At 73.6% G+C, this 111,625-nt stretch carries 110 protein-coding genes and 7 tRNA genes (2 of these 117 running past the window's edge); 47 read left to right on the forward strand and 70 right to left on the reverse strand.

The features are described 5' to 3' along the window. The 3 genes in view from F1C15_RS08445 to F1C15_RS08455 are tightly spaced (at most 56 nt apart) and all read left to right on the forward strand, a layout consistent with a single transcriptional unit that may run on beyond the window. Nucleotides 1-267, forward strand: partial view of a helix-turn-helix transcriptional regulator gene (locus tag F1C15_RS08445; RefSeq protein ID WP_185230602.1) — the 3' portion only. Its footprint begins 87 nt before the window's first position; only the last 267 of its 354 coding nucleotides appear in the window; the start codon falls outside the window, past its left edge; it ends in the stop codon at nt 265-267. Continuing rightward, on the forward strand, nt 264-944 hold the full coding sequence (locus tag F1C15_RS08450; RefSeq protein WP_185230603.1) for a cation transporter: 681 nt from the start codon (nt 264-266) through the stop codon (nt 942-944). The genes F1C15_RS08445 and F1C15_RS08450 overlap by 4 nt, the downstream gene beginning before the upstream one ends. Before the next feature lie 56 nt (nt 945-1,000). Next, complete coding sequence (locus F1C15_RS08455; protein WP_185230604.1) at nt 1,001-1,651, forward strand: thioredoxin domain-containing protein; 651 nt, start codon at nt 1,001-1,003, stop codon at nt 1,649-1,651. Nucleotides 1,652-1,877: 226 nt separating this feature from the next. Here F1C15_RS08455 and F1C15_RS16340 read toward each other — a convergent pair whose 3' ends face one another. The 3 genes from F1C15_RS16340 to F1C15_RS08470 form a co-directional block, all read right to left on the reverse strand. Next, nucleotides 1,878-2,033 carry a helix-turn-helix domain-containing protein gene (locus F1C15_RS16340; RefSeq protein WP_370543629.1) on the reverse strand — a complete coding sequence of 52 codons (156 nt, stop codon included), beginning with the start codon at nt 2,031-2,033 and terminating at the stop codon, nt 1,878-1,880. 84 nt (nt 2,034-2,117) lie between these two features. Beyond that, the gene (locus F1C15_RS08465; RefSeq protein WP_185230607.1) at nt 2,118-3,398 is read right to left on the reverse strand and encodes an MFS transporter; all 1,281 of its coding nucleotides are present in this window, start codon (nt 3,396-3,398) and stop codon (nt 2,118-2,120) included. 87 nt (nt 3,399-3,485) lie between these two features. After that, nucleotides 3,486-4,502, reverse strand: coding sequence for a LacI family DNA-binding transcriptional regulator (locus tag F1C15_RS08470; protein WP_185230609.1), 1,017 nt, complete (start codon nt 4,500-4,502; stop codon nt 3,486-3,488). 398 nt (nt 4,503-4,900) lie between these two features. Here F1C15_RS08470 and F1C15_RS08475 point away from each other — a divergent pair, with 398 nt between their 5' ends. Continuing rightward, nucleotides 4,901-5,533 carry an adenylate/guanylate cyclase domain-containing protein gene (locus F1C15_RS08475; RefSeq protein WP_185230611.1) on the forward strand — a complete coding sequence of 211 codons (633 nt, stop codon included), beginning with the start codon at nt 4,901-4,903 and terminating at the stop codon, nt 5,531-5,533. An 81-nt stretch (nt 5,534-5,614) separates the two neighbouring features. Next, nucleotides 5,615-6,136 carry a hypothetical protein gene (locus tag F1C15_RS08480; RefSeq protein ID WP_185230613.1) on the forward strand — a complete coding sequence of 174 codons (522 nt, stop codon included), beginning with the start codon at nt 5,615-5,617 and terminating at the stop codon, nt 6,134-6,136. Between the two features lie 499 nt (nt 6,137-6,635). Here the strand turns inward: F1C15_RS08480 and F1C15_RS08485 are convergent, their stop codons facing one another. From F1C15_RS08485 to F1C15_RS08525, 9 genes are all read right to left on the reverse strand, one after another. Beyond that, on the reverse strand, nt 6,636-7,238 hold the full coding sequence (locus tag F1C15_RS08485) for a recombinase family protein (RefSeq protein ID WP_370543584.1): 603 nt from the start codon (nt 7,236-7,238) through the stop codon (nt 6,636-6,638). A gap of 230 nt (nt 7,239-7,468) precedes the next feature. Further along, nucleotides 7,469-8,713, reverse strand: coding sequence for an alcohol dehydrogenase catalytic domain-containing protein (locus F1C15_RS08490; protein ID WP_255465101.1), 1,245 nt, complete (start codon nt 8,711-8,713; stop codon nt 7,469-7,471). Continuing rightward, a complete protein-coding gene (locus F1C15_RS08495) occupies nt 8,710-9,501 on the reverse strand; it encodes an HAD family hydrolase (protein ID WP_185230615.1) in 792 nt (263 codons plus the stop codon). The genes F1C15_RS08490 and F1C15_RS08495 overlap by 4 nt, the downstream gene beginning before the upstream one ends. Continuing rightward, nucleotides 9,498-10,901, reverse strand: a complete 1,404-nt coding sequence (locus F1C15_RS08500; protein WP_185230617.1) for a TIGR03364 family FAD-dependent oxidoreductase — start codon at nt 10,899-10,901, stop codon at nt 9,498-9,500. Before F1C15_RS08500 ends, F1C15_RS08495 begins: the two co-directional genes overlap by 4 nt. Next, on the reverse strand, nt 10,898-12,736 hold the full coding sequence (gene phnE / locus F1C15_RS08505) for a phosphonate ABC transporter, permease protein PhnE (protein WP_185230619.1): 1,839 nt from the start codon (nt 12,734-12,736) through the stop codon (nt 10,898-10,900). The genes F1C15_RS08500 and phnE overlap by 4 nt, the downstream gene beginning before the upstream one ends. After that, nucleotides 12,733-13,629, reverse strand: coding sequence for a phosphonate ABC transporter ATP-binding protein (phnC, locus tag F1C15_RS08510; RefSeq protein ID WP_185230620.1), 897 nt, complete (start codon nt 13,627-13,629; stop codon nt 12,733-12,735). Before phnC ends, phnE begins: the two co-directional genes overlap by 4 nt. A 137-nt stretch (nt 13,630-13,766) precedes the next feature. Next, nucleotides 13,767-14,696 (reverse strand): phosphate/phosphite/phosphonate ABC transporter substrate-binding protein, encoded by a 930-nt coding sequence (locus F1C15_RS08515; protein WP_185230621.1) that lies wholly within the window; start codon nt 14,694-14,696, stop codon nt 13,767-13,769. A 236-nt stretch (nt 14,697-14,932) separates the two neighbouring features. Then, nucleotides 14,933-15,826: an EamA family transporter gene (locus F1C15_RS08520; protein WP_185230622.1), complete on the reverse strand. Its 894-nt coding sequence runs from the start codon at nt 15,824-15,826 to the stop codon at nt 14,933-14,935. A gap of 217 nt (nt 15,827-16,043) precedes the next feature. Next, nucleotides 16,044-16,334 carry a hypothetical protein gene (locus F1C15_RS08525; protein WP_185230623.1) on the reverse strand — a complete coding sequence of 97 codons (291 nt, stop codon included), beginning with the start codon at nt 16,332-16,334 and terminating at the stop codon, nt 16,044-16,046. A 144-nt stretch (nt 16,335-16,478) separates the two neighbouring features. Here F1C15_RS08525 and F1C15_RS08530 point away from each other — a divergent pair, with 144 nt between their 5' ends. Next, nucleotides 16,479-16,838, forward strand: a complete 360-nt coding sequence (locus F1C15_RS08530; protein ID WP_185230624.1) for a hypothetical protein — start codon at nt 16,479-16,481, stop codon at nt 16,836-16,838. 40 nt (nt 16,839-16,878) lie between these two features. Here the strand turns inward: F1C15_RS08530 and F1C15_RS08535 are convergent, their stop codons facing one another. Further along, the gene (locus tag F1C15_RS08535) at nt 16,879-17,724 is read right to left on the reverse strand and encodes an oxidoreductase (RefSeq protein WP_185230625.1); all 846 of its coding nucleotides are present in this window, start codon (nt 17,722-17,724) and stop codon (nt 16,879-16,881) included. A gap of 211 nt (nt 17,725-17,935) precedes the next feature. Here F1C15_RS08535 and F1C15_RS08540 point away from each other — a divergent pair, with 211 nt between their 5' ends. Then, nucleotides 17,936-18,376, forward strand: a complete 441-nt coding sequence (locus tag F1C15_RS08540) for a type II toxin-antitoxin system VapC family toxin (RefSeq protein ID WP_185230626.1) — start codon at nt 17,936-17,938, stop codon at nt 18,374-18,376. A 33-nt stretch (nt 18,377-18,409) separates the two neighbouring features. On the opposite strand, the gene F1C15_RS08545 is transcribed toward F1C15_RS08540, so the two are convergent. Further along, complete coding sequence (locus F1C15_RS08545; RefSeq protein WP_185230627.1) at nt 18,410-18,778, reverse strand: hypothetical protein; 369 nt, start codon at nt 18,776-18,778, stop codon at nt 18,410-18,412. Between the two features lie 387 nt (nt 18,779-19,165). Between F1C15_RS08545 and F1C15_RS08550 the strand changes: the two genes are divergently transcribed. After that, a complete protein-coding gene (locus F1C15_RS08550) occupies nt 19,166-20,161 on the forward strand; it encodes an NADP-dependent oxidoreductase (protein ID WP_185230629.1) in 996 nt (331 codons plus the stop codon). A gap of 96 nt (nt 20,162-20,257) precedes the next feature. Then, nucleotides 20,258-20,464: a hypothetical protein gene (locus F1C15_RS08555; protein WP_185230631.1), complete on the forward strand. Its 207-nt coding sequence runs from the start codon at nt 20,258-20,260 to the stop codon at nt 20,462-20,464. Between the two features lie 129 nt (nt 20,465-20,593). Here the strand turns inward: F1C15_RS08555 and F1C15_RS08560 are convergent. Then, nucleotides 20,594-20,683: transfer RNA gene (locus F1C15_RS08560), tRNA-Ser, on the reverse strand. 210 nt (nt 20,684-20,893) lie between these two features. Here F1C15_RS08560 and F1C15_RS08565 point away from each other — a divergent pair. Next, nucleotides 20,894-21,769 (forward strand): SGNH/GDSL hydrolase family protein, encoded by an 876-nt coding sequence (locus F1C15_RS08565; protein WP_185230633.1) that lies wholly within the window; start codon nt 20,894-20,896, stop codon nt 21,767-21,769. Nucleotides 21,770-21,930: 161 nt separating this feature from the next. Further along, complete coding sequence (radA, locus tag F1C15_RS08570) at nt 21,931-23,295, forward strand: DNA repair protein RadA (RefSeq protein ID WP_185230635.1); 1,365 nt, start codon at nt 21,931-21,933, stop codon at nt 23,293-23,295. An 843-nt stretch (nt 23,296-24,138) separates the two neighbouring features. Here radA and F1C15_RS08575 read toward each other — a convergent pair. From F1C15_RS08575 to F1C15_RS08590, 4 genes are all read right to left on the reverse strand, one after another. Next, nucleotides 24,139-24,648 carry a dehydrogenase gene (locus F1C15_RS08575; RefSeq protein ID WP_185230636.1) on the reverse strand — a complete coding sequence of 170 codons (510 nt, stop codon included), beginning with the start codon at nt 24,646-24,648 and terminating at the stop codon, nt 24,139-24,141. A gap of 4 nt (nt 24,649-24,652) precedes the next feature. Then, nucleotides 24,653-25,330 carry a hypothetical protein gene (locus F1C15_RS08580; protein ID WP_185230637.1) on the reverse strand — a complete coding sequence of 226 codons (678 nt, stop codon included), beginning with the start codon at nt 25,328-25,330 and terminating at the stop codon, nt 24,653-24,655. 146 nt (nt 25,331-25,476) lie between these two features. Then, nucleotides 25,477-26,010 carry an amino-acid N-acetyltransferase gene (locus tag F1C15_RS08585; RefSeq protein ID WP_056057910.1) on the reverse strand — a complete coding sequence of 178 codons (534 nt, stop codon included), beginning with the start codon at nt 26,008-26,010 and terminating at the stop codon, nt 25,477-25,479. Nucleotides 26,011-26,257: 247 nt separating this feature from the next. Further along, nucleotides 26,258-28,741 (reverse strand): ATP-dependent Clp protease ATP-binding subunit, encoded by a 2,484-nt coding sequence (locus tag F1C15_RS08590; RefSeq protein WP_056057913.1) that lies wholly within the window; start codon nt 28,739-28,741, stop codon nt 26,258-26,260. A 185-nt stretch (nt 28,742-28,926) separates the two neighbouring features. Here F1C15_RS08590 and F1C15_RS08595 point away from each other — a divergent pair, with 185 nt between their 5' ends. Beyond that, complete coding sequence (locus F1C15_RS08595) at nt 28,927-29,973, forward strand: NAD(+)/NADH kinase (RefSeq protein ID WP_185230638.1); 1,047 nt, start codon at nt 28,927-28,929, stop codon at nt 29,971-29,973. A 116-nt stretch (nt 29,974-30,089) separates the two neighbouring features. Here the strand turns inward: F1C15_RS08595 and F1C15_RS08600 are convergent, their stop codons facing one another. From F1C15_RS08600 to tilS, 13 genes are all read right to left on the reverse strand, one after another. Continuing rightward, the gene (locus F1C15_RS08600; protein WP_056057917.1) at nt 30,090-31,109 is read right to left on the reverse strand and encodes a sigma-70 family RNA polymerase sigma factor; all 1,020 of its coding nucleotides are present in this window, start codon (nt 31,107-31,109) and stop codon (nt 30,090-30,092) included. 586 nt (nt 31,110-31,695) lie between these two features. Then, the gene (locus F1C15_RS08605; RefSeq protein WP_056057920.1) at nt 31,696-31,878 is read right to left on the reverse strand and encodes a hypothetical protein; all 183 of its coding nucleotides are present in this window, start codon (nt 31,876-31,878) and stop codon (nt 31,696-31,698) included. Between the two features lie 77 nt (nt 31,879-31,955). After that, nucleotides 31,956-33,482 carry a lysine--tRNA ligase gene (gene lysS / locus F1C15_RS08610; protein WP_185230639.1) on the reverse strand — a complete coding sequence of 509 codons (1,527 nt, stop codon included), beginning with the start codon at nt 33,480-33,482 and terminating at the stop codon, nt 31,956-31,958. 156 nt (nt 33,483-33,638) lie between these two features. Further along, nucleotides 33,639-34,409, reverse strand: a complete 771-nt coding sequence (locus tag F1C15_RS08615; protein WP_056057925.1) for a Rossmann-like and DUF2520 domain-containing protein — start codon at nt 34,407-34,409, stop codon at nt 33,639-33,641. Next, nucleotides 34,406-36,616 carry a PH domain-containing protein gene (locus F1C15_RS08620; RefSeq protein WP_255465107.1) on the reverse strand — a complete coding sequence of 737 codons (2,211 nt, stop codon included), beginning with the start codon at nt 36,614-36,616 and terminating at the stop codon, nt 34,406-34,408. The genes F1C15_RS08615 and F1C15_RS08620 overlap by 4 nt, the downstream gene beginning before the upstream one ends. After that, complete coding sequence (locus F1C15_RS08625; RefSeq protein WP_056057930.1) at nt 36,613-37,092, reverse strand: PH domain-containing protein; 480 nt, start codon at nt 37,090-37,092, stop codon at nt 36,613-36,615. Before F1C15_RS08625 ends, F1C15_RS08620 begins: the two co-directional genes overlap by 4 nt. 38 nt (nt 37,093-37,130) lie before the next feature. Then, a complete protein-coding gene (locus F1C15_RS08630) occupies nt 37,131-37,604 on the reverse strand; it encodes a DUF3180 family protein (protein WP_167260846.1) in 474 nt (157 codons plus the stop codon). Continuing rightward, on the reverse strand, nt 37,601-38,269 hold the full coding sequence (folK, locus tag F1C15_RS08635) for a 2-amino-4-hydroxy-6-hydroxymethyldihydropteridine diphosphokinase (protein WP_185230640.1): 669 nt from the start codon (nt 38,267-38,269) through the stop codon (nt 37,601-37,603). Before folK ends, F1C15_RS08630 begins: the two co-directional genes overlap by 4 nt. After that, nucleotides 38,266-38,742 (reverse strand): dihydroneopterin aldolase, encoded by a 477-nt coding sequence (gene folB / locus F1C15_RS08640; protein ID WP_255465110.1) that lies wholly within the window; start codon nt 38,740-38,742, stop codon nt 38,266-38,268. The genes folK and folB overlap by 4 nt, the downstream gene beginning before the upstream one ends. Next, nucleotides 38,739-40,229, reverse strand: a complete 1,491-nt coding sequence (gene folP, locus F1C15_RS16345) for a dihydropteroate synthase (RefSeq protein WP_370543585.1) — start codon at nt 40,227-40,229, stop codon at nt 38,739-38,741. The genes folB and folP overlap by 4 nt, the downstream gene beginning before the upstream one ends. 90 nt (nt 40,230-40,319) lie before the next feature. Then, nucleotides 40,320-42,317 carry an ATP-dependent zinc metalloprotease FtsH gene (ftsH, locus tag F1C15_RS08650; RefSeq protein WP_056057937.1) on the reverse strand — a complete coding sequence of 666 codons (1,998 nt, stop codon included), beginning with the start codon at nt 42,315-42,317 and terminating at the stop codon, nt 40,320-40,322. A gap of 160 nt (nt 42,318-42,477) precedes the next feature. Beyond that, entirely contained in the window at nt 42,478-43,029 is a 552-nt protein-coding gene (gene hpt / locus F1C15_RS08655; protein ID WP_056057941.1) for a hypoxanthine phosphoribosyltransferase, read from the reverse strand. 107 nt (nt 43,030-43,136) lie between these two features. After that, nucleotides 43,137-44,129 (reverse strand): tRNA lysidine(34) synthetase TilS, encoded by a 993-nt coding sequence (tilS, locus tag F1C15_RS08660; RefSeq protein ID WP_185230641.1) that lies wholly within the window; start codon nt 44,127-44,129, stop codon nt 43,137-43,139. A gap of 67 nt (nt 44,130-44,196) precedes the next feature. Between tilS and ppa the strand changes: the two genes are divergently transcribed. Continuing rightward, complete coding sequence (gene ppa / locus F1C15_RS08665; protein ID WP_056057947.1) at nt 44,197-44,688, forward strand: inorganic diphosphatase; 492 nt, start codon at nt 44,197-44,199, stop codon at nt 44,686-44,688. A gap of 64 nt (nt 44,689-44,752) precedes the next feature. Here ppa and F1C15_RS08670 read toward each other — a convergent pair whose 3' ends face one another. Then, nucleotides 44,753-46,048: a M23 family metallopeptidase gene (locus tag F1C15_RS08670; RefSeq protein ID WP_185230642.1), complete on the reverse strand. Its 1,296-nt coding sequence runs from the start codon at nt 46,046-46,048 to the stop codon at nt 44,753-44,755. A gap of 261 nt (nt 46,049-46,309) precedes the next feature. Here F1C15_RS08670 and F1C15_RS08675 point away from each other — a divergent pair. From F1C15_RS08675 to F1C15_RS08690, 4 genes are all read left to right on the forward strand, one after another. Continuing rightward, nucleotides 46,310-46,382, forward strand: a tRNA-Glu gene (locus tag F1C15_RS08675). 64 nt (nt 46,383-46,446) lie between these two features. Then, nucleotides 46,447-46,520 (forward strand) — tRNA-Asp (locus F1C15_RS08680). A gap of 59 nt (nt 46,521-46,579) precedes the next feature. Next, nucleotides 46,580-46,655, forward strand: a tRNA-Phe gene (locus tag F1C15_RS08685). 271 nt (nt 46,656-46,926) lie between these two features. After that, nucleotides 46,927-48,456: a glycosyltransferase family 39 protein gene (locus tag F1C15_RS08690; protein ID WP_185230643.1), complete on the forward strand. Its 1,530-nt coding sequence runs from the start codon at nt 46,927-46,929 to the stop codon at nt 48,454-48,456. Nucleotides 48,457-48,537: 81 nt separating this feature from the next. Here the strand turns inward: F1C15_RS08690 and rocD are convergent, their stop codons facing one another. Both rocD and ddaH read right to left on the reverse strand, forming a co-directional pair. Beyond that, complete coding sequence (rocD, locus tag F1C15_RS08695; protein WP_185230645.1) at nt 48,538-49,773, reverse strand: ornithine--oxo-acid transaminase; 1,236 nt, start codon at nt 49,771-49,773, stop codon at nt 48,538-48,540. Continuing rightward, complete coding sequence (gene ddaH / locus F1C15_RS08700; RefSeq protein ID WP_056057959.1) at nt 49,770-50,648, reverse strand: dimethylargininase; 879 nt, start codon at nt 50,646-50,648, stop codon at nt 49,770-49,772. Before ddaH ends, rocD begins: the two co-directional genes overlap by 4 nt. A 104-nt stretch (nt 50,649-50,752) precedes the next feature. On the opposite strand from ddaH, the gene F1C15_RS08705 reads away from it, so the two are divergent. Then, nucleotides 50,753-51,190, forward strand: coding sequence for an Lrp/AsnC family transcriptional regulator (locus F1C15_RS08705; RefSeq protein WP_056057962.1), 438 nt, complete (start codon nt 50,753-50,755; stop codon nt 51,188-51,190). Between the two features lie 65 nt (nt 51,191-51,255). Here F1C15_RS08705 and F1C15_RS08710 read toward each other — a convergent pair whose 3' ends face one another. Beyond that, on the reverse strand, nt 51,256-54,816 hold the full coding sequence (locus F1C15_RS08710; protein WP_185230647.1) for a proline dehydrogenase family protein: 3,561 nt from the start codon (nt 54,814-54,816) through the stop codon (nt 51,256-51,258). 59 nt (nt 54,817-54,875) lie between these two features. On the opposite strand from F1C15_RS08710, the gene F1C15_RS08715 reads away from it, so the two are divergent. Beyond that, the gene (locus F1C15_RS08715) at nt 54,876-55,373 is read left to right on the forward strand and encodes a MarR family winged helix-turn-helix transcriptional regulator (RefSeq protein WP_185230649.1); all 498 of its coding nucleotides are present in this window, start codon (nt 54,876-54,878) and stop codon (nt 55,371-55,373) included. 53 nt (nt 55,374-55,426) lie between these two features. On the opposite strand, the gene F1C15_RS08720 is transcribed toward F1C15_RS08715, so the two are convergent. Beyond that, the gene (locus tag F1C15_RS08720) at nt 55,427-56,395 is read right to left on the reverse strand and encodes a DNA-3-methyladenine glycosylase (protein WP_056057970.1); all 969 of its coding nucleotides are present in this window, start codon (nt 56,393-56,395) and stop codon (nt 55,427-55,429) included. 72 nt (nt 56,396-56,467) lie between these two features. Between F1C15_RS08720 and F1C15_RS08725 the strand changes: the two genes are divergently transcribed. Continuing rightward, nucleotides 56,468-57,178 carry a GntR family transcriptional regulator gene (locus tag F1C15_RS08725; protein ID WP_185230651.1) on the forward strand — a complete coding sequence of 237 codons (711 nt, stop codon included), beginning with the start codon at nt 56,468-56,470 and terminating at the stop codon, nt 57,176-57,178. Nucleotides 57,179-57,229: 51 nt separating this feature from the next. Here F1C15_RS08725 and F1C15_RS08730 read toward each other — a convergent pair whose 3' ends face one another. Further along, complete coding sequence (locus tag F1C15_RS08730) at nt 57,230-57,901, reverse strand: GntR family transcriptional regulator (protein WP_185230653.1); 672 nt, start codon at nt 57,899-57,901, stop codon at nt 57,230-57,232. A gap of 159 nt (nt 57,902-58,060) precedes the next feature. Between F1C15_RS08730 and F1C15_RS08735 the strand changes: the two genes are divergently transcribed. Beyond that, entirely contained in the window at nt 58,061-58,546 is a 486-nt protein-coding gene (locus F1C15_RS08735; protein WP_056057979.1) for a pyridoxamine 5'-phosphate oxidase family protein, read from the forward strand. A gap of 33 nt (nt 58,547-58,579) precedes the next feature. Here the strand turns inward: F1C15_RS08735 and F1C15_RS08740 are convergent, their stop codons facing one another. Then, entirely contained in the window at nt 58,580-59,269 is a 690-nt protein-coding gene (locus F1C15_RS08740) for a hypothetical protein (RefSeq protein ID WP_185230655.1), read from the reverse strand. Nucleotides 59,270-59,397: 128 nt separating this feature from the next. On the opposite strand from F1C15_RS08740, the gene F1C15_RS08745 reads away from it, so the two are divergent. The 5 genes from F1C15_RS08745 to F1C15_RS08765 all read left to right on the forward strand — a co-directional run bounded on the left by F1C15_RS08745 (nt 59,398) and on the right by F1C15_RS08765 (nt 64,002). Next, entirely contained in the window at nt 59,398-60,423 is a 1,026-nt protein-coding gene (locus tag F1C15_RS08745) for a 6-phosphofructokinase (RefSeq protein ID WP_056057987.1), read from the forward strand. A gap of 73 nt (nt 60,424-60,496) precedes the next feature. Continuing rightward, the gene (locus F1C15_RS08750) at nt 60,497-61,468 is read left to right on the forward strand and encodes an MDR family oxidoreductase (RefSeq protein WP_185230657.1); all 972 of its coding nucleotides are present in this window, start codon (nt 60,497-60,499) and stop codon (nt 61,466-61,468) included. Between the two features lie 192 nt (nt 61,469-61,660). Further along, complete coding sequence (locus F1C15_RS08755; protein ID WP_056057993.1) at nt 61,661-62,350, forward strand: GntR family transcriptional regulator; 690 nt, start codon at nt 61,661-61,663, stop codon at nt 62,348-62,350. Between the two features lie 120 nt (nt 62,351-62,470). Then, nucleotides 62,471-63,163 carry a GntR family transcriptional regulator gene (locus F1C15_RS08760; protein ID WP_056057997.1) on the forward strand — a complete coding sequence of 231 codons (693 nt, stop codon included), beginning with the start codon at nt 62,471-62,473 and terminating at the stop codon, nt 63,161-63,163. Then, the gene (locus F1C15_RS08765) at nt 63,160-64,002 is read left to right on the forward strand and encodes an ABC transporter ATP-binding protein (RefSeq protein WP_185230659.1); all 843 of its coding nucleotides are present in this window, start codon (nt 63,160-63,162) and stop codon (nt 64,000-64,002) included. The genes F1C15_RS08760 and F1C15_RS08765 overlap by 4 nt, the downstream gene beginning before the upstream one ends. Before the next feature lie 88 nt (nt 64,003-64,090). On the opposite strand, the gene hemL is transcribed toward F1C15_RS08765, so the two are convergent. The 12 genes from hemL to F1C15_RS08825 all read right to left on the reverse strand — a co-directional run bounded on the left by hemL (nt 64,091) and on the right by F1C15_RS08825 (nt 75,364). Further along, nucleotides 64,091-65,428 carry a glutamate-1-semialdehyde 2,1-aminomutase gene (hemL, locus tag F1C15_RS08770; RefSeq protein ID WP_185230661.1) on the reverse strand — a complete coding sequence of 446 codons (1,338 nt, stop codon included), beginning with the start codon at nt 65,426-65,428 and terminating at the stop codon, nt 64,091-64,093. After that, complete coding sequence (gene hemB, locus F1C15_RS08775) at nt 65,428-66,417, reverse strand: porphobilinogen synthase (protein ID WP_185230663.1); 990 nt, start codon at nt 66,415-66,417, stop codon at nt 65,428-65,430. Before hemB ends, hemL begins: the two co-directional genes overlap by 1 nt. A gap of 101 nt (nt 66,418-66,518) precedes the next feature. Next, nucleotides 66,519-67,322, reverse strand: coding sequence for a uroporphyrinogen-III synthase (locus F1C15_RS08780; protein WP_056058011.1), 804 nt, complete (start codon nt 67,320-67,322; stop codon nt 66,519-66,521). Further along, nucleotides 67,319-68,302 (reverse strand): hydroxymethylbilane synthase, encoded by a 984-nt coding sequence (gene hemC / locus F1C15_RS08785; RefSeq protein WP_185230664.1) that lies wholly within the window; start codon nt 68,300-68,302, stop codon nt 67,319-67,321. The genes F1C15_RS08780 and hemC overlap by 4 nt, the downstream gene beginning before the upstream one ends. Nucleotides 68,303-68,306: 4 nt before the next feature. Continuing rightward, nucleotides 68,307-69,530, reverse strand: a complete 1,224-nt coding sequence (locus F1C15_RS08790) for a ferrochelatase (RefSeq protein ID WP_255465115.1) — start codon at nt 69,528-69,530, stop codon at nt 68,307-68,309. Further along, nucleotides 69,527-70,333, reverse strand: a complete 807-nt coding sequence (gene hemQ, locus F1C15_RS08795; RefSeq protein WP_370543586.1) for a hydrogen peroxide-dependent heme synthase — start codon at nt 70,331-70,333, stop codon at nt 69,527-69,529. Before hemQ ends, F1C15_RS08790 begins: the two co-directional genes overlap by 4 nt. A 133-nt stretch (nt 70,334-70,466) precedes the next feature. Continuing rightward, nucleotides 70,467-70,730: a DUF3618 domain-containing protein gene (locus tag F1C15_RS08800; protein WP_056058017.1), complete on the reverse strand. Its 264-nt coding sequence runs from the start codon at nt 70,728-70,730 to the stop codon at nt 70,467-70,469. A 137-nt stretch (nt 70,731-70,867) separates the two neighbouring features. After that, on the reverse strand, nt 70,868-71,323 hold the full coding sequence (locus F1C15_RS08805; RefSeq protein WP_255465117.1) for a phage holin family protein: 456 nt from the start codon (nt 71,321-71,323) through the stop codon (nt 70,868-70,870). Further along, on the reverse strand, nt 71,320-71,571 hold the full coding sequence (locus F1C15_RS08810) for a hypothetical protein (RefSeq protein ID WP_056058020.1): 252 nt from the start codon (nt 71,569-71,571) through the stop codon (nt 71,320-71,322). The genes F1C15_RS08805 and F1C15_RS08810 overlap by 4 nt, the downstream gene beginning before the upstream one ends. A gap of 158 nt (nt 71,572-71,729) precedes the next feature. Next, nucleotides 71,730-73,115: an NAD(P)/FAD-dependent oxidoreductase gene (locus tag F1C15_RS08815; protein ID WP_305038465.1), complete on the reverse strand. Its 1,386-nt coding sequence runs from the start codon at nt 73,113-73,115 to the stop codon at nt 71,730-71,732. Between the two features lie 14 nt (nt 73,116-73,129). Continuing rightward, on the reverse strand, nt 73,130-74,194 hold the full coding sequence (gene hemE / locus F1C15_RS08820) for a uroporphyrinogen decarboxylase (protein ID WP_185230665.1): 1,065 nt from the start codon (nt 74,192-74,194) through the stop codon (nt 73,130-73,132). Nucleotides 74,195-74,350: 156 nt separating this feature from the next. Then, entirely contained in the window at nt 74,351-75,364 is a 1,014-nt protein-coding gene (locus F1C15_RS08825) for an NADP-dependent oxidoreductase (protein ID WP_185230666.1), read from the reverse strand. Between the two features lie 120 nt (nt 75,365-75,484). Here F1C15_RS08825 and F1C15_RS08830 point away from each other — a divergent pair, with 120 nt between their 5' ends. Together F1C15_RS08830 and F1C15_RS08835 are read left to right on the forward strand one after the other, a co-directional pair. Beyond that, a complete protein-coding gene (locus F1C15_RS08830; RefSeq protein WP_185230667.1) occupies nt 75,485-76,768 on the forward strand; it encodes a glutamyl-tRNA reductase in 1,284 nt (427 codons plus the stop codon). Between the two features lie 92 nt (nt 76,769-76,860). Continuing rightward, entirely contained in the window at nt 76,861-77,268 is a 408-nt protein-coding gene (locus F1C15_RS08835) for an NUDIX domain-containing protein (protein ID WP_255465118.1), read from the forward strand. Between the two features lie 31 nt (nt 77,269-77,299). Here F1C15_RS08835 and F1C15_RS08840 read toward each other — a convergent pair whose 3' ends face one another. After that, entirely contained in the window at nt 77,300-78,223 is a 924-nt protein-coding gene (locus F1C15_RS08840; protein WP_185230668.1) for a serine hydrolase, read from the reverse strand. A 10-nt stretch (nt 78,224-78,233) separates the two neighbouring features. After that, nucleotides 78,234-80,198 (reverse strand): M13 family metallopeptidase, encoded by a 1,965-nt coding sequence (locus tag F1C15_RS08845; RefSeq protein ID WP_185230669.1) that lies wholly within the window; start codon nt 80,196-80,198, stop codon nt 78,234-78,236. Between the two features lie 138 nt (nt 80,199-80,336). Between F1C15_RS08845 and F1C15_RS08850 the strand changes: the two genes are divergently transcribed. Both F1C15_RS08850 and F1C15_RS08855 read left to right on the forward strand, forming a co-directional pair. Beyond that, entirely contained in the window at nt 80,337-81,602 is a 1,266-nt protein-coding gene (locus tag F1C15_RS08850; RefSeq protein WP_056058038.1) for a uracil-xanthine permease family protein, read from the forward strand. 2 nt (nt 81,603-81,604) lie between these two features. Next, entirely contained in the window at nt 81,605-82,930 is a 1,326-nt protein-coding gene (locus F1C15_RS08855) for an MATE family efflux transporter (protein WP_255465120.1), read from the forward strand. Nucleotides 82,931-83,190: 260 nt separating this feature from the next. Here the strand turns inward: F1C15_RS08855 and F1C15_RS08860 are convergent, their stop codons facing one another. The 3 genes from F1C15_RS08860 to F1C15_RS08870 all read right to left on the reverse strand — a co-directional run bounded on the left by F1C15_RS08860 (nt 83,191) and on the right by F1C15_RS08870 (nt 86,399). Continuing rightward, nucleotides 83,191-83,808 carry a hypothetical protein gene (locus tag F1C15_RS08860; protein ID WP_185230670.1) on the reverse strand — a complete coding sequence of 206 codons (618 nt, stop codon included), beginning with the start codon at nt 83,806-83,808 and terminating at the stop codon, nt 83,191-83,193. 326 nt (nt 83,809-84,134) lie between these two features. Continuing rightward, nucleotides 84,135-85,202 (reverse strand): LacI family DNA-binding transcriptional regulator, encoded by a 1,068-nt coding sequence (locus tag F1C15_RS08865; RefSeq protein WP_056058044.1) that lies wholly within the window; start codon nt 85,200-85,202, stop codon nt 84,135-84,137. 138 nt (nt 85,203-85,340) lie between these two features. Next, nucleotides 85,341-86,399 (reverse strand): dipeptidase, encoded by a 1,059-nt coding sequence (locus tag F1C15_RS08870; protein ID WP_185230671.1) that lies wholly within the window; start codon nt 86,397-86,399, stop codon nt 85,341-85,343. Nucleotides 86,400-86,623: 224 nt separating this feature from the next. Between F1C15_RS08870 and F1C15_RS08875 the strand changes: the two genes are divergently transcribed. Further along, nucleotides 86,624-87,868: an MFS transporter gene (locus tag F1C15_RS08875; protein WP_056058050.1), complete on the forward strand. Its 1,245-nt coding sequence runs from the start codon at nt 86,624-86,626 to the stop codon at nt 87,866-87,868. Between the two features lie 141 nt (nt 87,869-88,009). Here the strand turns inward: F1C15_RS08875 and F1C15_RS08880 are convergent, their stop codons facing one another. Next, on the reverse strand, nt 88,010-88,729 hold the full coding sequence (locus tag F1C15_RS08880) for a hypothetical protein (protein ID WP_185230673.1): 720 nt from the start codon (nt 88,727-88,729) through the stop codon (nt 88,010-88,012). A 140-nt stretch (nt 88,730-88,869) separates the two neighbouring features. Here F1C15_RS08880 and nucS point away from each other — a divergent pair, with 140 nt between their 5' ends. The 4 genes from nucS (at nt 88,870) to F1C15_RS08900 (ending at nt 91,932) form a co-directional block, all read left to right on the forward strand. Continuing rightward, entirely contained in the window at nt 88,870-89,565 is a 696-nt protein-coding gene (nucS, locus tag F1C15_RS08885; RefSeq protein WP_056058058.1) for an endonuclease NucS, read from the forward strand. 105 nt (nt 89,566-89,670) lie between these two features. Continuing rightward, on the forward strand, nt 89,671-89,880 hold the full coding sequence (locus tag F1C15_RS08890; RefSeq protein WP_056058061.1) for a hypothetical protein: 210 nt from the start codon (nt 89,671-89,673) through the stop codon (nt 89,878-89,880). Nucleotides 89,881-89,917: 37 nt separating this feature from the next. Next, nucleotides 89,918-90,592, forward strand: a complete 675-nt coding sequence (locus F1C15_RS08895) for an HAD hydrolase-like protein (protein ID WP_056058064.1) — start codon at nt 89,918-89,920, stop codon at nt 90,590-90,592. Then, nucleotides 90,589-91,932, forward strand: coding sequence for a CynX/NimT family MFS transporter (locus tag F1C15_RS08900; RefSeq protein WP_255465122.1), 1,344 nt, complete (start codon nt 90,589-90,591; stop codon nt 91,930-91,932). Before F1C15_RS08895 ends, F1C15_RS08900 begins: the two co-directional genes overlap by 4 nt. A gap of 423 nt (nt 91,933-92,355) precedes the next feature. Here the strand turns inward: F1C15_RS08900 and F1C15_RS08905 are convergent, their stop codons facing one another. Continuing rightward, nucleotides 92,356-93,249, reverse strand: a complete 894-nt coding sequence (locus F1C15_RS08905; protein WP_185230675.1) for an SDR family oxidoreductase — start codon at nt 93,247-93,249, stop codon at nt 92,356-92,358. Between the two features lie 182 nt (nt 93,250-93,431). Between F1C15_RS08905 and F1C15_RS08910 the strand changes: the two genes are divergently transcribed. Then, nucleotides 93,432-94,346 carry a cation diffusion facilitator family transporter gene (locus F1C15_RS08910; RefSeq protein WP_056058071.1) on the forward strand — a complete coding sequence of 305 codons (915 nt, stop codon included), beginning with the start codon at nt 93,432-93,434 and terminating at the stop codon, nt 94,344-94,346. A gap of 63 nt (nt 94,347-94,409) precedes the next feature. Here the strand turns inward: F1C15_RS08910 and F1C15_RS08915 are convergent, their stop codons facing one another. Genes F1C15_RS08915 through F1C15_RS08925 form a run of 3 tightly spaced genes read right to left on the reverse strand, consistent with a single transcriptional unit; the run spans nt 94,410 to nt 95,841 of the window. Next, entirely contained in the window at nt 94,410-94,844 is a 435-nt protein-coding gene (locus tag F1C15_RS08915) for a CrcB family protein (RefSeq protein WP_185230677.1), read from the reverse strand. After that, the gene (locus F1C15_RS08920) at nt 94,841-95,341 is read right to left on the reverse strand and encodes a CrcB family protein (RefSeq protein WP_255465123.1); all 501 of its coding nucleotides are present in this window, start codon (nt 95,339-95,341) and stop codon (nt 94,841-94,843) included. The genes F1C15_RS08915 and F1C15_RS08920 overlap by 4 nt, the downstream gene beginning before the upstream one ends. Further along, nucleotides 95,323-95,841 (reverse strand): universal stress protein, encoded by a 519-nt coding sequence (locus F1C15_RS08925; protein WP_056058075.1) that lies wholly within the window; start codon nt 95,839-95,841, stop codon nt 95,323-95,325. The genes F1C15_RS08920 and F1C15_RS08925 overlap by 19 nt, the downstream gene beginning before the upstream one ends. A gap of 96 nt (nt 95,842-95,937) precedes the next feature. Between F1C15_RS08925 and F1C15_RS08930 the strand changes: the two genes are divergently transcribed. After that, nucleotides 95,938-96,627, forward strand: a complete 690-nt coding sequence (locus F1C15_RS08930) for an SOS response-associated peptidase (RefSeq protein WP_185230679.1) — start codon at nt 95,938-95,940, stop codon at nt 96,625-96,627. 137 nt (nt 96,628-96,764) lie between these two features. Here the strand turns inward: F1C15_RS08930 and F1C15_RS16165 are convergent, their stop codons facing one another. After that, nucleotides 96,765-96,908, reverse strand: a complete 144-nt coding sequence (locus F1C15_RS16165) for a hypothetical protein (protein ID WP_197981445.1) — start codon at nt 96,906-96,908, stop codon at nt 96,765-96,767. A 54-nt stretch (nt 96,909-96,962) separates the two neighbouring features. Here F1C15_RS16165 and F1C15_RS16170 point away from each other — a divergent pair, with 54 nt between their 5' ends. After that, on the forward strand, nt 96,963-97,166 hold the full coding sequence (locus tag F1C15_RS16170; RefSeq protein WP_197981446.1) for a hypothetical protein: 204 nt from the start codon (nt 96,963-96,965) through the stop codon (nt 97,164-97,166). Between the two features lie 195 nt (nt 97,167-97,361). On the opposite strand, the gene F1C15_RS08940 is transcribed toward F1C15_RS16170, so the two are convergent. Beyond that, nucleotides 97,362-97,445: transfer RNA gene (locus F1C15_RS08940), tRNA-Leu, on the reverse strand. Between the two features lie 120 nt (nt 97,446-97,565). Here F1C15_RS08940 and F1C15_RS08945 point away from each other — a divergent pair. The 7 genes from F1C15_RS08945 to pknB all read left to right on the forward strand — a co-directional run bounded on the left by F1C15_RS08945 (nt 97,566) and on the right by pknB (nt 106,673). Next, nucleotides 97,566-98,279 carry a DUF3662 and FHA domain-containing protein gene (locus F1C15_RS08945; protein ID WP_056058083.1) on the forward strand — a complete coding sequence of 238 codons (714 nt, stop codon included), beginning with the start codon at nt 97,566-97,568 and terminating at the stop codon, nt 98,277-98,279. Further along, complete coding sequence (locus tag F1C15_RS08950) at nt 98,276-98,818, forward strand: FHA domain-containing protein (protein WP_056058086.1); 543 nt, start codon at nt 98,276-98,278, stop codon at nt 98,816-98,818. Before F1C15_RS08945 ends, F1C15_RS08950 begins: the two co-directional genes overlap by 4 nt. A 5-nt stretch (nt 98,819-98,823) precedes the next feature. Then, entirely contained in the window at nt 98,824-100,065 is a 1,242-nt protein-coding gene (locus F1C15_RS08955) for a PP2C family serine/threonine-protein phosphatase (RefSeq protein WP_185230681.1), read from the forward strand. Further along, nucleotides 100,052-101,518: an FtsW/RodA/SpoVE family cell cycle protein gene (locus tag F1C15_RS08960; RefSeq protein WP_082514650.1), complete on the forward strand. Its 1,467-nt coding sequence runs from the start codon at nt 100,052-100,054 to the stop codon at nt 101,516-101,518. Before F1C15_RS08955 ends, F1C15_RS08960 begins: the two co-directional genes overlap by 14 nt. Then, entirely contained in the window at nt 101,518-102,993 is a 1,476-nt protein-coding gene (locus F1C15_RS08965) for a penicillin-binding protein 2 (RefSeq protein WP_056058092.1), read from the forward strand. Before F1C15_RS08960 ends, F1C15_RS08965 begins: the two co-directional genes overlap by 1 nt. Continuing rightward, complete coding sequence (locus F1C15_RS08970; RefSeq protein ID WP_185230683.1) at nt 102,990-104,771, forward strand: protein kinase; 1,782 nt, start codon at nt 102,990-102,992, stop codon at nt 104,769-104,771. Before F1C15_RS08965 ends, F1C15_RS08970 begins: the two co-directional genes overlap by 4 nt. Before the next feature lie 201 nt (nt 104,772-104,972). Continuing rightward, a complete protein-coding gene (pknB, locus tag F1C15_RS08975) occupies nt 104,973-106,673 on the forward strand; it encodes a Stk1 family PASTA domain-containing Ser/Thr kinase (protein WP_219731535.1) in 1,701 nt (566 codons plus the stop codon). A 45-nt stretch (nt 106,674-106,718) separates the two neighbouring features. Here pknB and F1C15_RS08980 read toward each other — a convergent pair whose 3' ends face one another. From F1C15_RS08980 to F1C15_RS08990, 3 genes are read right to left on the reverse strand one after another with little or no spacing between them, the layout of a single operon-like run. Continuing rightward, nucleotides 106,719-107,357 carry an aminodeoxychorismate/anthranilate synthase component II gene (locus F1C15_RS08980; RefSeq protein ID WP_056058098.1) on the reverse strand — a complete coding sequence of 213 codons (639 nt, stop codon included), beginning with the start codon at nt 107,355-107,357 and terminating at the stop codon, nt 106,719-106,721. Next, nucleotides 107,354-107,515: a hypothetical protein gene (locus F1C15_RS08985; protein ID WP_185230687.1), complete on the reverse strand. Its 162-nt coding sequence runs from the start codon at nt 107,513-107,515 to the stop codon at nt 107,354-107,356. The genes F1C15_RS08980 and F1C15_RS08985 overlap by 4 nt, the downstream gene beginning before the upstream one ends. 2 nt (nt 107,516-107,517) lie before the next feature. Next, a complete protein-coding gene (locus F1C15_RS08990; protein WP_082514651.1) occupies nt 107,518-108,306 on the reverse strand; it encodes a class E sortase in 789 nt (262 codons plus the stop codon). 107 nt (nt 108,307-108,413) lie between these two features. Here F1C15_RS08990 and F1C15_RS08995 point away from each other — a divergent pair, with 107 nt between their 5' ends. After that, nucleotides 108,414-108,677: a cell division protein CrgA gene (locus F1C15_RS08995; protein WP_056058103.1), complete on the forward strand. Its 264-nt coding sequence runs from the start codon at nt 108,414-108,416 to the stop codon at nt 108,675-108,677. A gap of 219 nt (nt 108,678-108,896) precedes the next feature. Here F1C15_RS08995 and F1C15_RS09000 read toward each other — a convergent pair whose 3' ends face one another. After that, entirely contained in the window at nt 108,897-109,748 is an 852-nt protein-coding gene (locus F1C15_RS09000; protein WP_056058106.1) for a rhomboid family intramembrane serine protease, read from the reverse strand. Further along, entirely contained in the window at nt 109,749-110,288 is a 540-nt protein-coding gene (locus F1C15_RS09005; protein WP_056059244.1) for a peptidylprolyl isomerase, read from the reverse strand. Between the two features lie 138 nt (nt 110,289-110,426). On the opposite strand from F1C15_RS09005, the gene F1C15_RS09010 reads away from it, so the two are divergent. Then, on the forward strand, nt 110,427-110,963 hold the full coding sequence (locus tag F1C15_RS09010; RefSeq protein WP_056058109.1) for a hypothetical protein: 537 nt from the start codon (nt 110,427-110,429) through the stop codon (nt 110,961-110,963). Nucleotides 110,964-111,491: 528 nt separating this feature from the next. Here F1C15_RS09010 and F1C15_RS09015 read toward each other — a convergent pair. Further along, nucleotides 111,492-111,564, reverse strand: a tRNA-Ala gene (locus F1C15_RS09015). Between the two features lie 51 nt (nt 111,565-111,615). Beyond that, nucleotides 111,616-111,625, reverse strand: a tRNA-Ile gene (locus F1C15_RS09020); it runs 64 nt beyond the window's last position.

Raw genomic sequence — 111,625 nt, forward strand, 5'->3', positions numbered from 1 at the left:
CTTCTCGACCAGCCCGACTACCCCGGAACCCTGGCTGAGCAGCTCGAACTCACGCGGTCCAACGTGTCGAACCACCTCTCGTGCCTCCGCGGTTGCGGCATCGTCGTCGCAGTCCCCGAGGGCCGGTCGACCCGCTACGAGATTGCTGACGCCCACCTGACTAAGGCGCTCACCGCTCTCGTCGACGTCGTGCTCGCAGTCGACGACGGAGAGCCCTGCACCGACGACAGCTGCGACGTCCCCTTCTGCTGCGGAACCGGCGCATGACCACGACCACGCTCCCCGCCCTACTCGCGCCGGCCCGCCGGGTGCTCCTGCAACGTCGCATCCGGATCATCGTCGCCGTCACGATCACCTACAACGTGATCGAGGCGATCGTCGCGATCGCCGCCGGCACCGTCGCGTCCTCGACCGCCCTGATCGGGTTCGGCCTCGACTCGATCGTGGAGGTCCTGTCGGCAGCCGCGATCGCATGGCAGTTCGCCGCCCCCGACCCGGAGAAGCGGGAACGGGTGGCGCTGCGCGTCATCGCCGTGTCGTTCTTCGGCCTGGCCGCCTACGTGTCCGTCGACGCGGTGCTCGCCCTCACTGGCATCCGCGAGCCCGACCACTCCCCCGTGGGCATCGTTCTCGCCGCAGTGAGCCTCGCGATCATGCCGTTCCTCAGTCTGGCCGAGCGTCGCACCGGCACCGAGCTGGGCTCCGCGTCAGCCGTGGCCGACTCCAAGCAGACGCTGATCTGCTCGTACCTGTCCGCGGCCGTCCTCATCGGCCTGGTCCTCAATCTCGCCTTTGGGTGGACGTGGGCCGACCCTGTGGCGGGCCTCGTGATCGTCGTGTTCGCAGTCCGGGAAGGACTCGAGGCGTGGCGCGGCGACGTGTGCAAGACGCCCGTATCGGCCCTGACGGGCGAGCGCCAGGTCGAGGCCTGCGACTGCTGCTGACCTGCTCTAACCACCCCTGACGGCACGACAAGCGTGCCGCGACCGCCAGGAGAACCATGAAGCGCACCACCAAGATCAACCTCGCCCTGATCGGCGGCCTCGTGGTCGCAGCGACGGTCGCGGCCGTCGTCCTGGTCAGACCGGCAGCCCCACAAGCGGAGCCGGCTGAGGTGACCGTCGTCGCGGAGAACAGCCACCGTCTCGACACCGCCCCGGACGGGTCGGTGGTGTTCACCGAATTCCTCGACTTCGAGTGCGAGGTCTGCGCTGCGGTCCACCCGGTCGTCGAGGAGCTGCGCGACATCCACGCGGGAGAGGTCACTTTCGTCACGCGGTACTTCCCGCTGCCGGGGCACAAGAACTCGATGAACGCCGCGATCGCCGTCGAGGCTGCGGCCGAGCAGGGGCAGTTCGAGGCGATGTACCAGCGCATGTTCGAGACCCAGGCCGAGTGGGGCGAGCAGCAGGAGTCGAAGGCAGGCGTTTTCCGCGGCTACGCCGAGGACCTGGGCCTCGACATGGACCAGTACGACCACGCCGTTGGTGACCCGTCGACGGAGGCGCGGGTGCAGCAGGACTTCGACGCCGGCATGGCACTTGGGGTGGAGGCGACGCCGACAATCTTCCTCGGTGACGAGCCGATCGAGCTGTCGACCCCGGACGAGTTGCGCGCCGCGGTGGCGTCCGCCGTAGAGGCTGAAAGGTGATGCGCGCTGTCCGATAGACGATCGGTCACCGACCAACGGCCAAGGCTAGCCACTCCCCCGCAGTTATAGGGCGTTGGCCGTCTCGATAGGTCAGTCCGAAACTGATCTCGATGAACTTTCGTCTACCGGGCAGTTGAGAACAATTGCTTTTGACGGCCCCGCTTGGCTGTCCCTCATTCCGTCGCCGTTACGTCATCAGGGCAACAGGACAAAGGCTCCCCCTGCCCTATGTCACCGCATTCAGGTGCTCGACACCGAGATCGAGTTCTTCCAGGAGCCTGATCACGACGAAGACGCTCGGCCCGGTGCCCTCGCCTCTCTCGATGCGCCGAAGGGTAGCTGTCGCGATCTCACTCCGCCGGGCGAGGTCTTCCTGACGCATGCCCCTGTCGACTCGAGCTGTTCGGATCAGGTTCCCCAGACGCGCCGCAGGACGTGGGTCGGTGAACAGTGCGCTCGGCACGGGTCACTCCCGGTCAGGCCTGCGCGAGGCAGGGACAGTGGTCACCGGCTGGGGCTTGCTCCGGGTGGCGAACGAGCCCGCGGCGAGGAACGCCACGGCGAGGAGCGCCGCAACCAGCCAGAACGAGCTCAGCAGGCCGACGGCCTCCGAGAGGCCACCGATGACGGGCGGCCCGGCCAGGTTGGCGAGGTAACCGATCGAGGCCACGGCACTGACTCTCGCCGCGGCGTTCGGACCACTGTCTGCCGCCGCGGACATGCCCAGGGGGAACCCCATCGAGACGCCCACAGCCCAGAGGACCACTCCGAGCAACACCAGCCACAGCGGCCCACCGAGGACGAAGACGACGACGCCCACGACGCCGATGCCCGTGGTCAGACGGATGGTCGCGACACGGCCGATCCGGTCGACGACAGGCCCACCAGCGATCCGCGCCAATGTCTCGGAGATGGCGAAGACGGTGAAGAACAGCGCGGCGACCGTCTCGGTCTGTCCGTGACCGTCGCTGGCCGACAGCGACAACCAGCTGTTCGCTGTCCCTTCGCCGAGCTCCGCACCGAGCATGACGATGCCGATCAGCAGGAGGCGCGGGTCGAGGAGGCGCCGGACCGAGAGCCTCAGACGCTCCCACCATGGTGTGACTTCGCCGGACGTAGACGCCGCAGCCTCCTCCGGGGCCGGGAGCTGCAGCCATCGGAGGGCTCCGAGCCCCACGAGGGCGATCAGGGCAGCCTCCCCGATGAACTGCCAGACGAAGTCGACCCCCAAGGCCGCCGCGCCGGCACCGATCCCGGATCCGACCACGGCACCGGCTGACCACGCCGCGTGGAGGAGAGGCATCAACGTCTTGCCGGCGGCCTTCTCCACCGCGGCCCCTTGGACGTTGATCATCACGTCGAAGCTGCCCACGCCGAGTCCGATGACGAGGAAGGCGACGACCGTGGCCGGGACGGAGCTGGCGAGCCCGGCTCCTGCTCCGAGGATCGTGATGCCGACGGCGATCAGGACGACGGCACCCCCGATCGCCCCGCGATGCCCGAATCGCGCCAGCGAGTACGAGGCCAGTGCGACGCCGGTGATCGATCCGATCGTGACGCCAGCCAGGGCGAGGCCGACGATGCCGTCGCCGATGCCCAAGGCGTCGCGGATGCTGAGCAGTCGCGGCCCCCAGGTGGACAGCGCGATGCCCCCGAGGGCGAAGAGCACCATGACGGCATTGCGCCACGAGGAGACCCCTGCAGGATGGGAAGTGAGCTTGGTTGTCGTCTGACCGTGAACGTTCACGGCAGAACCGTAACAGCATCGTGTCGACGGCGTCCAGTCGCCGATCGAGAGCACCGACCGAGTGCGCCGACGGCGCGACTGAGGTCGCTACGCCGACCGACGGAGGGTGAGCGTCAGCGGCACCCGGGCGACCTCGGGAGCATCTCCTCCACCGCCGGCACCGAGAGCTCGGTCGAGGAGCTCGACGGCCGCTCGTGCGATCTCGGCCTTGTCGATGCTCAGCGTGCTCAGCTCCGGCGTCACCGCTCTCCCCATCGTGAGGCCGTCGATCCCCATCACGGCGATGTCGTCGGGAACGGCCTTCCCGGCTCCGGCCAAGGCCTTCAACACACCGATGGCCATGATGTCGTTGTAGACGAGGACGGCGTCGGTCTCAGGCCGTTCCTGCAGCAGACGTCGCGCTGCACGTGTTCCTCCGTCGATGGACTCCTCGTCAGCGATGTCCTCGATCTCGGGTCCCGCCGTGCCTGTGCCGGCGAAATGAGAACGGAAGAGGTCTCGTCGGTCACCGGGCCCCTCCGTCGAGCCGATGAACGCGATGCTCGCGCGCCCGAGTCCCTCGAGGTGGTGGAGAGCTGTCGTGATGGCGGGTGCGATGTCGAGGACCACCCGGGCGTCGAGACGCGGATGAGATGGCCCGTCGAGCATGATGACGGGCATGCGGACTCCGGTGCCCTCGAGGACCTCGCTGGGCAGGAGTGACATCGTGTCGCTGCGGCAACCCGTCAGGAACACCGCGTCGACGCCTTGGATCATGGAGGCGACCTGCGCGCGCCCACGAACCGGGTCAGACCCGACGTCACAGAGCAGCAGACTCCACCCCCGTTCAGCAGCCTCCCGGGACAACGCTGAGGCCAATTCGGCGAAATACGGGTTGCCGAGGTCGTCGAGGATGAGACCGACGGTCGTCCGTCGCCCCTGCACGAGGCTCTGGGCGGCACGGTTCGGGCGGTAGTTGAGGGTGCGGGCGGCATCGAGCACGCGCTGCTTCGTCGCCGGGCTGATGTCCGCCAAGTCGTTCAACGCCCGGGTCACTGTCTGCCGCGACACCTTCGCGAGCTCAGCCACGTCGATGATCGTGGCGCGGGGCGACGGTGACGGCATGGACCGAGGTTAGTGGCCCATCGCAGCAGATCACTGGTCACCGAGACTAAGCGACCAGGACCGACAGCCTGACCCGGTCAAGCGTCTCGATAGCTGATCGGCTATCGGGCATCTGCTTGTCGTGACGCTGGCGGTCAAACTGAGTGACGCCGCAGCTCGGCAAGAAAAAGTAGAGCACCACCCGGCAACACCCCGGTGTCGGTGGCTTGCCATACATTTGACGCAAACGATGAGGGGGACTCATGGCGTCGCGAACCGCAGAACAATTCAGCGAGTCAGTCCTCACGCGCGGCTTCACGGGGTCAGTCCAGCTATCAAAGGCTCTCGAGGAATCGTTTGGCGAGTCCGGGCATCCGCAGTTCATGCATCTCGCGGTAGGCCAGCGAGCCTCATGCAACATGGTCTCTGTCTTCTTGGATTTGACTGACTTCACTGGTCGAACCTTCTGGGATGACGCGGACGATGCCGCTTCGCTCGCGCATTCGGTCCTAACCGCCTTTTCCGACGTAGTGCAAAAGCTAGGCGGACACGTTCTTGGCCTACGAGGCGACGGCCTTTATGCAGGATTTGGACCGACAGGAAATGGCCGTGACGTCATCGCGGCAGCCGCGGCACTGACAGCATGTGCGGCTTCCCTGGATGCCATCAGAAACTCCTTGAATCCACGCCTCCGCGCCCGAAGCGTGGCTCCGCTGCAAGCCCGCGCGGGTTTGGACTACGGCAGAACCACCTTTGTTAGGTCAGGTACCGCTTCTGGCAGCGAAGTGAACGTGATCGGGTTCGCCCCCAACTTCGCCGCGAAGTGTGAAAAGCGAGCGCTTTCGTGGGAAGTGGTCGCGGGCGAAGGGCTTCAGGAATTGATGACTGGAGGAGATCTCTTTTCCGAGCACCCCAAGTCTCCCAAGACTTACCAGAGAGATGGAGAACGTCGAACCTATAGATATTTTGACGTCCACTGGGCCGGTCTCGTCCCCTTCATCGATTCAACCATTGACGAGATCGATGGCCGCCCCCTTGGAACCCTTAAATAGAAGGAAGACCTCATGACCATTGCGGATGTACTCCGAGCAAACGGAACTAACGTTCCAAGGACCGTCTCACCAAAAGGACTCGTGCAGTTCGAGACCGACTCCACTCAAGCCCCGGGAATGCCTCTCAAGTCGCACACTTTTCACGGTGGGGACGATGCGATAGACGGCGAAGTAGACGAAGCGCGCTGGTGGGAAACCGAAGGAGCCCTGGATCGGGAACGTGAAACCATGGCGATGTGGTTCCCCACGTTTATTGAAGCGGCAGGGGATCATGACTCGCCACCTGCATGGGGAGGAGTCATCGACACCGGCAAGCGGAAGTTCAGCGTCCTGTTCATGCATCGCTGGGATCGCGGTCTGCCCCTAGTCATTCCCATTACCCCGGAATCCCTGAGCCGCAACTTCGGCTATCGAGACCGGAAAGATCCCCCACACCTTTACACGAGTGGAAACCTGTGCGTAGCCGCACAGGAGGATTGGGACCCCGAGACTGACACCATGGCCACCGTCGTTGCTTGGGCGGCGCACTGGCTCGCTAACTACATGGAGTGGACGTTCACTCGTAAGTGGCCGACCGAGGGGTACGCAAGCCTTGCCGCGTGATCGGAAGACCTCAGATGACGGTGCCGAGTGGGAACACGCAAAACTCGCCATCCAAGAATTCGGGGGCTGGATTCGAAATGCCGACGCGAAAATCACAATTTTGGCTGGCGCGCTGGGAGTAAGCCTGACTTTTACGTTACCCCGCGTAGTCGTAGCCGTTGGGAACGCGGCCACAAGCGCCTGTGGCTGCGCCTTCCTTCTCTTTCTTGCCCTGGGCATCGCTGGGTGCTTTTGCGCGGCCCTTAGCGGGTACAACCTGTATCGAGCGCTATCGCCAAACTCAAAGCCTCGAGCAGGAACCGCGATCAGCCTCAATCGTTTTTCGTGGCCAAGTATGGCCGCCGAAATCACGGCTCCGAGACCGACTCAAGTTGGAGCTCTCAACGAGGCCTGGGAACAGGCGCACACCCTGGCGACAATCGCTAGCGCCAAGTACAGCCGTTTCCGCCACGCCTTGCACCTCTTCGTTGCTTACCTCGTGCTCTTCGGCTGCGTTGGGCTAGCTAGCCAAGCTGTACCTCTGAGTTCCGCCCTCCTCTAGGTTGCCCGCCTCGCTGGATGGCCCGGTACACAGTCGCGTGGGCGAAGCCAAACAGCCCCGCGATCTAGCCGGCCGTGTGCTCCCCGCGACGGTGCAGCTGCACCGAGTGCTTCTCTTGCCAGGAAGCGCGCTTGGTCTTAGGGCCACGGATCTAGCCAGCGGCCTTCGCGATCGCCATAACTTCACGGGGCGTGCACGGATCAGGTCCTCAAACTCATCAACCATCCCGAGGACGTTGAAGAACAACCGGCCCGCGGGATCGGTCGGGTCGTAGACCGCTCCCCCAAGGCCCAACTCCACGCCCTTCTTCGTGAGCTCACCGGCGATGTCGATCGCCTCACGAAGTGAACGGGCGATGCGGTCGAGCTTCGTGACGACTAAGACGTCGCCGGGACGGCACGCAGTGAGCGCTTCTCGGAGGCCGGGCCATGCTCGGGTCGTACCCGACAAGCCTCGCTCAACATGTACGTGTTGATGGTCAATGCCAAGTGTCGCAAGACCGTCACGTAGTGCTGCGAGATCCTGTCCGGATGTCGAGACGCGGGCGTATCCGATGAGCATCCGACGACTGTAGCGTTTAAGCCCCCTCACCGGGCTTTTTTAAGGGACAGGCATACGCGAATCGGCAGGCCAGACGCCACTTGGCCTTAAGCGAGCCAGAGGAGCCCGAGCAGGTGCCCCGATGAACGACCGCCCGTCGGGCAGCCATGGCGATGACGACCCAACATTGAGTCTTCGTTCGGGCGGCACGGAGTGTCCCGGTAGTTCGGACACCACCTCGAAAAGGCGAGTCACCGCACAGACAGCGCCGGCCGCACCCCCACGCGCACCGCACCCGCCGACGCCGCCCGGTCGATCCCGGCGTCGAGGTCCGCGAGCGCGACCTCGTCGCCCACGAGCTCGGCGAGCGGCCAGGCGCCGTGCCGCCGCTCCACGAAGCGGGCCGCCTCGACGAGGTGCCGCGGCGCGTAGTTGTGCACGCCCCGGACGGTGACCAGCCGACGGACGGCGCTCTCGGCGTCGAGCGCGACGGCCGGAGCCGGGAAGACGCTGCCGACGAGGACGGCCACGCCTCCCACGCCGAGCCTCGTCAGCGCCGAGGCGACGGCCGAGGGGGCACCGGAGGCCTCCACGGCCACGAGGGGGGCGCCTCCGGCGACCTCGAGGGCACGGTCGACGCTCTCCGCCGCACCGGGCGCGGCCACGGGGTCGGCCGTGGCGACGGCTCCGAAGCGGGCGGCGAGGGCACGGCGAGCGGGGTCGGGGTCGACCACGACGACGCGGGCTCCGGCGTCGGTCGCCAGCGCCGCGACGGTCAGCCCGATCAGGCCGGCGCCGAGCACGAGCACCACCACGGGGGCACCCGCACCGGCACCTGCACCTGCACCTGCACCGGCACCGGCGTCGACACCGCCGCCCAGCGGCACGATCGCCGACGCCGCGTCGAGCGCCGCCACCGCGGTCGCCGTGCCGCACGAGACCGGCGCGAGCAGCGCCGCGTCGAGGTCGTCGGCGACCGGCACGACCGCCGTGCCGGCCCGCACGTGCACGTGGGTCGCGAAGCCGCCGCTGAGCTCCCACCCGGTCTCGAGCCGCTCGTGCCCGTACTTGCGCACCCGCTCGCACTTCTGCGGCAGGCCCCGCCCGCAGGTCGCGCACACGCCGCAGCTCACCGTCAGCGACCAGACGACCCGCTGGCCGACGACGACCGACGTGCCGTCGACCGCGACGGCCCCCTCGCCGACCGCGACCACGCGGCCGACCTGCTCGTGGCCGAGCACGAGCGGCGTCGGCGCCCCGCGGTCACCGCGCGTGGTGTGCACGTCGGAGCCGCAGATCGTCGCCAGCTCGACCTCGACCAGCAGGTCGCCGGGCGCGAGCCGCACGCTCGGCACGGCGACGGCGTCGTGCGGGCGGCCGGGCTCCGTCCAGACCATCGCGGTGGGCGCGGGGTCGAGGCGCAGCTCGACGAGGTCCCCCACCGACACGGTGCCGGCGGCGGCACCGACGACCAGCGGGGCGTCGACAGTCGTCACGCGACCGGCACGGCGACCGCGGCGGGCGCGGCGACCGGCGCAGCCGCCGGCACCGCGACTCCGGCGAACTGCGGCAGCCACGCCAGCTCGCGCACCGAGTCGAGCACCACGTCGGCGCCAGACGCGAACAGCTGCTCACGGGTGTGCGCCCCGGTCGTCACGCCGACGACGAGGCCGGCCCCGGCGGCCCGGCCCGAGAGCACGTCGCTCGTCGTGTCTCCGACGACCGCGACGGCCGCCACCGACGAGGCTCCCGTGCGCAGCAGCGCCGTGAGCACGAGGTCGGGCGCGGGGCGGCCGCGACCGGCGTCGACCGGTGAGAGGGCCGCGTCGACCGTCCAGCCGAGCGCGTCGAGCAGGCGGTCGCGCGTCGCGGGCGAGAACCCGGTCGTCAGCACGACCGACCGGCCGGAGGCGCGGAGCGCGTCGACGAGGTCGCCCGCGCCCGCGATCGGCTCGACCCCGAGCTCGTCGACCAGCTCGCCGTAGGCCACCTCGAACTGCTCGTTCGCCCGCTGCGCGAGCGGCTCGTCGCCGCCCGTCAGGTGCCGGAACACCTCGATCTTCGACTGCCCCATCGTGTCGCGCACGTGCTGCAGCGCCTCGTCGCGCGTCAGCGTCGGGCCCAGGTCGACCCGGTCGGCGACCCGCGCGAAGGCCTGCTCGACGACGCCGTCGTCGACGACGGTCGTGCCGGCCATGTCGAGCACGACGAGCTCGATGGCGGGGGCGGCGGGAGCCGCGGCGGCAGCGGGGGCAGCGGTGGAGGGGGCGGGGAGGGTGCTCATGAGGCGGTGCTTCCTGTGAGGAGGGGGAGGTCGCGGCCGGAGGGAGCCGCGGCCCGCGACGTGGTGGCGGTGGGAGAAGAAGAAGAGGAGGCACCGGCCGACGACCCGCCCAGCGCCGCATCGCGCCCGCCGTCGAGGTGCGCCCCGACGACGTGCTCGGCGAGCCCGGGCCCGGTGGTCATGCCGATGCCGGTCGCGACGACCGTGACGAGCACGCCCGGCTCGACCTCGTCGACGACGAACTCGTCGCGGCCCGAGGCGTAGACGCCCTGCCACCGCTCGGTGACGACCGGCTCCGCGCCGAACAGCACTCGGAACTCGTCGAGGAAGGCCGTCGCGGCCCGCTCGCTCTGGAACGGCGCGATCGCCGCCCCCTTCTGGTGGCTGTCGCCGACGATGACCGTGCCGTCGGGCAGCTGGGTGTACATCTGGTTGAGGTCGAGCGCGGCGAGGTCGGGGCGCTCGGCGTGCAGCCGGGCCCGCACGGCGTCGGCGGCGGTCGTGCCCGCGAACGCGCTGTAGCGGATCAGCGACCACCCCGTCAGCAGCGGCGCCACGAGCGGCCGCGCGAGGTCGGCCCGCACGCGCAGCATGTCGAGCCCGCAGCGCTCCAGCGCCGAGCGCTCGGCGAGGTCCGGCAGCAGCTGGTCGAGGTCGTGGTTGGTCGCGACGACCACCGTGCCCGCCTCGATCGGGCCGCGGCTCGTCTCGACGCGCCCCGAGGCGACCGAGCCGACGGAGGTGCGGGTCAGGAAGCGCACGCCTCGCGACTCGAGGTGCCTGCGGATCGCGTCCGCCGCCTCCCGCGGGTCGACCTGGAGGTCGTACGGCAGGAGGGCACCGCCGAGCGTCGTGCCGGGAGCGACCGGGGCGAGCGCCGCGAGCGCGGCCTCGTCGAGGGGCTCGATCTCGGGCCGGTCGCCGAGCACCCGCGCGGTGCGGGCGGCGGCCAGCTCGTCGAGCAGGGCGAGCTCGTCGGCGTGCCGGGCGGCGACCAGGGTGCCGCGCTGCGAGACCCAGAAGCCAGCGTCTCGGGCGAGCCGCAGCCAGAGCTCGCGGGCGGTGACCGCGTGCCGACGGGCCTCGCCGCTCTGCGGGGTGAGGCAGAGGTGGCCGAAGTTGCGCACCGTCGAGCCGCCGATCGCGGCCGAGCGGTCGACGACGAGCACCGAGAGTCCGCGGTCGACGGCGGCGAGCGCCGCCCCGAGGCCGACGATGCCGGAGCCGACGACGACCACGTCGTGCCGGTCGGCGGCGGGGCGGCGGGCGGGGGCGGAGTCGGGTGCGGGGGCGAGGGCGGGTGCGGTCGCGGTGGTCGCTGCGCCGGAGGCGCTGACCGGCCCGACCGTGCCGGCGACGGGCCAGCGGGACGGCTCGCTCGTGGGCGTGACCCCGCTCATCGGAAGACCCGCCGCATCCAGATCGCGAGCCCCTCGACGGCGAGCACCGTGACGAGGATCATCAGCACGATCGCCGTCACCGTCGCGTAGTTCGAGCCCTGGCTGGCGTTCAGCAGGTAGTAGCCGACGCCTCCCGCCCCGACGATGCCGAGCAGCGTCGCGGCGCGCAGGTTCGTGTCGAGCATGTAGAAGGTGTGGCCGATCAGCGCGCGGGTGCCCTGCGGCAGCGTCGCCGAGGCGTACACCTGGCCGCGCGAGGCGCCGGTCGCGGTGAGCGCGCGCTCGGGGCCCGGGTCGACCTCCTCGAACGAGTCGGCGATCAGCTTGCCGAGCAGCCCGACGCCGCCGAGGGCGAGCGCGAGCGTGCCGGCCTGGGTGCCGAGGCCGGTGACGACGATCAGCACGATGGCGAGGATCACCTCGGGCACTCCGCGGATGCCGACGAGCAGCAGGCGCATCCCGCCCCGCAGGCCGGGGCTCGGCGCGACGTTGCGGGCGGCGAGCGAGCCGATCAGCAGCGAGCCGCCGACGGTGAGCAGGGTCGCGGCGAGCGCGATCGAGATCGTCTCGCCCATCGCGGCGAGCATCGTCGACGCCTCGTAGCTGCCGAACGACGGCGGCCAGAACTGCACGGCGACGGCGGGCACGCCGCTCCACACGGTGAGCAGGTCCGACCAGGCGATGTCGCAGACGAGCACGCTGGCGACGACGACCGCGACGGCGGCCCAGCCCCACGAGACGCCCCGCACGCGGGCCCTGTCCCACGGGCGGCGCAGCGCGGCCTCGACGGCGGCGGAGGTCGTGCCGGAGGCGCGGGTCAGGTCGGTCGAGACAGCGGCCGCCGCGGGGGCGGAGACCGGGCCAGCACCGGAGGCGCGGGTCGAGCCGGCAGCGGAGCCCGCAGTCTCGGGGGCGGCGGCCTCCTGCCGGCCGGCCCCGCGCCTCCTCGTGACCCCGCGCACCACGCGGTCGCCGAGGCCCCGCCCGGTCGGTGCGACGCCGAGCATGGCGGCGCGCACCGAGCTCGAGACGACCTCCATGACGACGCAGAGCACGAAGATGACGAGGGCGTAGCCGAGGCCGAGCCCGTACTGCAGCGACTTGAACGCGAACGACATCTGCATGCCGAGGCCGACCACGCCGACGTAGCCGAGGATCACGCTGCCGCGCAGGTTGATGTCGTTGCGGTGCAGCACGGTCGCCACCCACGACGGCAGCACCTGGGGCAGCACGCCCGCGGTGAACTGCTGCAGGCGGGTGCCGCCGGCGGCGCGGACGGCGGTGCGCGGGCCCTCGTCGATCTGCTCGATCGCGTCGGCGAAGAGCTTCGAGATCATGCCGACCGAGTGCAGCCCGATGGCCAGGATGCCCGGCAGCGTGCCGAGCGTGAAGAGCAGCACGAAGACCATGGCGAGCACCACGTCGGGCACCGCGCGGGCGAGCACCGTGACGAACCGGGCCGCCGCACGCCAGACCGGCCCGGGCGTCGTGTTCGAGGCGGCGAGCACGGCGACCGGCACCGAGAGCACCGCGGCGAGCAGCGTGCCGCAGATCACGAGGCCGAGGGTGAGGGCGGTGAGCTGCAGCAGCTCGCCGAGGGGCGGGAACTCGATCGCGCCGACGCGGCCGAGGAAGCGCTGCGCGTTCGACCAGCTCTGCACCATGCGGGCCGGGTCGATGTCGACGCTGCGCAGCGCGAGCACGCTCGCGACGAGCAGGGCCAGGAGCGTGAGGCCCGCGGCGACGCGCTCGGGCGAGGTGCGGCGCCGGGGAGGCGCGGTGACGGGAGCCAGCGGAGCCCCGGTCGTGCGAGGGCGCTCGACGACGGCGCTCATCGGACGGCGTCCCCGCGGAGGGTCGCGGTGCCGGGCGCGGTGCCGGTCGCGCTGCCGGTCGCGCCGCCGGCCCCGCCGCCGACCGTGCTCAGCTCGAGCTCGATCGCCTCGAACTGGTCGGTGCTCGTGGCGACGCGGCCGTAGATCTCCATCACCTGCGCCTTCGAGAGGCCCTCGGTCGCGGTGTCGAGCACGACCTGGCCGTGGCGCAGGCCGACGATGCGGTCGGCCCACGAGAGGGCGAGGTCGACCTGGTGCAGGCTGCAGATGACGGTCAGGCCCTCGTCGGCGGCGATCTCGCGGATCAGCGCCATCACCTGGTCGCTCGACTCCGGGTCGAGCGAGGCGACGGGCTCGTCGGCGAGCAGCACCTGGGGGCGCTGCATGAGGGCGCGGGCGATGGCGACGCGCTGCTGCTGGCCGCCCGAGAGGGTGTCGGCGCGCTGGTAGGCGCGGTCGAGCAGGCCGACGCGCTCGAGGCGGGCGAGCGCCTCGACCTTCGCGGCGCGGCCGTACGACCAGAGGCCGAGGCGGGGGCCGCGCACGGCAGCGAGCGAGCCGGTCAGCACGTTCTCGAGCACGGTCAGCGACGGCACGAGCTCGAACTGCTGGAAGATGAACCCGACCTCGCTGCGCAGCTCGCGGAGCGCCCGGCCGGTGAGGCGCGTGACCTCCCGGCCCAGCACGCGGACGGTGCCCGACGTGGGCCGCTCCAGCCCGTCGACGTGGCGCAGCAGCGTCGACTTGCCCGAGCCCGAGAGCCCGAGCAGCACGACGACCTCGCCGCGGGCGACGGTGAGCGACGCGTCGTCGAGCGCGACGGTGGAGCCGAAGTGCTTGGTGATGCCCTCGAGGGCGACGACGGTCGCGGCGGGGTCGGCGTGCGGGGTCATGGGTCTCTCCGGGGGCTCAGTGGGGCGTGCGCGGCGGGGCGGGCGGGTGCGGGAGGCGCGGGGTGCGGGAGGGGGGCGCCTGCGGGAGGCGCGGTGGCGGTGGCGACCGTCACCGCGCCTCCCTCAGGCGGAGGCCGTCAGGCCTGGCACTGCGTGGCGTTCGTCTTCTCGCAGATGTCGCGGATCTCGTCGTAGTACGCGTCGTCGACCGGGGTCGTCTCGTAGAACACGCTGCGGAAGCCCTCGCTGTCGGCACTGTCGATGCCCGCGGCGACCATGTCGTCGGCGGTGACGTTCGACAGGATGTCCTTCAGCTGCGCCTTGACGTCGTCGGGCAGCGAGTTCGACTCGACGATCGGGGCGCCGGGCACCATCTGCTGGTCGATGACCTCGACGGCGTCGCTCTTGGCGACCTCGCTGTCCTCCGCGAAGCCGGCGTCGCACTCGGTGCCCTCGCCGGTCTTCTGCACGCTGACGTCGTGCTTGCCGGCGAACACCGGCGTGATGTCCTTCTCCGGGTCGATGCCGGCCTGCAGCAGGGCGTAGCTGGGGAAGAGGTAGCCCGAGGTCGACGAGGGGTCGACGAAGCAGATCTTCTTGCCCGCCATGTCGGCGATGCTCGCGATGTCGCTGCCCTTCGGCACGATGGCCTGCGAGTAGTAGCCGGGCTCCTGGCCCTCGGCGGTGGTGATCGACGAGATCGGGGTGAGCTCGGCGCCGTTGTTCGTGGCGGTGACGTAGGTGAAGCCCGAGAACGAGGCGACGTCGATCTGGCCGGCGATGCTCGCCTCGATCAGCGCGGCGTAGTCGGTCGACTCGTGGTACTCGACGGTCTTGCCGGTCTCCTGGGCGATGTAGTCCATCAGCGGCTGGTAGTTGGTCTCGGTGTCGACCGAGTCGGGCACGACGCCGAAGACGAGCGTGCTGTCGTCGACCGCGTAGCCGCCGGCGGCGCCGTCGTCCGAGCCGGTGGACGAGGAGGCGGGGCTGGAGCAGGCGGAGAGCGTGGCGGCGAGCAGCACGGCGCCGAGCAGGGCAGTCGCGGCGCGGGGACGGCGGAGGGGCATGACGGCCTTTCGGGGTGGGAGCGGGACGTCACGATGGTGACACGAGGTCGACCGACGTAGGAACCTACCTCCTGCCTTGTTCAGCCCGAGTTCACGTGTTGTATGCCCAACCCCCTCTTCGGGGGGCTGCTGCTGGGGGCGCGGGCGCCGCCTCCTCGGGATGCGCCCTCGAGGTGTCCCTTCCTGGGCCCTCGCCCGCTCGGAGGGCCCAGAACGAGGCACCTCGATGAGTCGCGCTACAGCGCGAGCAGCGCGATGCCGCCGAGCACCACGCCCGACGTGACGAGCCGGCCGCGGAGCGACCCCTCGCGCAGCACCAGCGCCCCGAAGACGGCGACCATGACGACGCTCGTCTCGCGCGCCGGCGCGACGAGGGCGACCGGGGCCGACTGGATCGCGACCAGCACGAGGATGTACGACAGCGGCGACAGCACCCCGAACGCCAGCACCTTCGCCCCGTGCGCACGCACGACGGCGAGCAGCTCCCGACGCCGGCGGCCGAGCGTCGCGGAATAGAAGACGACCTCGACAAGGGTGACCCCGACCATGAACGACACGGGCGAGAGCTGCCAGGTGCGGATCGCGTGGGCGTCCCAGATCGTGTAGGAGGCGATGGCCAGGCCGGTCAGGAGGCCCCAGGCGATGCTGGGGTCGAGCCCGCGCCTCCTCGGCTCCCCCGGTGCCGTGGCCGCGGGTCGCGCCGCGGCCCCGGCCCGGTCGACGAGCCCGGTGGCGACGACCCCGACCACGACGACGGCGATGCCGACGACGGCGAGGGGCGAGAGCCGCTCGCCGAGCAGGGCCACGGCGAGCGCGGCGCTGACCGCCGGGCCGGTGCCGCGGGCGGTGGCGTAGACGGTCGAGAGGCTGCCGACCGCGTAGCCGCGCTGCAGCACCGTCATGTAGACGACGTGGAGGACTCCGGAGGCGGTGGCCCCGACGGCGAGGCCGACCAGGCTGCCGCCCCACCCGCCGGTGAACGGCACGACCGGCAGCCACAGGACGGCGCTGGCGACCGCGCCCCACCAGAGGAAGGGCGTGCCGATGCGGCTGACGCCGTGGGCGACGACGTTCCACGAGGCGTGGCAGACGGCGGCGGCGAGGACGAGGAGGAGCGCGGTGGTGGACACGGAGGGACCCTTCGGGCCGGCACGGGGCGCGCCGGTGGGGTCCTCCAGGCTTTTGTCCGTTCAGATGACGCCCGGGCGATGGCGCCCGGCCGTGGCGCCGCTCGGACCAGACGGGTAGTGAGACCCCGGAACCCTAGGCGCTGTCGGCGGGACTGTAGCAGGCGGGGGTGACGCGGCGGGGCGAGGGTCGGGGCGGGGTGCCGGAGTGGCGCTCTGCTCAGGCGTCGGGGGCCTGGGCGGGCGCCCGGCCGTGCGCCTCGTCGCGCTCGGCCGTTCGGACCCGCATGCCGCGGAGCCCCTTCGTCAGGTAGTAAAGCCCCACGGCCACGAGCGGCAGGCTCGCCCAGGGGGTGTCGAGCGTCGACAGCAGGGTGACGCCGACGGCGAGGAAGACGACGCCGAGGGCGAGGTCGTTCGCCTTCGCGTCGGCGGCGGGGCGGGCTCCGCCGGTCGGGTCGGGCTTCGTCGCGGCGGGCTTCGTCGAGTCGGGCTTCGTCGAGTCGTCCATCCGTCGACGCTACGACGAGCGGGCGGGCGTCGCCTCCGTCGCGCGACGGAGCCTCGGTGTGCCGGTGCGGGCCCAGGCGCGCGAGCTACCCTCGACGGAGTCCCCGCCGCTCGACGGCGCCCTGCCCCGTGACGGAGGCCCCGCATGCCGACCGACGACGCCGCCCCGACCGACCCGGCGAGCCCTCGCGACGACGACCTCGACGTCTGGTCGAGCGAGCGGCACCGCGAGCTCGAGCTGCTGGTCGCCCGCGACCGCGAGGTCGAGGCGGCCCGCCAGCACGAGGCCGAGCGCGCCGCTCGGGAGGCCCGGGCCGAGCACGCGGCCCGGCTCGAGCGAGAGCGCCGCCGCCGTGAGGCCGAGCTGCCGCCCGAGCTGCGCGACGCCGACGACGAACCGTGGTCGGGCGGGCCGCGGAGGCGCCTCGTCATGGGCTCGTCGCGGGTGCTCGCGGCCGTGGCCCTCCTGGCCGCGATCGCCGTCGCGGTGACTGGGTTCCTCTAAGGCGACCCGCGCCTCCCCCGGTCCGCTGCGTGGGCGTGTCTCAACGACCGACGCCGGAGGTCTCGAAGTCGGTCGCGCGGCTGCGGTCGGCCCAGGCGTCGATGTCGGAGCGGAGGTCGTCGAGGGCGCCGGTGACGACGTCGACGGCGTCCGAGCCGAGCAGCAGGAGGTAGGGCGCCTCGCCCGACTCGACCGCGTCGACCAGCAGGCGCGCACCGGCCGTCGGGTCGCCCGGCTGGGTGCCGTGGGAGCTGTCGACCCCGATGCGGCGCTTGCCGGCGGTTTCGGCGTAGTCGTCGATGACCGTCGCCGACTCGGTGAGCGAGCGGCCCGAGAAGTCGGTGCGGAACGAGCCGGGCTCGACGACGGTCGCCGTGACGCCGAGCGGCGCGAGCTCGGTGCGGAGCGCCATCGTCATCTGCTCGATCGCGGCCTTGACGGCGCCGTAGTAGCCCGAGCCGGGCCCGGTGCGGCGGGCGCCGATCGACGACAAGTTCACGATCGTGCCGCTGCGACGAGCGCGCATGCCGGGCAGGACGGCCTTGATCGTGCGGACCGAGCCGTGGAAGTGCGTGTCGAACAGGCGGGCGACGTCGGCGTCGTCGCCCTCCTCGACGGCCGCGCGGTAGCCGTAGCCGGCGTTGTTGACGAGCACGTCGACCCCGCCGAACCGCTCGCCGGCGAGCGCGACGGCCGCGGCCACCTGGTCGGCGTCGGTGACGTCGAGGGCGGTCGCCACGGCGTGGTCGGGGTGGGCGTCGGCGATGCCCTGCACGGTCGACGCGTCGCGGGCGGTGACGACGACGTCGTGCCCGCGGGCGAGGGCCTCCTCGGCGAAGGCTCGTCCGAGCCCCGTGGAGCATCCGGTGATCAACCAGGTCGACATGCGGTTCCTTCTCTCCGTGTGCGCGGGCACTCGTCGTGCCGACCTCGAGGCAACCAGGGAGGCGCGGTGCGCGTCACCCTGCTGGCCAGATCCGCGGCCGCGGCTGCTCGACGGACGGCCCTCGCCCCACAGCGGGGGCCGTCCGTCGTGTGCTGCGGGAGGGCTGGTCGATGCCCTAGCGTGAGCCGACCGACACCAGGGAGGCGCGACCGTGACCCGTCTCGTGATCGACGCGCCCACCTGCCTCGCGCTGCTCCGCCGCGACGAGCGGGTGGAGTCGCGCCACCAGCTGGTCGCCCCGGTCGCCCTCAAGTCGGAGGTCCTGGCCCTCCTCTACGCCGAGGTGCGGGCCGGTGCCCTGACCGACGCGGTGGGGCGTCGCCGACTGGACCGCTTCGCGGAGCTGCCGGTGCGCCTCCTCGGTGACCGCGTCTCGCGGGCTCGCGCCTGGGCCCTCGCCCGCGACCTCGGCTGGGACGACCCCGGGCTGGCCGAGTACCTCGCGGTCGCCGTGCTGCAGGCGGACGCCGTCGTGACCGCCGACCCCCGGCTCGTCGAGGGGGCGCGCGGGCGGGTGCCCGTGGTGTCGCCGGCGGAGCTGCTCACCGAGCTCGGCGGCGGGCCCGACGCAGCGGGGGTCGGCGAGCGCTGACGCCGCCCCGCTCCGCGCGCGGCGGCTCCGGGATCACCAGGGGCCGAGGTCGCCGCCGGAGATGCCGTAGAGCGCGATGACCGCGATCGCGGCGATCGCCAGCAGGCCCACGCCGAGCGGAGCCCAGTCCATGACGACGTCGAGGCGCGAGCGCGGGGGCTTCGCCGAGGAGGCGGGGGTCGCGTCGCCGGGGCCGGCGGCGGGGCCTGCGCCGCGGGTCGAGGGCCGGGCGGGGCTGCCGGTGCTGCCGGCCCTGCCGCTCGCGGGCCTGAGGCCGGTGGTGGCCTCGTCAGGCTCGGAGGCGCCGTCGCCCTCGCGGTCTGCGGCCTCGAGGCTGCGGCGGAGCTCCTCCCGGAACCGGCGGTCGGCCTCGGAGCCGACGAACTCGTCGGGGTCGGTCATGGTGCTCCTGTCGCCTCGGCGGGGCAGGCGCCCCGTCGGGTCGAATCGTACCGGCGAGCCGCATCACCTCGTGCTCGGAGTCGCGGAGCGCAAAAGCGGCAACAGAGGGCGAGTTGTTGCCACTTACCGACGATGAGTGGCAACAACTCCTCGGGAAGCGACAGGAGCCCACGGCGTCAACACTTGGCGCGAGCACGTGACACGGACCGGGCCGTGGAGGTCCGCGAGTCGTTGCCCCCACGATGACAGCCGAACGCGGTCAACACGCCATCTTTGCTTGACACGGTGACTGAGTACGCTCAAAATCGAGTCGACTCGGATGTTATGGTGTCGCTCATCGCGCGCCTCCCCGATGTCTCCCCCACCGAGCAGCCAGGAGCCCCCACCATGCGAGCCTTCGCCTTCGACGCCTACAAGGGACCGCTGCACGAGGTCACGGTGCCCGAGCCGACGGTGGGCGCCCACGACGTCCTGATCGAGGTCCACGCGGCGGGGCTGAACGTCCTGGACGCGAAGATCCGACAGGGCGACTTCAAGCTCGTCCTCCCCTTCGAGCTGCCGCTGACCCTCGGTCACGACCTCGCCGGCACGGTGGTCGAGGTCGGCGCGGCCGTCAGCACCCTGGCGCCCGGTGACGAGGTCTTCGCCCGCCCCCATGACCCGCGCATCGGCACCTTCGCCGAGCGCATCGCCGTCGACGAGGCCGACGTCGCCCTCGCTCCGACCTCCGTCAGCACCGTCGAGGCGGCGTCGCTGCCCCTCGTCGCGCTGACCGCGTGGCAGGCGCTCGTCGAGCTCGGCGACGTCCGGCCCGGCCAGAAGGTCCTGATCCACGCCGGGGCCGGCGGTGTCGGCACCATCGCGATCCAGCTCGCCGCGCACCTCGGCGCCCACGTCGCCACGACCGCGTCGGCGCGCGACGCCGACTTCCTCCGCGAGCTCGGGGCCGACGTCGTCCTCGACTACCGGACCCAGGACTTCGAGGAGGAGCTGTCCGGCTACGACCTCGTGCTCGACAGCCTCGGCGGAGAGAACCTGTCGAAGTCGCTCCGAGTGCTCGGGCGCGGCGGCCTCGCGATCGGCATCCAGGGGCCGCCCGACCCCGCGTTCGCCAAGACGGCCGACCTGAACCCCGTGCTGCGCCTGGCGATCGCGGGCCTGAGCCGCAAGGTCAGGGCCCAGGCGCGCAGGCTCGGCGTCTCGTACCAGTTCCTCTTCATGCGCGCCGACGGCCGTCAGCTGGCCGAGATCGCGGCCCTGGTCGACGCGGGCGTCATCCGACCCGTCGTCGGGAAGGTCGAGCCCTTCACCGAGACGGCGGCGGCCCTCGCCCGCCTGGGGAAAGAGAGCGTCCGGGGCAAGGTCGTCGTCACCGTCCCGTAGCAGCCGGTCACGTCGACGCTGCGGGGGTCGCTCCGGTTGCTCACGCTGCTGGTGCTGAACGAGGCGAGGGCGACGTGCAGCTCGTAGGCTCGTCACATGACGACCACGTGGCCAGCCGTCCAGATCGCCTTGTCCGCGGTCGTCCTCGCGTGCGCGATCGTCCTCATCGCTGGCGACAGCCAGCGCGTCGGCGTGCTGATGTCGATCAGCGCTGTGGCCTCGATCGCCGTAGCCGCGCGGACCATCGTGGTGAACCGTCGCATCGAGCGGCAGCACGCGGCCCTCGAGGCGAGCGACGCGTAGGCGACGGGGCGGCCTCTCGACTGCGTCAGACACCTGCCCGTCGTCCGGCTGCCTCACCGCGTCGCCTCCGAGAGGGAAGAGAAAAGCCCCGAGCCCCTCGTCGATGCGAGGTTCTCAGGGCTTCTGCTCTGGCGGTACCGGTGGGATTTGAACCCACGGTGGAGTCTCCCCCACACATGTTTTCGAGACATGATCCTTCGGCCGCTCGGACACGGTACCGGGAGAGAGTTTAGTACATCCCGCGGCCATGTCGGAAATCGGGGTGGCGGGGGTGCCGACCCGCGCCTCCTGCAGGCGGCCGGGGCCAGGGAGGACCGCGTTCCGTTCCTTGGACCGCGGCAGAGCGCGGTTCACGGAGCGGAACACGGTTCATGGCCACGCCGCGCACGCCGTGAGCAGCCGCCGAACTGCCCGGCGTAGCGTCCAGGGATGCCCACACGCCACACCGCCGTCGCCTTCTTCTCGGGCGTCGGCGTCACCCTCGTCGCCACCGCAGCCGCCGGAGCCGGCGTCCGCAGCTTCCTCCGCCACCGGAACGCCGCCGCCGCCGACCTGAACGCCCTGCTGCCCGTCCACTCGGCCTGGTGGCGCGCCCGGTTCGACCGCGGGGGCGCGCTGCTCTACGTCGCGATGGGCGACTCCGCCGCGCAGGGCATCGGCGCCTCGAGCCCCGCCCGCAGCTACGTCGGTCGCCTCTCGGCGTACATCCGCCGCCAGGGCCACACCTCGCTGCGCGTCGTCAACCTCAGCGTCAGCGGCTCGACCACCTGGCTCTGCCGGAAGGACCAGCTGCCGAAGTTCGAGAAGTACGAGCCCGACGTCGTCACCGTGGCCATCGGCGCGAACGACATCGTCCAGTTCGACCCCGAGTCGTTCGAGAAGAACATCCGCGTGATCTACGGAGCCCTGCCGTCGCACGCCATCGTCGGCGACCTGCCCGCCATGTGGATCCCCGACCGCGAGAAGAAGCTCGTCGAGGCCAACCGCATCGTCCGCCGCGTCGCCGACGAGTTCGGCCTCACCGTCGCCCCGCTCTACGAGACCACCCGCAGGCAGGGCTTCTTCCGCACCTACCGCAACTCGGCCGGCGACCTCTTCCACCCCAACGACCGCGGCTACCGCGTCTGGGCCTCCGCCTTCGAGCCGGCCGTCGCCGCCCGCGTCGCCCGCATCGCCGCGGACCGCGCGGTCACCGACGCCACCGCCACCGTGCACGACGCCGCCGCCGCGGGGGCCGTCGCCCGCTCCGCCGAGCGCCGTGCCGGCCGCGCCTCCCAGCGCGGGACGGACGCCGCCGGCCGCTGAGCGCCGAGTGGTCGCGAACGGCTCGCACGCCGACGAGGAGGAGCCGGTCGTGACCTCTCGACCCGCGCCTCCCGCCCTCCCCAGGTCGGCCGAGAGGGCCTTCTCCCCCGCAGCCCCGAGGAGGCGCCCCCGCTGTCGGTGGACCCACCTAGGCTGACCGCATGGCCCGCTCCACCTCCCCCTCCTTCCGCTGCACAGAGTGCGGCTGGACCAGCCTCAAGTGGGTCGGTCGCTGCGGGGAGTGCCAGCGCTGGGGCACCGTCGTCGACGTCACCTCGGCCCTGGTCAGCGCCCGCGGCACGGCCCCGGTCACCGTCGGCGGCGACCGCGTCGCCCGCCCCATCACGCAGGTCGAGGCGAACAGCGTCGCGTACTGGCCGAGCGGCATCCACGAGTTCGACCGCGTTCTCGGCGGCGGCATCGTCCCCGGCGCGGCCATCCTGCTCAGCGGCGAGCCCGGCGTCGGCAAGTCGACCCTGCTGCTCGAGGTCGCCTCCCGCGCCGCCGCCACCGGTGCCCGCGTGCTCTACGTCACCGCAGAAGAGAGCGCGGCGCAGGTCCGCCTCCGCGCCCAGCGCACCGGCGCCATGCACGACAACCTCTTCCTCGCCGCCGAGGTCGACCTCTCCGTCATCCTCGGCCAGATCGACCAGGTCGACCCGCAGCTCGTCATCGTCGACTCCGTGCAGACGGTCTCGTCGTCGTCCATCGACGGCATCGCGGGCGGCACCTCTCAGGTGCGCGAGGTGGCCTCGACCCTCATCCGCGTCAGCAAGGACCGCAACCTGCCGGTGCTGCTGGTGGGGCACGTGACGAAAGACGGCACGATCGCCGGCCCGCGCCTCCTCGAGCACCTGGTCGACGTCGTCTGCCAGTTCGAGGGCGATCGCCAGACCGCGCTGCGGTTCATCCGCGCCCACAAGAACCGCTTCGGCCCGACCGACGAGGTCGGCTGCTTCGAGATGACCGGCGACGGCATCGCCGAGGTCGCCGACCCCAGCGGCCTCTTCATGTCACGCGGAGGCCCACCCGTCAGCGGCACCTGCATCACCGTCGCGATGGAGGGGCGGCGTGCGCTCCCGGTGGAGGTCCAGGCCCTCATCGTCGCCAGCAGCACCCCGCAGCCCCGCCGCGTCGTCAACGGCGTCGACTCCTCCCGGGTCGCCATGCTGCTCGCCGTGCTCGAACGGCGCGCGGGCATCCGCCTCGGCGACGCCGACGTCTACGTCTCGACCGTCGGCGGCATCAAGATCACCGAGCCCGGCGCCGACCTCGCCATCGCCCTGGCCCTCGCGAGCGCCAGTCGCGACGCGAGCTTCCCCCACACCCTCGCGGCCGTCGGCGAGATCAGCCTCGCGGGCGAGATCCGGCCCGTGTCGTCACCGAAGCAGCGCGCGTCGGAGGCCCGGCGGCTCGGCTTCACGCACCTCGTCGACTCGGAGTCGGGCAACCTGCGCGAGGCGCTGCGCCGCGCGTTCAGCGCTGCGGCGACGCCGCGCGAGCGCGAGCTCGACGCCGCGTTCTAGCGCGCCTCGCGCGCCCCGCGAGACACCCCGTTCTCGCACGCGAACCCCGCCGCGGCAGGGTTCAGCGGCGAAGACGGGGTGCGGCACGTTGCACCGCCCGGAGCGGCCCGACCCGGCCCTGCCCGGCCCGCGAGACACCACGTCCTCGCACGCGAACCACGCCGCGGCGTGGTGCCGAGGCGAGAACGTGGTGCGGCACGCCCCGCGCCGCCCGGAGCGCCTCGCCACACACCCCGTTCTCGCACACGAACCCCGCCGCGGCAGGGTTCCGGTGCGAAGACGGGGTGCGGCGGCACGCTTCGCGCGGCGCGGCGCCGCGCGGCCCGGCCCGGCCCGCGAGACACCACGTCCTCGCACGCGAACCACGCCGCGGCGTGGTGCCGAGGCGAGAACGTGGTGCGGCACGCCCCGCGCCGCCCGGAGCGCCTCGCCACACACCCCGTTCTCGCACACGAACCCCGCCGCGGCAGGGTGCCGGTGCGAAGACGGGGTGCGGCGGCACGCTTCGCGCGGCGCGGCGCGGCGCGGCCCGGTCCTGCCCGCGAGACACCACGTTCTCGCACGCAAACCACGCCGCGGCGTGGTTCCGAGGCGAGAACGTGGTGCGGCACGCCCCGCGCCGCCCGGAGCGCCTCGCCACACACCCCGTTCTCGCACGCGCACCCCGCCGCGGCAGGGTTCCGGTGCGAAGACGGGGTGCGGCGGCACGCTTCGCGCGGCGCGGCGCGGCCCGGCGCGGCCCGGCGCGGCCCGCGAGACACCACGTTCTCGCACGCGAACCACGCCGCGGCGTGGTTCCGGTGCGAAGACAGGGTGCGGCACGGCGCGCGCCACGGCGTGCGGCTAGCGCAGGGCCTTGAGCAGGTCCTCGGGGGTCGCAGCCATGGTGTGCGGCCCGGCGATGTCGAAGAAGACCTGCTCGAGCACGTCGAGGTGCACGTCGAGGAAGGCCCGCAGCGCGGCGGCGTCGTAGAGCATCACCTCGCGGTGCGGGTCGTCCGGCACCATCGCCGCGTAGGCGTCGGCCGACGAGAAGAGCAACAGGATCCGCTTGTCGGTGTTCTCGCGGCCGAAGACGCGCACCTGCTCGGCCGCCCCGAAGACGGGACTGTCGTCGGGGAGCTCGTCCGCGCCTCCCTCGGCTCCGTCGACCGTCGAGCCACCGTCAGCGCTCGAGGCACCCGAGGCACCCGAGGCACCCGCAGCATCAGTACCCGCAGCAGCACCGCCCGCGGGCGCCACCAGCTTCGGCACCACGACCACGTCGTGACGGAGGGCGAACGCGACGGCCGCGACGTCCTGCGACGCCAGCGCCAGCTCGAGGGCCTCGGAACGGGGAGAAGGATCGGTCATGCGCTCAGTTCAGGATCATGGGGGCGGTGTCGGCCGAGACGATGTCTCCGACGCTGACGGTCAGACGGTAGGTCGCGCCTCCCGCAGGAACCGGGGTGCGCGTGCCCTCGCAGGTGTCGGGGGTGGAGCGGGTGCGGTCCCAGGCGATCGCCGGCGTGGTCAGGGTCTGGCCGGCCTGGATGGTGACGACCTGGTCGGTCGGGTTCACCTGGCAGTCCTTCGACGACCACCACTGCTCCTGGCCGCTCGTGACCACGAGGGCCTGCTGGCTCGACCCGAGGTTGAGCGAGCAGTCGACCGAGCCGGTGTTCGTGATCGACATCGAGATCTGCGGCAGCTGCGTCGACGCGTACGTCGCCGCGTCGGTGATCGGCACGAGGTCGACCACGCCCGCGGCACAGGTGGCGTCGTCGCCCGCGGCGGGCGCGTCGGTGGCCGGAGCGGTCGCGTCGGCGGCGGGAGCCGCGCCCGTGGCGGGGGCCGAGGCCTCGGTCGTCTCCTCGGCGATGGCCGGGGGCGTGCTCGTCGTCGCGGCGCCGGGCTCGGCGGCGCCGGAGCCGGGTCGCACGACGATCAGCACGATGACGATGATGACGACGACGAGACCGAGGGCGACCATCGCACGCCGACGCCAGTACACCGAGGGCGGCTGCGGCCCGGTCGGATCCATGAACGTCGACATGAGCAGAGGTTAAGCGCTGGTCACCGCGGTGACCGGGAGGGCGGCGGCGTGTGCGCTGAGAATGGGCCGAGCGTGCGCCGAGCCGCCGGCCGTCGAGCCCGTCGAGCCGGACGAGCCCCGCGAGCCACCCGCACCGAGCCGCCGACCTACGGCCGCGGCGGCAGCGCCTTCAGCATGCGCGAGTTGCCCAGCGTGTTCGGCTTCACGCGCGCGAGGTCGAGGAACTCCGCGACGCCCTCGTCGGTCGACCGCACGAGCTCCGCGTACACCTCGGGCGGCACGAGCCCCTCGTCGCCGACGTTGAGGTAGTCGTGCTTCTCGAAGAAGTCGACCTCGAACGTCAGGCAGAACAGGCGACCGATCTCGAGACGACGGGCCGCCTCCTCCAGGCCGTCGAGGAGGCGGTGGCCGACTCCCTTGCGGATCCACGCGGGGTCGAGGGCGAGGGTCCGGATCTCGGCCAGGTCGTCCCACATGACGTGCAGCGCACCACAGCCGACGGGCACCCCGTCGGGGCCGACCGCGATCTGGAACTCCTGCACGTCGCCGTAGAGCGTCACCAGGTCCTTGCCGAGCAGGATGCGTCGCTGCACGAACGGCTCGCAGAGCCTCTGGATGTGCGGCACGTCGCTGACGACGGCGTCACGCACGGTGATGCCGTGCTGGTCGGCGGAGGTCATCGGGCCAGCCTACCCACGCGCCCCGCGCCTCCGGCGGGCGCGGAGAGCCGAGGAGGCGCGGGTCGGCGGGTCGGCGTCGGTCACGGCGGGTCAGCGCCCACCCGCCCGCGGGGACGGTGACCCGCCGCACCCCGCCGTCCGAGCACCGGACCACGGGAGCGAGGACGCACGAACGCCCGAGGGCGGCCCGGCCGGAGCCGGACCGCCCTCGGGCGTCACTGCGGGTGGGACCCGCACGGGGTGCTGCCTAGTCGTCGCTCTTCTCGAGCACGAGCACCTCGTCGCGGCCCTGCTGGCGGGTCGTGGTGAACACGAACTCGCCGTCGACGTAGTCGACCACGACGTGGTCGCCGGCCGTCAGGTCGCCCGTGAGGATGCGCTCGGAGAGGCGGTCCTCCACCTCGTGCTGGATGGCACGACGCAGCGGGCGAGCACCCAGGGCCGGGTCGAAGCCGACCTGGATGAGGCGCTCCTTGGCGGGCACCGTCAGCATGGCCGTCATGTCGCGGTCGAGCAGACGCTCGCTGAGGCGCTTGACGAACAGGTCGACGATCTGGAGCAGCTCGGGGCCCGACAGCTGCGGGAAGACGATGGTGTCGTCTACCCGGTTGAGGAACTCGGGCTTGAAGTGCTTCTTGAGCTCCTCGTTGACCTTGGCGCGCATGCGGTCGTAGCCGGTCGCGGTGTCGCCCTCGATCTGGAAGCCGACGGGGCCGCCGGCGATGCCCTTCGAGCCGAGGTTGGTCGTCATGATGATGACCGTGTTCTTGAAGTCGACGACACGACCCTGGCCGTCGGTCAGACGACCCTCCTCGAGCACCTGCAGCAGGCTGTTGAAGATGTCGGGGTGGGCCTTCTCGATCTCGTCGAACAGCACCACGGAGAACGGCTTGCGACGCACCTTCTCGGTGAGCTGGCCGCCCTCCTCGAAGCCGACGAACCCGGGAGGGGCACCGAAGAGGCGCGAGACGGTGTGCTTCTCGCCGAACTCCGACATGTCGAGGCTGATCAGCGCGCCCTCGTCGTCGAAGAGGAACTCGGCGAGCGCCTTGGCCAGCTCGGTCTTGCCGACGCCCGTGGGCCCCGCGAAGATGAACGAGCCGGAGGGGCGGTTCGGGTCCTTCAGGCCGGCACGCGTGCGGCGGATGGTCTTGGAGAGCGCCGCGATGGCCTCCTCCTGACCGATGACGCGCTGGTGCAGCGCCTGCTCCATGAAGACGAGACGCGAGGTCTCCTCCTCGGTGAGCTTGAAGACCGGGATGCCCGTCGCCTGGGCCAGCACCTCGGCGATGATGCCCTCGTCGACGGTGCCGCCGGCTCCGGCCTCGCCCGAGCGCCACTGCTTCTCGAGGCGGAGGCGCTCACCGAGCAGCTTCTTCTCCTCGTCGCGGAGCGACGCGGCCTTCTCGAAGTCCTGGTCCTCGATGGCGGCTTCCTTCTGGGCGCGCACGCCGGCGATGCGGTCGTCGAACTCGCGCAGCTCCGGCGGGGCCGACAGGATCGAGAGGCGCAGGCGGGCGCCGGCCTCGTCGATCAGGTCGATGGCCTTGTCGGGCAGGAAGCGGTCGCTCACGTAGCGGTCGGCGAGGTTCGCCGCCGAGACGATCGCGCCGTCGGTGATGGACACCTTGTGGAAGGCCTCGTACTTGTCGCGGAGGCCCTTGAGGATGTTGATCGTGTGGGGCAGCGACGGCTCGTTGACCTGCACCGACTGGAAGCGGCGCTCGAGGGCGGCGTCCTTCTCGAAGTGCTTGCGGTACTCGTCGAGCGTCGTGGCGCCGATGGTCTGCAGCTCGCCGCGGGCCAGCAGCGGCTTGAGGATCGACGCGGCGTCGATCGCGCCCTCGGCGGCGCCCGCACCCACGAGGGTGTGGATCTCGTCGATGAAGACGATGATGTCGCCGCGCGTGCGGATCTCCTTCGTGACCTTCTTCAGGCGCTCCTCGAAGTCACCGCGGTAGCGGCTGCCGGCGATGAGCGAGCCGAGGTCGAGCGAGTAGAGCTGCTTGTCCTTCAGGGTCTCGGGCACCTCGCCCTTGACGATGGCCTGCGCGAGGCCCTCGACGACGGCGGTCTTGCCGACGCCGGGCTCGCCGATCAGCACGGGGTTGTTCTTCGAGCGGCGGGAGAGGATCTGCATGACCCGCTCCATCTCCTTCTCGCGACCGATGACCGGGTCGAGCTTGTTGTCGCGCGCGGCCTGGGTCAGGTTGCGGCCGAACTGGTCGAGGACCTGGCTGCCGCCCTGGGTGCCCTGCTGCTGCTCGCCTCCCACGGCCACCGCCTCCTTGCCCTGGTAGCCGGACAGGAGCTGGATGACCTGCTGGCGGACCCGGTTGAGGTCGGCGCCGAGCTTCACGAGGACCTGGGCGGCGACGCCCTCGCCCTCGCGGATCAGGCCGAGCAGGATGTGCTCGGTGCCGATGTAGTTGTGGCCGAGCTGGAGGGCCTCGCGGAGGCTGAGCTCCAGGACCTTCTTCGCGCGCGGCGTGAAGGGGATGTGACCGGTGGGCTGCTGCTGGCCCTGGCCGATGATGTCCTGGACCTGCTCGCGCACGGCGTCGAGCGAGATGCCCAGCGACTCGAGGGCCTTGGCGGCGACGCCCTCGCCCTCGTGGATGAGCCCGAGCAGGATGTGCTCGGTACCGATGTAGTTGTGGTTGAGCATCTTCGCCTCTTCCTGGGCGAGGACGACGACGCGACGGGCACGGTCGGTGAATCTCTCGAACATCTTCTCTTGCTCCCTCGGTGGCGGGGTGGGAGTGGCGCCACCGCTCATGCAGTCGGTGCCAACTGGGGGCAGCACCGGTGTCTGTTGTCGAGAGTAACCACGGGCCCCGGGGTTCGCAGCCCCTGTTCGCTGGGGGCGTGACGGAGGTGCAGCGACCTGTCGGAGGGCGCCGGTACGGTCGCTCCATGGGCACCTTCACCGTCGGTCTCGTGCCGCACCCCACCAAGTCCGTGGCCGAGTCGGTCGCGATCCTCTGCGCCTGGAAGCAGGACGGCCTGCCCGGCAAGGGCGACGTGCTGCTGATCGCGCTGCAGAGCGACGAGCACCGGGTCGCGGGCGCGGTCGAGCTGGTCGACGAGCGGTCGTTCCGCGACCGGGTCGACGTCGTGGTCGCCCTCGGCGGCGACGGCACGATGCTCGGCGCGATGCGCCTCGTGGCCGACCGCCCCGTGCCGGTGCTCGGCGTGAACTACGGCAACCTGGGCTTCCTCGTCGAGGTCGAGCCCGCCGACCTGCCCGACGCGCTCGAGCGCCTCGCCGCGAAGCGCTTCTCGCTCGAGCCGCACCACGCCGTCGAGGTGGTGCACTCGACCTCGACCGACGAGCACACCTTCCTCGCCTTCAACGACGTCTCGATCGCGCGCCGCCCGGGCGAGGGCGTCGTCACGGCCGACCTCGTCGTCGACGGCACGCCCTACGGCCACTACAAGGCCGACGCGATCATCGTCGCGACGAGCGCCGGCTCGACCGCCTACAACTACGCCGCGGGCGGGCCGGTCATGTCGCCGGCCGTCGCGGCGACGCTCATCACGCCGGTCGCCCCGATGTCGGGCATCGACCGCTCGGTGGTGCTCGGGCCGGGCGAGGCCCTGCGCTTCCAGGTCGGCGCGGGCACCCGGTCGGCGGCGCTCGAGGTCGACGGCCGCGTGGTCGCCGACGTGAGCGAGGGCTGCGTCGTGTCGATGCGGCTGCAGCGCGAGGCCGGCCAGGTGATCCGCTTCGACGCCGGGCGGCACGCGACGAAGGGGCGGCTGAAGCTCAGCCTGCTCGACCTGCCGCTGCGCGAGGACCAGCTGCTCGAGCTCGTGCCGAGCGACGTCCGCGCCAAGTTCAAGGCCCGGACGGCGCATCGCCGCGGCGGGCTCGTCTCCGCGGCGCAGCTCGAGGCCGAGGCAGCGGAGGTCGTGGCGAACGCCGAGGCCGAGGACGAGGCGGGCGACACCGCCTCCTGACCTGACCCCGGAGGCCCCGGGGAGGCGCGGGGCGGCACACGACGGAGGGCCGCCTCCCCGGGGCGGGGAGGCGGCCCTCTCGTGGTGGTGCAGGTGCAGCGGACGCTGCCGCCAGACTACTGCAGGTACAGCTGCAGGTCCTGGCTGACGGCCTTGGCGAACATGCGCAGGCGGGCGCGGCTCTCGACGCGCGAGACGGCCTGGCGCGAGCTGTGCACGCGCTTGCTGATCTCGTCGAGGGTCATCGGCTGGTCGTCGTCGAGGCCGAAGCGCATGCGGATCACGCGGGCCTCGTCCTCCGGCAGCGTCGCCACGAGGGCGTGCATGTCGCGGTTCAGCAGCGAGTTCTCGGTGGCGGCCGTCGGCGACGGGGTCTCCTCGTCCTCGATGAAGTCGCCCAGCTCGCTGTCTTCCGCATCGCCGACGACGGTGTGGATCGAGACGGGCTCGTGCGAGCGCGACTTGAGCTCGACCAGGTCGGCGACCTCCATCGCGACCTCGGCGGCGACCTCCTCGACGGTGGGCGCACGGCCCAGGTCGACGGTCAGGTCGCGCTCGGCCCGCGAGATGCGGTTGATGCGCTCCACCGTGTGCACGGGGATGCGGATGGCACGCGCCTTGTCGGCGAGGCCGCGGGCGATGGCCTGACGGATCCACCAGGTGGCGTAGGTCGAGAACTTGTAGCCCTGCGTGTAGTCGAACTTCTCGACCGCGCGCACCAGGCCGAGGTTGCCCTCCTGGATGACGTCCATGAAGGGGAGGCCGCGCTGCGTGTAGCGCTTGGCGATGCTGACGACGAGGCGGAGGTTCGCGGTGATCATGCGGTCCTTCGCACGCTCGCCGTCGTGCTGCAGCCACCGGAGGTCGCGCATCGTCTCGGCGTGCGCCTTCGTGCGGACCTTCTTGACGGCGTCGGCGGCCTGGAGCTCCTTGAGCTTCTCGCCGGCGAAGAGGCCGACCTCGATGCGTCGGGCGATCTCCGTCTCCTCCGCGGCGTCGAGGAGGGGCATGCGGCCGATGTGGCGGAGGTAGTCGCCCACCTGGTCGGTGGAGGCGCCTCGCACCTGCGAGAGGACCTCGACCTCGGTGTCGTCGGTGGTGTCCGTGGTGGTGTTGCGCGTGGTGACGGTAGTCATCGTTTCTCTCCCTGCTCGAATTCAGACCGTGGTGTCGTGTCGAATAGTTCGTGAAGCTCTTCGGCGTACTTCGAGTCTGGTGCCAGCACGAAATGACACTGGTGTCATTCAGGCAGTTCACAAGGTTGTTCGGAGGGCACGTACAGGGTTTCGAGTGCTTCGGGGGACGAACGGGGTGCGGCTTTGACTCGGGGCACATCGCGGGTGTAGGCCCGGTCGGGGTGTCACGGGGTACGGCTTCCTGGGTGCGACCCCCGTGCATCCCCATGAACACGCGGATCGCGGGGTGTCAAGCGAACACTGCGCGACTGTCCACCGAACGCGCCGGGGTACGCGGCGACCGGCTGACCCCGCCCCCGGGGAGGGGGACACCGAGGCCTGCGGGAGGCGCCCCTCAGCCCCCCGAGACCACCCGGGTGAGCAGGGGGTCGAGAGCGCGGTCGCGGGCGTGCCGCCGCCCGCCGCGGGCGAGGTCGCCGCGGGAGGGGTAGTGGGCTGACGACGACGAACGAGGTGACCCGTCCGGGCCCCTCCACGAGGGAGAGGACCCAGGACGAGTCACCTCGTCAGAGCTCGGAGCGGCGCCTCAGCGGCCGGAGCGCTCCTCGGCCTCGGCGCGGGCGCGCTCCTCCGCCTCGATCTGCGAGTAGACGGTCCGCTCGGTGCGGTCGGCTCGGAGCAGCGACCGCACGGCGAACCAGAAGATCAGCCCGACGACGATGGTCGGGGTCACGGCGAAGAGCGCAGCTCCCCAGAAAGTCTCAGGCACTCCACAAGGGTAAGCGATGGTGCCCGGGAGTCCACCGGGTACCGCGGCCGGCCCTCACGAGCCGACCCGCGCCTCCCTCACTTGACGAGCGGGAAGAGGATCGTCTCGCGGATGCCGAGACCGGTGATCGCCATCAGCAGGCGGTCGATGCCCATGCCCATGCCGCCGCTCGGCGGCATGCCGTGCTCGAGCGCGCGGAGGAAGTCCTCGTCGAGGCGCATCGCCTCCGCGTCGCCGCGGGCCGACAGCGCGGCCTGCTCGACGAAGCGCTCGCGCTGGATCACCGGGTCGACGAGCTCCGAGTACGCCGTCGCCAGCTCGAAGCCGCGCACGTAGAGGTCCCACTTCTCGACCACGCCGGCCTTCGACCGGTGCTGGCGCACGAGCGGGCTCGTGTCGACCGGGAAGTCGACGACGAAGGTGGGGCGCTCGAGCGACGGCTTGACGAAGTGCTCCCAGAGCTCCTCGACCAGCTTGCCGTGCGTCTCGTGCGGCACGACGAGCTCGACCGAGTCGGCGAGCTCCCGCAGCTCGGCGACCGTCGTCTCGGGCGTGATCTCGCGGCCGGCGGCCTCGCTGAGCGACTCGTACATCGGCACGCGGGCCCACTCGCCGCCGAGGTCGTACTCCGAGCCGTCGGCGAGGGTGACGAGGTGCGAGCCGGCCACGGCGTGCGCGGCGTTCTGCACGAGCTCCTGCGTGAGGCGGGCCATCTGCTCGTAGTCGCCGTACGCCTGGTAGGCCTCGACCATCGCGAACTCGGGCGAGTGGGTGGAGTCGGCGCCCTCGTTGCGGAAGTTGCGGTTGATCTCGAAGACGCGGTCGATGCCGCCGACCACCGCGCGCTTGAGGAACAGCTCGGGCGCGATGCGGAGGAAGAGCTCGGTGTCGAAGGCGTTGCTGTGCGTCTGGAACGGACGCGCCGCGGCGCCGCCGTGCATCGTCTGGAGCATCGGGGTCTCGACCTCGAGGTACTCGTACGAGTCGAAGGTGCGACGCAGCGACGAGACGGCCGCGGCACGGGCCCGCACGGTCACGCGAGCCTGGTCGCGCACGATCAGGTCGAGGTAGCGCTGACGCACGCGCGTCTCTTCGCTGAGCTCGGAGTGCAGGTTCGGCAGCGGCAGGATCGCCTTCGCGGCGATGCTCCACTCGGCGACCATGATCGACAGCTCGCCCCGCCGCGACGAGATGACCTCGCCCTTCAAGAAGACGTGGTCGCCGAGGTCGACGAGCTCCTTCCAGTCGGCGAGCGCCTGCTCGCCGACGGCCGCGAGCGAGACCATCGCCTGGATGCGCGTGCCGTCGCCGGCCTGCAGCGCGGCGAAGCAGAGCTTGCCGGTGTTGCGCGCGTGCACGACGCGGCCGGCCAGGCCGACGACGTCGCCCGTCTCGGCGCCGGGCTCGAGGTCGGCGTGGCGGGCACGGACGGCGGCGATCGTGTCGGTCACCGGCACGCCCACGGGGTAGGCCTCGCGGCCCGACTCGAGCAGGCGGGCGCGCTTGTCGAGGCGCACCTGCTTCTGCTCCGACGCCTCACGGGCCGCCTCGGCCTCGGCGGCCGCCTCGTCGGTGGGGGTGCTGGTGTCGGGGGCGTCGGTCATGTGCGAGGGGCTCCTGCAGGGGACGAAGGGTGGAGGCGGTGCGGGCGGTGCGGGCCCGGGCGCGGAGGGGGCTGGCGGGACGGGGCTGGCGGGGCGGGCTGGCGGGGCGGGCTGGCGGGGGCGTGCGGGAGGCGCGGTGCGGGTCGAGCCCGGACCTCACGCCCCGTGCCGCGGTGACGGCCCGTCGTCGGCCGACGGGCGCCCGAACGGCGCAGTGTCGATGGTACCGGGGCCCACCGACCCCTCGGCGACGGCGAGGGCGCGGTCCATGGCCGAGCGGACGAGCGGCGCGATCACGCGACCGGGGTCGGGCACGCCGAGCTCGGCGAGCATGCCGACCGACTGGGTGACGATCGCCGCCGAGAACTCGGACGCGGTGGCGACGGCCTCGGCGTAGCGCGGCCGGTCGGCCTCCGCGACGAGCACCGGCTCGGCGCCCATCTCGACGACGAGCGCCTGGCCGATCGGCTGCACCGGCACCGGCGCGGTGACCGCGCAGTACGCCTCGCGCAGCCGCACCAGGTCGATGGTCGTGCCGGTGAAGGTGAGGGCGGGGTGGATGGCGAGCGGGATCGCCCCGGCCTGCAGCGCGGGGCGGAGCACCTCGAGCCCGTGCACGGGCGACGTGTGCACGACGAGCTGGCCGGCCTGCCAGGCGCCGGTCGCGGCCAGGCCCGTGACGAGGTCGGCGAGCTGGTCGTCGGGCACCGCGAGCAGCACGAGCTCGGAGCGCTCGACGATCTGCTGCACGGTCAGCACCGGAGCACCGGGCAGGATCGCCTCGGCACGGTCGCGGCTGCGCTCGGAGACGGCCGAGATGCCGACGATCGCGTGGCCGGCCGCGGCGAGCGCGGCGCCGAGCACGGGCCCGACGCGGCCGGCCCCGACGACTCCGATGCCGAGGCGTCCGCTCTGCTGGGGGCTCATCGAGGGTCGTCCTCTCGGTGGCGGGCGGGGGCGGGGGTCGGTGCGGGTGCGGACGCCGGCGTCGGGGCTGGTGCGGGGGCCGGTGCCGGGGCCGGGGCGGGTGCGCGTGGCGGTGCCGGGGCGGGTGCCGGCGGGGCGTCCGGGGGCGTGACGGGCGTCGGCGACCCGACCCGCGACTCCTCGGGGGGAATCCGAGAGGGATCCGACGCAGCGAGCCCGTTCTCCGCGGCTGCCTGGTCGCTCGCAGCCGGATCACTCTCAAATTTGAGAGCAGGGGCAGGGGCAGGGGCGGGAGCGGGAACGGCGGGAGCGGGAACGGCGGGAGCGGGAGCGGCGGAAGCGGGAGGGGCGGCGGGGCCCGGGGAGGCGGCGGGCACGACGCCGGCAGCGGTGGCAGGAGCCGAGGCGGCGGCGGGGACCGGGGAGGCGGGGGGCTCGGCGGCCGAGGCGACGGCGAGCCAGCGGTGGGTGCGGTCGGCCCGGGCGGCCTCGACGCCGTCGCGGGCGGCTCCGGTGAAGAAGGCGAGGGCGTCGGCCTCGTCGAGGGCGCCGATCTGGGCGGTGATCGGCCCGGCGACCGTGTGCAGGTGCACGGCGGCGAGGCGGAGCCGCCGCAGCAGCGGGCCCTGGTGCAGGCTCACGCTCTGCACCCGGGGCAGGGGCACGATGATCAGCTCACGCCAGATCGCACCCTTCCGCAGCAGCAGCGCGCCGGGCGCCGCCCGGAAGCCGTTGCGCCGCCACGAGAACCAGCGCAGCACCGCGGCCCGACGCGGCGACGTCGTGAAGCCGCCGTCGGAGCCGCGCGACGTGAGGCCGTCCTCGACGAGCCGCAGCGTGTGCGAGGCGTGCTCGTCGGCCGCGGCGCGCAGGTCGTCGGGGGGCGAGGCCGCCGCAGCGGGCCCTGCCGGGCCGTCGGCGACCACCGTCGGCGCCCCGTCCGCGTCGGCCTCCGCCGCCGCCGCGAGCCCGACCAGCTCGGGCAGCACGAGCTCGAGCACCCGGCGCACGTCGCCCTCGTCGCCCACGGGCAGCAGCACGCTCGCGCCCTGCTGCCCCGTCGACGACGACGACGCCGTGCTCGACCGCGAGGCGCGGTTGATGCTGATCTCCCACCAGCCGAACGGTCGCCAGAGCAGCGGCTGGCTCACGCGCACCGAGTGGATGCGCCCGGGCGGCAGCGTCTCGTTCGTCGTCGAGAACAGGCCGTAGCCGATGCGGACGCCGTCACGGGTGCCGGCGATGCTGTACCGCAGCGACTTCGAGACCCGGTTGACGTAGTAGCCGCTCGAGCCGAGCACGGCCGGCAGCAGCGCGAAGAGCAGGAACCACTCCCCCGTCAGCCGCACCGTGACGACGACGGCGATCGCGGCGGCGACGATGAACAGCGTGTAGCCGCTGAGCACGACGGAGCCGACCAGCCTGCGGAGGTCGACCCGCACGACCGACTCGGGAGGCGCCTCCTCGGTGCCGTCCGCGAGGAACTCCGCGGCGCGCTGCTCGACGAGGCCGACGAAGCCCGGCCGCCCGGCCGGCCCCTTCGCCAGCGAGACCCCCTCGGCGCGCTGGGCCCCGGAGGCGCGGCGCAGGATCTCGCGTCGGAGGTCGTCGGCCGAGGCGGAGCGCAGGTACGCGAGGCTGACGTTGGCGTCGTCGCCCGCCTGGCTGACCTCGAGCTTGGCGGCGCCGAACAGCCGCGCGAGGACGGGCCGCTGCACGGCGATGCCCTGCACCCGGTCGAGGCGGGCCCGACGCTCGGTGCGGAAGACGATGCCGCTGCGCACCTCCACCGTCTCCTCGGTGACGCGGAACGTGTTCATCCGCCAGGCCAGCCAGAAGAAGGTCGAGAGCACGGCCACGACGACGACGAGCCCGAGCAGCACCCAGCCGAGCAGGCCGTGGTCGACGACGTAGCCGAACGGGTCGCCGTCGTCGCCCCCGCGGCGCCCGCTGACGATGCCGGCGACGAGCTGCACGACCCAGTCGCGAGCGTTGTAGACGATGATGCCGAGGGCGACGATCAGCGCGGTGCCGCCGCGGAGCAGGGGCGTCGCCGGGTGCAGCCGGTGCCACTCGCCGTCGGTGAGGGCCGCGACCTCGGCGGGGGCCGGCGGGCCGGCGGGGCCAGCGCGACCGGCCGGGCCGACAGGGCCGACGGGGCCAGCGGGATCGGCCGGCCCCGGAGCCGGCGGCCCGACGTCGGTCACAGCCCCGCCCGCCTCGACTCGGCGAGCTCGACCAGGCGGTCGCGCAGCGCCTCCGCCTCGGCCTCGGGCACCCCGGGGATGGTCACGGCCGACGACGCGGCCGCCGTCACGAACTTGAGGTCGCTGAGCCCGAGGGCGCGCACGACCGGCCCGCGGTTGATGTCGATGAGCTGCATGCGGCCGTAGGGCACGGCGACGACGCGGGTGAACAGGATGCCCTTGCGCAGCAGCAGGTCGTCGTCGCGCAGCTGGTAGCCGATGGCCCGCACGCGCCGCGGCACGAACGCGCAGACGAGCAGGGTCACGACGACCAGCCCGGCCGTCAGGAGGCGCCACCACAGCGAGTCGAGGAACCACAGCGGCAGGGTGGCCGCCGCCACGACGAGACCCGTGACGAGCCAGCCGATCACCTCGGGCCAGACGTACCGCGGCGAGACGCCCGTCCAGGTCGCGTCGGCGACGTCGAGTCGGCTCATGGCGGTCCTCCGGGGCGGTGCGGTCGGCGGGCGTGCTCTCAGGCGGCCTGGGCCCCCGGCCCGCCGTCGTCGTCGTCACCGGGCGGCACGGTGCACATGTGCTCGGCGACGATCCCCCCGACGAGGAGGCCGAGGCCCCCCACGACGGCCACGACCGCGGGCACGACGGAGCCTACTGCCACCCCCACGCCGCGCGTCGTCATGAACAGCAGCACCCCGCCGGCGCCGCCGCCGAAGAGCGCCCCGGCCAGGCTGCTGGCCTTCGCGAGCAGCAGCACCCGGGTCGCGTAGTACGGGTCGACGCGCTCGGTGCGCGAGCCCCGGGCCACGCGGCGGACCGGCATCGCCATCGTCACGACGATGCCGCCGATGGCGAGCAGCACGAGACCGAGCACCACGGGCGGCACGATCGACGGCCGACCGGTCGCGACGAGCGCCGCGTCGAGCACGAAGCCGACCACGAGGGCGACGACGGCGAGGCCGATCAGGGTGGCGGGGCGGGTGTGTCTCACGCGTCGGCTCCGGGGGTGTGGTCGGGGGCGGGGGCGGCGGGCTCGGAGCGGACGGCGCCGGGAGCGCGCTCGGCGGGCGGCCACAGCGCGCCGGCTCCCGCGACCGGCCGGGTGCGGTCGGGCAGCGCGGCGAGCAGGTCGGCGACGCGCCCTGCCCGGCCGAGCCGCGCCTCCGGCTCGACCTGCAGCCAGGGCTCGAGCACGAAGGCCCGCCCGGCGGCGCGCGGGTGGGGCAGCGTGAGGCGCGGGTCGTCGCTCTCGTCGTCGCCGAGCACGACCACGTCGAGGTCGAGGGTGCGGTCCCCCCAGCGCTCGGTGCGCACCCGGCCCCGGTCGGACTCGATCGACTGCAGGGCCGCCAGCAGGTCGAGACCCCCGAGGGTGGTGTCGACGAGGGCGACGGCGTTGAGGTAGTCGGGCTTGCTCTCGTCGGGCCCGTCGAGCGTGACGGCCACCGACGAGACGGGGGCGGACGCTGCGACGACGTGCACCCCGTCGACGGCGTCGAGGGCCGCGACGGCGTCGCGGAGCAGCCCGTCGCGGTCGCCGAGGTTGGAGCCGAGCGCGATCACCGCGCGACGGGCGAGGGGCCCGGGAGGCGCGGTGGGGGAGCCGGGGACCGGGACGGAGCCGGGGCCGGAGCGCGCGGGCCCCGCCGTGCTCACGCGCGCTCCCGGACGACGGTGATCGACACGTCGCCGAACGGCACCGTGATCGGCGCGTGGGGCTTGTGCACCGTGACCTCGGCCCGCACCGCGGCGGGGAACGACAGCACGACGTGCGCGAGCCGCTCGGCGAGGGTCTCGACGAGGTCGACCGGGTCGCGCTCGACGGCGGCGACGAGCTGCTCGGCGAGCACGCCGTAGTGGACGGTCTGCGCGAGGTCGTCGCCGTCGGCGGCCGGCGCGGCGTCGAGGTGCACGACGACGTCGACCACGAACTCCTGGCCGTCACGGCGCTCGTGCTCGAAGACGCCGTGGTGGCCAGTGGCCCGCACGCCGCTCAGGCGCAGCACGTCCAGGCCGCGCGGCACGAGGCGGAGGGCCGGGGCGGCCGGAGCTGCGCCGTCAGCAGCAGCGCCGGCGGCAGCAGCGCCGGCGGCGTCCGCGGCACCGCCCGCCGGCACCTCGGCGCTCACGCGTGCCTCGCCGGTCGGGCGGGCACGGCAGCGCCCTGCCAGGCGTGCAGCACGTCGAGGGCGACGCGGGTGCCGGCCGCGTCGTGCACGCGCACCGCCCACACGCCGGCCTGGGCCGCGAGCACGCTCACCACGGCGGTGGGCAGGTCGCGGTGCTCGGGCGGGGCGCCGTCGGGCAGCAGCTCGCCGAGGAACCTCTTGCGCGACGCCCCCACCAGCAGCGGCTGGCCGAGGCGGGCCAGCTCGGGCAGGGCCGCCAGCACGCGCCAGTTCTGGGCGGCGTCCTTCGAGAAGCCGACGCCGGGGTCGAGCACGAGGCGGTCGAGTCGCACGCCCCGGCCCGCGAGGGCGTCGACGCGGGCGGCGAGCTCGTCGCGGACGCGGCGGGCGACGTCGCCGCCGTAGTCGGGCGCGCCGCGGCCGTGCTCGAGGTGACCGCGCCAGTGCATGGCGACGAAGAGCCGCTCGGTCTCGGCGGCCACGTCGGCCATCGCGTCGTCGGCGAGGCCGCCCGAGACGTCGTTGATCACGTCGGCGCCGGCCTCGACGGCGGCGCGCGCCGTGGAGGCGTTCATCGTGTCGACGCTGACCCGCACGCCCTCGGACGCCAGCTCGCGGACGACGGGCAGCACGCGGCGCTGCTCCTCGAGCGGGTCGACCCGGGACGCCCCGGGGCGCGTCGACTCGCCGCCCACGTCGACGAGGTCGGCACCCGCGGCGACGAGCTCGCGAGCGTGGTCGAGGGCCGCGCCGAGGCCGACCCAGCGACCGCCGTCGCTGAAGGAGTCGGGGGTCACGTTGAGGATGCCCATCACGAGGGCGCGGCCGCCGTCGGCGGGCAGCAGGTCGAGCGGGACGGCCGGGCGGGACCGGACGACGACGGGCGCCGCGTCGGCTCCCCGACGCCGTGCGCGCTCACCACGGGGCCGGCCGGGCTCGACCGAGGAGCGCGGGGGCCCGTCGACCAGCCCGGGGGCGGCGTGCGAGCCGACCCGGGTGCGCTCGGCGCCGACGGGCAGCGGGCCGTCGAAGCGGCCCCCCGCGACGAGGCGACGGCCGGAGGCGCGGGTCGGCTCGGCCTCGCCGCCCGCCTGCACGGGGGTCGAGACCGCGCGTCGCGACACGGCGTCGCGCGCCGGCGTCGGCCGCGCGGGCTGCGCCGAGGGCGACTCGGCGGGAGTCGGCGTCGGCTGCGCGGGAGTCCGGGCCGGCGGCACGCGGATCACCGCGGCGGGCACCTCCGCCGCTGCCCGCGTCGCCGGAGTGTGCGTCACGGGAGGGAGCTGGGCGGGCGGCCGGACGGCGGCCGTCTCGTCGAGGGCGAGCGCGAGGCGTCGCTCCGTGCCGGAGGCCGGGGCCGACGTCGGCGGAGCGTCGACCTCGACCGGGTCGGGGTACCGCTCGCGCCCACGGGGCCGCCTCCACGCCGGAGCGTCGGGCGCGGCGGCCGGGTCGCGGCGGGAGCCGCCGGTCGGCGAGTCGGTCACGAGGTGCTCCTTGCCATCAGGCCTACGGTTCGACTGACCAGGCTACCGACCGGGGCGGGAGCTCCACACCGCCCCGGTCGGGTGGCCCGCTCAGGCCGTGGCGATGCCGGGAGCGGTGCGCGGCGGGCGCTTGCGGGTCGTGAGGCCCTCGGGCTCCGGCTCGGAGCCGACCCCGCCGTCGACGGCGTCGGCGTCGACGGGTGCCTTCGTCGGCATCGGGATCGCGGGGCGGTCCGACACGGGGCGCTTGTCGCTGGAGAGCCACTGCGGGCGCTCGGGCAGCTTCTTGACGTCCTTGAAGATCTCCGCCAGCTCGTCGTGGTCGAGGGTCTCCTTCTCGAGGAGCTCGGCGGCGAGGTGGTCGAGGATGTCGCGGTTGTCGTTGATGACGGCCCAGGCCTCGTCGTGCGCCTGCTCGAGCAGCACGCGCACCTCGGCGTCGACGGTCTCGGCGATCGTCTCCGAGTAGTCGCGCTGGCCCATGTCGCGGCCCATGAACTGCTCGCCCGAGCCCTGGCCGAGCTTGACCGAGCCGACCTTGTTGCTCATGCCGAACTCGGTGACCATCTTGCGGGCGGTGCCCGTGGCCTTCTCGATGTCGTTCGAGGCGCCGGTGGTCGGGTCGTGGAAGACGAGCTCCTCCGCGACGCGGCCGCCCATGGCGTAGGTGAGCTGGTCGAGCAGCTCGTTGCGGGTCACGCTGTACTTGTCCTCCAAGGGAAGCACCATCGTGTAGCCCAGGGCACGGCCGCGCGGCAGGATCGTGATCTTCGTGACCGGGTCGGTGTGGCGCATCGCCGCGGCGGCGAGGGCGTGGCCGCCCTCGTGGTACGCGGTGATGAGCTTCTCGTGGTCGTTCATGATGCGGCTGCGGCGCTGCGGGCCGGCCATGACGCGGTCGACGGCCTCGTCGAGGGCGCGGTTGTCGATCAGCTGCGCGTTCGAGCGAGCCGTCAGCAGCGCGGCCTCGTTGAGCACGTTGGCCAGGTCGGCACCGGTGAAGCCCGGCGTCTTGCGGGCCAGCACCTCCAGGTTGACGGAGGCGGCGAGGGGCTTGCCCTTGCCGTGCACTTCGAGGATCTGCTTGCGGCCGTCGAGGCCCGGGGCGTCGACGCCGATCTGGCGGTCGAAGCGGCCGGGGCGCAGGAGGGCGGGGTCGAGCACGTCGGGACGGTTGGTCGCCGCGATCAGGATGACGTTCGTCTTGACGTCGAAGCCGTCCATCTCGACGAGCAGCTGGTTCAGCGTCTGCTCGCGCTCGTCGTTGCCGCCGCCGACGCCGGCGCCGCGGTGGCGGCCGACGGCGTCGATCTCGTCGACGAAGATGATGGCGGGCGAGTTCTGCTTGGCCTGCTCGAAGAGGTCACGGACTCGGCTGGCGCCGACGCCGACGAACATCTCGACGAAGTCCGAGCCGGAGATCGAGAAGAACGGCACGCCGGCCTCGCCGGCGACGGCGCGGGCCAGCAGGGTCTTGCCGGTGCCGGGAGGGCCGTAGAGCAGCACGCCCTTGGGGATGCGAGCGCCGACGGCCTGGAACTTCGCGGGCTCCTTGAGGAACTCCTTGATCTCCTCGAGCTCCTCGATCGCCTCGTCGGCGCCGGCCACGTCGGTGAACATGACCTGCGGCGTCTCCTTCGACGCGAGCTTGGCCTTGGACTTGCCGAACTGCATGACCTTGCTGCCGCCGCCCTGCATCGACGAGAGCAGGAACCAGAAGATGGCGCCGATGATCACGAAGGGCAGGAGGACGCTCAGCAGCGAGAGGAACCAGTTGCCCTGCGTGACGTTGTCGTCGAAGCTCTCGAGCTTCGCGTCGTCGACCGCCTGGACGACCTCGTCGCCGCGGGGGGTCGCGTAGTAGAACTGCTGCTGCTCGTCGCCGTCCTTCAGGACGAGGTCGACGCGCTGCTCGTTGCTGAAGATGGTCGCCGAGGAGACCTTGTCGTCGTTCAGAGCCTCGAGGCCCTTCTGGGTCGACACGCGCGTCGAGCCGGAGGCGCTGATGACGCTCCAGCCGATCCCGATGCCGAGCACCGCGATCACGACGTAGATGATCGGTCCGCGGAAGAGTTTCTTGAGGTCCATGTCAGTACGGGCGGAGCCCGACACCTTTCTGCAGGGAGAACGTGAGGGAGAGGTTACCTCGCGTCCCCTCGGGGGCTGGTGGGTGTTCGCTCTGAGCGGTCGGGGAGCCCCTCACTGGGGCCACGGCCCCCGTCGGGCCCTCGGCCCGCCCGGGCCCCGGTCAGCTGTAGACGTGGGGCGCCAGCACCCCGACGCCGCGCAGGTTGCGGTACTTCTCGTCGAAGTCGAGGCCGTACCCCACGACGAAGTCGTTGGGGATCTCGTAGCCGACGTACTTCACGTCGACCTGCACCTTGGCGGCGGCCGGCTTGCGGAGCAGGGCGAAGATCTCGACGGAGGCGGCGCCGCGGCTCTTGAGGTTCTCGAGCAGCCACGAGAGGGTCAGGCCCGAGTCGATGATGTCCTCGACGATGATGACGTCGCGACCGTGCAGGTCGGTGTCCAGGTCTTTCAGGATGCGCACGACGCCCGACGACTTCGTCCCCGAGCCGTACGACGACACGGCCATCCAGTCCATCGGCGCGTTGAGCTTCAGCTCGCGCGCGAAGTCGGCCATCACCATGACGGCGCCCTTGAGCACGCCCACGAGCAGCGGGTCACGGCCGGCGTAGTCGACCTCGACCTGGCGGGCGACCTCCGCGATCTTCGCGTGGATCTGCTCCTCGGTGTAGAGGACGCTGGTGAGGTCGCCGTCGATGTCGCTGAGTTCCATGGGCGCGCGTTCTCCTGGGGGGTCGGGGATGACGGGGTGGGGGCGACGACGTCGGAGGTGACGACGTCGGGGGCGAGGGGCGGCGGCGCTGGTCGAGCGGCCGGGCCTCAGGCGGTGCCGGCGGCGCTGAAGTGCAGCACGCCCCCGGTGCGCTCCACTGTAACGCCCGGCAACGAGACGGCTCCCTGGCCGTGCCAGTCGGTCACGAGGCGGGCGACCTCGAGGGTCTGCGAGCGGCTGAGGACGACGCCGAACTCGCCCTCGACGGCCAGCCGGATCAAGCGCTGTCGGAGCGCGGCCGGGTCGGCCGCGAGCGCGCGGACGTCGAGCGAGATGCCGGCCTCGGCGTGGTCGGCGACCTCCTCGGCCTGCTCCTCGGCGAAGTGGTCGAGTGCCTCGGAGTCCTCGCGCAGCTGCGCCGCGGTGCGGACGAGGGCCACCGCGACGCCGGGGCCGAGCTCGCGCTCGAGCACCGGCAGCACGACCTGCCGGACGCGCACGCGGGCGAACGAGGCGTCGTCGTTGTGCGGGTCGAGCCAGGGGTCCAGCCCGAGGTCGGCGCAGGAGGCGCGGGTCGTCTCCCGCCGGACGGCCAGCAGCGGCCGTCGCCACGGCCCCCGCACCGCGTCCATCCCGTGCAGGCTGGTGGGCCCGCTCCCCCGCGCGAGCCCGAGCAGCACGGTCTCGGCCTGGTCGTCGAGGGTGTGGCCGAGGAGCACCGCGACCGCACCGGTCTCGGCCGTGACCTCGCGCAGGGCCCGGTAGCGCGCCTCCCGGGCTGCCCCCTCCGGGCCGCCCTCGACGCCGACGGCGACGCGGCGGACGACCACCGGGGCGAGCCCGAGCGCCGTCGCCTGGGAAGCGGCCGCGGCCGCCACCTCGGCCGACCCGGACTGCAGCCCGTGGTCGACCACGACGGCGCCGGCCCGCAGCCCCGCCCGGGGCGCCTCGAACGCGGTCGCCGCGGCGAGCGCCAGCGAGTCGGGCCCGCCGCTCAGGGCGACGAGCACGAGGGAGTCGGCGGCCAGGTCGCCGAGGGAGCCGCGGACGGCCCGGCGGACGTCGGCCATGGCGGGGGTCAGACGCGGTCTGTCGGGCATCTTGTAACGTTACCGGCAGCCGCCGACCGGTCTGGTCGGCACCCCCACGACTGAACCAGGAGCACCCATGGCCGCGTACGACGCCGTGATCGAGATCCCCAAGGGAAGCCGCAACAAGTACGAGGTCGACCACGAGACCGGTCGCGTCTACCTCGACCGCGTGCTCTTCACCGGCTTCGTCTACCCGACCGACTACGGGTTCTTCGAGAACACCCTCGGCCTCGACGGCGACCCCGTCGACGTGCTCGTGCTGCTCGACTACCCGCTCTTCCCCGGCGTGGGCGTGAAGGTCCGCCCCGTGGGCGTCTTCAACATGACCGACGACGGCGGCAGCGACGCCAAGGTCATCGCCGTGCCGGCGAAGGACCCGCGCTGGGAGCACATCCAGGACGTCACCGACGTGCCGGAGTTCCTCCGCAAGGAGATCGAGCACTTCTTCGAGCACTACAAGGACCTCGAGCCCGGCAAGTGGGTCAAGACCGAGGGCTGGGGCGACGCCGCCGAGGCCGAGGCCATCGTCGAGGCCGGCATCGTGAAGCTGGCGGCCGAGGGCCACTGACCCGCACCCGCCGACGACGGAGGGCCCGACACCTGCTGGTGTCGGGCCCTCCGTCGTCGTGCCGCTAGAGGCGGATGCCGCGCTGCGCCATGAAGTCGACCGGGTTGGCGGGCGTGCCGCCGACCCGTGTCTCGAAGTGCAGGTGGCAGCCGGTCGAGTTGCCGGTCGAGCCGACGTGGCCGATCTGCTGCCCGACCTCGACGTGCTGGCCCACGCTCACCGTGATGCCGCCGTTCGGCTGGTGCCCGTAGCCGGTGGTGACGCCGCCGCCGTTGTCGAGCAGGACGAAGTTGCCGTAGCCGCCGTACCAGCCGGCGTAGCTCACCGTGCCGCTCGTCGCCGCGAAGATCGGCGTGCCGCAGGCCGCGGCGAGGTCGGTGCCCGCGTGCAGGATGTAGGCGTGCGTGACCGGGTTCACCCGCATGCCGAAGCCGCTCGAGATGTTCCCGCCCGACGGGCGCGTCCAGCCGGCGCTCGAGACGACGCCGGTGGGGGTGCCGTTCGTGGGGCTGCCCAGGCGGGCCGCCTCGGCGGCGGCGGCGGCCTCCGCGGCCTTGCGCTCGGCCTCGCCCTTCTCGAACTCCTCCTTGGTCGTGGTGAGGTCCGACTGGAGGATCGCGAGCTGCGTGTCGAGCCGGCTCTTGTTCTCCTCCTGGGCGGCGACGGCGTCCGCCGCGGCCTGGGCGGCCTCGTTGGCCGCCGCCAGCGCGTCCTCCGCCTCGACGGCCAGGGCCTTGAGCGCCGTGGCGGCGACGTCGGCCTGGTCGCTGAGCGACTGGGCGGTGTTGCGGTCCTGCGTGGCCTGCGAGTAGATGCCGTCGGCCTGCTCGGTCAGCTTCGACATGGCGCCGATCTTGTACAGCAGCTCGTTGGCGTCGCCCGGGTCGGCGATGAGGCTGCTGCTGATGTCGTTGCCGCCCGACGAGCGGCCGAGCTGGGCGGCGAGCTGGCCCGCGCGCTCCTCGCTGGCGGCGGCGACGGCGTCCGCGGCGTCGGCCTGGTCCTGCAGCTGGCCGAGCTTGAACTCGGCCTGGTCGTAGGCGGTCTGCGCCTCCTCGTAGGCCGCGCCCTTCGCCACGGCGTCGGCGTTCGCGGCCTCGAGGTCGGTCGAGAGCTGGGCGAGGAGGCCCGTGATGGTGGCGATCTCGGCGGCCTTCGCGTCCGTGTTCGCCTGGGCGGCGGCGACCTGCTCCCACGTGGGGTAGTCGGCGGCCCGGGCGGATGTCGGGGCGGCGAGCACGCTGCCGGTGACGGCCAGCGAGAGGGCGGCGGCGACGAGGGCGAGGCGGACGGGGCGGCGGTCGGCGCTCGTGAGGAGGCCGCGGGCGGCACGCGGCCGTCGGGGGGAGGTCGAGATCATGAGGCATCACCGGTTCGTCGTGGTCGAGGCGCCGTGCGGCTCCGCCCGGCCGGGCGCAGGGCCGTCGCGACCAAGCATCAAGGACAGGTCGAACCTAGCTCCCGCTCCCCCCTCCGAGCGAGACCCCCGTCGGTGTGGCGACGGGGCGTCGCGGTCGTGAGGGACCCTCCTGGACCGGGGAGGCGCCTCCCCGGTTTGCATCGTGGCCGCGGGTTGCGTATGCTCCTTCCTCGGTTGCTCTGTGATCTTCCGAGGTCACTCGGCCCCATCGTTTAGTGGCCTAGGACACCGCCCTTTCACGGCGGCAGCACGGGTTCGAATCCCGTTGGGGTCACGGTTCCAGCAATGGTCTCGAGTCCGGTAGCATCGTTCACGGAAACACCACGCACCACCAGTTTGGCCCTGTAGCGCAGTTGGTTAGCGCGCCGCCCTGTCACGGCGGAGGTCGCCGGTTCAAGTCCGGTCAGGGTCGCAGCGACGGGTCACCCCGTCCGAGAGGCACCGCCTCTCACCAGGAGCTACGGCTCCCTCGGCTGGGTAGCTCAGTTGGTAGAGCGTTCGACTGAAAATCGAAAGGTCCGCGGATCGACGCCGCGTCCAGCCACCACGAAGCCCCCGGCCCCGCCGGGGGCTTTCTCGTTGCCCGGCGCGCTGCCGACGTGCCCGGGGCTCGCTCCCGGCCCGCCCGGGCCCGCTCGCAGCTCCCCCCGGGGTCGCTCGCGACGCGTCGGAGGGGCACCCGCTAGCATCGGACGACCGTCCCCGCGCCCGAAGAACCGAGAGGTCCACGGATCGATGCCGTGCCCAGCTGCCGAGAGCCACGCCGAGGGCCCCGCCGCCGCGGGGCCCGGCTCCCCTGACCTCCGGGCCGCCGTCGCGTGAGCATCGGGCACGACCCCGCGGTCGCACACCCCCGCAGCCGCTGGCTCGACCCCGTGGTCGCCGGCCTGGCGGCGCTGCTGGTGGGCTTCGCGGCGTCGTGGGTGCCGTCGTACTGGAGCGACGAGGCGACCACCCTCCAGGCCGCCCGCCTGCCCCTCGGCTCGCTGCTCGAGTTCACCCACCAGCGGGACGCCGTGCACACCGCCTACTACGTGGTGATGCACGCCTGGACGACCCTGTTCGGCGAGAGCACCCTCGCGACCCGCCTGCCGAGCGCCCTCGCCGCGGGGGCCGGCGCCGCGGGCCTCCTGGTGCTCGTGCGGATGCTGACGACGCGCACGACGGCCGTCCTCGCCGCCGGCATCTACGCGGTGCTGCCCCGGCTGACCCTCGAGGCGGCGGAGGCCCGGCCCTACGCCCTCACCGCTGCCCTCGCCGTCTGGGCGACCGTCCTCGTCCTGGTCGCCTCGCGGCGGCAGAGCCGGTGGTGGTGGGTCGCCTACGGCGCCGGCCTCGCGGCGTGCATCGCCGTGTTCGTGCCCATGGCGACGATCGTGCTCGTGCACGGCGTCTTCCTGCTGCTCGCCCCGGCGCAGCGACGTCGTCGGGGAGCGCGCCACCGCCTCCTGGGCTGGTCCATCTCGACCGGCGCCGCGCTGCTCGTCACCGCCCCGGTGATCGGCACGGTCATCCGCGAGCGCACGCGGCTGCTGGGCAACGGCGACCCCGCGACGGGCTCCGACGTCACCTGGTACTCGGTGCTCGTCGAGCCCTGGTTCGCGACCTCCGTGGCCTACGCCGTGCTGGGCGCCGCCCTGCTCATCCTGCTCGGCACGCGCCTCCGCGACCGCTCGCGCACCCCCGGCAGCGTCGTGCTGCTCGGCGCGCTCTGGGTCGTGCTGCCGACCGGGGTGATGCTGCTGGTCGGCCTCGCCATCGCGCCGCTCTTCCAGGCCCGGCTGGTGGCGTGGTCGGCGCCGGGCATGTGCCTGCTGCTGGCGGTCGCCATCACGGGGTTCCGGAGGCGGTGGGTCAGCATCGCCCTGATCGCCCTGCTGGTCGCGGCCTCGGTGCCGACGTACGTGCTGCAGCGGCTGCCCGACGGCAAGGGCGGCGGCGCCGACCTCGCGCAGGTCGCCAGCTACGTCGAGCAGCAGGCCCGCCCGGGCGACGCCGTCCTGCTCGACGCGACCGGGGTCGTCTCGACCCGGCCCCGCCAGGCTCTGTACGCCTACCCGCAGCGCTTCGCGGGGCTCGACGACGTGGCCTTCGTCAGCTCGGGCATCGCCGCCGGCCGGTTCACCGACGAGACGCTCCAGCTCGACGACGCCGACGACCGCGCCGAGCTCTCGGAGCGCCTCGCCGCCACCGACCGGGTCTGGATCGTCCGGCGCCAGGTCGACGTGCTGACCGACGACGACCGCGAGCTGCTCGAGGGCCTCGGCTTCGCGAACGCCCAGGAGCACCGCACGGGGCGGAGCGTCGTCTACCTCTTCGTCAAGCCCGAGGGGCGCGCGGGCGGCTGAGGCCCGGCCGGGCCTGGCCGAGCAGCCGGGCGGCCAGGCGGCCGGTCCAGCCGGGCGGCCAGGCCGGCCGGCGACCCGACCTCAGGCGCGGAGGTCGCGCAGCACGGCCGCGAGCGTCGACACGAGCTCGTCGACCTCGGCCTCGGTGATCACCAGCGGCGGGGCGAGGCGGATGGTCGAGCCGTGCGTGTCCTTCGCGAGGACTCCGCGGCGCATGAGCTCCTCGCAGACCTCCCGCCCGGTGCCGACCGCGGGGTCGATGTCGACGCCCATCCACAGCCCGGCGCCGCGCACGGTGACGACGCCCTGGCCGACGAGAGCGTCGAGGCCCTCGCGCAGGCGGGCGCCGAGCCGCGCGGCCCGCTCCTGCCACTCGCCGGTCGCGAGCATGCGCACGACGGCGAGCCCGACGGCCGCCGCGAGCGGGTTGCCGCCGAACGTCGAGCCGTGCTCGCCGGGCCGCAGCACGCCGAGGACGTCGCGGTCGCCGACGACGGCGCTGACCGGCACGACGCCGCCGCCGAGGGCCTTGCCGAGCAGGTAGAGGTCGGGCACGACGTCGACGAGCTCGCAGCTCACGGTCGCGCCGGTCCGGCCGAGGCCCGACTGGATCTCGTCGGCGATGAACAGCACCCGGCGCTCCCGCGTGATGCGGCGCACCTCGGGCAGGTAGTCGGCCGGCGGCACGACGACGCCCGCCTCGCCCTGGATCGGCTCGAGCAGCACGGCCACCGTGTCGTCGTCGATCGCGGCCTCGAGCGCGGCGGAGTCGCCGTAGGGCACCGTGAGGAAACCGGGGGTGTAGGGGCCGAAGTCGGCCCGCGCCTCCTCGTCGTCCGAGAAGCTGATGATCGTCGTGGTGCGGCCGTGGAAGTTGCCCGACGCCACGATGATCTTCGCGGCCCCGGGCCGCACGCCCTTGACGCGGTAGCCCCAGGCGCGCGCGACCTTGACGCCCGACTCGACGGCCTCGGCGCCGGTGTTCATCGGCAGCACCATCTGCTTGCCGAGCAGGGCGGCGAGCTCGGCGGCGAACGGGCCGAGCTGGTCGTTGTGGAACGCCCGGCTGGTCAGCGTCACCCGGTCGAGCTGGTCACGGGCGGCCGCGACGAGGGTCGGGTGGCCGTGGCCGAAGTTCACGGCCGAGTAGGCGGCGAGGCAGTCGAGGTAGCGGCGGCCGTCGACGTCGGTGACCCAGGCGCCCTCGGCGGTCGCGACGACCACGGGCAGCGGGTGGTAGTTGTGGGCCAGCGCGGCGTCCTCGACGGCGATGGCCGCCTCGGTGGGGCCGGAGGCGCGGGTCGTGTCGATCGTCATCGTCGCAGCTCCAGGGTGCAGCACTTCACGCCGCCCCCGCCGAGCAGCAGCTCGGAGAGGTCGACGCCGACCGGCTCGTAGCCCCGCTCGCGCAGCTGTCGCGCGAACCCCGTGGCCTTCTCGGCGATCACCACGTGGAGACCGTCGCTGTAGCTGTTCAGGCCGAGGATGGTCGCGTCGTCGTCGCTGACCAGGACGGCGTCGGGGAACCGCTCGCGCAGCACGGCCAGAGAGGGCTCGTCGAAGGCGCTCTCGAGGTAGGCGATGTTCTGGGCGCCGCCCTCGACCGGCTCCGGGTCGAGCACGGCCACCGCGGTGTCGAGGTGGTAGAACCGCGGGTCGACCAGGGTCAGGCCGACGACCTCGCGACCGGTGACCCGGGCGAGCTCGGCGTGGGAGTCGGAGGCGCTGCGGAAGCCCGTGCCGGCGAGGATCACGTCGCCCACGAGGAGGAAGTCGCCCTCGCCCTCGTTGACCTCGACGGGCTCGGCGACGCGGAGGCCCGCCTGTCGGAACCACTCCATGTAGGCGGGGCCCTCGGGCTGGCGCTCGGGGTAGGTGAACTTGGCGCCGTAGGCGACGCCGTCGAGCACGAAGCCCCCGTTGGCCGCGTAGACCATGTCGGGCAGGCCGGGCAGCGGGTCGATCAGCTCGACCTGGATGCCGAGCCGGAGGTAGGTCTCGTACAGTGACTCCCACTGCCGCACGGCGAGCGACGTGGAGGTCGGCTTCGACGGGTCCATCCACGGGTTGATGCGGTAGCTGACCGTGAAGTGGTCGGGCCGGCACATCAGCACCGTGCGGCGGGAGGCCCGTCGCGTCGGCGCCGGCGAGGCGGCTGCGGAGGGCTGGGCGGTGGGGGCTGCGATGCTCACGCCAGCCAGTGTCACACGCAGCCTGCGCATCATGGACGCTCAGGACGCACTTAAGTTGCGCAGGCGAGGCCCACCGCGCAACTTTCTAGCGTAGGATGCCCGATGTGGACAACCTCGACTACGGCATCATCGACCTGCTGCGCCAGAACGCCCGGGCGGGCTACGGCGACATCGGCTCGTCGGTGGGCCTCAGCGCCTCCGCCGTGAAGCGACGCGTCGACCGCCTGGTGGCCGACGGCGTCATCAAGGGGTTCACGGTGCAGGTCGACCCCGCCGTCGACGGACTCGGCACGGAGGCGTTCGTCGAGCTCTTCTGCCGGGGCACCGTGTCGCCGGCCGAGCTGCAGCGCATCCTCAGCACCGTGCCGGAGGTGGTCGACGCCGGCACCGTCACCGGCAGCGCCGACGCGATCGTGCACATGCGCAGCCGCGACATCCCGTCGCTCGAGGAGGCGCTCGAGCGCGTCCGGAACGCCCCGAACGTCGACCACACCCGCAGCGCCATCGTGCTGTCGAAGTTGATCAGCCGCCAGCCCGCGTAGCGCGCCGAGCGTCGAGCGCGCTCCGCGCACGGAACGCGCGCCGCCCCGCGGTGCGCCCCCGCGCCCTACAGGCGCAGGTCGCGGAACGCCGGGTCGACGTGGCCGGCCCGGTGGGTGACCACCGCCACCGCCTGCTCGCGCACGAAGGGCAGCAGCTCGACCCGCCCCTCCTCCGTGACGTCGCCCGCGTGCACGACGACGTCGAGGCTGCCGCCGACGGCCACGGCGAGCGCCCGCGGGTCGCCGCCCACCAACCGGACGACCAGGTCGCGGTACCGAGCCACGGCCTCCGGGTCGGCGTCGGGCAGGCGCCCGTCTCCCCGGGCGTCCCGCGCGACGGCTCCCGCAGCCCCGGCGGCGGCCTCGTCGTCGGAGGCGCCCTCCGCCGCGTCGGGATCGGCCGCCCGGGCCAGCAGCTCGAGGTCGTCGAGGGGGTCGGGCCGCCCGCCGCCGCGCTGCAGCAGGCCGGCGGCCGCCCGGGCACGGAACGCCTCGTCGCCCTCGACCACGATCTCGCCCACGCGGAGCGGGGCCCCGGGCGCCCGCACGAGCTGGACGAGCGCCGCCGGCAGGGGCACGGGCGAGCTCACGTCGACCGGGGCGCCGGCCCGCGCCGCCGCCACGAGGAGGCGCACCAGGTCGGCGAGGTCGCCGTCGGACGAGAGGCGGACGACGACCGGGCGCGCCCGGTGCCGCAGCAGGACCCTCTCGACGCCGGCTCCGACGGCCTCCCGGGGGGCGAAGACCGCCTGCCAGGCCTGCTCGTCGGAGACCGCGCCCGACCGGACGCGGTCGAACTGCTCGAACGACAGCCCGGAGCGGGCGGCCTCGATGACCGCCACCACCGCCTCCGACAGGCCGGTGAGGCGGAGCGACGCCTGCGGCTCGCGCGGCACGCTCCACCACCGCCCCTGGGCCACCACGGCGTCGGCGCCGGTCGGCGAGACCATGCCCACCGACGAGCGGCCCCAGCCCGCCGCCGGCTGACGTCGGGCGGCGACGTCGGCGGTGCTGCCGTTCACGACGAGGGCACCGGCGTCGGTGCGGCGCACCCAGCGGGCCACCTCGTCGACGTCGCGCGAGGCGACGGCGGCCACGTGGCCGCCGCCGAGGGCGGCCTGGTGGGCGAGGGCCTCGTCGAGCGTGGCGACCCGCACGACGCGCAGCAGCGGGCCGCGGACGGCCTCGTCGACGACGCCCGGCTCGCCGACGCCCTCGACGACCCCGAGCGACCAGAGCGCGCCCTCGTCGTCGAGCTGACGGGGCTCGACCAGCCAGCGATCGCCCTCGCGCAGCGTCGTGAGCGCGGCCCGGAGGGCCGGCCCGGCGGGCTCGACGAGCGGGCCGAGGCGGGTGGAGAGGTCGTCGGCCCGCCCGACCTCGAGGCTCGTGACGGCGTCGACGAGCTGCCGGCGCAGGCGGGAGTCGTCACCGGCCGAGCCGACGAGCAGCACGTGGCTGGTCGCGACGCGCGAGCGGCCCGCGCCGCTGACCGCGCCGCGCACGATCGCGTCGACGGCGAGGTCGACGTCGGCGCTCGGCGTCACGACGACGACCCCGGGGGCGTCGAGCCGGGCCGTGAGCGGCAGGTCGGGCCGCCACGACCGGAACAGGCGGGCCGTCTCGACCGAGCCCGAGAACACCACGCGGTCGACGGCGGGGTGCACGACGAGGTCGCGGCCGAGGTCGTCCTCGTCGAGCTCGGCGAGCGCCAGCAGCTCGGGCGGGACGCCGGCCGCCCAGAGCACCTCGCAGAGCACGGCAGAGGTGCGCCGCGCGCGGGGGTCGGGCTTCAGCACGACGCCGCTGCCGGCGGCGAGGGCCGCGGTCGCGCCCTCGGCGGGCGCCGCGAGGGCGGCGGCGGCGTCCGAGACCACGACCGTCAGCCGGGGAGGCGCCCAGCGCGCTCCCGTGACGCCCTCGAGGCCGCGCGCCAGGGCCGCGTGCCGCCGCGCCGCGTCGACCACCTCGCTGACCTGGTGGTCGGCCTCCCCGACCGTGGTGCCCGTCTCGCCGACCAGCACCTCGACCAGGGTCGTGCGGGCCGCGGCGAGCGCCGCGGCCGCCCTGTCGAGGAGCTGGGCCCGCGTGGCGGCCTCGGCGTGGCCCCACAGGACGCCGGCCTGGGCCGTGCGGGAGACGACCTCCTCGAGGGCGTCGCGGTCGAGCACGCGGGAGCGGCCGACGGTCTCCACGCCCGCGTGCGACGTCGCGGCGCGGGCCAGGACGCGACGGGCGGCCCGCCGACTGCGCTCGAGGGCCGGGTCGGTGTCGCCGACCCCGCCGTGACCCGGCGCGGCGGGCCGGGTGACGAGGTCGTCGCCCCGGGCCGCGAGCTCCGCCGCGGCGAGCCAGCGCTCGACCGCCGCGTCGAGGTCGTCGGCGGTGGCCTCCGCCGACTCGCTGAGCCGGTGGAGCAGCCACGGGACGGCCGCGTCGGGCTCGGCGTGCGGCGCGACCGGCACGTGCAGCACGAGCCCGCCGGCCTCGGCCAGCACGGCGTCGGCCTCGGCCGCTCCGAGCTCCGCCTCCAGGTCGAGCAGGTGCGTGACCTCCCGCGCCCGCGCGAGGGTCCAGGCGTGGGCGAGGTCGAGGCGGCCGCGGGCGGCGACCGCGACGTGGGCGACCTCGGCGTGGGCGGGGCGCAGCGCCCAGTCGAGCACGCGGTGGTGGGCGGCGTCGGCCTCGACCGGGGCCGGCGGCGTGGCGGCGGCCCAGCCGTGGCGGTCCGCCTCGGCGACCGCGGACGACGGGTCGCCGCCGGCGGAGAGCCGGACGCGGATCGGGGCGCCGCCGCGGGCGACGCGGCCGCGCGCCCAGTCGGTGAGCAGCTGGAGCGAGGGCAGCGAGTCGGGCAGGCCGGTGGGGAGCGCGACGCCGGCGACGAGGTCGCGCAGGTGAGGCTGGTCGAGGAGGCGCGTGAAGACGTCGATGGTGAGGTCGAGGTCGGCCGAGCTGGTCACCTCGAGGGTCACCAGCCGGGCGGGCTCGGCGGCCAGGGCCCGCTCGTAGAGCGGCGTGAGCCGCTCCACCGCGAGCGCGCTGGTCTCGTCGACGGCCCACGGGGAGGACGGCCCGACGACGGCGTCGACGGTCGTGCGGACGCCCGCGACGTCGTCGTGGCCGAGCACGGCGGTCAGCTCGGCGAGCCGCCGGTCGGCGCCGGCCCGGCCGAGCACCGCCGGGCCCAGCACGCTGACGTCGAGGCGGACGCCCTCGCGGGCCCGCAGCGCGGCCAGGGCAGCGCCGCGCTTCTCGGGCGCGGCGTCGACCACGAGGTGCTGCAACGTACGACGGAGCGCCTTCCGCGCCACGCCGATGACCGACCGCGGAGCGAGCGGGCCGAACCCGCCCGCGGCAGAGACGGCGGCGCGGAGGTGCCAGGGCAGCGTCGACGGCATCGAGCGGCTGAGCGCGTCGAGCGTGCGGGCCGCGACGGCGGGGTCGGCGGCCCCCAGCACGCCGTCGACGACCGCGAGGCTGAAGGCGAGCCCGTCCGGGTCTCGGACGACCGCGGTGAGGCGCGCGGCGTCGCGGTCGGCGGGGGACGCGGCGGCGGCCGCGGCCCAGCGACGTGCCGTCTCGACGGTCTGCTGCGGGAGGTCGGCGGCGCGCAGATCGGACATGAGCAGAGGATATGCCGCGCCGCCGACCCTGCCCTGGCACGCGTCCCTATGCTGGGCCCATGCCCGACCCGCTCACCGACGACGACTGGGCCGTCTGGGACGAGTTCTACGCGATGCGGCGCCGCCTCGACCGGGCCCTCGAGCTCCGGCTGCACCACGACTCCGGCGTCTCCGCCCCCGAGTACGAGATCCTCGTCGGGCTCGGGCGCAGCTCCGACCGGCGGCTCCGCGTGCGCGACATCGCCGAGCAGATCGGCTGGGAGAAGAGCCGCGTCAGCCACCAGGTCACCCGCATGGAGAGGCGCGGCCTCGTGCGGCGCTCCGACTGCTCGTCGGACGCCCGCGGCACGTGGGTCGAGCTGACCGCGGACGGCCGCCGGGCCATGCTCGCGGCGACCCGCGGGCACACCGAGGCCATCCGCCGCTACTTCGTCGAGGCGCTCGACGCCGACGCCGGAGTCGTCCGCGGGTTCTCCCAGCGCGTCCTCGCCGCGATCGGCGACGACGCCTCCCCCGACGCCCCCGCACCGCGGGCGGCCGACGCGCAGCCCTGCTGAGGGCCTGCCCGGCCTCTCGCCCACCGGGCCTCACGCCCACCGGGCCTCTCGCCTCAGTGCGACCGGTGGTCCTGGATCGTCATCCGCGGCCCGAACTTCGGCTTCGAGAAGCCGCTGCCGGTGATCAGGCGGACCACCCGGCCCCGGTGCCCCCGCCACGGCTCGAGCAGCTCGAGCATGCCGTCGTCGTCGACGGGCCGGCCGACGAGGGCCCAGCCCACGAGGGCGGCCAGGTGGTAGTCGCCGACGCTGGGCGCGTCGGGGTCGCCGTGCGCGCGCTGCATCGTCTCGGCGGCCGTCCAGACGCCGACGCCCGGCACGGAGCGGAGCCGGCGTTCGACCTCGGCGCCGCCGCGCCCCAGGGCGACGGTGCGCTCGAGCGACGCGGCCACGGCGCAGACCCGCATCACGGTGTCGGAGCGCTGCGGGCCGACGCCGGCCCGGTGCCACTCCCAGCTGGGCACCCGGCGCCAGGTGGCCGCGTCGGGCGGGACGGTGAGGCCCTCGGGCGCCGGCCCGGGCGCGGGGTCGCCGTGGCGGCGCACCAGCTCGCGCCAGGCCCGCCAGGCCTCGCGGCTCGTCACCTTCTGTTCGAGCACCGCGGGCACGAGCGACTCGACGACCAGGCCCGTGCGCGAGAGCCGCAGGCCCGGTGCCCGGTGCCGCGCGGCGGCGAGGAAGTCGACCCCCGAGACGTCGAGCCCCGACCAGTCGTCGCCCTCGCCGAGCATCTCGGGCACGGAGGCCAGCAGCCACTCGGCGCCGGGGCCCCAGGTCGCCGCGTGGACGCCGTCACGCCCGGAGGTCAGGCACAGGGTGGCCGCGCCCGCCGGGGTGCGGACGGCCCGCCACAGCTGGCCGCCGACCGCCCGCCACGCGGGGTCGCCCGCGCCGCGGGCGAGCGGCCGGAGGGTGGCCCGGACGTCGACGGGGGCCGCGGGCGACCAGGTGCTCTCGAGCGGCGCGGCGTCGTCGCCCGGCACGGCGCCCGCGGAGGCGTCGAGGGCCGGTGAGAGCGTCATGCGGCGATGGTAGGCGACGGCGCCGACATCTCACCCGCGACACGGCCGACCATGAGACGTATGATGTTCCACGTGTCCGACGACGGAGGAGCCATGCCTGTACCTGAGCGACCCACGCGCGGCCCGCGCCGACTCCTCCGCGACCTGACCTTCGAGTCGGTCCTCGGCGCGATCGTCGACGGCACGCTGCGGCCGGGCGAGCGCCTCTTCGAGGACGACATCGCGACCTGGCTGGGCGTCTCGAAGACCCCGGTGAAGGAGGCGCTGGCCCGGTTGGCGAACCAGGGCCTGGTCGAGATCGAGGCGAACCGCTTCACGCGCGTCGCGCCGGCCACGGCCGCCGACCTGCTCGACTCGCTCGAGCTGCTCGGGCTCCTGCACGGCGTCGCCGTGAGGTCCGCGGGCGACGCCGACCCGGTCGAGGTGTCGCGCCTCGCGGCCACGGTCGTCCGGGTGCTCGACCGCCCCGGGGCCACCTGCTCCGACCTGCTGGCCGCGACGGGCGCCTTCCTGCCCGTCTCGGGCAACCCCCTCGCCCGGCAGGCCTCCGAGCCGCTGCAGAACCGCACGGCCTTCCTCTCGCGGCACCTCGCGCTGCCCCTCGACTCCCCCTCGCTCGCCGCCCCCGTGGCCGAGCTGCGCCGGGCCCTCGACCACCGGGAGTGGTGCGCCGCGGGCGACGCGGTCGTGACGCTGCTCGGCCGGCGCACGCTCGAGCCGCTGCTCGGCAGCGTGCCCGCCCCCGAGCTCGTCGCGACGGGTCGCCACCGCACCTCCCGGTGACCCGGGCGCGGGCGGCCGGCCCGTCAGACCCGGGCGCGGGCGGCCGGCCCGTCAGGCCGCGACGCCCGCGACCACGCGGTCGTCGAGCCGCACCAGGGCCGCGCCCCAGGCGCCGGGCTCCCCCGCCGCGGCGGCGTGACGGGCGGCCGCGAGGCCCTGCACGAGCAGGCCCGCGTCGGCCTCGCCCCCGACCCCCGAGGCGTGGTGGTGCAGCAGGAGGCCGAGGTGCTCGAGCACCGCGCCGAGCGACCGGTTCGCCGAGAACGCGGCGAGCGCGGCGCCCACCTCGCACAGGGTGGTCGTGACCGCGGCCGCCGCCTCGGGGGCGCCGGCGCGCACCTCCCCGCACCGCGCCTCCCCCGCCTCCAGGGCTCGCACGAGGCCGGCCCGGCCCGCGGGCTCGGCCGCGGCGACGTCGGCGTCGGCGAGGGCCCAGAGGCCCCAGGTGGTGCGCACGAGGTCGGTCAGCAGCTCGGGGCGGGCCGGCGCGACGCGCGTGACCCGGGTCGAGGTCGTCTCGACCAGCCCCAGGTCGCCCAGCCGCGCGAGCGCCATGCGGATCGGGGTGCGCGAGACGCAGAGCCAGGCCGAGAGGTCGTGGTCGCGGATGCGCTCCGCCGGCTCGAACGTGCCGTCGAGGATGGCCTCGAGCAGCCGGTCGTACACCTCGTCTCGGTGCAGGCGGCGGGGGATGCGCATGGTCGTCGTGGTGGGGACCGGCACGGGGACCTCCTCGATGTACAGAACTGGAGTTCCACGGTAGGGCATGTATGCCCTCCAGCGCGAGGGGGAGGACCGAGCCGACCGGATCGGAGCCGCTCCGGGGTACGACGCGGCGGTCCCTGGGAGGGGCGGTGCGCCTCCCCGGGTACCTTCGGCGCCATGACCGAGACCAACGACATCCGCCGCGTCGCCGAGGTGCTCGACGCCGCCCGCATCGGGATCCTCACCACCCAGAGCGCGCGCCAGCGCCTCGTCAGCCGCCCGCTCGCCGTCGTCGACCGCGAGTTCGACGGCAAGGTGTACTTCTTCACGCCCGACCCCTCGCCCAAGGTCGACGACATCAAGGCGCACCCCCACGTCAACGTCGCCGTCGAGACGGGCAAGGGCTGGCTCTCGCTCGCCGGCGAGGCCTCGATCGTCAAGGACCGCGCCCTGATCGACGAGTTCTGGAGCGCGGGCACCGAGGCCTGGTTCGACCAGGGCAAGGACGACCCGACCGTCGCCCTCATCGAGGTCGACGTCGAGACGGCGGAGTACTGGGTCAGCAACGAGCCGAAGGCCGTGACCTTCCTCAAGTACGCGAAGGCCGCCGTGACCGGCGGGCACCCGCAGAACATCGCCGACACGGGCACCGTCGCCCTGTAGGAGGCGCGGTGAGGGCCGACAGCGCCGGCCCGGTCAGTCGCAGGTGACGCCGCGGCCCTGGTCGTCGACGTACTCGCCCGGCCCGAGCTGGGCGCACGTCGACGACAGCCGGGCGGCGTAGTCGAGGGCGGAGACGCCCGCGACGAGGCCGACGACGATCATGACGCTCGAGACGACGAGGCCGACGCGGGCCAGGGCGGCCGACGCCCCCGCCGCCGCGGCCCGCCGGGCGGCCACGAGGCCGAAGACGAGGCCGAGCGGGGCCGCGAAGACCCCGAAGACGACCGAGGCGACGGCGAGGCCGCGACCCTCGTCGGCGCCGTCGCGCGGCCGCGGCGGCGGGGGCCACTCGTCGTCGCCGACGGCGAAGTACGAGCCGACCCCGGGGGCGGCGGGGGCCGGCCAGGTCAGGGCGTCCTGCGCCGACGAGGCCTGCGGCGCGGCGGCCTGCGGGGGCGCGGCCTGCGGGGCCCACTGCGCCGCCGCCGTCGCGGCCGCGGGCGCGGGGAACGGCTGCGGGTGCTGCGGGAACGGCTGCGGCGACTGACCCCCGACCTGCGGGAACGGCTGACCGGCCCAGGCCTGGTCGGCCCCGCCCTGCCCGGGCGCCCCCTGCCGCGCGGGCGGGGGCTGCACCTCGGCGCGCGGCCGCTGCTCGCCGGGCGCCGGGCGGGCGAAGCGGGCCCAGGGCGACGGGGGCCGCGGGGCGGGCTGGTCGGTCATGCGCACGAGGCTAGCAACCGCGGCCGACGGCGACCCCGGCCGTCGGGGCTGCCGTCCAGCCGCGGGTGCGCCATGATGGGACCGATCTCGGCCGGCCCGACGGGCCCGACATGCGACGGAGCAGCGCGATGCGAATCGGTATCCTCACCAGCGGCGGCGACTGCCCCGGCCTGAACGCGGTCATCCGCGGGGCCGTGCTCAAGGGCACGACGATCCACGGGCAGGAGTTCGTCGGCTTCCGCGACGGCTGGCGGGGCGTCGTCGACGGCGACGTCATGCCGCTCACGCGGAAGGAGATCCAGGGCATCGCCAAGCAGGGCGGCACCATCCTGGGCACGAGCCGCACCAACCCGTTCGAGGGCGACGGCGGCGTCGCGCGCATCAGCGAGGTGATGGACCGCTTCGGCATCGACGCCATCATGGCGATCGGCGGCGAGGGCACCCTCGCGGCGGCGAAGCGCCTCACCGACGAGGGCCTGAAGATCGTCGGCGTGCCGAAGACCGTCGACAACGACCTCGGCGCCACCGACTACACGTTCGGCTTCGACACGGCCGTGCAGGTCGCCACCGACGCCATGGACCGCCTGCGCACCACGGGCGACTCGCACAGCCGCTGCATGGTGGCCGAGGTGATGGGCCGCCACGTCGGCTGGATCGCGCTGCACTCGGGCATGGCCGCCGGCGCGCACGCCATCCTCATCCCCGAGCAGGCGACGAGCATGGACCAGATCGTCGCGTGGGTGAAGGCCGCCTACGACCGCGGCCGGGCGCCGCTCGTCGTGGTCGCCGAGGGCTTCGTGCCCGACCACGAGAGCGACGCGCACTCCGAACGGGGCCTCGACGCCTTCGGGCGCCCGCGCCTCGGCGGCATCGGCGAGCGCCTCGCGCCGGTGATCGAGGAGCGCACCGGGATCGAGACGCGGGCGACGACGCTCGGCCACATCCAGCGCGGCGGCACCCCCACCTCCTACGACCGCGTGCTGGCGACCCGCCTCGGCATGGCCGCGAGCGACAGCGTGGTCGAGGGCCGCTGGGGCCGCATGGTGGCGCTGCGCGGCACCGACATCGTGCACGTCTCGTTCGAGGAGGCCCTCGACAGCCTCAAGACGGTCCCGCAGCACCGCTACGACGAGGCCGCCATCCTCTTCGGCTGAGCGACCGCCGAGGAGGCGCCCCGTCGCCGGGCGGGGAGGGCCGCGCCCCAGCCCGCGCGCGTAGCGTGTCGCCATGCGCGCCGTCGTCGTCGAGAGTGACCGCCCCGCCTCCGTGCGGGAGATCGAGCAGGAGTTCCTGGGCACGGGCGACGTCCTCGTCGACGTGGCCTGGTCGAGCCTGAACTACAAGGACGGCATGGCCCTGGCGGGCGACCCCGGCGTGGCCCGCACCCTGCCGCTCGTGCCGGGCATCGACCTCGTGGGCACCGTCGCGACCAGCGCCTCCCCCGCCGTGTCGCCGGGCGACCTGGTCGTGCTGAACGGCGCGGGCGTCGGCGAGAGCCGGCACGGCGGCTTCGCCGAGCGGGCCGTGGTCGACGCCGGCTCGCTCGTCCTCGTGCCCGAGGGCGTCTCCGCCCGCCAGGCCGCCGCGATCGGCACCGCGGGCTTCACCGCGATGCTCAGCGTGCTGCGGCTCGAGCGCGACGTCCGCCCCGGCGACGGCGAGGTCGTCGTGACCGGGGCCGCGGGAGGCGTGGGCTCGGTGGCGATCGCGCTGCTGAGCCGTCTCGGGTACTCGGTCACCGCCTCCTCGGGTCGCGTCGACGAGCTGGGCGGGTACCTGCGCGGCCTCGGCGCCACGACGGTCGTCGACCGCTCCGAGCTCGCCGAGGCCGGCCGGCCCGTGCAGCGTGCCCGCTGGGCCGGAGGGATCGACTCGGTGGGCAGCACGACGCTCGCCTCTGTGCTCGCCCAGACGCGGTGGGGCGGCACCGTGACCGCCTGCGGGCTCGCGCAGGGCGCCGACCTGCCGACCTCGGTGCTGCCGTTCATCCTCCGCGCGGTGTCGCTCGCCGGCGTCAACTCGGTCGACGCCCCGGTCGAGCTGCGCCGCGAGGCGTGGGCGAGGCTCGCGACCGACCTCGACCTCGACCTGCTCGACTCGATGACGACGGAGGTGGGCCTCTCGGAGGTCGTGGAGCTCGGGCCCCGGATCGTGGCCGGGTCGGTGCGCGGCCGGACCGTCGTCGACGTGCGCCGCTGAGCGCTCGTCACGAAGTCACGGCGTGGGCTCGCCACGGCGGCCCCGACCGTACTAAGGTCGTGTGAAGTACCGGATACCCGATACGTCCTCGTACATGGTGGTGCGACATGCGCCTCGACCGGTGACCAGGGCCCCGCCCTGGGCCGTGAGCCCGTCGCACCCCCACTCCCGCCCCCGAACAGGAGCACCCGGATGCCGATCCCCACCCTGACCGACCAGCCGCCCGCCCCCCGCCGCCTGCTGCGCGACGTCGTCTACGACAAGATGTTCGACGCGATCATCGACGGCACCCTCGAGTTCGGCGAGCGCCTCAACGACGACCAGCTGGTCGCCTGGCTCGGCGTCTCGCGCACCCCCGTCCGCGAGGCCATCGCCAAGCTCGCCGACCAGGCCCTCGTCGACATCGAGGCGAACCGGTACACGCGCATCGTCGCGCCGACCTTCGCCGAGTTCACCGACACCGTCGAGACCGGCTACCAGGTCTGGGCCCTCGTCGTCGAGCGCGGCGTGCCCGCCCTCACCAAGGAGCAGCGCAAGGAGGTGACGGCGATCCTCGACCGCCGCCTCACCGCGTTCTCGAAGCGCAAGCCCGAAGACGTCGCCGATCTCGTCCGCATGAACGAGCTCCTGCTCGACGCCTCCGGCAGCTCGTCGCTCCGTCGCCTCTGGGCGGCCACCGGGCCGCGCCTCCTGCTCGTCCTCCGTCGCCCCGCGACCGACGGGATGTACCCGTGGGAGCAGGCCGTCGAGCTGACCCGCGGCCTGCGCGACGCGGTCGCGGACGGCGACGGCGAGGCCGCGGCCCGCCTCGTCCGCGAGCAGCCGGCCTCGTTCGGCGCGTACTTCGACGAGGTCTCCGGCAGCGGCATCTACGCTGCGTGACCTCCCGGGCGGCCCTGCGACGAGCAGGGCCGCCCGACCGGCGCCGACCGGCGCCGACCCGCGCCTCCCCCGCACCACCAGCACCCCCGCACCACCAGCACCCTGCAGGAGCGAGACACCGTGCCCATCCCCGTGCCCGACGCCGTCCCCACGCCCCGACGCCTGCTGCGCGACGTCGTCTTCGACCGCCTCGTCACCGCGATCGGCGACGGCACGCTCGAGTTCGGCGAGCGACTCAACGACGACCAGCTCGTCACGTGGCTCGGCGTCAGCCGCACCCCCGTGCGCGAGGCGATCGCGAAGCTCGAGGAGCTCGGCCTGGTCGAGATCGAGGCCAACCGGTACACCCGCGTGGTGACGCCGACGGCAGAGCTCTTCGAGGACTGCTCGACCACCATCCTCGGCCTCTGGTCGCTCGCGGCGACCCGGGGCGTGGCGACGATGAGCGACGCCGACGTCGCCGAGATCACGCGCCTCGCCGAGCTGCGCCTGAGCGACGGCGTCGTCGAGACGCCCGAGTCGATCGACGCCATGTTCGCGCTCTTCGACGTGCTCATGCGCGCGGCCGGGAGCCCGACGCTGCTCGCCTGCGCCGAGCCCGTCTCACGCCTCACCACGGTGATGTTCCGCCGCCTCGCCGAGAACTCGGCATACCCCTGGCAGCTCGGTGCCTCGACGACGACCTCCGTGGCCGAGGGCGTCGCCCGGCGCGACGCCGAGGGGGTCGCCGACCTGCTGCAGCGGCAGTCGGCCGCCCTGGCCCCGTTCTTCGCGGCCGTCCGGGAGACCGGCTTCTACGCCGCGCAGGCGTGACCGAAGGCCTCGCCGACGCACCCCCCGAGCCGGTCGGCGGGGCCCCGCTCGTCCTCGCCGTCGAGCACGTGCGCGTCACCCGACAGGGCCGCGACCTGCTCGACGACGTCTCGCTGCACGTGCGCGCGGGCGAGCACTGGGCGCTGATCGGCCCGAACGGCGCCGGCAAGACGACACTGCTCACGCTCGCCGGGGCCCTCGGGCACCCCACGAGCGGCACCGTCGACGTGCTCGGCCACCGGCTCGGCCGCGTCGACCTCCGCGAGCTCCGGCAGCACGTGGGCCACGTCGACCCCCGGCACCGCGTGCTCGGCGACGCGACCGTGCGCGAGGTCGTGCTCACCGGGCTGACGGGCAGCACCGACCCCGTGGCGCGGTGGCGGCCCACCCCGGAGCAGGAGGCGCGCGCCGACCTGCTCACCGCCTCCGTCGGGCTGGAGTCGCGGCGCGAGGGGCTCTGGAGCGTCCTCTCGCAGGGTGAACGCGGCCGGGCCCTGATCGCCCGCGCGCTGCTCGTCGAGCCCGCCCTGCTCCTCCTCGACGAACCGGCCACGGGCCTCGACGTCGCCGCGCGCGAGCACCTGCTCGACACCGTCGACGCCCTGCGGCTCGCGCACCCGGAGGTCGCGTCGGTCACCGTGACCCACCACCTCGAGGACCTGCCGGCGAGCACCACCCACGCGCTGCTGCTGCGCGACGGCCGGGTGGCGGCGTCGGGCCCGGCCGACGAGGTGCTCACGTCGGAGCTCGTCTCGGCGGCCTTCGACCACCCGCTGGCGATCGACCGCGTCGACGGGCGCTGGCGGGCGCGCTCCCGGCCGCGGACGACGCCGAGGTGACCCGATCGGGGCCCTCGACCGTGGTCGGGGCCCCGATCGAGTCACCTCGACGTGCGGCGGGCGCCGCGCGCGCCGCTCGCGCCGCGCGCTACGCGGTCGCGGCGGCGGCCGCCCGCGCGGCGGCGGGCAGCGCGTCGACGATGCGCGACACGGCCGCCTCGTCGTGCGCGGCCGTCACGAACCACGCCTCGTAGACCGACGGCGGCAGCGAGACCCCGGCGTCGAGCATCGCGTGGAAGAACGGCGGGTAGCGCCAGGTGTCCTGCGCGCGCATGTCGTCGTAGTCGACCGGCGTCGTGTCGGTGAAGGCGAACGAGAAGAGCGACCCGGCGCGCTGCACCGTGTGCGCCACGCCCTCCGCCGACAGGGCCGACGAGACCTCGGCCGACAGCTGGTCCGCGAGCGAGTCGAGCTTCGCGTAGACCTCGGGGGTCGCGAGCCGCAGCGTCGCGATGCCGGCGGCCACGGCGACGGGGTTCCCGCTCAGCGTGCCCGCCTGGTAGACCGGCCCCAGCGGGGCGAGGAAGTCCATCACCTCGGCGCGGCCGCCGAGCGCGGCGAGCGGCAGGCCGCCGCCGATGACCTTGCCGAAGGTGACGAGGTCGGGCTCCCAGCCCGCGCCGTCGGGCACGACCTGGGCGGCCTCGAGGCCCCACCAGCCGGCGGGCCCGACCCGGAACCCCGTGAGCACCTCGTCGACGATCAGCAGCGCGCCGTGGCGCTTCGTGATCTCCGACAGGCCGCGGTTGAAGCCGCGCACCGGGGGCAGCACGCCCATGTTCGCCGAGGCCGCCTCGACGATGACGGCCGCGATGCGCGGCCCGTGCTCGTCGAACACGGCGCGCACGGCGTCGAGGTCGTTGTACGGCACGACGAGGGTCTGGGCGGCCGTCTCGGCGGTGATGCCCGCCGAGCCCGGCAGCGACAGGGTCGCGACGCCCGAGCCGGCCTCGGCCAGCAGCGAGTCGGAGTGCCCGTGGTAGTGCCCGGCGAACTTCACGAGCAGGTCGCGCCCGGTGTAGCCGCGGGCCAGGCGGATCGCCGTCATGGTCGCCTCGGTGCCGGTCGACACCATGCGGATCTTGCCGATCGGGTGCGCGTCGCCGACGGTCACGCGCTCGCGCACGAGCTCGGCCAGCTCGGTCTCGCCCGGGGTCGACGCCCCGAACGACAGGCCGCGCGCCGCCGCCTCCTGCACGGCCCGGACGACCTCGGGGTGGGCGTGCCCGAGGATGGCCGGGCCCCACGAGGCGACGAGGTCGACGTACTCGCGCCCCTCGGCGTCGATCACGTGGGGGCCGCGGGCTCCGACCAGGAAGCGGGGCGTGCCTCCCACGCTGCCGTAGGCGCGCACCGGCGAGTTGACCCCGCCCGGGATGGACTGCTTGGCGCGGGTGAAGTAGTGGTCGTTGCTGTGGTCGCTCATCAGAGGTGCCCCTTCCGGAGGCGCGTGGCCAGGTCGGTCGCCCAGTACGTCAGGATCGTGTCGGCTCCCGCGCGCTTGATCGACAGGACGCTCTCGTACGAGGCGGCGTCCGCGTCGATCCAGCCGTTCGCGGCGGCGGCCTGGATCATCGCGTACTCGCCGCTGATCTGGTACGCCCAGACCGGCACGGGGCTCATCGCCGCGGTCTCGGCGAGCACGTCGAGGTAGCTCATCGCGGGCTTGACCATCACGATGTCGGCCCCCTCGGCGAGGTCGAGCTCGACCTCGCGGATGCCCTCGCGGCCGTTCGCCGCGTCCTGCTGGTAGGTGCGGCGGTCGCCGACGAGGGTCGACTGCACGGCCTCGCGGAACGGGCCGTAGAACGCCGAGGCGTACTTGGCGGCGTAGGCGAGCAGCGCGGTGCCGCCGTGGCCGGCGTCGTCGAGGGCCTCGCGGGCCGAGCCGATCTGGCCGTCCATCATGCCGCTCATGCCGATCAGCTCGCTGCCGGCGTCGGCCTGCACGACCGCCATCTCGTCGTAGCGCGCGAGCGTGGCGTCGTTGTCGACCGAGCCGTCGTCGGCGAGGACGCCGCAGTGGCCGTGGTCGGTGAACTCGTCGAGGCAGAGGTCGGTCTGCACGACGAGGGCGCCGCCGGCCGCGTCGGCGGCGACGCGGGTCGCGACGTTGAGGATGCCCTGCGGGTCGGTGGCGCCCGAGCCGACGGCGTCCTTCTCGAGCGGCACGCCGAAGAGCATGACGCCGCCGACGCCGGCCTCGGCGGCCTCCTCGACGGCACGCGGGAGGCTCGCGAGGCTGTGGTGCACGACGCCCGGCATCGAGCTGATCGGCTGGGGCTCGTCGATGCCCTCGCGCACGAACATCGGCAGCACGAGGTCGGCGGGGTGCAGCCGGGTCTCGGCGACCAGGCGGCGCATGGCGGGGGTCGCGCGGAGGCGACGGGGGCGGACTCGGGGGAACTGCGACATGGTCCTTCTCGGGTGATCAGGTGCGGGGGCCGGTGCCGCGCTCGTGGCGCGGACGGACGGAGGGGCGGGAGGCGCGGGGCACGTCGTGCGCGCCCCGCGCCTCAGAGCGCCTCGTCGAGGCGCGGGGCCTCGGGCGGGGCGTCGGCCGCGAGCGCGCTCGCGTGGTCGACGACGGCCTCGACGAGCGAGGCGGCGGAGCGGGTCTCGGCGATCAGGTGCACGGGCAGCCCCGCGGCACGGGCGTCGAAGGCGGTGCGGGGGCCGATGCACGCGACGAGCGTCGACTCGGGCAGGGGCGCGAGCTGGGCCGCGATCTGCCGGGCGACGCTGCCGGAGGTGACGAGCACCACCGAGATCGAGCCGGAGGCGACGTCGGCGGCGACCTCGTCGCTGACCGGCACGCCCACGGTGCGGTAGGCCGCGACGAACTCCGCGTCGAAGCCGCGGGCCGAGAGGCCGGCGACGAGCGTCGGCTCGGCGATGTCGGACTGCGGCACGAGCACGCGGCCCGTGACGTCGGAGCCCGGCCACTCCTTGACGAGGCCGCGGGCGCTGTTGTCGCCCTCGGGCACGAAGTCGACGCGGTACCCCGACAGGGTCAGGGCAGCGGCCGTCGTCTCGCCGACGGCGGCGATGCGCGTCTCGGCCGGCGGGCGGATGCCGTGGCCGACCAGCACGTCGACGGTGGTGGCGCTCGTGACGACGAGCCACTCGTAGACGCCGGCCTGCAGCCGGGCGAGGGCCGCCGCGAGCAGCTCGGGCGTCTCGGCCGGGGCGAAGTTGATCAGCGGCGCGATGACGGGCGAGGCGCCGAACGAGCGCAGCGACGCCGAGACGCCGTCGCCCCACTTGCCCCCGCGGGGCACGAGCACGCGGGCGCCCTTCAGCGGCTTGCCGGCGGTCACGAGGCGCTCCCGACCGGGTCGCCGCCGCCGGGGCCCTCGCCGAGCGGGGCGAGGTCGGCGGCGCCGAGCTCGAGCAGCTCGGTGACGACTCGGCCAGCGACCTCGTGCACGTCGACGAGCTGGTCGGCGAGCGAGCCGCCCTCCAGCGAGACGGCGTGCGAGGCGCTGACGTGGGCGCCGCCGTCGGGCCGGTAGACCGTGGCGCTGAGCAGGAGCAGGCCGGCGTCGACGACCGCGGTGGCGCCGATCGGCGCCGAGCAGCCGGCCTCGAGCGCGGCGAGCACCTGGCGCTCGGCGGTGACGACGAGACGCGTCTCGCGGTGGTCGACGGCCCGGAGCGCACGGGCGAGGTCCGGGTCGGGGTCGCCCTCGCGCACCTCGACGGCGAGCGCGCCCTGGCCGGGGGCGCTCGGCCACGGGCCGAGGCCGAGGAAGTCGGTGACCTGGTCGAGGCGGCCGAGACGGCCGAGGCCGGCCGCGGAGAGCACGACGGCGTCGAGGTCGTCGGTCACCCGGCGGAGGCGCGTGTCGACGTTGCCGCGGATGGGCACGACCTCGAGGTCGGGCCGTGCCGACAGCAGCTGTGCGACCCGGCGGGGCGAGCCGGTGCCGACCCGGGCGCCCTGCGGCAGGGTCTCGAGGGTCAGGCCGTCGCGGGCGCAGAGCGCGTCGCGGGCGTCGGCGCGGCCCGGGATCGCCCCGATCACGAGGCCCGGGTGGGAGGCGGTGGGCAGGTCCTTGAGGGAGTGCACCAGCACGTCGCACTCGTCGGCGAGCAGCGCCGCGCGCAGGGCGCTGGCGAAGACGCCCGTGCCGCCGAGCGACAGCGACTCGCCGGTCGCCTGGGTGCGGTCGCCCTCGGTGTGGACGCGCACGAGCTCGACGTCGTGGCCGGTGGCCTCCGCGAGCCGCTCGGCGATCGTCGTCGACTGCGCGACGGCGAGGGCGCTGGCCCGCGTTCCTACTCGGAGGGTGGTCACGTCGCTACGGCACCAATCCCGAGACGGCGGGCTTGAAGCCGAGGCGCACGTTCTCGCAGCAGCCCGGCCGGCAGACGTCGTACCAGGGGCCGATGTCGGTGAGGTGCGGGCGGTCCTCCGCCGGGACGCCCTCGACGCGCTCGAGCACGAGGTCGACGAGGCCGGTGACGTAGTTCGGGTCGATGCCGGGGGTGGGCGTGCGCGTGGCCCAGAAGCCGTTCTTCTCGCTCGTCTCCAGCGCCTCCTCGTCGAGGTCCCACATGACCTCCATGTGGTCGCTCACGAAGCCGAGGGGCACGATGACGACGGCCCGCGTCGGGCCGCCGGCGAGGTCGTCGATGGCGTCGTTGATGTCGGGCTCCAGCCACGGCATCGAGGGCGGGCCGCTGCGCGACTGGTAGACGAGCTGCCAGGGCACGGTCGTCCCTCCCTCGGCGGGGGCCTCGAGGCCAAGGCCCGCCTCGGCGGCGGCCATGACGACCTCCGCGACGGCCTTGTGCTGGGCGGCGTAGGCGCCCTCCTCGTCGAAGCCGCGCGCCTGGGGGCCGCTCTTCGCCGCGTCGGTCGACGGGATGGAGTGGGTGGCGAACAGCACCTGCACCTCGGTCGCGAGGTCGAGGCCCTCGTTCTCGGCCCGGGCCTTCTCGAGGCCCTCGCGGACGCCGTCGATGAAGGGCTGGACGAAGCCGGGGTGGTCGAAGAACTGGCGCACCTTGTCGATCATGACCTTGCCCTCGAGGCCGGTCGCCTCGAGCGCCATCGCGAAGTCCTCGCGGTACTGGCGGCACGAGCTGTACGACGAGTAGGCGCTGGTGGCGACGGCGATCAGCTTCGTGAAGCCGCGCTCGTCGGCCTCGCGCACGGCGTCGGCCATGTAGGGGTCCCAGTTGCGGTTGCCCCAGATCACGGGCAGGTCGACGCCACGGCGGGCCAGCTCGCCCTCCAGCGCGACCTTCAGCTCGCGGTTGTGCTGGTTGATCGGGCTCACGCCGCCGAAGTGGCGGTAGTGGGTCGCGACCTCCTCGAGGCGCTCCTCGGGGATGCCCCGGCCGCGCGTGACGTTGCGGAGGAAGGGGATGACGTCGTCCTGGCCCTCGGGCCCGCCGAAGCCGGCCAGCAGGATGGCGTCGTACTCGGTGGGCTCGCTCACGTGCTCGGGGCCCTGGGCGGCCGCGGGGGTGGCGGCGCGCACGAGCTGGCCGTTGGTGATGCCGGTGGTGTCAGTCACGACAGGACCTCGATGATCTCGGTGGTGGTGAGGCGGCGGCCCGTGTAGAACGGCACCTCTTCGCGGACGTGGCGGCGGGCCTCCGTGTAGCGGAGGTCGCGCATGAGGTCGACGAGCTGCACGAGCTCGGGAGCCTCGAGCGCGAGGATCCACTCGTAGTCGCCGAGCGAGAAGCTCGCCACGGTGTTGGTGAGGACGGCGCGGTGGGCGGCGCCCTGCTTGCCGTGGTCGGCGAGCATCTGGCGACGCTCCTCCTCCGGCAGCAGGTACCACTCGTAGCTGCGCACGAACGGGTAGACGGTGAGCCAGGCCTCGGGCTCCGCGCCCCGCATGAAGGCGGGGCTGTGGCTGCGCGAGAACTCAGCCTGGCGGTGCATGCCCATGGCGTTCCAGGTCGGCAGCAGGCCGCCGAGCACGTCGGTGCGGAGGAGGCGGCGGTACGCCGACTGGATCGCCTCGGGGACCTCGCCGTGCAGCCAGATCATCAGGTCGGCGTCGGCGCGGAGCGCGCTCACGTCGTAGAAGCCGCGGACGACGACGCCCTCGCCGGCGAGCTCGGCCACGAGCTCGTCGAGCTGCGGGACGTCGTCGAGGTCGGGGGCGTAGGGGTTCTGCGGGTCGCGACGCAGCACGGCCCAGAGCGTGTAGCCGAGGGTCTCGGCGGGCTGGTCGCCGGGGGTGCCCTCGGGCGACGGGGCCGGGCCGGAGTCGGCGGTGCGGGGGTGGGTCGGCTCACCCGTGAGGGCGGCGGGGGAATCAGACGTCGGCAGCTCGGGGACTGGCGCGTCGGCGCTGGGACTCATGCTCATCATTCTCCTCCCGCCACGGCTGGGAACCCAACCAGGTAGCAGCACGTCGAGGCATCTGCGGCGACGCCCCCGGCCCGGGGGCGGAGGGCGTCGCGACCGGCGCTGCCGGCGGGGAGGGCGGAGGGGCTCAGCGGCGCTTCACCGCGGCGACGACGACGCCCGCGAGGGCCAGGGCGGCGGCGCCGGCCCCGGCGAGCCAGGGGGTGCGGTCGCGCTCGAACGACGCCTTGGCGCGGTGGCCGGCGGCCCCGAGCTGCTTCGGCACGTTGAGCTTGTCCTCCAGCTCGTTGAGCGTGGCGGCGAGCTCGGCGCGGGTGCGGTCGACGCGGGCCTGGATGTCGTCCGCGTCGGTGCGGTCGGCCTTGCTGCTGTCGTTCTTGCTGTCGCTCACGAGGACTCCGTTCGGTGCGGGCGGTGCGGGGATGCGGTGCTGGTGCTGGTGCTGGTGCTGGTGCTGCTCGGTGCGGGGTGCCGCACCGGTGCTGGTGCCGGTGCGGCGCTGTCGGTCCGGGCGGGGGCCCGGCCGGGTCAGCGGTCGGTGAGGTCGGCGCGCGGGATCGAGCCCACGCCCTTGATCGCCTTGAGGTCGCGCTTGAGGCTCGCGATCGTCTTCTCGGGCACCGCGGGCAGGCCCTTCTTGATGCTCTTGTAGCCGAGGAAGGCCAGCAGCGCGGCGACGAGCAGCAGCACGAACGCGACGATGAGCGCCGAGAGCCAGCCCGGCAGCCAGATGGCGATGAGCAGCACGATGCCGGTCAGGAGCACGCCGAGCATGGCGAACACGAACACGAGGGCGCCGACGAGGAAGCCGGCGCCGATGCCGAAGGCCTTGAGGGTGCCGATGACCTCGTACTTGAGCAGGGCGAGCTCGCCCTTGACGAGGTCGGTGACCAGCGTCGGGACGTCCTGCACGAGGGCGAAGAACGACCGCTTGGACGCCTTCCCCCCGTGCCGCACCCCGGCGCTCCGGGTGGAGTCGGTCACTTCTTCTTCTTCCCGCCGCCGAAGGCGCGCGTGACGAGGAACTTGACCCCCTCGACGACCGCGTCGACGGCGTCGGCGGCCTTCGCGCCCGCGAAGTCCTCCGCCTTGACGACCTGGCGCTGCACGGCGCGGCTGTGCCACACCTTCGACGTCTTGTCGGCGATCTGGTCGTAGCGGTCGTGCCCGGCGCGCGCGCCCAGCACGAACCCGAGTGCTGCTCCGGCGACGAAGATCAGTTTGCCTCGCATGTCGCTCCATTCGATGTCGTCCGCGCGCGGACGAGTGCCCGGCGCGTGGGTCCAATGTAGCCCGGGGCCGCACCGAGATGCCCGGACGGGCATGCCGACCCGCCGGGCGGGGACAGCGCGCCCGCGGTGGAGGGAGCGGCGGGCCGCGCTCCGGGTCGTCAGCCCTCGAGCAGCTCCGCGGCGGCGCGACGCGACCGGGCGATCACGGCGGCGAGCCCCCGGCCGGCCACGGCACCGCCGACGCGCACGACGCCGTCGAGGGGCGAGGGGGAGGCGGGGGGCGCCTCCTGGGGGAGGGGAGCGTCCCAGACGACCCGGGCGGTGCCCTCGACCGAGCGCTCGTCGAGGTCGACGCCGAGCAGGGCCGACGCGTCGGCCAGCGCGGTGCGGCGCAGCTCGTCGTCGGGGGTGCCCGCGTCGACCACGGGCGAGTCGTAGCTGAGCCGGAGGACGTGACGACCCGCCGCGGCCTCGGCGAGCCAGGGCCACTTGACGGTGCCGTGGGTGAGCGCCTTCGCGCGGACCCCGACGGCGCCCGGCGCGACGAGCACGCCGGTGCCCCGCGGCCCGACGTCGAGCCGGTCGTCGCGGAGCACGATCGTGGCGAGGGTGATCAGGCCGGGCTCGGGGGCGCGGCGGCCGGCGAGCGCCCGGGCGGCGCCGTCGCCGACGGCGAGCAGCACGTGGGGAGCGTCGAGGCGCTCGCGCGTGGCCAGGGTCACCGAGCGGGAGTCGACCGCGGCGACGGGGGCGTCGACGCGGACGTCGACGCCGAGGCGGTCGAGGTCGGCGACGAGGGCGTCGACGAGGCGGGCCATGCCGCCGCGGAGGCCGGCCACGGCCGAGCCCGCCGGCGCGAGGGCACGGACGCTGCGGACGGCGGCGGCCAGCGAGCCCTCGTCGCGCAGCGCGCGCCGCAGGGTCGGCGCGACCCGGTCGACCGGCAGCGCGTCGGGGTGGACGGAGTGGACGCCGCCGACGATCGGCGCGACGAGCCGGTCGAGCACCGCGCTGCCCATCCGGGCGCGCACGAAGGGCCCGACCATCACCTCGTCGGCCCCGACCTCGCCGGGGGCGGAGTCGAGCCGGGCGGCCTCGGCCGCGGCCTCCTCGCCGATGACGGCCACGACGTCGGCTGCACCGAGGTCGCCCGGCACGCCGAGCAGGCCGGTGCGCGGCAGCGGGAACGCCTCGCCCGCGCCGTGCTGCACCCACGCGCCGCGGGGGTCGGGCAGCACGACGTCGTCGCCGAGGCCGAGCTCGTCGAGGAACGCCGCGACCGTGCCGCCCTTGGTCGCGAAGCTCTCCGCGCCGGCGTCGAGGTCGATGCCCGCGACGGTGTGGCGCGCGACCTCGCCGCCGAGGCGGGGGGCGCCCTCGACGAGCACGACCCGCCGGCCCGCGAGCGCGAGGTCACGGGCGGCGACCAGCCCGGCCACTCCCCCGCCGACCACGACGACGTCGCCCGCGGCCGGCGCCTCCGAGGAGGCGCGGGTCGCGGCCCCGGAGCCCTCGGCCCCGGGTGCGCTGGTCGCGTCGGTCACGGTCTCGCGCCTCCTCAGAGGGTGTGGGCCAGCTCGACGATGCGCGTCAGCACGTCGGGGTCGGTGTCGGGGTTCACCCCGTGGCCGAGGTTGAGCACGTGGGCGGGGGCGGCGCGGCCGCGGCGGACGACGTCGCGGACGTGCGCCTCGAGCACCGGCCAGGGCGCCTGGAGCATCGCGGGGTCGATGTTGCCCTGCACGGGCACGTCGCCGCCGAGGCGCCGCGACGCCTCGTCGAGCGGGATCCGCCAGTCGACGCCGACGGCGCCCACGCCGATGCCGTGCATCGCGCTGAGCACCTCGCCGCTGCCGACGCCGAAGTGGATCGTCGGCACGTCGAGGTCGGCGACGTGCGAGAGCGCCCGGGCCGAGAACGGGGCCACGCGCTGCTCGTAGTCGGCGAGCGAGAGACTGCCGACCCATGAGTCGAAGAGCTGGGCGGCGCTGGCGCCGGCGAGCACCTGGGCGCGCAGGAAGGCCCCCGTGACGTCCGCAGCCCAGGTGAGCAGCGCCTCCCACGTCTCCGGGTCGCTGTGCATGAGGGTGCGGGCCCGGATGTGGTCCTTCGACGGGCCGCCCTCGACGAGGTAGGCCGCGAGCGTGAACGGGGCGCCGGCGAAACCGATCAGGGGGGTGTCGCCCAGCTCGGCGACGGTGCGGGCGACGCCCTCGGCGATCGACGACAGGGCGTCGGGCTCGAGGGGGCGGAGGGCCGCGACGTCGGCGGGGGTGCGGATCGGCGACTCGAGCACCGGGCCGCGGCCGGGGACGATGTCGACCGCGACGCCCGCGAGCTTGATCGGCACGACGATGTCGCTGAAGAAGATGCCGGCGTCGACGCCGTGGCGGCGGACGGGCTGGAGCGTGATCTCGCTCGACAGCGCGGGGTCGAGGCAGGCGTCGAGCATCTTCGTGCCGACGCGCAGCTCGCGGTACTCGGGCAGCGACCGGCCGGCCTGGCGCATGAACCAGACGGGGAGGCGGTCGGGGCGGTCGCCGCGGAGGGCGCGCACCAGCGGCGAGCCGCTCGTGAGGCCGGAGCTGAGGGGGTGCTGGTCGGGCAGGGTCACGTGCTCCATCCTCGCACCCGGGCGCTGGGCGGCCGGCGGGGGCCGCTCGACGTCGAGGCGCCGCCGCGCCGCGCGGCGCCCGCGGCGCCGACGAGGCGACCCGACCAGGGCCCCGGCGAGCGCCGAGGCCCCGGATCGCGTCACCTCGACGGCCGGAGGCGCGGGTCAGCCGACGCGGACCACCATCTTGCCGACGTTCTCGCCGCGCATCAGGCCGGTGAACGCGTCGAACGCCGAGTCGATGCCGTCGACGACGGTCTCGTCGTGGACGACCTCCCCGTCGGCCAGCCACGGGCCCATCTCGGCCTGGAAGGCGGGTGCGACGTGGCGGTAGTTGCCGAGCGTGAAGCCCTGCATCGTGAGGCCGCGCGTGACCATGTTGGTCATGTTGGTGATGCCGACGGGGGCGCCGGTCGCGTTGTAGTTCGCGATCGAGCCGCAGAGCGCTGCCCGGCCGCCGTCCTTGAAGGCGCCCAGCGCGGCCGACAGGTGGTCGCCTCCCACGTTGTCGAAGTAGACGTCGATGCCCTCGGGCGCGGCCTCGGCCAGCAGCTCGGCGACGTCGCCCGTCTTGTAGTTGAAGGCCGCGTCGAAGCCGTACTTCGAGGTGAGGAGCGCCACCTTCTCGTCGCTGCCCGCGCTGCCGACGACGCGCGAGGCGCCCTTGAGGCGGGCGATCTGGCCGACCATCGTGCCGACGGCGCCGGCCGCGCCGGAGACGAAGACGACGTCGCCCTCGCGGATGTGGGCGATCTCGGTGAGGCCGACGTAGGCGGTCAGGCCGGTGAGGCCGAGCACGCCGAGGTACGCCGAGAGCGAGACGCCCTCGGTCGGCTGCACGGCGCGGAAGCCCGCGGCCGGGCCCTGGGCGACGTCGCGCCAGCCCAGGTCGTGCAGCACCACGGTGCCGACCGGCAGGTCGTCGCTGCGCGACTCGACGACCTCGCCGACGGCGCCGCCGGTCATGGTCTCGTCGAGCGCGAAGGGCGGCACGTACGACTTCACGTCGTTCATGCGGCCGCGCATGTACGGGTCGACCGAGAGGAAGGCGTTCTGCACGCGGACCTCGCCGTCGGCGAGCTCGGGCAGCTCGACCTCGACGCGGCGGACGTCGTCGGCGGTGGGCTCCCCGACCGGGCGGGCGGCGAGCTGCCACTGGGTGCTGGTGGTGGTGGTCATGGTCCTCCTCGTGGTGCACTGTGTTGCATTCGGCAACGATCATGGCCCCCGAACCCGAGCATCTTCTCGACGTCGAGTCAACGCCCAGCCGAAACAGCCGATCAGAGTTAGGATCGCTCAGTGCTCATCTGCCTCACGGCGTCCCACCAGAACGCCAGTTTCGACTTCCTCGAGAAGCTGAGCATCGGCGCACCCTCGGCGGCGAGCACCCTGGTCGACGGCAGCGACTTCGTCAGCGGGGCCGTCGTGCTCGCGACCTGCAACCGCTTCGAGGCCTACCTCGACGTCGACGAGCCCCTCACCGCCGCCAGCGCCGTGGCCGTCGAGGCCACCATCAGCACGATGAGCGAGGCCAGCGGCGTCGACCCCGACGAGATGCGCGACACCGTGCGCGTCATCACGGGCGACGAGGTTGTCGAGCACCTCTTCGCCGTCTCGAGCGGCCTCGAGTCCGTCGTCATCGGTGAGGACGAGATCTCCGGCCAGGTGCGCCGCGCCCTCGAGCGCGCCCGCGAGGTCGGCACGACGTCGTCCGACCTCGAGCGTCTCTTCCAGAAGGCCTCGCACACGTCGCGCGGCGTCAAGAACCGCACGAACGTCGGAGGCGCGGGTCGGTCGCTCGTGCGCCTCGCCCTCGAGCTGGCCTCCTCCCGCGTCACGGACTGGGCCCACGCCCGCGTGCTCATCGTGGGCACCGGCCAGTACGCCGCCACCACGGTCACCGCCCTCCGCGACCGCGGCGCCGGCGACCTCGCCGTGTTCTCGTCGTCGGGCCGCGCCTCCTGGTTCGGGCTGAAGCACGACCTCCGCCCCTTCGACGACCTGGCCGAGGCCATCGCCTGGAGCGACGTGCTCGTCACCTGCACGACCACGACGACCCCGGTCGTCGTGCCCGAGGTCGTCGACGCCTCGCGTCGCCTCGTCATCGACCTCGGCCTGCCGCGCAACGTCGACCCGTTGGTCGCCACGGTGCCGGGGGTCGAGCTGCTCGACCTCGAGACGATCAGCCTGCACGCCCCGTTGACGCAGCTCACCGCCGCCGACGACGCCCGAGCCATGGTCTCCGACGCCGCCGCCGAGTTCCAGGCCGTCGCCGCCGAGCAGTCGCTGACCCCGGCCGTCGTGGCGCTGCGCAAGCACGTCTTCGACCTGCTCGACTCCGAGATCGAGCGTGCCCGGTCGCGCGGCGACTCCTCCGACCGCACCGAGGCCGCCCTGCGCCACCTGGCCGGCGTGCTGCTGCACACCCCGTCGGTGCGAGCCCGCGAGCTCGCCCGAGAGGGCCGCGGCGAGGACTTCCGCGACGGCCTCGAGGCCCTCTTCGGCCTCACCGACACGCGGGCGGCCGCCGCGCCGCGCCCGCTGCGGTCCGTCGACGACGTGCCCCGCGCCTCCGCCGGCTGAACCGGCCGCCCGAGGGTCGAGTGGCCACGCCGTGCCGCTCCCCCGCCGACCAGCAGCCGACCGTGACCGCTCGACGCGGGAGGATGGGCACCATGGAGCCCCTCGTCGTCAGCGCGCTGGTGCTGGTCCGTGATCGCCGCCTCCTCATGGTCACCGCCCGGGGGCGCGACGTGCTGTACCTGCCCGGCGGCAAGCGGGAGGCGGGCGAGACCGGCGAGGACGCCCTCGCCCGCGAGACCCGCGAGGAGGTCGGCCTCGAGCTCGACCCCGCGAGCGTCCGCGAGCTGACGACGGTCAGCACCCAGGCGCACGGCGAGCCCGACGGGCGCATCGTGCACATGACCCTCTACGCGGCCGAGCCGCTGTCGAGCAGCCCGCCCGCGACTCCCTCGGCGGAGGTGGGCTCGCTGCACTGGGTCACGACGGCCGACGCCGACCGCTGCCCGCCCGCCGGCGTCGAGACGCTGCGCGTCGTCGCCGGGCTCGGGCTCATCGACTGACCCCTGGCCGGTCGGGCGCAGGCGCCCCGGCTCAGTGCACGTGCTCCAGCAGGTCGGTGCCGAGTGAGCGCAGCGCGTCCACCACGCGGAGGCGGCGGGCCAGCGTGAGGTCGTCGAACGCCACGGTCACGGCGTACGCCACCCCGTGGGCCGGGCCGCGCAGCACGCCGAGCTCGGAGCGCGTCCCCGGTGAGACCCCCACCGTGTTGACGAGCTGCAGGCCGTGGTCGAACCGGCGGTGCGACACCGGGTCGAGGCCGAACGACCCGGCCACGAGCGAGAGGTCGACGCCGAGCGACAGCCAGCCGAGCACGCGGCTCGAGACCGCCTCGTCGACGACCTCGCCGTGCGTCAGGCGGGTCATCAGCCCGACGAGCTCGACCGCCGTGCCGACGGCGAGGGCCGGGGCGTCGTCCGGGCCGCGCTCGGCGCGCACCTCGTCGAGCAGGGCCGTGCGCACCAGGCCGAGGCCGTCGGCGCGGGCTCGCACGGCGTCGAGGCCGACCCTCCCCACGAGCGCGTTCACGGCCGCGGGGTCGCGCAGCGCGCCGACCAGCGCCGCCGCGTCGGTCACGGCGAGGGCCCGACGCTGCAGGTACGACCAGACCCCTCCGCCGCCGAGCGCGGCTCGGTCGCCGGGGCCGGCCAGGCGCTCGAGCTCGTCGAGGGCGCCGAGACGGCCCGACTCGATCTGCGCGCTGACCTCGACGAGCAGCAGCAGGGCGCCGACCTGGGCGACCGGCAGGGCGACCGTCTCGTCGACGCTCAGCAGGTCGTCGCCGCCGTCGAGGTCGCGCACGGCCACCGAGACCGACGCGCCCTCCACGGCGAGCTCGCCGAGCGTCGTGAACGACCGGCCGAACGACTCGGGCGCACGGGAGCCACCGTGGCGCGCACCGGCGCCACGGTCGCCTCCCCGGCGGTCGCGACGACCGCCTCCTGCACCCTCCGTCACCCGCGCGGGGCTACCAGATCGTGACGCGCTCGGCCTCGGGCAGCCAGAGGCGGTCGCCCTCGGTCACGTCGAACGCCGCGTAGAACTCGTCGATGTTGCGGACGATCTGGTTGCAGCGGAACTCGTTCGGCGAGTGCGGGTCGATCGACAGGAGGCGGATCGCCTCCTCGTCACGGATGGCGATCTGCCAGGCCTGGGCCCAGCTGAGGAAGAAGCGCTGCGCGCCGGTCAGGCCGTCGACGACCGGCGCCTCCTCGCCGCCCAGCGAGAGGAGGTACGCGTCGTAGGCGATCGACAGGCCGCCGAGGTCGCCGATGTTCTCGCCGATCGTGAGGGCGCCGTTGACGTGGTGGCCGGGCACCTGCGCGGGCTCGAGCGCGTCGTACTGCGCGATCAGCGACGAGGTGAGGGCCTCGAAGGCCTCCCGGTCGGCGGCCGTCCACCAGTCGGTCAGGCGGCCGTCGCCGTCGTACTTCGAGCCCTGGTCGTCGAAGCCGTGGCCGATCTCGTGGCCGATCACCGCACCGATGGCCCCGTAGTTCGCGGCGGCGTCGCGGGTCTCGTCGAAGAACGGGAACTGCAGGATGGCCGCGGGGAAGACGATCTCGTTGAAGCCGGGGTTGTAGTACGCGTTGATCGTCTGGGGCGTCATGAACCACTCGTCGCGGTCGATCGGCGAGCCGATCTTGGCCAGCTCGCGGTCGAACCCGACGACGGCCTGCGAGCGCACGTTGCCGATCAGGTCGCTCGCGTCGACCTCGAGGGCCGAGTAGTCGCGCCACTTCACCGGGTAGCCGATCTTCGGGGTGAACTTGTCGAGCTTCTCGAGCGCGCGCTGCCGGGTCTCGTCGGTCATCCACGAGAGCTGCGTGATGCTCTGGCGGTAGGCCTCGACGAGGTTCGCGACCAGGTCGTCCATCGCGGTCTTCGCCGCCGGCGCGAAGTGCCGCTCGACGTAGATGCGGCCGACGGCCTCGCCCATCGCGCCCTCGACGAACGAGACGCCGCGCTTCCAGCGCGCCCGCTGGACGGGGGTGCCGGTCAGCGTGCGGCCGTAGAAGTCGAAGTTCGCCTCGACGAAGTCGGACGAGAGGTACGCGGCGAACGAGCGGACGACCTGCCAGCTCAGCCAGTCGCGCCACTCGGGCAGCCGCTCGTCGACGAGCAGGCCGGCGAGGCCGGAGACGAACGAGGGCTCGCGCACGACGACCTCGTCGAAGGTGCCGGCCGGCGCCTGCACCGCGTCGCGCCAGACCGCAAGGTCGACCCCCGCCGCCGAGGCCGCGAGCTCCGACCACGGCTGCAGGTTGTAGGTGGCGTCGCTGTCGCGGGTCGCGACGTTGCTCCAGTGGTGCGTGGCCAGCTCGGTCTCGAGCGCCACGACGCGGGCGGCACGGCCGGCGGCGCCGTCGAGCCCGGCCAGGCCGAGCATGGTCTCGACGAAGGCGACGTACGCCGTGCGGACGGACTCGAACTTCTCCTCCCGGTAGTACGACTCGTCGGGCAGGCCGAGGCCGCCCTGCTCGAGGAAGACGACGTAGCGCTCGGGGTCGCCCGGGTCGTTGTCGACGAAGAGCTGCACGAAGCTCGCGACGCCCTGCTTCTCGAAGCTGCCGACCAGGCGCAGCAGGTCGGGCACGTCGCCGACCTGCTCGACCTGCTCGAGCAGCGGGCGGAGCGGGGCCGCGCCCAGCGCCTCCACCCGGCCCTCGTCGAGGAAGCTCGTGAACAGGTCGCCGACCTTGCGGGCCTCGGTGCCCGGCTCGGCCTCCTGCGACTCGTGGATGATGTCGCGGACGGCGGCCTCGGCCTCCTCGGCCAGGACGAGGAAGGAGCCGTAGCGCGCCTTGTCGTCGGGGATCTCGGTGCGGGCGATCCAGCGGCCGTTCACGTGGCGGAACAGGTCGTCCTGCGGGCGCACCGCGGGGTCGAGGTCGTCGGTGGTGATGCCGGAGGTCAGCGCGTCGCTCGTCATGCCCGTCAGCCTAGGTGAGGCCCCCGACGGCCGTCCGGGGAGGCCCCGCGAGACGCCGCACGGCCCGGTCGACCGAGCTCACCGCCGGCCGTCCCCAGGAAACACGGAGGAAACGGCTTCCTCGCTACAGTTCTCGGCATGGCACTCCCCTGGGCACTGCACGGCGACGGCAAGACCGTCGACTCGACCGAGATCGTCGCCCCGGAGGAACGCCTCACCTGGCCCCGCACCGTCGGCCTCGGCGGCCAGCACGTCGTCGCGATGTTCGGCGCGACCTTCCTCGTGCCGATCATCACGGGGTTCCCGCCGAGCACGACCCTGCTCTTCTCCGGCATCGGCACGCTGCTCTTCCTCCTCATCACGAAGAACCGGCTGCCCAGCTACCTCGGCTCGTCGTTCGCCTTCCTCGCGCCGATCGCCGCCGCCACCGACGTGGGCGGCATCCCCCTCGCGCTGAGCGGCATCATCGTCGTCGGGGCGCTGCTCGCCCTCGTCGGCGTGCTCGTGCACCTCGCCGGCACGCGGTGGATCGACGCCCTCCTGCCGCCGGTCGTCAGCGGCTCGATCGTGGCCCTGATCGGCTTCAACCTCGCCCCCGCCGCCCGCGACAACTTCGCCCTCTCGCCGGGCATCGCCCTCATCACGCTGGCCGCGGTCGTGCTCAGCGCCGTCCTCTTCAAGGGCCTCCTCGGGCGCCTCTCGATCTTCGTCGGCGTCGTCGTCGGCTACGTCGCCGCCGTCATCGCGGGCGCGGTCGACTACAGCGCCGTCGCGGCCGCGCCGTGGGTGGGCCTGCCGACGTTCACCGCCCCCGCCTTCGACCTCGGTCAGCTGCCGATCTACCTCGGCTTCCTGCCCGTCGTGCTCGCGCTGATCGCCGAGAACGTGGGGCACGTGAAGGGCGTGGGGCAGCTGACGAAGCGCGACCTCGACCCGCTGACCGGTCGTGCGCTCTTCGCCGACGGCCTCAGCACCGTGATCGCGGGCCTCGGCGGCGGCTCGGCGACGACGACCTACGGCGAGAACATCGGCGTGATGAGCGCCACCCGCGTCTTCTCCACCGCGGCCTACTGGGTCGCCGGCGTCGTGGCGATCCTGCTCGGCCTCTCGCCCAAGATCGGCGCCGTCATCTTCACCATCCCGCCGGGGGTGCTCGGCGGCGTGACCACCGCGCTCTACGGCCTCATCGGCGTCATCGGCATCCGCATCTGGGTCGAGAACAAGGTGGACTTCAGCCGCCCGAAGAACCAGCTCACCGCCGGCGTCGCGCTGATCATGGGCATCGCCGACTTCACCCTCGTGCTCGGCGGCGCCAGCTTCGGCGGCATCATCCTCGGCACGGTCGCGGCGATCGTCGTGTTCCACGTGATGAGCGTGCTGGGTCGGCTCCGGGGCACCGACTGAGCGTGCGCCTCCGCTCGCCCCTCGACCGTGAGATCGTCCGCCTGGCCGTGCCGGCGCTGGGGGCCCTCGTCGCCGAGCCGCTCTTCCTGCTCACCGACACCGCCCTGGTCGGCCACCTCGGCTCCGTGCCCCTGGCCGGCCTCGGCGTGGCCAGCGTCGTCCTGCAGACGGCCCTCGGGCTGCTGATCTTCCTCGCCTACGCCACGACGCCGACGGTCGCGCGGCGGCTCGGCGCCGGTGACCAGCGCGGGGCGATCCGTGCCGGCGTCGACGGCATGTGGTTCGCGCTGCTGGTCGGCGTGGTCGTCGCGGGCGTCGGCGCGGTGACGGCCGAGCCGCTCGTGGGCCTCTTCGGCGTGGCCGACGACGTCGCGGCGGCCGCCACGACCTACCTCTCGGTCTCGCTGCTCGGGCTGCCCGGCATGCTGCTCGTGATCGCCGCGACCGGCCTGCTGCGCGGGCTGCAGGACACCCGCACCCCGCTCGTCGTCGCCACCGTCGGCTTCGCGGCGAACGCCGGGCTCAACGCGCTCTTCCTCTACGGCCTCGGCTGGGGCATCGCCGGCTCGGCGGCCGGCACCGTCGTCGCGCAGTGGGGCATGGCGGCGGTGTACGTCGTCATCGCCGTGCGGGCCGCCCGGGCCGTCGGCGCCGACCTGAGACCGGGGCTCGCCGGGGTCGGCCGCACCGCCCAGGCGGGGGGCTGGCTGCTCGTGCGGAACGCGGGGCTCCGAGCCGCGCTCATCGCGACCGTCGCGGCCGCCGCCTCCTCGGGGGTCACCGGGCTGGCCACGATCCAGGTCGCGCTGACGCTCTTCATCACCCTCGCGTTCGCCCTCGACGCCCTCGCGATCGCCGGGCAGGCGATGATCGGGCACGCCCTCGGCCGCGGCGACCGCGAGCGCGTGCGGGCGATCACGCGGCGGCTGATGCTGTTCGGCGTCGGCGGCGGGGTGCTGCTCGGCGGCGTGCTGGCCCTGCTCGCGCCGGTGCTGGCGCCGGTCTTCAGCCCCGACCCGGGCGTGCAGGCGCTGCTGCCGTCGGTGGTGGTGGCGATGGCGGTCGGCATCCCGCTCGCGGGCTTCGTCTTCGTGCTCGACGGGGTGCTGCTCGGAGCGGGCGACGCCCGCTACCTCGCGATCGCGTCGGTCGTGAGCCTCGCCGCCTACCTCGCGGTGCTGCTGCCGGTGGAGTCGCGGGTCGGGTCGACGACGTCGGGCGCGGTCGCGCTCTGGCTCGCGTTCGGCCTCGGGTACATCGGGGCCCGGGCGGTCACGCTCGGGCTGCGCGCGCGGACGGACCGGTGGATGGTCGTCGGGGCGCGCTGAGGGTCGCGGGCCGTCGGCTGCGTCGCTAGGGGTGCGCGCGCTGAGCGTCGCCGACCCTCGGCTACGTCGCGCGGGGGGCAAATGCCGACCAGATCGGCCCCGAGCGCGCTCTGGTGACCGGATCTCCACTCGTTCTGGGCTCCGTGGTCGGCATCTGCGGCCGGTGGCGCGAGGGGAGGCGCGTGGTGCGGGGGCGTCGGCGCGGCGTCAGACGGTGGGGGCGTCAGCGCAGTGGGGGGGGCGTCAGCGCGGTGACGGCGTCAGCGCTGCGCCCCGCGCGCGTCGCCGGGGAACGACGCGGCCCAGACCTGCGGCAGCCGCGTGCGCAGGTGGTCGGCGAGCAGGTCGTGGTTCAGCTCGAGCCCGTCCGAGATGAAGAGCTTGCCCCCGTCGGCCCCCTTCGCGACGATGCCGCCGTACTGGCTCGCGTACGGCGTGAGCCTCGCGACGTCCGAGAGCAGCACCAGGCGCTCGGCCCGGAAGCCGCGGCGGGCGAGGAGGCGGTCCTCCCAGACCTGGAGCCGGGTGCGCCCGAGGGCGCTGGCCATCATGACGAGCCAGACGCCGAAGGCGAGGATGAGCACCGCGGCGATCCAGAACCCGAACGGCAGGGCCTCGTCGGGGTCGGTGAAGCCGACGACGGCCCCGATGAAGGTCATGAACGCGCCCACGATCGCCATGACGTAGCCGATCACCCGCAGCAGCACGCGCTGCCAGCGACGGGTGCGCACCTCGAACAGCACGCCGGTGACGGCGTCGGGCATCGGGAACGTCTTGCCCCGCGCCGCGTCGCCGCGACGGACCAGGGCGGCGACGACGATCGGCACGACGATGCCGATCACGAGGGCGAGGGAGACAGACAGGACTGTGATGTGCACACGGCGACGCTAGGGGCGGGAGGCGCGGGTCGGCCGGTGCAGGCCCCGCGAGTCGCGAGAACTGCTCACCGCAGAGGCCCGCGCCGCACGCGCGACCGCCACCGTGCGCCGGCCCGCGCCGCACGCAGGCCCGCGCCGCACGCAGGGCCGTGCCGCACGCAGGGCCGCGCCGCGCGCGAGACCGCGACGGCGACGTGCCCCGTCGTGGGACCTCGTGCGCACCGAGGGCCCAGGAGGGGGCACCTCGGCGGCCTCTCGGCGGCTCGGAGGGGCGAGCCGGCGGGGCGAGCCAGGTGCTCCGATGGCGCAGCCGCGTGCGACGCCGCTCAGCGCGCCGGCGGCGCCGTCGTCGAGCCCGCGCGGAACACGCTCGTGAAGGTCGTTCCCACCGCGGGCTCCCCGGCGAGCAGCGCGAGCACGGCGCGCCCCGCGGCCCGGCCCTTCTCGACCGCGGGCTGCACGACCGTGGTGAGGTCGGCGGCGCGCGGGTCGTCGAGCCGCACCCCGTCGTAGCCCACGACGCTGAGGTCGCGCGGCACCGAGAGCCCCAGCTCGGCCGCGGCGGCGATGACGCCCGAGGCCAGCAGGTCGCTCTGCGCGATGATCGCGGTCGGCCGCTCGTGCTCGGGCACGTCGAGCAGCTGCAGCCCGGCCCGGTGCCCCTCGCTCGTCCAGCTTCCGTAGGTGACCAGGCCGCCGACGCCCGGGTAGACGCGGCGGGTGCCGCGCAGCCGCTCGAGCGTGGGCCACGAGGTGCCGAGGGCGACGCGCTCGTCGGTGAGGGGCCCGACCCAGCGCGTGGGGCCCAGCTCGAGGGCCACGACGGCGACGCGACGGTGGCCGAGGTCGTGCAGGTGGCGGGCGAGCAGCTCGGAGGCCCCGACGTTGTCCTCGCCGATGTCGAGCACGCCCTCCATCGGCTTCGCCTCGATCGACACGAGCGGGATGCCGCGGCGCCGCACGGCCTCCACCGACTCGTCGAGCCGCGTGCTGCAGCCGAAGAGAACGGCCGCGTCGAGGGGCGCGTCGAGCAGGCGCGAGTGCTCGCCCTCGTTCTCGGTGAGCAGCAGCAGCGAGTTGTCGGCGGGGCCGGTCACGTCGGCGATGCCGTCGAGCATCGCGACGTTGATCGGGTCGCGGAAGGCGTTGCTCAGGGTGTCCTCGAGCACGGCGCCGACGATGCCCGACCGGCCGCGGCGCAGCGAGCGCGCCCGGGGGTCGGGGCCGCCGTAGCCGAGCTCGGCGGCGGCCGCGAGCACGCGCGTGCGGGTCTCGTCGGAGACGGGGCCGGCTCCGCTGAACGCCAGGGAGGCGGTGCTCGCGCTGACCCCGGCCGCCCGCGCGACCGCGGCGAGGGTCGGCCTCGCGGCGACGTCGCCCTCTGCCCGGCTCATGGTGCCGCAGCCTAGCTGACCGGCCCGGACGCCCCCGCAAGGCCGGGCGCCCAGCGCCGGGCGCCGCAGGGCCGGTCCCCGCGAGGCGCCCACTCAGGGCCGGCCCCGCAGGGCCGCACGCCGCCGCGGGCGCGCCGCTCAGTTCGCGGCGAACCGCTCGTCGGTCGCGGCGAGCACGCGCAGGACGTTGCCGCCGGCCAGGGCGCGCAGGTCTGCGGGGCCCCACCCGCGACTCCTCAGCTCGTCGGCCAGCACCGGGTAGCGCGACGCGTCGCGGAGGTCGTCGGGCAGCGTCGGCGTGCCGTCGTAGTCGCCGCCGAGGCCGACGTGGGCCGCCCCGGCGAGGTCGCGGGCGTGCTCGACGTGGTCGGCGACGTCGGCCGCGGTGACCGGCGGCGCGGCCTCGCCCGGCTCGCCCTCGGCCCGGGCGACGTCGGCGGCGAGCCAGTCGGCGTACCGCCGCGAGACGAACTGGGGCACGAAGGTGACCATCACGACGCCGCCCACGTCGGGCAGCCGCCGCAGCACGTCGTCGGGCACGTTGCGCGGGTGGTCGGCCACGCCGACGGTCGACGAGTGGCTGAAGACCACCGGCGCCGTCGCGACGTCGAGCGCGTCGCGCATCGTGTCGGGGCTGACGTGCGACAGGTCGACGAGCACGCCGAGCCGCTCCATCTCGGCGACGACCTCGCGGCCGCGGTCGGTGAGCCCGCCGTGCGGCCGGCTGCCGGTGGCCGAGTCTGCCCACGGGGTGTCGTCGTTGTGCGTCAGCGTCATGTAGCGGACGCCGAGGCGCGCGAAGGTGCGCAGCACGGCCAGGTCGTCGCCGATCGAGTGCCCGCCCTCGGCCCCGAGCAGCGACGCGACGCGCCCCTGCTCCACGGCCCGGACCACGTCGGAGGCGGTGCGCGCGAGGGCGAGCCACTCCGGGTAGCGGGCGACCATCCGGTGGACGAGGTCGATCTGCTGCAGGGTCGCGCGCACCGGGTCGGGCTCGGTCGTCTCGACGAACACCGACCAGAACTGGCCGACGACGCCGCCCGCCCGGAGCTTCGGCAGGTCGGTGTGCAGCGTCAGGGCCGTGTCGTCGACGCCCTCGACGCTCGAGCCGCGGGCGACGCGGCACTCCCAGGGCAGGTCGTTGTGGCCGTCGATCACCGGGAAGGCCAGGTCGGCGGGCAGCGTGAGCGTCGTCATGGGCCGACCCTACCCACGAGGCGCCGCCCGGCAGCCGCCCGGTCGCCACCCGGTCGTCGCTCGATCGTCGCTCGCCCGGCCCGCCCTCGACAGCGGGCCCGACGACCCCCTAGGCTGACGGTCGAATCGATTCGACCCGCATGTCACCAGGCCCGAGGAGGCGCGGTGCCGGCCGGTCGGAGCGCTCCCGCCCGCCGAACACCGACGCTCGAGGTGACACCGCCATGACCAGCCCCACCGCCGAGAAGCGCAGCTACGACGGCGACCTCACCCGCCAACAGGTCGTCCGGTGGCGGAACGCGCTCTTCGTCGTCTTCGGCCTCAGCGGGCTCGCCGTCGCGACCTGGCTGGGCCGCGTGCCGGCCGTCCGCGACGTGCTCGGCGCGACGACGCTCGAGATGGGCCTGCTCGTCACGGGCCTCAGCGTCGGCTCGATCGTCGGCATCACCTTCTCGAGCCACCTCATCGCCGCGCTCGGCGCCCGCCGCACGGTGCTCGCCTCGCTCGGCACGGTCGCCGTCGGCCTCACGATCGCCGGCCTCAGCACCGACCTCGGCGTCGGCTTCGTCGGCATCGTGCTCGGCCTCGCCGTCTTCGGCCTCGGCAACGGGCTCTGCGACGTCGGCATGAACGTCTCGGGCGCCGCCGCCGAGCGCGTGCTCGGCAAGACCGTCATGCCCCTCTTCCACGCCGCCTTCAGCCTGGGCACCATGGTCGGCGCGCTCCTCAGCGCCGGGGCCGAGGCGCTCGACGTGCCGGTGTCCGTGCACGTGACCGTGCTGGCGGTCGCGATCGCCGCCACGGCGCTCGTCGTCACGCGGTGGATGCAGTCGGAGGACCTCGGGCACGCGCCCGTCGAGGGCGACGCGGCCGGCGCCTCCGGCACCACCGGCGGCTGGCGCTCGCGCCTCGCGGTGTGGCGCACCCCCGGCACGGTGCTCATCGGCCTCATCGTGCTCGGCATGGCGACCGCGGAGGGCTCGGCCAACGACTGGCTCGCCCTCGCCATGGTCGACGGCCACGGGCTCGAGAACGCCGCCGGCACCGTCGTCTTCTTCGTCTTCGTCACGGCCATGACGATCACCCGCGTCGCGGGCTCGCCGCTGCTCGACCGGTTCGGACGCGTCCCCATGCTGCGCTTCTCGGCGGTGTCGGCCGCGCTCGGCCTGCTGCTCGTGATCGTGGCGCCCGAGCCGTGGCTCGCGATCGTCGGCGTCGTGTTCTGGGGCGCCGGGTCGGCGCTCGGGTTCCCGGTCGGGCTGTCGGCCGCCGCCGACGACTCGCGGAACGCCGCGGCCCGCGTGAGCGCGGTGGCGACGATCGGCTACGTCGCCTTCCTCGCGATGCCGCCGGTGATCGGGTTCCTCGGCGAGCACGTCGGGCTGCTCAACGGGCTCTGGGTCGTGCTGGTGCTGATCGCCGTGGCCGGGCTCGCCTCGGGTGCCGCGCGGGAGCCCTCCCGCCGCTGACCCGCGCGCCGTCCGCCCCGTCCGCCCCGTCCGCCCCGTCCGCCCCGTCCCGAACCCCTTCCTCGCACGGGAACCCTGCCGCGGCGGGGTGTCGGTGCGAGAACAGGGTGTCGGTGCGAGAAGAGGGTGCGCCCGCGCCGGTCAGGCGGGGTCGCCGGGCGAGCGGGGCTCGTCGGCGCCGAGCGCGACCGTGTAGTCGGCGACGAGCCCCGGCACGTCGGCCCAGTCGCCGTAGTGCGCGGCCGCCTCGACGAGGTCGACGATCGCTCCGCGCACGCCCTCGGGCAGCGCCGGCACGACGCCGTGCACGTGCAGGGCCGTGGTCGTCGAGAGCACGGTGAGCGGCAGCAGCAGCTCCGAGTGCACGCGGACCCGCTCGTCGGTCGGCAGCGTGTCGACCATCGTGCGGGCCAGGTCGAGGAAGTGCTCGACGTCGGCGGGCAGCGCGAGGCCGTGGCGCACGAGCAGGTCGGCCGCGGGCAGGCGGGTCTCGGCGGGCTCGGGCAGGGCCTCGAGCACGGGCGACACGGCGGCGACGCCCGCCAGCACCCGGCCGAGGCGCCGCATGAGGGCCTCGTTCGTGCGGCGGTGCCAGACGACGACGCGGGTGCCGCTGAACGGCACGCCGGTGACGAGGCCGGCCCGCCGCAGGTCGTAGAGGGCGATGCGCACGTCGACGGGGCGGAGCCCGTGCTCGCGGGCGACGACCTGTGCGTCGATCTCGTCGCCGGGGAGGTACCGGCCGGTCGCGATGTCGACGAGCATCAGGCCCGCCGGGTCGACGGCCGGGCGGGGAGCGTGGGAGTCGCGGGTGCGGTGCGGCTGGGCGGGGCGGGTCGGGCGGGGCAGGGTCGCGCTCACGGCGGGGCCTCTCGATCGGGTGTCGGTCGGGGCACGGCCCCTCGGTCACCCCGACGGTATTTCGCATCTCGCATTCTGTCAAGAAGATATCGACGGATCGTCACGAGCCCGACGGCTCACCGGGCACCTAGGATCGTCGGGTGCGCCTCGTCATTGCCCGCTGCTCGGTCGACTACGCCGGCCGACTCAGCGCCCACCTGCCCCTCGCCACCCGCCTGCTGATGGTCAAGCGCGACGGCAGCCTCCTGGTGCACTCCGACGGCGGCAGCTACAAGCCGCTGAACTGGATGAGCCCGCCCTGCACCGTCCGCGTGGTCGAGCCCGACGACGACCAGCGGGAGGCGGGGGTCACCGAGCTCTGGAAGGTCACGCAGCCGAAGACCGCCGACGTGCTCGTCGTCTCGATCCACGAGGTGCTCCACGACTCGAGCCACGAGATGGGCGTCGACCCGGGCCTCACGAAGGACGGCGTCGAGGCCGACCTGCAGAAGCTCCTGGCCGAGCAGATCGAGCTGCTCGGCGAGGGCCACACCCTCGTGCGGCGCGAGTACATGACGGCGATCGGGCCGGTCGACATCCTCGCCCGGGACGCCGCGGGAGGCGCGGTGGCGGTCGAGCTGAAGCGTCGCGGGGACATCGACGGCGTGGAGCAGCTGACGCGGTACCTCGAGCTGATGAACCGGGATCCGCACCTCGCCCCGGTGACCGGCGTCTTCGCGGCGCAGGAGATCAAGCCCCAGGCGCGCACGCTCGCCCACGACCGGGGCATCCGGACGCTGCTGCTCGACTACGACGCCATGCGCGGGCTGGACGACTCGCACTCGCGGCTGTTCTGAGCGGCCGCGCACAGCTCGTCGCGCGCGGTTGCGAAATGTGAATATCAGCGTAGTATTCCGGGAGGCGACCGGGCAGGCCGGCGCCGACCCGCAGGAGGACCCGCCATGACCTCGCCCATCTTCGACGCCATCGTCGCCCGTCGCGACGCGACCCCGATCTTCGAGTCGATCGTGGTGACGCGGCCCCTCGACCTGCCCGTCGACGTGCCCGTCGGGCGCATGACGCCGAGGGCCGAGCCGTCGCTCGTGTCGGCGACGCCCGCCGTCGTGCTCGAGCCCGCGACGACGACCTGGCCGCTGCGCCGCGTCGGCTGACGACCCGGCGGCGCCGTCCGCTCCTAAGCTGAGGGCGATGACTCTCCCCTACACCGCCGTCCTCTACGACCTCGACGGCACGATCGCCGACTCCGCGCCCGCCATCACGGCGAGCCTCGCGTTCACCATCGAGCAGCTCGGGCTGCCCGTCCCGCCGCAGGCCGAGATGCTCGCCTGGGTGGGCCCGCCGCTGCCGCAGAGCTTCGAGGTGCGCCTGGGCCTCTCCGGCGACCGCCTCGTCGAGGCGATGAGGGTCTACCGGGCCCACTACCTCGCGCACGGCGCGCTCGACAGCCCGATCTTCCCGGGCGTGCGAGAGCTCATGGCCGCCGTGCACGCGGCCGGCCTGCCGACCTCGACGGCGACCTCGAAGCCGGAGACCCCGGCCACGCGCATCCTCGAGACCCACGACCTGCTGCAGTACCTCGACCTCGTGACGGGCGCCTCCGACGACGAGGTCCGCAACACGAAGGCCGACGTCGTCGCCGAGGCCCTCCGCCGTCTCGGCGAGCGCGGCGTCGACCTGTCGCGGCCGGTGCTGATCGGCGACCGCCACCACGACGTCGAGGGCGCCGCGGTGCACGGCGTGCCGACGATCATGGCGGGCTGGGGCTACGGCGACGAGGCCGAGCACGCCGGGGCCGTGGCGGTCGCGGCGACGCCGGCCGACGTCGCGGTGCTGCTCGGCGTCCCGCTGCGCGGCGCGGCGTGACGAAGGTCGGCGGGGCGGCCGTCCGCTCCGCGCCGATCTGGCTGACCACGCTCGCGATCGTGCTGATCGCGCTGAACCTCCGCGGGCCGATCGTGGCCACGGCGCCGGTGCTCGACCAGATGATCGGCGACCTGCAGCTCTCGGCGGTCGTCGCGGGGCTGCTGACCAGCATCCCGGTGCTCTGCTTCGCGCTGGCGAGCCCGCTGGCCTCGGGCCTGATCGTGCAGCTCGGCCCGGAGCGCGCGGTGTCGATCGGCCTCGCCGGCGTGCTCGTCGGCACGCTGCTGCGCGCCCTCGGCACGTCGTCGTGGCTGTACGTCGGCACGATCGTGATCGGCGTCGCCATCACGGTGGGCAACGTGGTGCTGCCGGTGATCATCCGCCGCGACTTCAGCCCCGAGCGCGTGGGCTTCGTCACGGGCATCTACACGTCGGCGCTCAACGTCGGGTCGATGATCACGTCGCTCGCGACGGCGCCGATCGCGGCGGCCGTGGGCTGGCCGCTCGCGCTCATCACGTGGGGCGTGCTCGCCGTGCTGGCGGCGGTCGTCTGGTCGATCGCGGTCGGGCCGCGGGTCGCCTTCGGCCGCGGTCGACCGGCAGGAGTCGCGGGCGGGGTCGGCGAGGCCGGCGGGGCACCCGGGGCGGCCGGCCCCGACGACGCGACCCGCGCCTCCTCGCCGGGTGCGAGCTCGGCGTCGGCGTCGGACGTGCTCACCGGCGGGATCTCGGTCGTCGACGAGGCGTCGGCGGCGCGCGACGCGGCCGAGCGCCGGCGCCCCCTGCTGCGCCGGGCGACGACGTGGGGCCTGATGCTGGCCTTCTCGGGGCAGGCGTTCGCGTACTACGGGCTGACGGCCTGGATGCCGACGCTGCTGCGCGACGAGGTCGGGCTGACGCGGGAGGCGGCGGGGGCCAGCTCGTCGATCTTCCAGATCCTGGCGGTCGTGGGGGCGCTCGGGGTTCCGTTGCTCGCGCTGCGGGTGCGCCCGGCGGTCGTCATCGCGATCATCGCGGTCTGCTGGACGGCGATGCCGCTCGGCCTGCTCTTCGTGCCCGAGATGTGGTTCGTCTGGTCGCTCTTCGGCGGCGCCGCCCAGGGCGGCGGCATCACGATCGTGTTCATCGTGATCGTGCGGATGGCCTCGACCGACGACGACGCCCGGCGGCTCTCGGCGCTGGTGCAGGGCGGCGGGTACGCGATCGCGTCGCTCGGGCCGCTCGCGATCGGGGCGCTGCACGACGTGTCGGGCGGGTGGCAGCTGCCGATGGTCGGCGTGTTCCTGTCGACGGTGGTGCTCGGCGTCAGCGGCGTGCTGTCGTCGCGTCGCGTGCGCTGAGCCCGATCGGGTCCGACGGCGCGGGGCCCCGGGGCCCCGGGCGCCCGGTCCCATGGGTCCCCAGGCCCTGTCCTGGCTCGGCCCCTGGCGGGAAGTGCCCGCCAGGAAGTGTCCGCCGGGAAGTCCGTTCCACTCCGGAGTGGAACGGCCCGTGTCAGGACACGCACCCCGTCCCGCTCCTCCACTCCGGAGTGGAGGACCCGCACGCTCCTCCACTCTGGAGTGGAGCACCTTCCCGCTCCTCCACTCCGGAGTGGATCAGCCTTCTCGGCGGGCATCTCCGGGACGAGCCGCTCCGCCCGGTGCCGCCGCGCCCGCACCGCACCCGCACCCGCACCAGCACCCGCATCGGCACCCGCACCGCACCGCACCGCACCGCACCGCACCGGCACCGGCACCGGCACCCGCACCCGACCCGACGACTCAGCGCCCCCCGAACAGCCCCTCGATCGACAGCGGCGCGTGCCCCGTGAGCGTCCGGACGTCGTCCGTCACGCGCGACACCTCCCCCGAGGCGATCGACGTGTACGTGCTCACCCACGCGTCGGCCTGCCACGGCTCCGGCTGCCAGCGCTGCCGCGACTCGTAGGCCTCCTCGACCGTCTCGGGGTGGTACGTGAACGGCCGGCCGAGCACGGCGCTGAGCCGGGCCACGACCTCCGAGAGGGTGAGCGCCTCGGGGCCCGTCAGCTCGTAGACCCGCCCGGCGTGCGCCTCCGGGGCCTGCAGCACCGCGGCGGCCGCGTCGGCGATGTCGGCCCGCGCCACGGCCGCGACGCGCCCCTCGCCGGCCGGTCCGCGCAGCACCCCCGCCTCGTCGGCGAACTCGGGCAGCACGTCGAGGTAGAAGCTGTCGCGCAGCACGGTCGTCGCGAGCCCGGACGCCGCCAGGTGCTCCTCGGTCGCCGCGTGGTCGCGGGCGAGCGTGAAGACCGCGTCGGGCCCCGCGCCCTGGAACGACGTGTAGACCACGTGGCGCACGCCGGCCTCGACCGCGGCGTCGACGAAGCCCCGGTGCTGGGCGAGACGGTCGACCGCCTCCGCCGCCGACACCATGAACAGCACGTCGGCCCCGCGCAGGGCCGCCACCGACGCCTCGTGGTCGCCGTACGTCGCGACGGCGACCTCGACGTCGGCCGCGCCGAGGTCGGGAGCGCGCGAGGCGTCGCGCACGACCAGCCGCAGCGGCACGCCGGCCGCCGCGAGCGTGCGCGCGACGCGCCCGCCGACGGCTCCGGTCGCGCCCGTCACGGCCACGCGGCGGCGCAGGACGGGCTCGGCGGACGGAGAGGACGAGGAGGCGGTGGTGTCGGTCATGCGCCTAGCCTGGCCCTCCGTCGGGTGCGGTGGTGGCGCCTCCCGCAGTTCCTGACACCGAGAATCGTCATCGACTGGGCCGCGGGCATGGTGCTGCGCGGTGCGCGCGGGTAGGTTCGTCCGCGGCGACCGCTGACGACCCCGCCCGGGCCGGCGGCTCGGGCCCCACGAGAGAGCACGAGATGGCGCACGACCACACGCACGGGCACATGGCCGCCGACGGCCGACGCCTGCGCCTCGCGATCACCGTCGTCGCCCTCGGCCTCGTCGCCCAGGCGGTCGGCGCCGTGCTCTCCGGCTCGCTCGCCCTGCTCGCCGACAGCGGGCACATGGCCTCGGACCTGATCGGCCTCGTCGTCGCTCTCGTCGCGACGGTGGTCGCCGCCCGCCCGGCGAGCGGGCGCCAGACCTACGGCTACCGGCGGGTCGAGGTCTTCGCCGCCCTCGTGAACGGCCTGCTGCTGCTCGCGGTCGCCGGCTCCGTCGCCGTCTCGGCGGTCGGTCGGCTGCTCGACCCGGCCACGCACGAGGTGCTCGGCGTGCCGATGCTCGTCGTCGGCGTGGTCGGCGGGGCGACCAACGTCGTGGCGTTGCTGGTGCTCCGCGGCGGGGCGAGCCACTCGATCAACATGCGCGGCGCCTACCTCGAGGTGCTCGGCGACCTGCTGGGCTCGGTCGCGGTCGTCGTCGCCTCGGTCGTCGTGCTGACGACCGGCTTCGCCCAGGCCGACTCGATCGGCTCGCTCGTCATCACGGCGATGATCGTGCCGCGCGCCTGGGCGCTGCTGCGCGAGGCCGTCCGGGTGCTCTTCGGCTCGGCGCCGGGCGACATCGACCTCGACGACGTGCGCAGCCACATCGCGGGCACGCCCGGGGTCGTCTCGGCCCACGACGTGCACGCGTGGCAGATCACGAGCGGGGCGACGGTCTTCTCGGCGCACGTGGTCGTCGAGCGCGACGTGTTCTGCGACATGAAGGTCGACGAGACGCTCGACGCGCTCGACCGCTGCCTCGCCGCCCACTTCGAGGTCGAGCACGCGACCTTCCAGCTCGAGCCGGCCGACCACGCCGAGCACGAGCGCTCCACGCACGTCTGAGCCGGGCTGCGCGGCGAGTCGGCGGCGACGCCCGCCGCCCGCGCCGTCCGCGCCGTCCGCCCGTCAGGCGGAGGCGAGCAGCGACCCGAGCCAGAGCCCGAGCCCCGCGGCCGCCACGCCGGCGACCAGGAGGCCGAGGGCGGACGCGGCACCGGCACCGCGCCTCCCCGCGGCGAGCAGGCGGACGGTGTCGACGCTCGCCGTGCTGAAGGTCGTGTAGCCGCCCAGGAGCCCGGTGCCGAGCACCACCCGCCAGGTCGGCGAGACGACGGCCCCGAGCGCGAGCGCCGTGACCAGCCCGAGCAGCAGCGACCCGCTGACGTTGATCACGGCCGTGCCCCACGGGTAGGGCGCGGGGGCGGCGGCGTCCGCACCGCCGACCGCGCGGCGTGAGCGACGAGCCGCGAGCGCGTCGCCCACCGCCCCGTCGACCCAGAAGCGCGCGCCCGCCCCCACCCCGCCGGCGAGGGCCGTCGCGGCGACCAGCAGCGGCGTCACCGGGAGCCCCGGGCCCACCGGGCCCCGACGGCGATCCCCGCGGCCGCCGCGAGCACCCCGAGCAGCACCGACGCGAGCCCGTAGACGGACGCGGTCAGCACGTCGCCCGCGGCGCCGAGGGTCGCCGTCTCGGTCGCGAGCGAGCTGTAGGTCGTGAAGCCGCCGAGCACGCCGGTGCCGAGGCCGAGGCGCAGCACGCGACGACGCCCCTCGTCGGGCCCGCCGCGGAGCAGGCGCTCCAGCAGCAGGCCGAGCACGAACGCCCCGACGACGTTGATCGCGAAGATCGCGGTGTCGAACGAGCCCGCGGGAGGCACGGCCAGCGTCACGAGGACCCGCAGCGCCGTGCCGACGGCCCCGCCCGCGACGACGAGCAGCACGAGCGGGAGGCGCCGACGGAGCGGGGTCGACGGGCTGAGCGGCGGGGCCGACGGGTCGCGCGGCGGGGTCGACGGGCTGACGGGCGGGGTCGGCGGCGTCACAGGTCGTCGTCCCACGGCAGCGCCTCGGAGCGCGCGACCGGGGCGAGCGGGACGACCACGACGGGCCGGTGCTGGCGGTGGCTGAGGTGGAGCGCGACCGACCCGGCGAAGAACTCGCGGACGCTGCCGCGGAGCCCCGCCTCGCGGCTGCCGACGACCACGAGCGGGGCGTCGACGCGGTCGGCGAGCGCGCCGAGCACGTGGGCCGGCTCGCCGGTGAGGCAGGTGGCGACCAGGTCGACTCCGCGGGCCTCCGCGATCGGCCGCAGCCGCGCCTCCAGCGCCGGGTCGAACTCGAGCTCGGCGGCCCAGCTCTGGGGGTCGAGCGGGTAGGAGAGGACGGTGCCGTCGATGCCCTCGGCGAACGCCATCCGGTCGGGCTCGACGCTGACGCAGGCGAGGCCGGTGCCGAACCGCGCCGCGAGGTCGACGGCGGTCGCGACGACCCGCTCGGCGGTCGACGGCACGACCCCGACGACGACGTAGCCGCGGATGCTGCGCTCGGTGCTCTCCATGCCGCCAGTGTTCCACCGCGGGGGTCCGGGCGCGAGCACCGGGCCGGGTCGAGCCGACCCCTGGCGCGGTGGGGCGCGGAGGCGGAGACTGGGGCGATGTGCGGTCGCTACGTCGTCTCCCGGGCGACCTCCGAGCTGTTGCCCGACCTGCTGGCCGGGCTGCCCGACCTGCCCGACGACTTCAACGTCGCGCCGACGACCGCGGTGCCGGTGGTGCGGCAGCGGCACGGGGAGCGCGAGCTGCCCCGGGCGCGGTGGGGCCTGACGCCGTCGTGGTACCCCGACCTCAAGAAGAGGCCGCAGCCGATCAACGCGCGGATGGAGACGGTCGCGACGAACGGCATGTTCCGGCGGCCGTTCGCGCAGGCGCGCTGCATCGTGCCGGCGCTGGGCTACTACGAGTGGGTGGTGACGGAGACGGGCAAGCAGCCGCACTTCGTCCACCAGCCGGAGGCGGCCCTCGCGATGGCAGGGGTGATGAGCGCGTGGCCCGACCCCTCGAAAGCCGACGACGACCCCGACAAGTGGGTGCTGTCGATGTCGATCATCACGCGCGACGCGCACGTGGCGCCCGGCGAGGTGCACGACCGCATGCCGGCCTGCCTCGCGCCCGACTCGTACGACGACTGGCTCGGCGACCACCTCGGCACGGCCGAGCTGCTCGAGCTGCTCGACCGCGACTCGCACGAGCTCGCCCACGACCTGACCCACCACCCGGTCAGCCGCGACGCCAACTCGGTGCGCAACACCGGCCCGCAGCTGATCGAGCCGGTCACCCTGGGCTGAGGAGCGGAGCGAGGGCCGGACAACGGCAGGCGGGAGGAAGGACCCGCCCGCACCGCTGATCCACTCCGGAGTGGATCAGCGGATCTGGAGCGTGCCTCCGGGAGCGCGCCGCGCCCGGGTCCGGCGGTCCCGGCCGCTCAGCCCGCGCCTCCCCCGTGGCTCGTCAGACGCTCGCGGAGGTACGACGCCAGCGTGTCCTGGGCGTGCCGCGACTCGCCCGTCACGCGGTTCAGCGGTACACGGCCGCCCGCGGCGAGCGCCGGGTCGCGCGGGATGACCACGAGCGACCGACGGCCGAACTCGTTCTGCAGCGACTCCTCGGCGCGGGCCGTGCGGTGCTCGCCGACGTGAAGACCGCCATGGCGGACTACCAGGCCGACGGCTCCAGCGAGGAGTACGCGGGCAAGGAGCAACGCTGGAACCGCGTCGCCACCGAGGTGCGCACCATCATCAACACGCTGCGCACCTCCCTGCAGTCGAACGACGAGTCCGCCCAGACCGCGATGCAGCGCGCCAAGGCCGCGGTCGACGGCATCTAGCCCCACAACGGGCGAGTTCGACGCGTCCGGGCCGTCACGGACGCCCGACCCCGTCGAACCCGCCCGCCCGCGTCACCGCAGAACGGCTCACCCAGAGGGTGAGCCATTCTGCCCCTGCGCCGCAGGGGCGGCGGCGCAGCCGACAAGCACTGAGAACGAGAAAAAGACCCTCCAGAGGAGGGTCTTTCTCGTTCGTGCGCGAGGGGGGACTTGAACCCCCACGCCCTTTCGAGCACTGGCACCTGAAGCCAGCGCGTCTGCCAATTCCGCCACTCGCGCGAACTCAGCAACTCTAGCACGGTGGAGGGGCCCGGATGAGCGTCCCCAGGCTGGCCGACACCGACCTCGCACGCGACCCGGCTAAGATCGGGCGACCAGTGACCCCCGACCTGGAGACGCATGGGACTGCTCGACAACTTCGAACGTGGGCTGGAGCGCGCCGTCAACGGTGCCTTCGCCAAGACGTTCCGTTCGGGCGTCCAGCCGCTGGAGATCACGAACGCTCTGCGTCGTGAGCTCGACACGAAGGCCGCCGTCGTCTCCCGCGACCGGATCCTGGTGCCCAACGACCTCGTCGTCCGGCTGTCGGCGACCGACCACGCGAAGATGTCGGCCATCGGCCCGACCCTGATCGACGAGCTCACGCAGCTGACCCAGCGCCACGCGACCGCTCAGGGCTACGCCTTCGCCGGCCCGCTCAGCGTGCGGCTGCAGGAGGACGACTCGCTCAGCGTCGGCATCATGTCGATCGAGTCGGGCACCGTCCGCGGCGAGGTCAAGTGGCGTCCGTTCGTCGAGATCGACGGGGTGCGCCACCCGCTGGTCGGCCAGCGCACCGTCATCGGCCGGGGCAGCGACGCCGACATCACGGTGAGCGACACCGGCACGAGCCGTCAGCACGTCGAGGTCCTGTGGGACGGCCAGCACGCGCAGGTCCGCGACCTGGGGTCGACGAACGGCTCGAAGCTCAACGGCGCACCGCTCAAGAAGTCGCCCCTGCTGCCCGACTCCACGATCGAGATCGGTCGTACGCGTATCGTGTTCCGCGTGCTCCCCCTGTCCTCGACGCCCGACCCCTTCGCCGGGCCCGACTCCCGGGAGGCCCGTCGATGACCAGCGAGCTCACCCTCCTCGCCCTCCGGTTCGGCTTCCTGGCCGTGCTGTGGCTCTTCGTCTTCGCCATCGTGTTCGCGCTCCGCTCCGACCTCTTCGGCCAGCGGGCGCGCAAGCTGCCCACCGACGGCGGGTCGGGGCAGGCGCAGTCGACCGCCACCGCGCCTCCGGCACCCGCGGCTCCGCGAGCACCGGTGACGCCGGCCCCTGCAGGAGGCGCGGGTCGGCCCGCCCCCGCCGGTGACGGCCCCGCGTCCCGCCTGGTGATCACGAAGGGCGCCAAGGCCGGCCTCGAGATGCCGCTCGGCGACGGCCCGCTCACGATCGGTCGCTCGCAGGAGAGCAACCTCGTGATCCGCGACGACTACACCTCCACGCACCACGCCCGTCTGATGCTCTGGAACGGCCGCTGGGTCGTGCAGGACCTCGACAGCACGAACGGCACCTTCCTCGCGGGCGAGCGAGTGACCGTTCCCACACCGGTGCCGGTCGGCGCCACCGTGACGATCGGGCAGACGAGCTTCGAGCTGCGACGGTAGCGCCCGTGACGCACCCCAAGAGCGCCGCTCTGTCCCACGTGGGCAAGATCCGGTCCAACAACCAGGACAGCGGCTACGCCGGCACACAGCTGTTCGTCGTCGCCGACGGCATGGGCGGGCACGCGGGGGGCGACGTCGCCTCGGCGATCGCGATCCGCCGCATCCGCGAGACCGACAAGCAGTACACCTCGCCCGGCGACGCCGAGTTCGCGCTGCAGTCGTCGCTGATCGCCGCGAACCAGCTGCTCGCCGAGACGGTCTTCGAGCACCAGGAGCTCACCGGCATGGGCACGACCGTCAGCGCGCTGCTGCGCGTCGGCGACAGCATGACCGTCGCGCACATCGGCGACTCGCGCATCTACCTGTGGCGCGAGGGCGAGCTCAGCCAGATCACCGCCGACCACACGTTCGTGCAGCGCCTCGTCGACAGCGGCCGGATCACGGCCGAGGAGGCGGCGGTCCACCCCCGCAGGAGCGTCCTGATGCGCGTGCTCGGCGACGTCGACGCGGCGCCCGAGATCGACACCGCGACCCTCGGCACGCTGCCGGGCGACCGCTGGCTGATCTGCTCCGACGGCCTCAGCAGCTACCTGGCGGAGGACCGCATCAAGAAGGCCCTCGCGGCGGGCCTCGACCCCGAGCAGACCTGCCGTCGCCTGGTGAAGGAGACGCTCGACCACGGCGCCCCCGACAACGTCACGGTCGTCGTCGTCGACGTCGACGAGTCGGGCGACTCCTCGGTCGAGCCCGCCGTCACGGTCGGCTCGGCCTCCGAGCCCCTCACCTTCGAGGGCGAGGCCGGGCGCAAGTCGCTGCGCCTGCCCAGCATCCTGCTTCACCCGCTCAAGGTCGCGACCACGCCGGAGGACAGCCACTTCGAGCCCGAGAGCGACGAGTACCTCGCCGAGCTCATCGCCGAGGACCGCCGTCGTCGTCGCCGTCGTCGCGTCACCTGGCTGGTCGCCCTCGTCGTCGCGGTCGGGGCCCTGGCCGCCGGCCTCGTGCTGGCCTACCAGTGGACCCAGGACCACTACTACGTGGGTGAGCGCGGGGGCAGCGTCGTCATCTACAAGGGCGTTCAGCAGACCCTCGGCCCGATCAGCCTCAGCGAGGTCTACGAAGAGACCCCCGTGCAGGTCGACGACCTGCCCAACTACACGCAGCTGACCGTACGCGACACGATCAACGCCGACTCGCTCAGCGACGCGCGCGCCATCGTCGAGAGGCTGACCGATGCGGCCGAGTGACGACGCGTCGACCGAGCTGATCGGCCAGTCCCGAGGAGGCGCGGGAGGCTCCCGCGGGCCCGTCACGTCGTCCGCCGCCTCCGCTCCCCCGGAGAACTTCACGCAGGCCATCACCATCCGCCTGCGTCAGCCGGCCCGGCTCCGCAACCTCGAGCTGCTGATGCTCGTCGCCGCGGCGGGCATCTGCGCCGGCGCGATCGTGCTGGTCCAGCTGGGGGCCACGGGGGCGATCGACCCGAGCGTCCTCGTGTCGGGCTCGAGCATCCTCGGCCTGGCCCTGGTCTTCCACCTCGTGCTGCGCGTCGTCGCCCGCGAGGCCGACCCGTTCATCATGCCGATCGCGCTCACGCTCAACGGCATCGGCATCGCCGAGATCTACCGCCTCGACCTGGCCCGCGGCGTCGCCGGGTGGGACGCCCTCGGCATCAAGCAGATCGCCTGGACGGCCATGGCGATGGCGATCGCCCTGGTGGCGCTGCTCGTCATCCGCAACTACCGCGTGCTGTCGCGGTACCGCTACATCGCGATGTTCGTCTCGATCGTGCTGCTGCTGCTGCCGCTGGTGCCGGGCATCGGCCGTGAGGGCCTCAACGCCCGCGTCTGGATCGACCTCGGGCCCTTCTCGTTCCAGCCCGGCGAGATCGCGAAGATCACGCTCGCCGTCTTCTTCGCCGGCTACCTCGTGACCGCGCGCGACAACCTCTCGCTGATGGGCCCGAAGATCCTCGGCATGCGGTTCCCCCGTGCCCGCGACCTCGGCCCGATCCTCATCGTCTGGCTCGTGGCGATGGGCGTGCTGATCTTCCAGCGCGACCTCGGCACCTCGCTGCTCTACTTCGGCCTGTTCCTCGTGATGATCTACATCGGCACGGGGCGCGCCAGCTGGATCGTGCTCGGCCTCACGCTCTTCCTCGGCGGGGCCCTCGTCGCCAGCACCTTCCTCGGCTACGTGCAGGGGCGCTTCGCCGCCTGGCTCAACCCGTTCGACCCGGTCGAGTACAACGCCGACGGCGGGTCGTTCCAGCTGGTGACCGGCCTGTTCGGCTTCGCGAACGGCGGCCTGCTCGGCACCGGCCTCGGCCAGGGCCGCCCGCAGACGACCCCGCTGGCCGAGAGCGACTACATCTTCGCGGCCCTCGGCGAGGAGCTCGGGCTCGCCGGCATCTTCGCGATCCTCGCGCTCTACATGCTGCTCGTGTCGCGGGGCTTCCGCATCGGCTTCGTCGGCCAGGACGACTTCGGCCGCATGCTCGGCGTCGGCGTCTCGTTCGTCATCGCCCTGCAGGTCTTCGTCGTCCTCGGCGGCGTCACCCGCGTCATCCCCCTGACCGGCCTCACCGCGCCCTTCCTCGCGGCGGGCGGGTCGTCGCTCGTGGCGAACTGGATCATCGTGGCCCTGCTGCTGCGCCTGTCCGATTCGGTGCGCTCCCAACCGAGGCTGGTGGTCGGCTGATGAACAAGGAACTGAGACGCGTGAGCTTCGTCGTGCTGGCGATGTTCGTCGCACTGCTCGTCTCGAGCACGTACATCACGGCCTTCCAGGCCGACTCGCTGCGGGCGGACAGCCGCAACTACCGCACGCTGCTCGCGAGCTACTCGGCGCAGCGCGGGCCGATCCTCGTGGACGGCCAGCCGGTCGCGCAGTCCGTGCCCGTGGACGACGTGTACGAGTTCCAGCGCACCTACCCGTCGGCCGAGCTCTACGCCCCCGTCACCGGCTACTACACGCTGGGCCAGGGGTCGCGGGGCATCGAGGACTCCATGAACGACTACCTCACCGGCAACGCGAACGCCCAGTTCTTCGACCAGGTCAACTCCGTGCTCACCGGGCAGGACCCTGAGGGCGCTACGGTCAACCTCACGATCGACCCGGCCGTGCAGCAGGCCGCGTACGACGCGCTGGGCGACAACTCGGGCGCGGTCGTCGCCGTCGACCCCTCGACCGGCGCGATCCTCGCGATGGTGTCGAAGGAGAGCTACGACCCGAACCTCCTCGCGAGCCACGACCGCGACGCCGTCAAGGCCTCCTACGACCAGCTCGTGGCCGACCCGGGCGACCCGCTGCAGAACCGGGCCATCCAGGGCGACCTCTACGCCCCCGGGTCGACGTTCAAGCTCGTCACGACCGCGGCGGCGCTCGAGAGCGGCGACTACACGCCCGACAGCGAGTTCCCCAACCCGGCCACGCTGACCCTGCCCGGCACCTCGACGAACATCAACAACGCCGAGGGCGGCAGCTGCGGCGGCGGCGAGACCGCGACGCTGGCGACGGCCCTGCGCCTCTCGTGCAACATCCCGATGGCGCAGCTCGGCCAGCAGCTCGGCGCCGACGCCCTGCAGGAGCAGGCGGAGGCGTTCGGCTTCGGCGACGACTCGATCGCGATCCCGCAGGCCGTGACCCCGAGCCAGTTCCCGATCACCGACGAGGACGGCGACCCCATCAGCGACGCCTCGCTCATGCTCCAGTCGTTCGGTCAGGGCTCGGACCGCGTCACGCCGCTCCAGATGGCCATGGTCTCGGCGGCGATCGCCAACGGCGGCACTCAGATGGACCCCACCCTCGTCGAGAGCGTCCTGAACCCCGACCTGAGCCCGGTGCGCGACTTCTCGCCGACCGAGTACGGCAAGCCGATCAGCGCCGACACCGCGTCCACGATGACCGACATGATGGTGCAGGACGTCGCCGACGGCGCCGCCAGCAATGCGAGAATCAGTGGCGTCGACGTGGCCGGCAAGACCGGCACGGCGGAGAACGGCCCGGGCGACCCCTACACGCTCTGGTTCACCGGCTTCGCCCCCGCGGTCGACCCCCAGGTCGCGGTGGCCGTCGTCGTCGAGAACGGCGGAGGACAGGGCCAGTCGGCCTTCGGCAACAGTGTCGCGTCACCAATCGCGAAGAAAGTACTAGAGGCGGTGCTGAACAGATGAGACCTTCCGGCGGAATCACCTTCGGTGGGCGATACCAGTTGTCGACCCGCGTCGCCATCGGCGGCATGGGCGAGGTCTGGGAAGCCACCGACCTCGTCATCGGCCGCACGGTCGCGATCAAGATCCTGAAGGACGAGTACCTGGGCGACCCCGGGTTCCTCGAGCGCTTCCGGGCCGAGGCGCGGCACGCGGCCCTCGTCAACCACGAGGGCATCGCGAACGTCTTCGACTACGGCGAGGAGGAGGGCAGCGCCTACCTCGTGATGGAGCTCGTGCCCGGCGAGGCCATGTCGACGGTGCTCGAGCGCGACCGCGTGCTCCCCACCGACAAGGTGCTCGACATCGTCGCGCAGACCGCCTCGGCCCTCCAGGCCGCCCACGCGGCCGGCCTCGTGCACCGCGACATCAAGCCGGGCAACCTGCTCGTCACGCCCGACGGGCGCGTCAAGATCACCGACTTCGGCATCGCCCGCATCGCCGACCAGGTGCCGTTGACGGCCACCGGCCAGGTGATGGGCACCGTCCAGTACCTGTCGCCCGAGCAGGCCAGCGGCCACCCCGCGTCGCCGAGCACCGACATCTACTCGCTCGGCATCGTCGCCTACGAGGCCCTCGCCGGCCGTCGCCCCTTCACGGGCGAGTCGCAGGTCGCCATCGCCATGGCGCAGATCAACGAGCAGCCGCCGGACCTCCCGGCCTCCGTCCCGGAGCCCGTCCGTCGCCTGGTGCTCTCCTGCATCGCCAAGAAGCCGGCCGACCGCCCCGCGTCCGCGTCGGCCCTCGCGCAGGCCGCTCGCGCGCTCCGCCGCGGCGACGTCGCGGCAGCCACGGTCGCCGTCCCGGCCATCGGCGTCGCCGCCGGCGCCGAGGCCGCCACCCAGCTCTTCTCCGCTCAGGACGACAGCACGCGCGCCTTCGCGCCCGCCGGCGCCGCCGCGACCGGGGCGTACGTGCCCGGCTCGGCCGACCCCGACGCGCTCCGCGGCGACGAGCTCGACGACGACGAGAAGAAGAAGCGCAGCCCCTGGTTCTGGCCGCTCATCGTCCTCGGCGTGCTCGTGCTCGCCGGCGTGATCGCCCTCGCGGCCTTCGCCCTCAACGGCGACGACCCGGAGCCCGCGCCGACGCCGAGCGTCACCTCGTCGACGCCGACCCCCGAGCCGACGACCCCGACCCCCACGCCGAGCGCGACGCCCACCACCGTCCAGGTCGACTCGAGCGACTTCGTCGGCCTGGCCGAGGGAGACGCTCGTTCGCAGCTGGAGGACCTGGGCCTCGTCGTCCTGTCCCAGGACAGCTCGACGCCGGCACCCGACCCGGCGGCGGACGGCACCGTCGCGAGCCTGAACCCGACCGGCAACGTGACGAAGGGCAGCACCATCACGCTCTCGATCTACCGCGCCGCGCCCCAGCCGACGCAGCCCACGGCTCCGACGGCCTCCCCGAGCAGCATCCCCGCCGACGGTGCGACGACGGCGACCGTCTCGTGGCAGCCCTACCAGAACTGCCCGTCGGGGTACTCGCTGACGGGCTACACGTACACGATCACCGAGCCCGGCACGGACGCCGCCGGTGCGACCAGCGGCGGGCTGGGCACCAACGTGACGCAGGTGCAGGTGAAGTCGAGCACGGCCGGGAACGTCACGGTGTCCTACGTCGCCAACTGCGGCTCGCTGCAGAGCGCCGCCTCCGCCGGGGTGACGATCACGGCCACCACGCCCACCGACCCGGGCGCCGGCGAGTCGGACGAGCCCTCGGTCCCGGTGCCGAGCCGCTAGTCCCTCACCCGCTCCGCCACGACGGCCGCGACCCCCACGGGGCCGCGGCCGTCGTCACGTCACGGGAGCATCACGAAGCCCTGACAATCATCCTCCCGGCGTACCGCGCGACCCGGATGGGGGGCGGGGCGGCAAGTACACTTGCGAGGACCGCTGATCCGACCTGCGGTCGCGACGGGAGTGCAGGGCGTGGTTGAAGGCGTGAGAGAGGGAATCCACCTCCTCGCCAACCGGTATCAGATCGGCGATCTCATCGGTCGGGGCGGGATGGCCGACGTCCACGTCGGCACCGACGCCCGGCTGGGGCGCAAGGTCGCGATCAAGCTGATGAAGCCGTCGCTGGCGCTCGACCCGGCCTTCCGCACCCGCTTCCGCCAGGAGGCCCAGGCGGCCGCCCGCATGGCCCACCCCACCATCGTCCGCGTCTTCGACGCCGGCGAGGAGTCCGCCCGCGACGCGCGCGGCCAGGAGGTGCAGGTGCCCTTCATCATCATGGAGTACGTCGAGGGCCGCCTGCTCAAGGACATCGTCGCCGAGGGCCCGCTCGAGCCCGCCGAGGCGGCCCGCCTCACGGAGGGCGTGCTCACCGCCCTCGAGTACTCGCACCGCGCCGGCATCGTGCACCGCGACATCAAGCCCGGCAACGTCATGGTCACCCACGCGGGCCAGGTGAAGGTGATGGACTTCGGCATCGCCCGGGCCATCTCCGACTCCGCCGCGACCGTCGCACAGACGACGGCGATCCTCGGCACCGCCCAGTACTTCAGCCCCGAGCAGGCGCGCGGCGAGACCGTCGACGCCCGCTCCGACCTCTACTCGACCGGGGTCATGCTCTTCGAGCTGCTCACCGGCCGGCCGCCGTTCCGGGGCTCGTCGCCGGTCGCCGTCGCCTACCAGCACGTCAGCGAGGCTCCCGTCCCGCCGAGCACGATCGCCCCGGCGGTCTCGCCGGGCCTCGACGCCGTCGTGCTCCGCGCCCTGGCGAAGGACCGCTTCGAGCGGTTCCAGACCGCGGCCGAGTTCCGTGACGACGTCGCCGCGGCCGCCGCGGGGCGCGCCCCGGCGCGGCGGCAGCCCGTGCACGACGCGAACGCGACCATGTTCGGCGTCGACGCGCTGTCCGCGGTCGGCAGCGACGCGGCCCTGAAGGAGCTCTCCTCCGACGACAACGACCGGCCGCAGCGCACGCAGACGCGACCGCCGGTCGCGTGGATCTGGGCCGGCATCGTGCTCGTCGCCATCGTCGTGCTCGCCGTCGTCTTCTGGGTCGCCAACATCAAGCCCCCCGAGATCGCGACGGCCACGGGCTCGACCGTGCCCGCCGTCGTGGGCATGAGCTACGACGACGCCGCGGCGGCCCTGGAGGACGTCGGGCTGGTGGCCGTCCGCGCCGACGTGCCCAGCGACTCCGTCCCGGTCGACGAGGTGATCGGCGCCTCCCCGGCCGAGGGCACCACGGAGGTGCCGGAGGAGACCGAGGTGACCCTGCAGGTCTCCTCGGGGCCGACCATGGTCGCCGTCCCGGCCCTGAAGGGGCTCGACGTCGCGGCCGCCTGGGCGGCCGTCACCGGCGCCGGGCTCACCCAGGGCACGCAGACGACCGACTACTCGACCGACGTCCCCGCGGGGGGCGTGCTCGAGGCCGACCCCGCCGAGGCCGAGCAGGTGGCCGAGGGCACGACGGTCGACCTCGTCGTCTCGAACGGCCTGGTGCAGGTGCCCGACGTCACGCGTCAGTCGGTCACGGCGGCGATGAGCGTCCTGGGCGACGAGCTGGGCCTCGTGGTCGGCACCTACCCGGACGCCGGCTGCTCCGGCCAGAGCGTGTCGACGCAGTCCCTGCCGCCGGGCGACCAGCCGCAGGGCTCGACGATCCAGCTGGGCATCTGCAGCGCCGAGTAGCCCCAACGGCCCGGAACACGCTCGTGCGCCGGGTGCGCCCTCCGGTCAGCGGCGACCCGTCAACGGGTCGAGCCCTCGGGCGGTGACCGCCGCCTCCGGCAGGCCCGCGACGCCGAGCCAGTTGCCGATCATCCGGTAACCGCCCTGGGTGAGTACCGACTCCGGGTGGAACTGCACGCCGTAGACGGGCGCCGATCGGTGCTGCAGACCCATGATCACCCCGCCGTCCGTCCGCGAGGTCACCTCGAGGTCGGTCGGCACGGTCTCGTCGACGACCGCCAGCGAGTGGTACCGGGTGGCCGTGAAGGGTTGCGGCACGCCGTCGTAGATCACGCTCGCGTCGTGGCTGACCTGCGACGTCTTGCCGTGCATGAGCTCCTCGGCGTGGGTGACGGTCGCGCCCATCGCCTCGGCGATCGCCTGGTGGCCGAGGCACACGCCGAGCAGGGGCAGGTCGGCCTCGAGCGCCGCGTGCACGACGTCGATCGAGACGCCGGCCGCGGCCGGCGTGCCCGGGCCCGGCGACAGCAGGACGGCGTCGTAGTCGGCGATGCGCGCCGCGACGTCGGCGGCGGCGAAGGCGTCGTTGCGCACGACGTCGGTCTCGGCGCCGAGCTGCTGCAGGTAGCCGTTCAGGGTGTAGACGAAGCTGTCGTAGTTGTCGACGACGAGGACTCGGGTCACGGGGTCTCCACGGTGACGTCGGGGGCGGGGATGATCTCGTTGACGAACGGGAAGACCCACTCGACGAGGGCGTACAGGGCGGCTGCGAGCAGCACGAGGACGAGGAACAGCCGCACCCACCAGGGGCCGGGCAGGACGCGCCAGAGGCTCGAGTACATCGTCAGGCTCCCACTCCGGCCGCGGCCAGCTCGGCCGGCACCTCGGTGAGGGGCGACCACGAATCGTAGACCCCGTACGCCACGATGCGCTCCTGCGCCGTGAACATCGGGTTGCAGCTGGTCAGCGTGATGAGACGCTCGCCGGAGGCGGCGCTCACGTCGGGTGCGTCGGGCACCGGCTGCAGCACGGAGACCTGGGTCGCCGGCACGTACTGCAGGTTGCGGAAGGTGTACGTGTACCAGCCGTCCTGCGTCTGCACGTAGATCTTGTCGCCGGGCTGCAGGTCGGCGATCTTGTTGAACGGCGCCCCGTACGTCGTGCGGTGCGCCGCGATGCCGAAGTTGCCGACCTGACCCGGCATCTGCGTCTCGTCGTAGTGGCCGATGCCGATCTTGTTGAGCGTGCGCACCGTGCTCGTGCCGCCGGCGATGGGCACGGCGTAGTCGGCGCCGAAGCGGGGCACGTAGAAGTTCGCGAAGGTCTGCGCCTCGGCCGGCGCGGCCGTCACCGGCGGGTCGGCGCCCTCGGGCACCTCCGTGGGCGCCGCGCTGGCCTGCTGCTCGAACTGCTCGCTGAGCTGCGATGCCTGGTCACGGTGCTCGTCGGCGACGACGAGGTCGTTGAACCACTGCTGCCACGCGATGAACAGCAGCACGAGGACGCCCGCCGTGATCAGCAGCTCGCCGAAGACCCCCACGACCGAGACGCGCCGTCGGGGCCGACGGGGCCGTGGCGGCTTCGCCGCGGCGGCACGGCGTCGGCCACGGGACCGGCGGGAGTCGTCATCCATGGCTCGATCCTACGTGCTGCACCCGTGCGGGAAAGCGGCCGTCACACGGCGTTCACCTGGGGAGGGACCAGGGCTCCCCCAGCACCCGGGACGCTAGTATGTGCGCCATGGCCACTGACAAGAACCGCACGACGAAGCCCGCCCGCGCCCGCGAGGCCCGCTCCGGCGAGGCTCAGACCTCCGCCGAGGCGCCGAACCCGGTCTGGTTCAAGCCGGTCATGTTCGGCTTCATGCTCGTCGGCCTGGCCTGGATCGTGGTGTTCTACGTCAGCCAGAGCACGCTGCCCGTGCAGTCGCTCGGCTCGTGGAACATCCTGATCGGCTTCGGCATCATGTTCGTCGGCTTCCTCATGACCACCCGCTGGCGCTGACGCGGGCTCTCCGCGTCACGGCCTGCTCGAACGGGTCTTCGGAACTACCCCCGCGTAGTTCTCCCCAGTGTTAATAAGCCTGTGGATAACTCCCTGTGGAGAACACTGAGGAGAAAGTCCCGGTCACACTGCCCGGCCAGAACCGAGAAGAGGCGGCTCCCCACAGGGGAGCCGCCTCTTCTGTCGTTCAGGTGTTCGAGCCCGGACGGCGCTCGACGCTCAGAGCAGACCGATCAGCTGCGCCGACCTGAGCAGGGTGATCGCGACCACCGCGACGCCGAGGGCGACGAGCACGCCGGTCTGCAGGGCGCGCTTCGACCGGTGACGTGTCTTGGAGTACAGGAACGCCACCGCGCCTCCGGCGATCAGGCCACCGACGTGGGCCTGCCAGGCGACGCTCGGCAGGATGAAGCCGAGGGCGAGGTTGATCGCCACGAGCACCAGCAGCTGGATGCTGCGGCTGCCGAGGCTGCGGGCGATCACGAAGAACGCGGCCATTAGGCCGAACACCGCACCGGAGGCGCCCAGCACCACCGAGGACGGTGCCAGGACCGCGACCGCCGCCGACCCGCCGATGCCGGCGATGAAGTACAGCGCCGCGTACCGGGCCCGACCGAGCTGGCGTTCGAGCTCCGCTCCGAAGATGTACAGGGAGTACATGTTGAAGAGGATGTGCCAGAAGCTGCCGTGGACGAACATCGTCGTGACCATGCGCCAGGGCTGCTGGATCTCGACCGGCGCGTAGAAGACGAGCGCCTGCGTCACGACGCCGTTGCCGACCCCCGTGAGCAGCTGCAGCAGGAAGACGACCGCGGTGACGGCCATGATGCTGTACGTCACGACGGGCTTCCCCGCCGCGGCGGCTCCGCGGAAGCGGGTCACGACGGCCGGCTTCACGCGCGGCGCGGAACCGCGCGCCTCACGCACGCACTCGGGGCAGTGCACGCCGACCGCGGCCGGGGTCTGGCACTCGCCGCAGATCGTGCGCCCGCACCGCTGGCAGAGCACGAAGCTCTGCCGGTCGGGGTGGCGGTAGCAGTAGTTCGCGGCGTTCCGGGGAGCGTCGGTCACCTAGACCTCGTCGATGGTGACGCTCTCGAGCACGACGTCGTCGATCGGCTTGTCGCGGGCGTCGGTCTTGACGGCCTCGATCGCGTCGACGACCTTCTTCGACTCGTCGTCGGAGACGACGCCGAAGATGGTGTGCTTGCCCTGCAGCCAGGGGGTGGGCACCGTGGTGATGAAGAACTGCGAGCCGTTGGTGCCCTTGCCGCCGCGGGTGCCGGCGTTGGCCATGGCGAGGACGTAGGGGGCGTTGAAGTTCAGCTCGGGGTGGATCTCGTCGTCGAACTGGTAGCCGGGGCCGCCGACGCCCTGGCCGAGCGGGTCGCCGCCCTGGAGCATGAAGTCCTTGATGATGCGGTGGAAGACGACGCCGTCGTAGAGCTTGTCGGTGCTGACCTTGCCCGTGGCGGGGTGGGTCCACTCGATCGTTCCGGTGGCGAGGCCGACGAAGTTGGCGACGGTCTTGGGGGCGTGGTCGCCGAAGAGGTCGACCTTGATCGTGCCGAGGTTGGTCGTGAGGGTGGCGACAGCAGTGTGCGTGGACATGAGCGCCATTGTCCCACAGGGCCCGGACCCCCCAGCAGGTGCCCAGCGATCGCGGTGTTACCTGCCAGGATGCCTCGTGCCAGGATGGGAGGCCAGCATCGTACTCACCCGTTGCCTACTAGTCGTTGGAGGAACACTGTGGCCCTGTCACGCAAGCAGAAGAAAGAACTGAAGAAGTTCAAGAAGCACGCGGTCGACGTGTGGTCGGAGCAGCGTGAGGTCCTCGGCCACGCCGGCAAGGTCATCGGCGACGCCCGTGACCACGGCGTGAAGTACGCGAACAAGACCGTCGTGCCGCGCGTCAAGGGCGCCGTCGACGCGAACGTCCGCCCGGCCGTCTCCTCCGGCCTCGCCGCGAGCTCGCACGCCGCGGCCGTCGCGCAGGACCGCTGGAAGCACGACGTGTACCCGGCCGTCGCCTCCTACCTCTCGGGCCTCGACCTGGTCAACGACCCCAAGGTGAAGAAGGCCGTCAAGAACGCCAAGAAGCAGGGTTCGAAGGTCGCGGCCAAGTACGTGCCCTCGAAGAAGAAGTCGGGCCCCGGCGTCGGCGGCGTGCTGCTGATCGGTCTCGGCGTGGTCGCCCTCGGCGGGATCGTCTTCGCCGCCGTGCAGACCCTCCGTGCCGACGACGAGCTCTGGGTCGCCGACGACGACGCCGACACCAAGGCCTAGTCGCCCCGCACCACCCCCGAGAGGGCCCGCTCCGGGGGGAGCGGGCCCTCTCGCACGTCCCCCCGCCCCCGACGAGCGAAGCCACGTCCCCCGCCCCCGTCCGCGGCTCCGAGCCCGGCCCCCGAGTCGACGTCGCCGCCTCCGACCTCCTAATTTGAGAGAGATCGCCACGCGGATGCGGCTGCACCCGCACTACCGGGGCCTCATCCCCCGGATCTCTCTCGCTTTCCCGCCACCGCGAGCCGAGCCGCGTCGCCTCCCGCCCCCCCCGACGAGCGAAGCGACGCCGCCCGTCAGATGACGAGCGAAGCGACGTCATCCGGCAGGTGACGAGCGAAGCGTCGTCACCCGCGGCGACGAGCGAAGCGACGTCCCCCGCAACGAGCGAAGCGACGTTGCGCCTCCCCCTTCGGGAGCTGGCCCCGCACGGTGCTGCGCCGCAGGAGCGGCGGCGCAGCCAACAAGCACGAACGAAAAATCCCCGCGAGTTCCCCGAAGGGGAACGAGCAGGGAAAGACCCATTTTTCGTGGAGCCTAGGAGAATCGAACTCCTGACATCCTGCTTGCAAAGCAGGCGCTCTACCAACTGAGCTAAGGCCCCGTTCGGCGGAGTGAACCGCGCCGGGGAACCCGTCGGTGGTTCTCACGGGAGTGGGGCTAAC

Origin of the sequence: Frigoribacterium sp. NBH87 (assembly GCF_014217665.1) — a bacterium.
Classification (GTDB): domain Bacteria; phylum Actinomycetota; class Actinomycetes; order Actinomycetales; family Microbacteriaceae; genus Frigoribacterium; species Frigoribacterium endophyticum.

Coding starts and splice junctions, on each gene's coding strand:
- F1C15_RS08495 (WP_185230615.1), bottom strand. CDS start 9,501: ATGAGCACCCTCCCCGCCCCCTCCACCGCTGCCCCCGCTGCCGCCGCG.
- F1C15_RS08550 (WP_185230629.1), top strand. CDS start 19,166: ATGCGAGCCTTCGCCTTCGACGCCTACAAGGGACCGCTGCACGAGGTC.
- F1C15_RS08750 (WP_185230657.1), top strand. CDS start 60,497: ATGCGCGCCGTCGTCGTCGAGAGTGACCGCCCCGCCTCCGTGCGGGAG.
- F1C15_RS08925 (WP_056058075.1), bottom strand. CDS start 95,841: ATGGAGAGCACCGAGCGCAGCATCCGCGGCTACGTCGTCGTCGGGGTC.
- F1C15_RS08625 (WP_056057930.1), bottom strand. CDS start 37,092: ATGAGCCGACTCGACGTCGCCGACGCGACCTGGACGGGCGTCTCGCCG.
- F1C15_RS08870 (WP_185230671.1), bottom strand. CDS start 86,399: ATGACGACGCTCACGCTGCCCGCCGACCTGGCCTTCCCGGTGATCGAC.
- F1C15_RS08580 (WP_185230637.1), bottom strand. CDS start 25,330: ATGTCGACGTTCATGGATCCGACCGGGCCGCAGCCGCCCTCGGTGTAC.
- F1C15_RS08945 (WP_056058083.1), top strand. CDS start 97,566: ATGGGACTGCTCGACAACTTCGAACGTGGGCTGGAGCGCGCCGTCAAC.
- lysS (WP_185230639.1), bottom strand. CDS start 33,482: ATGACCGACGCCCCCGACACCAGCACCCCCACCGACGAGGCGGCCGCC.
- F1C15_RS08555 (WP_185230631.1), top strand. CDS start 20,258: ATGACGACCACGTGGCCAGCCGTCCAGATCGCCTTGTCCGCGGTCGTC.
- F1C15_RS08720 (WP_056057970.1), bottom strand. CDS start 56,395: ATGACGCTCTCACCGGCCCTCGACGCCTCCGCGGGCGCCGTGCCGGGC.
- F1C15_RS16340 (WP_370543629.1), bottom strand. CDS start 2,033: ATGCGTCAGGAAGACCTCGCCCGGCGGAGTGAGATCGCGACAGCTACC.
- F1C15_RS08865 (WP_056058044.1), bottom strand. CDS start 85,202: ATGAGCCGGGCAGAGGGCGACGTCGCCGCGAGGCCGACCCTCGCCGCG.
- hemL (WP_185230661.1), bottom strand. CDS start 65,428: ATGAGCGACCACAGCAACGACCACTACTTCACCCGCGCCAAGCAGTCC.
- tilS (WP_185230641.1), bottom strand. CDS start 44,129: ATGCCCGACAGACCGCGTCTGACCCCCGCCATGGCCGACGTCCGCCGG.
- F1C15_RS08590 (WP_056057913.1), bottom strand. CDS start 28,741: ATGTTCGAGAGATTCACCGACCGTGCCCGTCGCGTCGTCGTCCTCGCC.
- F1C15_RS08745 (WP_056057987.1), top strand. CDS start 59,398: ATGCGAATCGGTATCCTCACCAGCGGCGGCGACTGCCCCGGCCTGAAC.
- F1C15_RS08810 (WP_056058020.1), bottom strand. CDS start 71,571: ATGCGAGGCAAACTGATCTTCGTCGCCGGAGCAGCACTCGGGTTCGTG.
- F1C15_RS08850 (WP_056058038.1), top strand. CDS start 80,337: ATGGCACTCCCCTGGGCACTGCACGGCGACGGCAAGACCGTCGACTCG.
- F1C15_RS08545 (WP_185230627.1), bottom strand. CDS start 18,778: ATGACCGACCCCGACGAGTTCGTCGGCTCCGAGGCCGACCGCCGGTTC.
- F1C15_RS08875 (WP_056058050.1), top strand. CDS start 86,624: ATGACCAGCCCCACCGCCGAGAAGCGCAGCTACGACGGCGACCTCACC.
- ftsH (WP_056057937.1), bottom strand. CDS start 42,317: ATGGACCTCAAGAAACTCTTCCGCGGACCGATCATCTACGTCGTGATC.
- hemB (WP_185230663.1), bottom strand. CDS start 66,417: ATGTCGCAGTTCCCCCGAGTCCGCCCCCGTCGCCTCCGCGCGACCCCC.
- F1C15_RS08990 (WP_082514651.1), bottom strand. CDS start 108,306: ATGGATGACGACTCCCGCCGGTCCCGTGGCCGACGCCGTGCCGCCGCG.
- F1C15_RS08910 (WP_056058071.1), top strand. CDS start 93,432: ATGGCGCACGACCACACGCACGGGCACATGGCCGCCGACGGCCGACGC.
- F1C15_RS08595 (WP_185230638.1), top strand. CDS start 28,927: ATGGGCACCTTCACCGTCGGTCTCGTGCCGCACCCCACCAAGTCCGTG.
- F1C15_RS08950 (WP_056058086.1), top strand. CDS start 98,276: ATGACCAGCGAGCTCACCCTCCTCGCCCTCCGGTTCGGCTTCCTGGCC.
- F1C15_RS08755 (WP_056057993.1), top strand. CDS start 61,661: ATGCCGATCCCCACCCTGACCGACCAGCCGCCCGCCCCCCGCCGCCTG.
- F1C15_RS08965 (WP_056058092.1), top strand. CDS start 101,518: ATGAACAAGGAACTGAGACGCGTGAGCTTCGTCGTGCTGGCGATGTTC.
- F1C15_RS08470 (WP_185230609.1), bottom strand. CDS start 4,502: ATGCCGTCACCGTCGCCCCGCGCCACGATCATCGACGTGGCTGAGCTC.
- F1C15_RS08960 (WP_082514650.1), top strand. CDS start 100,052: ATGCGGCCGAGTGACGACGCGTCGACCGAGCTGATCGGCCAGTCCCGA.
- F1C15_RS08995 (WP_056058103.1), top strand. CDS start 108,414: ATGGCCACTGACAAGAACCGCACGACGAAGCCCGCCCGCGCCCGCGAG.
- F1C15_RS08515 (WP_185230621.1), bottom strand. CDS start 14,696: ATGCCCCTCCGCCGTCCCCGCGCCGCGACTGCCCTGCTCGGCGCCGTG.
- F1C15_RS08455 (WP_185230604.1), top strand. CDS start 1,001: ATGAAGCGCACCACCAAGATCAACCTCGCCCTGATCGGCGGCCTCGTG.
- F1C15_RS08895 (WP_056058064.1), top strand. CDS start 89,918: ATGACTCTCCCCTACACCGCCGTCCTCTACGACCTCGACGGCACGATC.
- F1C15_RS08475 (WP_185230611.1), top strand. CDS start 4,901: ATGGTCTCTGTCTTCTTGGATTTGACTGACTTCACTGGTCGAACCTTC.
- F1C15_RS08450 (WP_185230603.1), top strand. CDS start 264: ATGACCACGACCACGCTCCCCGCCCTACTCGCGCCGGCCCGCCGGGTG.
- F1C15_RS08735 (WP_056057979.1), top strand. CDS start 58,061: ATGACCGAGACCAACGACATCCGCCGCGTCGCCGAGGTGCTCGACGCC.
- hemQ (WP_370543586.1), bottom strand. CDS start 70,333: ATGAGTCCCAGCGCCGACGCGCCAGTCCCCGAGCTGCCGACGTCTGAT.
- F1C15_RS08890 (WP_056058061.1), top strand. CDS start 89,671: ATGACCTCGCCCATCTTCGACGCCATCGTCGCCCGTCGCGACGCGACC.
- F1C15_RS08615 (WP_056057925.1), bottom strand. CDS start 34,409: ATGAGCCCCCAGCAGAGCGGACGCCTCGGCATCGGAGTCGTCGGGGCC.
- ppa (WP_056057947.1), top strand. CDS start 44,197: ATGGCCGCGTACGACGCCGTGATCGAGATCCCCAAGGGAAGCCGCAAC.
- F1C15_RS08930 (WP_185230679.1), top strand. CDS start 95,938: ATGTGCGGTCGCTACGTCGTCTCCCGGGCGACCTCCGAGCTGTTGCCC.
- F1C15_RS08535 (WP_185230625.1), bottom strand. CDS start 17,724: ATGTCGACCTGGTTGATCACCGGATGCTCCACGGGGCTCGGACGAGCC.
- F1C15_RS08525 (WP_185230623.1), bottom strand. CDS start 16,334: ATGGACGACTCGACGAAGCCCGACTCGACGAAGCCCGCCGCGACGAAG.
- F1C15_RS08530 (WP_185230624.1), top strand. CDS start 16,479: ATGCCGACCGACGACGCCGCCCCGACCGACCCGGCGAGCCCTCGCGAC.
- F1C15_RS08835 (WP_255465118.1), top strand. CDS start 76,861: ATGGAGCCCCTCGTCGTCAGCGCGCTGGTGCTGGTCCGTGATCGCCGC.
- radA (WP_185230635.1), top strand. CDS start 21,931: ATGGCCCGCTCCACCTCCCCCTCCTTCCGCTGCACAGAGTGCGGCTGG.
- hemE (WP_185230665.1), bottom strand. CDS start 74,194: ATGGAGCACGTGACCCTGCCCGACCAGCACCCCCTCAGCTCCGGCCTC.
- F1C15_RS08485 (WP_370543584.1), bottom strand. CDS start 7,238: ATGCTCATCGGATACGCCCGCGTCTCGACATCCGGACAGGATCTCGCA.
- F1C15_RS08585 (WP_056057910.1), bottom strand. CDS start 26,010: ATGACCTCCGCCGACCAGCACGGCATCACCGTGCGTGACGCCGTCGTC.
- F1C15_RS08710 (WP_185230647.1), bottom strand. CDS start 54,816: ATGTCCGATCTGCGCGCCGCCGACCTCCCGCAGCAGACCGTCGAGACG.
- rocD (WP_185230645.1), bottom strand. CDS start 49,773: ATGACGATCGACACGACCCGCGCCTCCGGCCCCACCGAGGCGGCCATC.
- F1C15_RS08845 (WP_185230669.1), bottom strand. CDS start 80,198: ATGACGAGCGACGCGCTGACCTCCGGCATCACCACCGACGACCTCGAC.
- phnE (WP_185230619.1), bottom strand. CDS start 12,736: ATGAGCGCCGTCGTCGAGCGCCCTCGCACGACCGGGGCTCCGCTGGCT.
- F1C15_RS08825 (WP_185230666.1), bottom strand. CDS start 75,364: ATGACCACCACCACCAGCACCCAGTGGCAGCTCGCCGCCCGCCCGGTC.
- F1C15_RS08985 (WP_185230687.1), bottom strand. CDS start 107,515: ATGTACTCGAGCCTCTGGCGCGTCCTGCCCGGCCCCTGGTGGGTGCGG.
- F1C15_RS08905 (WP_185230675.1), bottom strand. CDS start 93,249: ATGACCGACACCACCGCCTCCTCGTCCTCTCCGTCCGCCGAGCCCGTC.
- F1C15_RS08715 (WP_185230649.1), top strand. CDS start 54,876: ATGCCCGACCCGCTCACCGACGACGACTGGGCCGTCTGGGACGAGTTC.
- F1C15_RS08740 (WP_185230655.1), bottom strand. CDS start 59,269: ATGACCGACCAGCCCGCCCCGCGGCCCCCGTCGCCCTGGGCCCGCTTC.
- F1C15_RS08575 (WP_185230636.1), bottom strand. CDS start 24,648: ATGACCGATCCTTCTCCCCGTTCCGAGGCCCTCGAGCTGGCGCTGGCG.
- F1C15_RS08970 (WP_185230683.1), top strand. CDS start 102,990: ATGAGACCTTCCGGCGGAATCACCTTCGGTGGGCGATACCAGTTGTCG.
- F1C15_RS08670 (WP_185230642.1), bottom strand. CDS start 46,048: ATGATCTCGACCTCCCCCCGACGGCCGCGTGCCGCCCGCGGCCTCCTC.
- F1C15_RS08600 (WP_056057917.1), bottom strand. CDS start 31,109: ATGACTACCGTCACCACGCGCAACACCACCACGGACACCACCGACGAC.
- phnC (WP_185230620.1), bottom strand. CDS start 13,629: ATGACCCCGCACGCCGACCCCGCCGCGACCGTCGTCGCCCTCGAGGGC.
- hpt (WP_056057941.1), bottom strand. CDS start 43,029: ATGGAACTCAGCGACATCGACGGCGACCTCACCAGCGTCCTCTACACC.
- F1C15_RS09005 (WP_056059244.1), bottom strand. CDS start 110,288: ATGTCCACGCACACTGCTGTCGCCACCCTCACGACCAACCTCGGCACG.
- F1C15_RS08500 (WP_185230617.1), bottom strand. CDS start 10,901: ATGAGCGGGGTCACGCCCACGAGCGAGCCGTCCCGCTGGCCCGTCGCC.
- F1C15_RS08565 (WP_185230633.1), top strand. CDS start 20,894: ATGCCCACACGCCACACCGCCGTCGCCTTCTTCTCGGGCGTCGGCGTC.